This window comes from Paraburkholderia sp. WS6 (assembly GCF_030464835.1).
GTDB lineage: Bacteria > Pseudomonadota > Gammaproteobacteria > Burkholderiales > Burkholderiaceae > Paraburkholderia > Paraburkholderia madseniana.
Genome location: NZ_JALQCK010000013.1, coordinates 1 through 112,727, shown reverse-complemented (window position 1 = coordinate 112,727; position 112,727 = coordinate 1). Strand labels below are relative to the sequence as shown.

Annotated in this window: 109 protein-coding genes, 1 other RNA gene and 1 riboswitch (1 of these 111 running past the window's edge); of the genes, 64 read left to right on the top strand and 46 right to left on the bottom strand. The window is 62.3% G+C overall.

The features are described 5' to 3' along the window. The 11 genes from M0D64_RS17765 to pyrF all read left to right on the top strand — a co-directional run. Positions 1–879 carry the 3' portion of an IclR family transcriptional regulator gene (locus tag M0D64_RS17765; RefSeq protein ID WP_266258691.1) on the top strand. Its footprint begins 93 nt before the window's first position, so 879 of the gene's 972 nt are visible here — the last part of the coding sequence; its start codon lies beyond the left edge, outside the window; its stop codon occupies positions 877–879. Then, the gene (locus M0D64_RS17760; protein ID WP_266258690.1) at positions 876–1,934 is read left to right on the top strand and encodes a 2-dehydro-3-deoxygalactonokinase; all 1,059 of its coding nucleotides are present in this window, start codon (positions 876–878) and stop codon (positions 1,932–1,934) included. Before M0D64_RS17765 ends, M0D64_RS17760 begins: the two co-directional genes overlap by 4 nt. A gap of 36 nt (positions 1,935–1,970) precedes the next feature. Further along, a complete protein-coding gene (locus tag M0D64_RS17755) occupies positions 1,971–2,651 on the top strand; it encodes a 2-dehydro-3-deoxy-6-phosphogalactonate aldolase (protein ID WP_266258689.1) in 681 nt (226 codons plus the stop codon). After that, the gene (locus M0D64_RS17750) at positions 2,648–3,424 is read left to right on the top strand and encodes an SDR family oxidoreductase (protein ID WP_154558114.1); all 777 of its coding nucleotides are present in this window, start codon (positions 2,648–2,650) and stop codon (positions 3,422–3,424) included. The genes M0D64_RS17755 and M0D64_RS17750 overlap by 4 nt, the downstream gene beginning before the upstream one ends. A gap of 130 nt (positions 3,425–3,554) precedes the next feature. Beyond that, positions 3,555–4,553: an arabinose ABC transporter substrate-binding protein gene (locus M0D64_RS17745; RefSeq protein ID WP_154558113.1), complete on the top strand. Its 999-nt coding sequence runs from the start codon at positions 3,555–3,557 to the stop codon at positions 4,551–4,553. A gap of 268 nt (positions 4,554–4,821) precedes the next feature. Further along, positions 4,822–6,357, top strand: a complete 1,536-nt coding sequence (gene araG, locus M0D64_RS17740) for an L-arabinose ABC transporter ATP-binding protein AraG (protein ID WP_266258688.1) — start codon at positions 4,822–4,824, stop codon at positions 6,355–6,357. Between the two features lie 54 nt (positions 6,358–6,411). Then, positions 6,412–7,428 (top strand): L-arabinose ABC transporter permease AraH, encoded by a 1,017-nt coding sequence (gene araH, locus M0D64_RS17735; protein ID WP_266237280.1) that lies wholly within the window; start codon positions 6,412–6,414, stop codon positions 7,426–7,428. Between the two features lie 52 nt (positions 7,429–7,480). Beyond that, positions 7,481–8,281: an SDR family NAD(P)-dependent oxidoreductase gene (locus M0D64_RS17730; protein WP_266258687.1), complete on the top strand. Its 801-nt coding sequence runs from the start codon at positions 7,481–7,483 to the stop codon at positions 8,279–8,281. Then, complete coding sequence (locus M0D64_RS17725; RefSeq protein ID WP_266258686.1) at positions 8,278–9,237, top strand: SMP-30/gluconolactonase/LRE family protein; 960 nt, start codon at positions 8,278–8,280, stop codon at positions 9,235–9,237. Before M0D64_RS17730 ends, M0D64_RS17725 begins: the two co-directional genes overlap by 4 nt. Positions 9,238–9,455: 218 nt before the next feature. After that, positions 9,456–10,508: an aldose 1-epimerase gene (locus tag M0D64_RS17720; RefSeq protein WP_154558110.1), complete on the top strand. Its 1,053-nt coding sequence runs from the start codon at positions 9,456–9,458 to the stop codon at positions 10,506–10,508. Positions 10,509–10,647: 139 nt separating this feature from the next. Further along, complete coding sequence (gene pyrF / locus M0D64_RS17715; RefSeq protein ID WP_266258685.1) at positions 10,648–11,463, top strand: orotidine-5'-phosphate decarboxylase; 816 nt, start codon at positions 10,648–10,650, stop codon at positions 11,461–11,463. 16 nt (positions 11,464–11,479) lie between these two features. Here the strand turns inward: pyrF and M0D64_RS17710 are convergent, their stop codons facing one another. From M0D64_RS17710 to thiL, 4 genes are all read right to left on the bottom strand, one after another. After that, complete coding sequence (locus M0D64_RS17710) at positions 11,480–12,001, bottom strand: cupin domain-containing protein (RefSeq protein WP_266258684.1); 522 nt, start codon at positions 11,999–12,001, stop codon at positions 11,480–11,482. Between the two features lie 31 nt (positions 12,002–12,032). Continuing rightward, the gene (locus M0D64_RS17705; protein WP_154558107.1) at positions 12,033–12,533 is read right to left on the bottom strand and encodes a CinA family protein; all 501 of its coding nucleotides are present in this window, start codon (positions 12,531–12,533) and stop codon (positions 12,033–12,035) included. 96 nt (positions 12,534–12,629) lie between these two features. Beyond that, entirely contained in the window at positions 12,630–13,202 is a 573-nt protein-coding gene (locus M0D64_RS17700) for a phosphatidylglycerophosphatase A (protein ID WP_171926716.1), read from the bottom strand. Beyond that, positions 13,192–14,190, bottom strand: a complete 999-nt coding sequence (thiL, locus tag M0D64_RS17695) for a thiamine-phosphate kinase (RefSeq protein ID WP_266258683.1) — start codon at positions 14,188–14,190, stop codon at positions 13,192–13,194. The genes M0D64_RS17700 and thiL overlap by 11 nt, the downstream gene beginning before the upstream one ends. Positions 14,191–14,397: 207 nt before the next feature. On the opposite strand from thiL, the gene M0D64_RS17690 reads away from it, so the two are divergent. From M0D64_RS17690 to M0D64_RS17680, 3 genes are all read left to right on the top strand, one after another. Further along, complete coding sequence (locus M0D64_RS17690) at positions 14,398–16,737, top strand: NADP-dependent malic enzyme (protein ID WP_266258682.1); 2,340 nt, start codon at positions 14,398–14,400, stop codon at positions 16,735–16,737. A gap of 417 nt (positions 16,738–17,154) precedes the next feature. After that, positions 17,155–17,571, top strand: a complete 417-nt coding sequence (locus M0D64_RS17685; RefSeq protein ID WP_171926713.1) for a ribonuclease — start codon at positions 17,155–17,157, stop codon at positions 17,569–17,571. Between the two features lie 16 nt (positions 17,572–17,587). Then, on the top strand, positions 17,588–18,148 hold the full coding sequence (locus M0D64_RS17680; protein ID WP_054034683.1) for a barstar family protein: 561 nt from the start codon (positions 17,588–17,590) through the stop codon (positions 18,146–18,148). Between the two features lie 100 nt (positions 18,149–18,248). On the opposite strand, the gene M0D64_RS17675 is transcribed toward M0D64_RS17680, so the two are convergent. The 3 genes from M0D64_RS17675 to speE all read right to left on the bottom strand — a co-directional run bounded on the left by M0D64_RS17675 (position 18,249) and on the right by speE (position 20,424). Further along, on the bottom strand, positions 18,249–18,989 hold the full coding sequence (locus M0D64_RS17675; protein WP_266258681.1) for a 16S rRNA (uracil(1498)-N(3))-methyltransferase: 741 nt from the start codon (positions 18,987–18,989) through the stop codon (positions 18,249–18,251). 19 nt (positions 18,990–19,008) lie between these two features. Next, positions 19,009–19,422 carry a glyoxalase/bleomycin resistance/extradiol dioxygenase family protein gene (locus tag M0D64_RS17670; RefSeq protein WP_054034519.1) on the bottom strand — a complete coding sequence of 138 codons (414 nt, stop codon included), beginning with the start codon at positions 19,420–19,422 and terminating at the stop codon, positions 19,009–19,011. Between the two features lie 114 nt (positions 19,423–19,536). After that, positions 19,537–20,424: a polyamine aminopropyltransferase gene (gene speE / locus M0D64_RS17665; RefSeq protein ID WP_266258680.1), complete on the bottom strand. Its 888-nt coding sequence runs from the start codon at positions 20,422–20,424 to the stop codon at positions 19,537–19,539. A gap of 291 nt (positions 20,425–20,715) precedes the next feature. On the opposite strand from speE, the gene tkt reads away from it, so the two are divergent. Both tkt and gap read left to right on the top strand, forming a co-directional pair. Then, positions 20,716–22,737, top strand: coding sequence for a transketolase (tkt, locus tag M0D64_RS17660; protein WP_266258679.1), 2,022 nt, complete (start codon positions 20,716–20,718; stop codon positions 22,735–22,737). Between the two features lie 96 nt (positions 22,738–22,833). Then, the gene (gene gap, locus M0D64_RS17655; RefSeq protein ID WP_063497349.1) at positions 22,834–23,844 is read left to right on the top strand and encodes a type I glyceraldehyde-3-phosphate dehydrogenase; all 1,011 of its coding nucleotides are present in this window, start codon (positions 22,834–22,836) and stop codon (positions 23,842–23,844) included. Positions 23,845–23,932: 88 nt separating this feature from the next. On the opposite strand, the gene M0D64_RS17650 is transcribed toward gap, so the two are convergent. Continuing rightward, the gene (locus tag M0D64_RS17650; RefSeq protein ID WP_266258678.1) at positions 23,933–24,625 is read right to left on the bottom strand and encodes a FadR/GntR family transcriptional regulator; all 693 of its coding nucleotides are present in this window, start codon (positions 24,623–24,625) and stop codon (positions 23,933–23,935) included. Between the two features lie 227 nt (positions 24,626–24,852). On the opposite strand from M0D64_RS17650, the gene M0D64_RS17645 reads away from it, so the two are divergent. The 3 genes from M0D64_RS17645 to M0D64_RS17635 all read left to right on the top strand — a co-directional run bounded on the left by M0D64_RS17645 (position 24,853) and on the right by M0D64_RS17635 (position 27,852). Beyond that, positions 24,853–26,181, top strand: coding sequence for a C4-dicarboxylate transporter DctA (locus M0D64_RS17645; protein WP_266258677.1), 1,329 nt, complete (start codon positions 24,853–24,855; stop codon positions 26,179–26,181). A gap of 134 nt (positions 26,182–26,315) precedes the next feature. Then, the gene (alc, locus tag M0D64_RS17640; RefSeq protein WP_266258676.1) at positions 26,316–27,326 is read left to right on the top strand and encodes an allantoicase; all 1,011 of its coding nucleotides are present in this window, start codon (positions 26,316–26,318) and stop codon (positions 27,324–27,326) included. 13 nt (positions 27,327–27,339) lie between these two features. Continuing rightward, complete coding sequence (locus M0D64_RS17635) at positions 27,340–27,852, top strand: ureidoglycolate lyase (protein WP_266258675.1); 513 nt, start codon at positions 27,340–27,342, stop codon at positions 27,850–27,852. A gap of 241 nt (positions 27,853–28,093) precedes the next feature. On the opposite strand, the gene fur is transcribed toward M0D64_RS17635, so the two are convergent. After that, on the bottom strand, positions 28,094–28,522 hold the full coding sequence (gene fur, locus M0D64_RS17630; protein ID WP_012434340.1) for a ferric iron uptake transcriptional regulator: 429 nt from the start codon (positions 28,520–28,522) through the stop codon (positions 28,094–28,096). Positions 28,523–28,680: 158 nt separating this feature from the next. Between fur and bamE the strand changes: the two genes are divergently transcribed. The 9 genes from bamE (at position 28,681) to M0D64_RS17585 (ending at position 38,362) form a co-directional block, all read left to right on the top strand. Further along, positions 28,681–29,520, top strand: coding sequence for an outer membrane protein assembly factor BamE (bamE, locus tag M0D64_RS17625; protein WP_266258734.1), 840 nt, complete (start codon positions 28,681–28,683; stop codon positions 29,518–29,520). A 203-nt stretch (positions 29,521–29,723) separates the two neighbouring features. Then, positions 29,724–30,521, top strand: coding sequence for a 4-hydroxy-tetrahydrodipicolinate reductase (gene dapB, locus M0D64_RS17620; RefSeq protein WP_266258673.1), 798 nt, complete (start codon positions 29,724–29,726; stop codon positions 30,519–30,521). A 65-nt stretch (positions 30,522–30,586) separates the two neighbouring features. Continuing rightward, positions 30,587–31,303, top strand: coding sequence for a MotA/TolQ/ExbB proton channel family protein (locus M0D64_RS17615; protein WP_154558096.1), 717 nt, complete (start codon positions 30,587–30,589; stop codon positions 31,301–31,303). Positions 31,304–31,331: 28 nt separating this feature from the next. After that, entirely contained in the window at positions 31,332–31,769 is a 438-nt protein-coding gene (locus M0D64_RS17610; protein ID WP_154558095.1) for a biopolymer transporter ExbD, read from the top strand. Between the two features lie 219 nt (positions 31,770–31,988). Next, positions 31,989–34,583: a leucine--tRNA ligase gene (gene leuS / locus M0D64_RS17605; protein WP_266258672.1), complete on the top strand. Its 2,595-nt coding sequence runs from the start codon at positions 31,989–31,991 to the stop codon at positions 34,581–34,583. A 91-nt stretch (positions 34,584–34,674) separates the two neighbouring features. Further along, positions 34,675–35,226 carry an LPS assembly lipoprotein LptE gene (gene lptE / locus M0D64_RS17600; RefSeq protein WP_266258671.1) on the top strand — a complete coding sequence of 184 codons (552 nt, stop codon included), beginning with the start codon at positions 34,675–34,677 and terminating at the stop codon, positions 35,224–35,226. An 84-nt stretch (positions 35,227–35,310) separates the two neighbouring features. Continuing rightward, positions 35,311–36,432: a DNA polymerase III subunit delta gene (holA, locus tag M0D64_RS17595; RefSeq protein ID WP_154558093.1), complete on the top strand. Its 1,122-nt coding sequence runs from the start codon at positions 35,311–35,313 to the stop codon at positions 36,430–36,432. A 126-nt stretch (positions 36,433–36,558) separates the two neighbouring features. After that, positions 36,559–37,830 (top strand): glutamate-5-semialdehyde dehydrogenase, encoded by a 1,272-nt coding sequence (locus M0D64_RS17590; RefSeq protein WP_266258670.1) that lies wholly within the window; start codon positions 36,559–36,561, stop codon positions 37,828–37,830. 115 nt (positions 37,831–37,945) lie between these two features. Continuing rightward, positions 37,946–38,362 (top strand): CopD family protein, encoded by a 417-nt coding sequence (locus M0D64_RS17585; protein WP_168795207.1) that lies wholly within the window; start codon positions 37,946–37,948, stop codon positions 38,360–38,362. A 196-nt stretch (positions 38,363–38,558) separates the two neighbouring features. On the opposite strand, the gene M0D64_RS17580 is transcribed toward M0D64_RS17585, so the two are convergent. Further along, positions 38,559–38,984 (bottom strand): nuclear transport factor 2 family protein, encoded by a 426-nt coding sequence (locus tag M0D64_RS17580; protein ID WP_266258669.1) that lies wholly within the window; start codon positions 38,982–38,984, stop codon positions 38,559–38,561. 594 nt (positions 38,985–39,578) lie between these two features. Here M0D64_RS17580 and M0D64_RS17575 point away from each other — a divergent pair. Beyond that, entirely contained in the window at positions 39,579–41,333 is a 1,755-nt protein-coding gene (locus M0D64_RS17575; protein WP_266258668.1) for a YadA-like family protein, read from the top strand. A gap of 126 nt (positions 41,334–41,459) precedes the next feature. Here M0D64_RS17575 and M0D64_RS17570 read toward each other — a convergent pair whose 3' ends face one another. Next, positions 41,460–42,305 carry a MurR/RpiR family transcriptional regulator gene (locus M0D64_RS17570; RefSeq protein ID WP_266258667.1) on the bottom strand — a complete coding sequence of 282 codons (846 nt, stop codon included), beginning with the start codon at positions 42,303–42,305 and terminating at the stop codon, positions 41,460–41,462. A gap of 291 nt (positions 42,306–42,596) precedes the next feature. Here M0D64_RS17570 and edd point away from each other — a divergent pair, with 291 nt between their 5' ends. The 4 genes from edd to M0D64_RS17550 all read left to right on the top strand — a co-directional run bounded on the left by edd (position 42,597) and on the right by M0D64_RS17550 (position 47,310). Next, a complete protein-coding gene (gene edd / locus M0D64_RS17565; RefSeq protein ID WP_154558088.1) occupies positions 42,597–44,513 on the top strand; it encodes a phosphogluconate dehydratase in 1,917 nt (638 codons plus the stop codon). A 2-nt stretch (positions 44,514–44,515) separates the two neighbouring features. Beyond that, positions 44,516–45,157: a bifunctional 4-hydroxy-2-oxoglutarate aldolase/2-dehydro-3-deoxy-phosphogluconate aldolase gene (eda, locus tag M0D64_RS17560; RefSeq protein ID WP_054034506.1), complete on the top strand. Its 642-nt coding sequence runs from the start codon at positions 44,516–44,518 to the stop codon at positions 45,155–45,157. Between the two features lie 253 nt (positions 45,158–45,410). Continuing rightward, positions 45,411–46,796, top strand: coding sequence for a GntP family permease (locus M0D64_RS17555; protein ID WP_266258666.1), 1,386 nt, complete (start codon positions 45,411–45,413; stop codon positions 46,794–46,796). 10 nt (positions 46,797–46,806) lie between these two features. Continuing rightward, positions 46,807–47,310 (top strand): gluconokinase, encoded by a 504-nt coding sequence (locus M0D64_RS17550; RefSeq protein WP_266258665.1) that lies wholly within the window; start codon positions 46,807–46,809, stop codon positions 47,308–47,310. Between the two features lie 95 nt (positions 47,311–47,405). Here M0D64_RS17550 and purB read toward each other — a convergent pair whose 3' ends face one another. Further along, complete coding sequence (gene purB / locus M0D64_RS17545) at positions 47,406–48,794, bottom strand: adenylosuccinate lyase (RefSeq protein WP_054034504.1); 1,389 nt, start codon at positions 48,792–48,794, stop codon at positions 47,406–47,408. A gap of 223 nt (positions 48,795–49,017) precedes the next feature. Here purB and M0D64_RS17540 point away from each other — a divergent pair, with 223 nt between their 5' ends. From M0D64_RS17540 to M0D64_RS17515, 6 genes are all read left to right on the top strand, one after another. Beyond that, a complete protein-coding gene (locus tag M0D64_RS17540) occupies positions 49,018–49,980 on the top strand; it encodes a LysR family transcriptional regulator (protein ID WP_266258664.1) in 963 nt (320 codons plus the stop codon). Positions 49,981–50,118: 138 nt separating this feature from the next. Next, on the top strand, positions 50,119–51,432 hold the full coding sequence (locus tag M0D64_RS17535; protein ID WP_054034502.1) for a Glu/Leu/Phe/Val dehydrogenase: 1,314 nt from the start codon (positions 50,119–50,121) through the stop codon (positions 51,430–51,432). Positions 51,433–51,697: 265 nt separating this feature from the next. Continuing rightward, on the top strand, positions 51,698–52,591 hold the full coding sequence (locus tag M0D64_RS17530) for a glutamate/aspartate ABC transporter substrate-binding protein (protein ID WP_154558084.1): 894 nt from the start codon (positions 51,698–51,700) through the stop codon (positions 52,589–52,591). An 82-nt stretch (positions 52,592–52,673) separates the two neighbouring features. After that, positions 52,674–53,414 carry an amino acid ABC transporter permease gene (locus tag M0D64_RS17525; RefSeq protein ID WP_154558083.1) on the top strand — a complete coding sequence of 247 codons (741 nt, stop codon included), beginning with the start codon at positions 52,674–52,676 and terminating at the stop codon, positions 53,412–53,414. Next, positions 53,414–54,091 (top strand): glutamate/aspartate ABC transporter permease GltK, encoded by a 678-nt coding sequence (gltK, locus tag M0D64_RS17520; RefSeq protein ID WP_154558082.1) that lies wholly within the window; start codon positions 53,414–53,416, stop codon positions 54,089–54,091. The genes M0D64_RS17525 and gltK overlap by 1 nt, the downstream gene beginning before the upstream one ends. After that, positions 54,088–54,813, top strand: coding sequence for an amino acid ABC transporter ATP-binding protein (locus M0D64_RS17515; protein WP_054034498.1), 726 nt, complete (start codon positions 54,088–54,090; stop codon positions 54,811–54,813). The genes gltK and M0D64_RS17515 overlap by 4 nt, the downstream gene beginning before the upstream one ends. A gap of 84 nt (positions 54,814–54,897) precedes the next feature. Here M0D64_RS17515 and M0D64_RS17510 read toward each other — a convergent pair whose 3' ends face one another. Further along, complete coding sequence (locus M0D64_RS17510; protein ID WP_266258662.1) at positions 54,898–55,824, bottom strand: class II glutamine amidotransferase; 927 nt, start codon at positions 55,822–55,824, stop codon at positions 54,898–54,900. 190 nt (positions 55,825–56,014) lie between these two features. On the opposite strand from M0D64_RS17510, the gene pyrC reads away from it, so the two are divergent. The 3 genes from pyrC (at position 56,015) to rnpB (ending at position 58,403) form a co-directional block, all read left to right on the top strand. Continuing rightward, positions 56,015–57,103 carry a dihydroorotase gene (pyrC, locus tag M0D64_RS17505; RefSeq protein WP_266258661.1) on the top strand — a complete coding sequence of 363 codons (1,089 nt, stop codon included), beginning with the start codon at positions 56,015–56,017 and terminating at the stop codon, positions 57,101–57,103. An 11-nt stretch (positions 57,104–57,114) separates the two neighbouring features. Next, a complete protein-coding gene (locus M0D64_RS17500) occupies positions 57,115–57,948 on the top strand; it encodes a DUF3025 domain-containing protein (RefSeq protein WP_266258660.1) in 834 nt (277 codons plus the stop codon). A 41-nt stretch (positions 57,949–57,989) separates the two neighbouring features. Then, positions 57,990–58,403: RNase P RNA component class A (gene rnpB / locus M0D64_RS17495), an RNA gene on the top strand. A 104-nt stretch (positions 58,404–58,507) separates the two neighbouring features. Here the strand turns inward: rnpB and M0D64_RS17490 are convergent. Then, positions 58,508–58,930, bottom strand: a complete 423-nt coding sequence (locus tag M0D64_RS17490) for an OsmC family protein (RefSeq protein ID WP_063497318.1) — start codon at positions 58,928–58,930, stop codon at positions 58,508–58,510. Positions 58,931–59,018: 88 nt separating this feature from the next. Here M0D64_RS17490 and M0D64_RS17485 point away from each other — a divergent pair, with 88 nt between their 5' ends. The 4 genes from M0D64_RS17485 (at position 59,019) to erpA (ending at position 61,080) form a co-directional block, all read left to right on the top strand. Continuing rightward, a complete protein-coding gene (locus M0D64_RS17485; protein WP_266258659.1) occupies positions 59,019–59,642 on the top strand; it encodes a hypothetical protein in 624 nt (207 codons plus the stop codon). Continuing rightward, the gene (rplM, locus tag M0D64_RS17480; protein ID WP_007180422.1) at positions 59,614–60,042 is read left to right on the top strand and encodes a 50S ribosomal protein L13; all 429 of its coding nucleotides are present in this window, start codon (positions 59,614–59,616) and stop codon (positions 60,040–60,042) included. The genes M0D64_RS17485 and rplM overlap by 29 nt, the downstream gene beginning before the upstream one ends. A gap of 11 nt (positions 60,043–60,053) precedes the next feature. Beyond that, positions 60,054–60,446, top strand: a complete 393-nt coding sequence (gene rpsI / locus M0D64_RS17475; protein ID WP_007180423.1) for a 30S ribosomal protein S9 — start codon at positions 60,054–60,056, stop codon at positions 60,444–60,446. Positions 60,447–60,714: 268 nt separating this feature from the next. Continuing rightward, on the top strand, positions 60,715–61,080 hold the full coding sequence (gene erpA, locus M0D64_RS17470; protein WP_007180424.1) for an iron-sulfur cluster insertion protein ErpA: 366 nt from the start codon (positions 60,715–60,717) through the stop codon (positions 61,078–61,080). A gap of 87 nt (positions 61,081–61,167) precedes the next feature. Here the strand turns inward: erpA and M0D64_RS17465 are convergent, their stop codons facing one another. Further along, complete coding sequence (locus M0D64_RS17465) at positions 61,168–62,298, bottom strand: anhydro-N-acetylmuramic acid kinase (RefSeq protein WP_266258658.1); 1,131 nt, start codon at positions 62,296–62,298, stop codon at positions 61,168–61,170. A 206-nt stretch (positions 62,299–62,504) separates the two neighbouring features. On the opposite strand from M0D64_RS17465, the gene tyrS reads away from it, so the two are divergent. The 3 genes from tyrS to M0D64_RS17450 all read left to right on the top strand — a co-directional run bounded on the left by tyrS (position 62,505) and on the right by M0D64_RS17450 (position 65,056). Beyond that, a complete protein-coding gene (gene tyrS, locus M0D64_RS17460) occupies positions 62,505–63,749 on the top strand; it encodes a tyrosine--tRNA ligase (protein WP_266258657.1) in 1,245 nt (414 codons plus the stop codon). 56 nt (positions 63,750–63,805) lie between these two features. Further along, the gene (dtd, locus tag M0D64_RS17455; RefSeq protein ID WP_063497315.1) at positions 63,806–64,264 is read left to right on the top strand and encodes a D-aminoacyl-tRNA deacylase; all 459 of its coding nucleotides are present in this window, start codon (positions 63,806–63,808) and stop codon (positions 64,262–64,264) included. Between the two features lie 111 nt (positions 64,265–64,375). Continuing rightward, on the top strand, positions 64,376–65,056 hold the full coding sequence (locus tag M0D64_RS17450) for a histidine phosphatase family protein (RefSeq protein WP_266258656.1): 681 nt from the start codon (positions 64,376–64,378) through the stop codon (positions 65,054–65,056). A gap of 33 nt (positions 65,057–65,089) precedes the next feature. Here the strand turns inward: M0D64_RS17450 and ruvB are convergent, their stop codons facing one another. The 8 genes from ruvB to M0D64_RS17410 form a co-directional block, all read right to left on the bottom strand. Beyond that, on the bottom strand, positions 65,090–66,154 hold the full coding sequence (ruvB, locus tag M0D64_RS17445; RefSeq protein WP_154558075.1) for a Holliday junction branch migration DNA helicase RuvB: 1,065 nt from the start codon (positions 66,152–66,154) through the stop codon (positions 65,090–65,092). Positions 66,155–66,275: 121 nt separating this feature from the next. Further along, positions 66,276–66,857, bottom strand: coding sequence for a Holliday junction branch migration protein RuvA (gene ruvA, locus M0D64_RS17440; protein WP_093635484.1), 582 nt, complete (start codon positions 66,855–66,857; stop codon positions 66,276–66,278). A gap of 153 nt (positions 66,858–67,010) precedes the next feature. Further along, positions 67,011–67,553, bottom strand: coding sequence for a crossover junction endodeoxyribonuclease RuvC (ruvC, locus tag M0D64_RS17435; RefSeq protein ID WP_097390381.1), 543 nt, complete (start codon positions 67,551–67,553; stop codon positions 67,011–67,013). Between the two features lie 172 nt (positions 67,554–67,725). Then, entirely contained in the window at positions 67,726–69,291 is a 1,566-nt protein-coding gene (purH, locus tag M0D64_RS17430) for a bifunctional phosphoribosylaminoimidazolecarboxamide formyltransferase/IMP cyclohydrolase (protein ID WP_266258655.1), read from the bottom strand. 55 nt (positions 69,292–69,346) lie between these two features. Continuing rightward, positions 69,347–69,580 carry a Fis family transcriptional regulator gene (locus M0D64_RS17425; RefSeq protein WP_007180440.1) on the bottom strand — a complete coding sequence of 78 codons (234 nt, stop codon included), beginning with the start codon at positions 69,578–69,580 and terminating at the stop codon, positions 69,347–69,349. Further along, positions 69,577–70,644, bottom strand: a complete 1,068-nt coding sequence (gene dusB / locus M0D64_RS17420) for a tRNA dihydrouridine synthase DusB (protein ID WP_266258654.1) — start codon at positions 70,642–70,644, stop codon at positions 69,577–69,579. Before dusB ends, M0D64_RS17425 begins: the two co-directional genes overlap by 4 nt. Positions 70,645–70,911: 267 nt before the next feature. After that, positions 70,912–72,153 (bottom strand): UbiH/UbiF/VisC/COQ6 family ubiquinone biosynthesis hydroxylase, encoded by a 1,242-nt coding sequence (locus M0D64_RS17415; RefSeq protein ID WP_266258653.1) that lies wholly within the window; start codon positions 72,151–72,153, stop codon positions 70,912–70,914. Positions 72,154–72,184: 31 nt separating this feature from the next. Next, positions 72,185–73,591, bottom strand: coding sequence for an aminopeptidase P N-terminal domain-containing protein (locus M0D64_RS17410; protein ID WP_266258652.1), 1,407 nt, complete (start codon positions 73,589–73,591; stop codon positions 72,185–72,187). Positions 73,592–73,824: 233 nt separating this feature from the next. Here M0D64_RS17410 and M0D64_RS17405 point away from each other — a divergent pair, with 233 nt between their 5' ends. Together M0D64_RS17405 and M0D64_RS17400 are read left to right on the top strand one after the other, a co-directional pair. Further along, a complete protein-coding gene (locus tag M0D64_RS17405; protein ID WP_266258651.1) occupies positions 73,825–74,439 on the top strand; it encodes a glutathione S-transferase C-terminal domain-containing protein in 615 nt (204 codons plus the stop codon). A 294-nt stretch (positions 74,440–74,733) separates the two neighbouring features. Further along, the gene (locus M0D64_RS17400) at positions 74,734–75,492 is read left to right on the top strand and encodes a M48 family metallopeptidase (protein WP_266258650.1); all 759 of its coding nucleotides are present in this window, start codon (positions 74,734–74,736) and stop codon (positions 75,490–75,492) included. Between the two features lie 137 nt (positions 75,493–75,629). On the opposite strand, the gene lnt is transcribed toward M0D64_RS17400, so the two are convergent. The 7 genes from lnt to M0D64_RS17365 all read right to left on the bottom strand — a co-directional run bounded on the left by lnt (position 75,630) and on the right by M0D64_RS17365 (position 83,476). After that, entirely contained in the window at positions 75,630–77,339 is a 1,710-nt protein-coding gene (gene lnt / locus M0D64_RS17395) for an apolipoprotein N-acyltransferase (protein ID WP_266258649.1), read from the bottom strand. Between the two features lie 49 nt (positions 77,340–77,388). Continuing rightward, positions 77,389–78,285, bottom strand: coding sequence for an HlyC/CorC family transporter (locus M0D64_RS17390; protein ID WP_054034680.1), 897 nt, complete (start codon positions 78,283–78,285; stop codon positions 77,389–77,391). Between the two features lie 242 nt (positions 78,286–78,527). Next, the gene (locus M0D64_RS17385) at positions 78,528–79,241 is read right to left on the bottom strand and encodes a gamma-glutamylcyclotransferase (RefSeq protein WP_266258648.1); all 714 of its coding nucleotides are present in this window, start codon (positions 79,239–79,241) and stop codon (positions 78,528–78,530) included. Between the two features lie 39 nt (positions 79,242–79,280). After that, positions 79,281–79,742, bottom strand: coding sequence for an rRNA maturation RNase YbeY (ybeY, locus tag M0D64_RS17380; protein ID WP_054034485.1), 462 nt, complete (start codon positions 79,740–79,742; stop codon positions 79,281–79,283). An 84-nt stretch (positions 79,743–79,826) separates the two neighbouring features. Next, the gene (locus tag M0D64_RS17375; protein ID WP_266258647.1) at positions 79,827–80,900 is read right to left on the bottom strand and encodes a PhoH family protein; all 1,074 of its coding nucleotides are present in this window, start codon (positions 80,898–80,900) and stop codon (positions 79,827–79,829) included. Positions 80,901–80,946: 46 nt separating this feature from the next. Continuing rightward, complete coding sequence (miaB, locus tag M0D64_RS17370; RefSeq protein WP_054034483.1) at positions 80,947–82,320, bottom strand: tRNA (N6-isopentenyl adenosine(37)-C2)-methylthiotransferase MiaB; 1,374 nt, start codon at positions 82,318–82,320, stop codon at positions 80,947–80,949. 172 nt (positions 82,321–82,492) lie between these two features. Next, positions 82,493–83,476, bottom strand: coding sequence for a LysR family transcriptional regulator (locus M0D64_RS17365; RefSeq protein ID WP_266258646.1), 984 nt, complete (start codon positions 83,474–83,476; stop codon positions 82,493–82,495). A gap of 116 nt (positions 83,477–83,592) precedes the next feature. On the opposite strand from M0D64_RS17365, the gene M0D64_RS17360 reads away from it, so the two are divergent. The 4 genes from M0D64_RS17360 (at position 83,593) to ribB (ending at position 87,298) form a co-directional block, all read left to right on the top strand. After that, positions 83,593–83,994 (top strand): VOC family protein, encoded by a 402-nt coding sequence (locus M0D64_RS17360; protein WP_266258644.1) that lies wholly within the window; start codon positions 83,593–83,595, stop codon positions 83,992–83,994. 31 nt (positions 83,995–84,025) lie between these two features. Then, a complete protein-coding gene (locus tag M0D64_RS17355; RefSeq protein ID WP_266258643.1) occupies positions 84,026–85,192 on the top strand; it encodes an MFS transporter in 1,167 nt (388 codons plus the stop codon). Between the two features lie 239 nt (positions 85,193–85,431). Further along, positions 85,432–86,121 carry a helix-turn-helix domain-containing protein gene (locus M0D64_RS17350; protein ID WP_266258642.1) on the top strand — a complete coding sequence of 230 codons (690 nt, stop codon included), beginning with the start codon at positions 85,432–85,434 and terminating at the stop codon, positions 86,119–86,121. A 128-nt stretch (positions 86,122–86,249) separates the two neighbouring features. After that, a riboswitch (FMN riboswitch) is annotated at positions 86,250–86,432 on the top strand. Between the two features lie 146 nt (positions 86,433–86,578). After that, the gene (ribB, locus tag M0D64_RS17345) at positions 86,579–87,298 is read left to right on the top strand and encodes a 3,4-dihydroxy-2-butanone-4-phosphate synthase (protein ID WP_266258641.1); all 720 of its coding nucleotides are present in this window, start codon (positions 86,579–86,581) and stop codon (positions 87,296–87,298) included. A gap of 93 nt (positions 87,299–87,391) precedes the next feature. On the opposite strand, the gene M0D64_RS17340 is transcribed toward ribB, so the two are convergent. The 4 genes from M0D64_RS17340 to glpD form a co-directional block, all read right to left on the bottom strand. Further along, on the bottom strand, positions 87,392–88,078 hold the full coding sequence (locus M0D64_RS17340) for an HAD family phosphatase (protein ID WP_154558060.1): 687 nt from the start codon (positions 88,076–88,078) through the stop codon (positions 87,392–87,394). A 196-nt stretch (positions 88,079–88,274) separates the two neighbouring features. Next, positions 88,275–88,988 carry an MIP/aquaporin family protein gene (locus tag M0D64_RS17335; RefSeq protein ID WP_154558059.1) on the bottom strand — a complete coding sequence of 238 codons (714 nt, stop codon included), beginning with the start codon at positions 88,986–88,988 and terminating at the stop codon, positions 88,275–88,277. A gap of 92 nt (positions 88,989–89,080) precedes the next feature. Then, on the bottom strand, positions 89,081–90,580 hold the full coding sequence (gene glpK, locus M0D64_RS17330) for a glycerol kinase GlpK (RefSeq protein ID WP_266258640.1): 1,500 nt from the start codon (positions 90,578–90,580) through the stop codon (positions 89,081–89,083). 250 nt (positions 90,581–90,830) lie between these two features. Then, the gene (gene glpD / locus M0D64_RS17325; RefSeq protein ID WP_266258639.1) at positions 90,831–92,360 is read right to left on the bottom strand and encodes a glycerol-3-phosphate dehydrogenase; all 1,530 of its coding nucleotides are present in this window, start codon (positions 92,358–92,360) and stop codon (positions 90,831–90,833) included. A gap of 202 nt (positions 92,361–92,562) precedes the next feature. On the opposite strand from glpD, the gene M0D64_RS17320 reads away from it, so the two are divergent. Then, complete coding sequence (locus tag M0D64_RS17320) at positions 92,563–92,937, top strand: hypothetical protein (RefSeq protein ID WP_266258638.1); 375 nt, start codon at positions 92,563–92,565, stop codon at positions 92,935–92,937. Between the two features lie 89 nt (positions 92,938–93,026). On the opposite strand, the gene M0D64_RS17315 is transcribed toward M0D64_RS17320, so the two are convergent. The 3 genes from M0D64_RS17315 to M0D64_RS17305 all read right to left on the bottom strand — a co-directional run bounded on the left by M0D64_RS17315 (position 93,027) and on the right by M0D64_RS17305 (position 95,040). Further along, positions 93,027–93,653: a TetR/AcrR family transcriptional regulator gene (locus M0D64_RS17315; RefSeq protein ID WP_266258637.1), complete on the bottom strand. Its 627-nt coding sequence runs from the start codon at positions 93,651–93,653 to the stop codon at positions 93,027–93,029. Positions 93,654–93,754: 101 nt separating this feature from the next. Continuing rightward, a complete protein-coding gene (locus tag M0D64_RS17310; RefSeq protein WP_054034465.1) occupies positions 93,755–93,952 on the bottom strand; it encodes a hypothetical protein in 198 nt (65 codons plus the stop codon). 308 nt (positions 93,953–94,260) lie between these two features. Continuing rightward, positions 94,261–95,040, bottom strand: a complete 780-nt coding sequence (locus M0D64_RS17305; protein WP_266258636.1) for a DeoR/GlpR family DNA-binding transcription regulator — start codon at positions 95,038–95,040, stop codon at positions 94,261–94,263. A 352-nt stretch (positions 95,041–95,392) separates the two neighbouring features. On the opposite strand from M0D64_RS17305, the gene ggt reads away from it, so the two are divergent. From ggt to M0D64_RS17285, 4 genes are all read left to right on the top strand, one after another. Then, positions 95,393–97,030, top strand: a complete 1,638-nt coding sequence (gene ggt, locus M0D64_RS17300) for a gamma-glutamyltransferase (RefSeq protein ID WP_266258635.1) — start codon at positions 95,393–95,395, stop codon at positions 97,028–97,030. Next, positions 97,031–98,395 carry an MFS transporter gene (locus M0D64_RS17295; RefSeq protein ID WP_266258634.1) on the top strand — a complete coding sequence of 455 codons (1,365 nt, stop codon included), beginning with the start codon at positions 97,031–97,033 and terminating at the stop codon, positions 98,393–98,395. It abuts the gene before it with no gap. Between the two features lie 346 nt (positions 98,396–98,741). Next, entirely contained in the window at positions 98,742–99,569 is an 828-nt protein-coding gene (locus M0D64_RS17290) for a ferritin-like domain-containing protein (protein WP_154558052.1), read from the top strand. A gap of 135 nt (positions 99,570–99,704) precedes the next feature. Continuing rightward, a complete protein-coding gene (locus M0D64_RS17285; protein WP_266258633.1) occupies positions 99,705–100,229 on the top strand; it encodes a pyridoxamine 5'-phosphate oxidase family protein in 525 nt (174 codons plus the stop codon). Between the two features lie 38 nt (positions 100,230–100,267). Here the strand turns inward: M0D64_RS17285 and M0D64_RS17280 are convergent, their stop codons facing one another. The 4 genes from M0D64_RS17280 to M0D64_RS17265 all read right to left on the bottom strand — a co-directional run bounded on the left by M0D64_RS17280 (position 100,268) and on the right by M0D64_RS17265 (position 104,872). Then, positions 100,268–101,848: a DEAD/DEAH box helicase gene (locus M0D64_RS17280; protein ID WP_211701924.1), complete on the bottom strand. Its 1,581-nt coding sequence runs from the start codon at positions 101,846–101,848 to the stop codon at positions 100,268–100,270. A 233-nt stretch (positions 101,849–102,081) separates the two neighbouring features. Further along, entirely contained in the window at positions 102,082–102,702 is a 621-nt protein-coding gene (locus M0D64_RS17275) for a hemolysin III family protein (RefSeq protein ID WP_093635539.1), read from the bottom strand. 118 nt (positions 102,703–102,820) lie between these two features. After that, entirely contained in the window at positions 102,821–104,119 is a 1,299-nt protein-coding gene (locus tag M0D64_RS17270) for a cytochrome c (RefSeq protein WP_154558048.1), read from the bottom strand. Positions 104,120–104,140: 21 nt separating this feature from the next. Further along, positions 104,141–104,872, bottom strand: a complete 732-nt coding sequence (locus tag M0D64_RS17265; protein ID WP_154558047.1) for a cytochrome c — start codon at positions 104,870–104,872, stop codon at positions 104,141–104,143. A 370-nt stretch (positions 104,873–105,242) separates the two neighbouring features. Here M0D64_RS17265 and copC point away from each other — a divergent pair, with 370 nt between their 5' ends. After that, a complete protein-coding gene (gene copC, locus M0D64_RS17260) occupies positions 105,243–105,629 on the top strand; it encodes a copper homeostasis periplasmic binding protein CopC (RefSeq protein WP_266258632.1) in 387 nt (128 codons plus the stop codon). Next, positions 105,626–106,558: a CopD family protein gene (locus M0D64_RS17255; protein WP_266258631.1), complete on the top strand. Its 933-nt coding sequence runs from the start codon at positions 105,626–105,628 to the stop codon at positions 106,556–106,558. Before copC ends, M0D64_RS17255 begins: the two co-directional genes overlap by 4 nt. Positions 106,559–106,643: 85 nt before the next feature. Here M0D64_RS17255 and M0D64_RS17250 read toward each other — a convergent pair whose 3' ends face one another. The 3 genes from M0D64_RS17250 to dgoD form a co-directional block, all read right to left on the bottom strand. After that, positions 106,644–106,874 carry a YodC family protein gene (locus tag M0D64_RS17250; RefSeq protein ID WP_154558044.1) on the bottom strand — a complete coding sequence of 77 codons (231 nt, stop codon included), beginning with the start codon at positions 106,872–106,874 and terminating at the stop codon, positions 106,644–106,646. Between the two features lie 26 nt (positions 106,875–106,900). Then, positions 106,901–107,203 (bottom strand): hypothetical protein, encoded by a 303-nt coding sequence (locus M0D64_RS17245; protein WP_154558043.1) that lies wholly within the window; start codon positions 107,201–107,203, stop codon positions 106,901–106,903. 228 nt (positions 107,204–107,431) lie between these two features. Beyond that, on the bottom strand, positions 107,432–108,580 hold the full coding sequence (gene dgoD / locus M0D64_RS17240) for a galactonate dehydratase (RefSeq protein ID WP_012434262.1): 1,149 nt from the start codon (positions 108,578–108,580) through the stop codon (positions 107,432–107,434). A gap of 321 nt (positions 108,581–108,901) precedes the next feature. On the opposite strand from dgoD, the gene M0D64_RS17235 reads away from it, so the two are divergent. Beyond that, positions 108,902–109,579, top strand: a complete 678-nt coding sequence (locus tag M0D64_RS17235; protein WP_266258733.1) for a FadR/GntR family transcriptional regulator — start codon at positions 108,902–108,904, stop codon at positions 109,577–109,579. A 47-nt stretch (positions 109,580–109,626) separates the two neighbouring features. Here M0D64_RS17235 and M0D64_RS17230 read toward each other — a convergent pair whose 3' ends face one another. Beyond that, positions 109,627–111,162, bottom strand: coding sequence for a DHA2 family efflux MFS transporter permease subunit (locus M0D64_RS17230; protein WP_266258630.1), 1,536 nt, complete (start codon positions 111,160–111,162; stop codon positions 109,627–109,629). Between the two features lie 157 nt (positions 111,163–111,319). Here M0D64_RS17230 and M0D64_RS17225 point away from each other — a divergent pair, with 157 nt between their 5' ends. Then, a complete protein-coding gene (locus tag M0D64_RS17225) occupies positions 111,320–111,763 on the top strand; it encodes a MarR family winged helix-turn-helix transcriptional regulator (RefSeq protein ID WP_266258628.1) in 444 nt (147 codons plus the stop codon). A 127-nt stretch (positions 111,764–111,890) separates the two neighbouring features. Here M0D64_RS17225 and M0D64_RS17220 read toward each other — a convergent pair whose 3' ends face one another. Beyond that, entirely contained in the window at positions 111,891–112,220 is a 330-nt protein-coding gene (locus M0D64_RS17220) for a hypothetical protein (protein WP_266258627.1), read from the bottom strand. Positions 112,221–112,727: the final 507 nt, after the last annotated feature.

The window sequence follows — 112,727 nt, the reverse complement described above, 5'->3', positions numbered from 1 at the left end:
GGCGCCGTAAAAAAGCCGCACGCCGCAGCGCCAAACGGCGTGGTTGACGAAATCGCCTTGCCGAGCACGTTGCTCGACATCACGCCGCAACAGGCCGGTACGCAAACACTGCTGCGCGGCCTCGCGATTCTGGAAGCCGCCGCCGCCGGTGTCCGCGATCTGCGCACCTTCGGCGCAGCGCTCGGCACGACCCGCAGCACCACGCATCGGCTGGTGAGCAGCCTCGTTCAGGCGCGCTATCTGCGGCAAGTGCAAGGCGGCTATCTGCTCGGCCCGAAGCTGATCGAACTCGGCACCATCGCGCTCGAACAGATGCCGCTGACGGCCGTGGCCCGTCAGCACCTCGAATCGCTCGCCGAGCAAACGCTCGACACGATCCACCTCGGTGTGCGCGATGGCGACGACGTGCTGTACATCGACAAAATCCCCGGCACCCGTGGCCTCGAAATGCGCTCGCGCGTCGGTCACCGGATGCCGCTGGCGTCGACGGGGATCGGCAAAGCCATGATGCTCGACCTCACGCCGGACGTCTGGCAGTCGCTCTTCGAAGCATCGCGGCGTGCGCTCGCCGGCGTCAGTTTCAAGCCGGATAACCGCCCCGATGCGCAGACTTTCATGCAGCGCATGACCAACTACGCCGCCGGCGGCTACACCTTCGACCTCGAAGAAAACGAAGCGTCGATCCGTTGCGTCGCGGCGCCGGTGCGCGATGCATCGGGCGCAGTCGTGGCGGCGCTGTCGGTGGCGAGCACGATTCCGTATATGTCGCTCGAACGCATGGATGAACTGATTCCGGTCGTGCAGCGCGAAGCGCGTGCGATCTCGGAAGAACTCGGCTGGCGTGCCCCGCAACCGGCAACCCGCAGGATCAAACGATGAAGCGAGCGGGTTCTCACACGCAAGCGGCCAATCCGGTGCACGCCGCCGCGGTCGCCGACGCTACCCTCCAAGACGCAGCGCTCATTGCGCTCGACTGGGGCACGACGTCGCTGCGCGCGTATCTGTACGACGCGGCCGGCGAAGTACTGGCGACGCGGGCATCGACGGCCGGCATCATGAATTTGCCGCGTAGCGCCGAGCAAGGCGGCTTCGACGCGGCCTTCGAGGACGCGTGCGGCGCATGGCTCGAACAGGCGCCCGCCGTGTCGGTGATCGCAGCCGGTATGGTCGGCAGCGCGCAAGGCTGGCTCGAAGCGCCGTACGTCGACGCGCCGGCGAATGCGGATGCGCTGGTGGCCGGCATCGTCCGCGTGAAAGCCGCGTGCGGCGTGACGCTGCACATCGTGCCGGGCGTCCTGCAGCGCGGCGAGTTGCCCAACGTAATGCGTGGGGAAGAAACCCAGATTTTCGGCGCACTGGGGCAGGACACCGGTGCAGCGGACAGCGGTAAGCGCGCACTGATCGGCTTGCCTGGCACGCACGCGAAATGGGCCGTTGTGCAGGCGGGCCGCATCGAACGCTTTCATACCTTCATGACCGGTGAAGTGTTCGCGGCATTGCGAGAGCACACCATCCTCGGCCGCACGATGGTCACGCCGGATCGTCCAGATACCGCTTCGTTTCTGCACGGCGTGAACATCGCTCGCGATAAAGGTCAGGCGGGCATGCTGGCCACTGTATTCAGCTCCCGCACGCTCGGGCTCACCGGACAACTTTCGCGCGAGCAGCAGCCGGACTATCTGTCCGGTTTGCTGATCGGGCACGAACTGGCCGGTCTCGAAGCCGTGCTGACGCAACAGCAAAACTCGCTCGCCGGGCAGCATCTGCGTCTGATCGGCAATGAAGCGCTGTGCGAACGCTATCGCGTGGCACTGGTGCAATTCGGTTGCACTCACGCGGAACTGGTGAAGCACGCCACCGAGCGCGGCTTGTGGCGCGTCGCCACCCAGGCGGGGCTCGTCAAACCCACGCCACAAGCGGCGCACGTCGGCTAATCGGCAGCGCCGCCGCTCACGAAATAAGGAACCGACATGCAACCTCACATCAATCTGCCCGCCCCGTACATGCCGCACGCGGGGTTGATCGCGGCGTTCGAGGTCTGCCCGCTGATCGCGATCATGCGTGGCGTGACGCCCGCCGATGCTGCCGAGCACGGTCAGGCGCTGTACGAAGCCGGCTTTCGCATCGTCGAAGTGCCGTTGAATTCGCCGCAGCCGTTCGACAGCATCGCGGCGATCCGCAAGGTGTTGCCGGCCGATGCGATCGTCGGTGCGGGCACGGTGCTGCATCCGAGTTTCGTCAACGACGTGAAGGCGGCCGGTGGCGAACTGATCGTGATGCCGCATAGCGACCCGGAGGTCGTCGGCGCCGCGAAGGCGCAAGGCATGGCGTGCGCGCCGGGCGTCGCGACACCGAACGAAGCCTTCATCGCGCTGAAAAACGGCGCGGATGTGCTGAAGATGTTCCCCGCCGAACAACTCGGCTGCCAGGTCGTGAAGGCGTGGCGCGCGGTGATCGCGGCGGAAGTGCCGCTGGTGCCGGTTGGTGGGATTACACCGGACAACATGGGTCCGTTTTTGAGCGTCGGCGCGAATGGCTTCGGCCTTGGATCGGCGCTGTACAAGCCGGGACAGAGCGCGGCGGTGACCGCGTCGCACGCGAAGGCGTTCATCAACGGGTTGCGCATCGCCCGTGCAGGCGCGAAGAAATGAAGCGGCTCGCCGACAAAGTCACGTTGATCACCGGCGCCGGGCGCGGCATCGGTGCGGCGATCGCGTTTGCGTTTGCGCGCGAGGGCGCGGCGGTCGTGCTGGCGGAACTCGATATCGAAACCGCGCAGCAGACGGCGGAACAGATCAAGGCACAAACCGGCGCACGCGTGCTGGCGGTGCAGACGGATGTGACGCAATCGGCCTCGGTTCAGCACGCGGTGAGCGAGGCTGAACAGGCGTTCGGTGCGCTCGACGTACTGGTCAACAACGCCGGCATCAACGTGTTCTGCGACCCGTTGACGATGACCGACGACGACTGGCGCCGTTGCTTCGCGGTCGATCTCGACGGCGTCTGGAATGGGTGTCGCGCGGTGTTGCCGGGCATGGTCGAACGCGGCGCGGGCAGCATCGTGAATATCGCGTCGACGCATGCATTCAAGATCATTCCGGGATGTTTTCCGTACCCGGTCGCGAAGCATGGCGTGATCGGATTGACGCGTGCGCTCGGCATCGAATACGCGCCGCGCAACGTGCGGGTCAACGCGATCGCGCCGGGGTACATCGAAACGCAATTGACGCACGACTGGTGGAACGAACAAGCCGATCCGGCTGCCGCGAAACAGGCGACGCTGGCTCTGCAACCGATGAAGCGCATCGGGCGCCCGGAGGAAGTAGCGATGACGGCGGTGTTTCTCGCCTCGGATGAGGCACCGTTCATCAACGCCACCTGCATCACGGTGGATGGCGGCCGCTCGGCGGTGTATCACGACTGAACGTAGTGGGGCAGCAAGAACAAAGCAGCAAAGGTTTCACCGGACGACGCGCTGGCCGCGTGTGTCATACCCGGTACAAGAAGACGCGGCCGATACCTTCTCGTTATCAATTAGTCAGGAGACACGCATTATGAAACGAAGAATTTTCCTCACGCTGGCAGCAGCGGCGGCGGGTGTGCTCTTCAACGCACCGGTGGCGCAAGCCGCGGATCCGGTCAAGATCGGCTTCCTCGTGAAGCAACCGGAAGAACCGTGGTTCCAGGACGAATGGAAGTTCGCCGAAATGGCCGCCAAGGAGAAGGGCTTCACGCTGGTGAAGATCGGCGCGCCGTCGGGCGAGAAGGTGATGAGCGCTATCGACAATCTGTCGGCTCAGAAAGCGCAAGGCTTTGTGATCTGCACGCCTGACGTAAAGCTCGGACCGGGCATCGTCGCCAAGGCGAAGGCCGACGGCCTGAAGATGATGACGGTCGACGACCGTCTCGTCGACGGCGCGGGCAAGCCGATCGCCTCGGTGCCGCATATGGGCATCTCGGCATACAACATCGGCAAGCAGGTGGGCGACGGCCTGGCTGCGGAAATCAAGAAACGCGGCTGGGACATGAAGGACGTCGGCGCGATCGACGTAACCTACGAACAGCTGCCGACCGCGCATGACCGCACGACCGGCGCGACCGACGCGCTGGTTGCCGCCGGCTTCCCGAAGGCAAATATCATCGCCGCGCCGCAAGCGAAGACCGACACGGAAAACGCGTTCAACGCCGCCAACATCGCGCTGACGAAGAACCCGAACTTCAAGCACTGGGTGGCTTACGCGTTGAACGACGAAGGCGTGCTCGGCGCGGTGCGCGCAGCGGAAGGCCGCGGCTTCAAGGCGGACAACATGATCGGTATCGGCATCGGCGGTTCGGAATCGGCACTGAACGAATTCAAGAAGCCGTCGCCGACCGGCTTCTACGGCACGGTCATCATCAGCCCGAAGCGCCACGGCGAAGAAACCTCGACGCTGATGTACGACTGGATCACGCAAGGCAAGGAACCGCCGATGCTCACGCTGACGAGCGGAATGCTGGCCACGCGTGACAACGTTGCCGATGTGCGCCAGAAGATGGGCCTCGCGGCAAATTAAGCGGCTGAAAGCGTAGTTAAATGAAGTGAACTGCCGGTGCGTCGTTTCTCCAAGGATTGGGCGCGCCGGCAACAGCAATACAAGATCAGCAGTTGAGACAGACCACGCTTTGTGCCCATGAGGCACCTGAAGAAGCACGGTTCACACGAAGCAGCAATTAATTGCATGGGACCGGAGTAAGGGCTTTGCATGGGACCAGAGTAACGCGCTAAAGCGCGAACTCTGGTCGACAGCTGAAGCACTAACACCGGTCGACATAGGAGGCGAAGTGTCAGCGACGCTACGTTTTGACAATATCGGCAAAGTCTTTCCAGGCGTGCGCGCGCTCGACGGTGTGTCCTTCGACGTCAACGTCGGCCAGGTGCACGGCCTGATGGGCGAAAACGGCGCAGGGAAATCGACCCTGCTGAAGATTCTCGGTGGTGAATACCAGCCCGATTCGGGCCGCGTGATGATCGACGGCAATGAGGTGCGCTTCACGAGCGCGGCGTCGTCGATCGCAGCGGGGATCGCGGTGATTCACCAGGAACTGCAATACGTGCCCGATCTGACGGTCGCGGAAAACCTGTTGCTGGGCCAGTTGCCGAACTCGCTCGGCTGGGTCAACAAGCGTGAAGCCAAACGCTTCGTGCGCGAACGCCTCGAAGCGATGGGCGTGGCGCTGGATCCGAACGCGAAGCTGCGCAAGCTCTCGATCGCGCAACGGCAGATGGTCGAAATCTGCAAGGCGCTGCTGCGCAACGCACGCGTGATCGCACTGGATGAACCGACCAGCTCGCTGTCGCATCGCGAGACCGAAGTGCTGTTCAAGCTGGTGCGCGATCTGCGTGCCGACAACCGCGCGATGATCTACATCTCGCACCGCATGGACGAGATCTACGAGCTGTGCGATGCCTGCACGATCTTCCGCGACGGCCGCAAAATTGCTTCGCATCCGACGCTCGAAGGCGTGAAGCGCGACACCATCGTCAGCGAAATGGTCGGACGTGAAATCGCCGACATTTACAACTACTCTTCACGGCCGCTCGGCGAAGTGCGCTTCGCGGCGAAAGCGATCGAAGGGCATGCGCTCGCGCAGCCGGCCAGCTTCGAAGTGCGGCGCGGCGAGATCGTCGGCTTCTTCGGTCTGGTGGGCGCCGGGCGCAGCGAACTGATGCATCTGGTGTACGGCGCGGATCACAAGAAGGCCGGCGAAATCATGCTCGACGGCAAGCCGATCAAGGTGCGCAGCGCGGGTGAGGCGATTAGGCACGGGATCGTGCTGTGCCCGGAAGACCGCAAGGAAGAGGGCATCGTCGCGATGGCGACCGTGTCGGAGAACATCAATATCAGTTGCCGCCGTCACTATCTGCGCGCGGGGATGTTTCTCGACCGCAAGAAAGAAGCGGAAACCGCCGACCGTTTTATCAAGCTGCTGAAGATCAAGACGCCGAGCCGTCGTCAGAAGATTCGTTTTCTGTCGGGCGGCAACCAGCAGAAGGCGATTCTGTCGCGCTGGCTGGCCGAGCCCGATCTGAAGGTCGTGATTCTCGACGAGCCGACGCGCGGGATCGACGTCGGCGCCAAGCATGAGATCTATAACGTGATTTATCAGCTTGCCGAACGCGGCTGCGCGATCGTGATGATTTCGTCGGAATTGCCGGAAGTGCTCGGCGTGTCCGACCGGATCGTCGTGATGCGCCAGGGTCGGATTTCCGGCGAGCTGGCGCGTAAGGACGCAACGGAACAATCCGTGTTGGGCCTCGCCTTGCCGCAAAGCTCGACAGCGCTGCCCGGAACCGCAGCCACCGAGCAAGCGGCCTGAACATTATTTGGACGAAAGTCCGGCAACCCGTGGGGAACGGGAGGAGTCTTCAACATGCAAGCCAGAGAAAACCTCGCGCAACAAGCCGCAAAAAGTGCGGCCGAAGCGCTGATTCCGCAAGGCAACGACAAGGCGAAATGGTGGCAGCAGATCACCGAGTACAGCCTGATCCTGATCTTCATCGTGATGTTCATCACGATGTCGCTGACGGTCGACCACTTCTTCTCGATCGAGAACATGCTCGGTCTCGCCCTGTCGATTTCGCAGATCGGCATGGTCGCGTGCACGATGATGTTCTGTCTGGCGTCCCGCGATTTCGACTTGTCGGTGGGTTCGACGGTCGCGTTCGCCGGTGTGTTGTGCGCGATGGTGCTGAACGCGACCGGTAACACGTTCATCGCGATCATCGCGGCGGTGTTCGCGGGTGCGGTGATCGGCTTCGTCAACGGCGCCGTGATCGCCTACCTGCGCATCAACGCGCTGATCACGACGCTCGCGACGATGGAAATCGTCCGCGGTCTCGGGTTTATCGTGTCGCACGGTCAAGCCGTGGGCGTGTCGTCGGATACGTTTATCGCGCTGGGCGGTTTGAGCTTCTTCGGCGTGTCGCTGCCGATCTGGGTCACGCTGCTGTGCTTCATCGTGTTCGGCGTGATGCTCAATCAGACCGTGTACGGCCGTAATACGCTGGCAATCGGCGGTAATCCGGAAGCCTCGCGTCTTGCCGGTATCAATGTCGAACGCACGCGCGTTTTTATCTTCCTGATTCAGGGCGCCGTCACCGCGCTGGCCGGGGTGATTCTGGCTTCGCGGATTACGTCGGGCCAGCCGAATGCCGCGGAAGGCTTCGAGCTGAACGTGATTTCGGCTTGCGTGTTGGGCGGCGTGTCGCTGCTCGGCGGTCGCGCGACGATTTCCGGTGTCGTGATCGGCGTGCTGATCATGGGTACGGTCGAGAACGTGATGAACCTGATGAACATCGACGCGTTCTATCAGTACCTCGTGCGTGGCGCGATCCTGCTCGCCGCTGTGCTGCTCGACCAGTTGAAGAACCGCGGCTCACGGGACTAAACCCGGGACTAAACCCGCGTCTCACCCACCTTGCTCTAAAAGGAATCGAACGATGTCGTCTCCGGCCAATGCAAACGACCGCCTCGCGGACAACGCGTTTGCCCGCTATCCGAGTCTCGTCGACCGAACAGTGTTGATCACGGGCGGCGCGACCGGTATCGGCGCATCGTTCGTCGAGCATTTTGCGGCGCAGGGCGCGCGCGTCGCGTTTTTCGATATCGACGCGATCGCGGGTGAAGCGCTCGCCGACGAGCTCGGCGATTCGAAACACAAGCCGCTGTTCCTGCCCTGCGATCTGACCGACATCGACGCGCTGCAAAAAGCGATCGCCGATGTGAAGGCTGCACTCGGTCCGATTCAGGTGCTGGTGAACAATGCCGCGAACGACAAACGCCACGCGATTGGCGACGTGACGCGCGAGTTTTTCGACGCGGGTATCGCGGTGAATATCCGTCACCAGTTCTTCGCAGCGCAAGCGGTGATGGAGGACATGAAAGCCGCGAACGCGGGTTCGATCATCAACCTGGGTTCGATCAGCTGGATGCTGAAGAACGGCGGCTATCCGGTGTACGTGATGTCGAAATCGGCAGTGCAGGGTCTGACGCGCGGGCTCGCGCGCGACCTCGGTCACTTCAATATTCGCGTCAATACGCTGGTGCCGGGCTGGGTGATGACGGACAAGCAGAAGCGTTTGTGGCTCGACGATGCAGGCCGTCGCTCGATCAAGGAAGGCCAGTGCATCGATGCTGAACTGCAACCGGCCGATCTCGCCCGCATGGCCTTGTTCCTAGCCGCCGATGACAGCAGGATGATCACCGCGCAGGATATCGTCGTCGACGGAGGCTGGGCGTGAGTGCCGGCGTGTCTGCGGGTTCGGATGCGGGTGCGGCTTTGCCTGCACACAGCGCGGCGCTGCTGCTCGACACCAAATGCACGCTCGGCGAAGGCGCGACGTGGTGCGCGAGAACCGGCCGCGTCTACTGGAACGACATCGAAGGCGCGCGGCTGTGGCGCTATGACCCGCGCGACGGCGGCAGCACGTTCTGGCGCATGCCCGAGCGTCTCGGGAGTTTTGCCTTGTGCGCCGATCCGCGCTATCTGCTGCTCGGATTGGCGACGCATCTGGCGTTCTTCGATCTGACAACCGGCGAGACGCAGCGTATCGTCGACGTCGAACCTGGCTTGAACACGCGCGTGAACGACGGCCGCTGCGATCGTCAGGGTCGTTTCGTATTCGGTACGAAAGACGAAGGCTCGCCGCTGCAGGCGATCGGCGGGTTCTATCGTCTGAATCACGATTTGTCGCTGGAGCGTTTGCCGTTACCCGCACCGGCGATCTCGAACAGCATCGCGTTCAGTCCCGACGGCGCGACGATGTACTACGGCGATTCGCCGACGCGTGAAATTCGCGTCTGCGACTACCGCGCGGACGGCAGCGTTGCCAACGACCGCGTCTTTACGACACTAACGGACTCGACCGGCGAGCCCGACGGTTCGACCGTCGATCGCGACGGTGGTGTGTGGAACGCGCAATGGGGCGGTAGGCGAGTGGTGCGGTATGGCCCCGATGGCGTGGAAACCGAGCGTGTCGACGTGCCGACCGCGCAGCCGAGTTGCGTCGCGTTTGGCGGCCCCTCAAGGGGACTTCTTTCGGGGCCTGCGCAACTGGACACGCTGTACATCACGAGCGCGCGTATCGATCTCGATGCCGCCGCGCTCGAGGGCGATTCTCATGCGGGCGGCGTGTTCGTCGCGACGCCCGGACGACAAGGTTTGCCGGAGCCGGTATTCCAGGGCGCGCCCACATAGCGCAGAATGACGCAACCTCAGTCTCGAGGCAGCAGAGTGTAGTCGCGCAGTGACTTTGAAAGTGAACCAGCGTTGATATCGCAAACCCAGTGCCAGCAAATCGGCAGTAGATCGGCAGCATGCAGTTCGGACCCAGAGGCGACTTGTGCAAAAAAAATCGCCCAACAGCATCCGTCAGCAATGACGGCAACGTCCCACGCCTCTCGATGGAGCCAGATATGACTGTTGCGAATCCTGTTTCCGCCTCTTCTCAGAGCCGACGCGCGCGACTTAACGCGGCGGCCAATCCGGTGCTTCCGGGTCCCAGTACTTCTGCGGTTGCGGTCGGTGAGACGAGCGGCGGCGAGCTCGCGTGCATCACGCTCGCCAACGCGCATTTGCGCCTCGATGTCGCGCCGACGCTCGGTGGCGGCGTCACCCGTTTCGATTGGCGCAACGACGGCGCGCTCACGCCGATTTTCCGGCGCTGCCGTCACATCGCCTCGGATACCCAGCCGAACCAGTTGGCATGCTATCCGCTGCTGCCGTATTCGAATCGCATAGGCGGCGGTCATTTCAATGTGGCGGGGCGGCGTGTCGAGGTGCCGCAAAATCGCGCCGACGAAGCCTTGCCGATTCATGGCGACGGTTGGCTCTCGGCCTGGCAGGTCGCGGAGTCGGACCGCGAAAACGTCCGTCTGACGCTCGATCGCCACGACGGCAAACCGTACGCGTTCCGCGCGACGCAAACCTATACGTTGGACGGCCCCACACTCGTCATCACGCTGGACATCGAGAATGCCGGCCGCGAGGCGCTGCCTTTCGGGCTGGGCGTGCATCCATTTTTTGTGCGTGACGCCGACACCGAACTGTCGGCGGCGGCCGGCGGCCTGTGGCTTTCCGGCGACGACTGGCTGCCGGTGCGCCACGTGCCGGCGCCGCCCGCATGGCAATTCGGCGTGGCGTATCCCTTGCCGGAAACCATCGTCAATCACGCGTTCACAGGCTGGAGCGGACAGGCGGCGGTGGTGTGGCCGAAGCGGCGGCTGTCGCTGAATATCGCTGCCGACACCGACTACTACGTGCTGTACACGCCGCCGCGCGAAGACTTCTTCTGCTTCGAGCCGGTCGATCATCCGATCAACGCGATGAATCTGGCGGGCGGCGCGTGCGAGAACGGAATGACGATGCTCGCGCGCGGCGAACGGCTCACGCGCACGTTCCGCTTTACCGTCGAACGCACGGGTTTGCGCTCGATGCCTGGCGCGCGTGGTTCGCGCCGGCGGCAGTAGGGGGCGAGCAGGGCGAAGCGGTGCGGCGTACCCGTCGTCACGCCCCAGCCGGAGCCGGTGTGACGCGTGGCCGCGGCTTGCCGCGCAGGACAGGTAAAATACGCGCCTCTTCCGTTATCGGCTCGCCGCGAGACTCACCATGTCCAATTTCATCCAGACACTCAATGACGCCTGGCAGCGCACGAACTCGCTGCTGTGCGTCGGCCTCGATCCGGAGCCCAGCAAATTCCCGGGCGCGCTCGCGGGCCGTCCCGAAGCGATTTTCGACTTCTGCCGCACCATCGTCGATGCGACCGCGCCCTATGCGTCGTCGTTCAAGCCGCAGATCGCCTACTTCGCCGCTCATCGCGCGGAAGACCAACTTGAGCAGTTGATCGCGCACATTCATGCGAACCACCCGGGCTTGCCGGTGATTCTGGACGCGAAGCGCGGCGATATCGGCAGCACCGCCGAGCAGTACGCGCGTGAAGCCTTCGAGCGGTATCAGGCGGACGCGGTGACCGTGAATCCGTATATGGGTTTCGATTCGATCCAGCCGTATCTGGAGCACGAGGGCAAGGGCGTGATCGTGTTGTGCCGGACTTCGAACGCGGGTGGTTCAGACCTGCAGTTCCTGGAGACGGGCGGGCGTCCGCTGTATCAGGTCGTCGCGCAACTGGCGGCGGACAAGTGGAACGCGAGCGGCCAGTTGGCGCTCGTGGTTGGCGCGACGTTCCCGAAGGAAATCGAAGTGGTGCGTGGGATCGTCGGCGATATGCCGCTGCTGATTCCGGGCATCGGCGCGCAAGGCGGCGATGTTCAGGCGACGGTCAACGCCGGCCGGACGGCGAACGGCACGGGCATGCTGATCAACTCATCGCGGGCGATTATCTACGCCAGTAAGGACGACGATTTCGCCGAAGCCGCAGCTAAGGCCGCGATGGAAACGCGTGACCGGATCAATGCGTTTCGGTAATTGAGAGTGAGGCCAGTCAGGTACCTGGCCCCAGCCGCTCGATAAACGCCGCATGCTGCGGATGCCGCGCTTTCAGCGCCTCGACATCCGCCAGCTCAAACTCGCTGAACTCAAACCCCGGCGCGACCGTGCAGCCCACCAGCGCGAACGTCGCCGGGTCCGCGCATTCCGCGGCAAACCACAGCCCCGCGGGTACCACTGCCTGAAACACGGCATCCGAATGCGTCAGCGCATTGCCCAACGTGTGCGTAATCAACATGCCCGCTTCGTCGAGTACGTGGACTTTCAAAGGCTCGCCGGCATAAAAGTGCCAGACCTCATCGGACTTGATCCGATGCCACGCCGAATGCGCACCGTCGCAGAGCAGGTAGTAAATCGCGGTGGACGCCGAGCGCGTCTTCGTTGAACCATCATCGCGGCGCACGGACTCCGCGGACCGATACGTCTCGCTGAAAAATCCGCCTTCCGGATGCGGCTTCAGATCGAAGCGGCGGATCAACTCGTCTTTGGCTACGTGCGAAGTCGACATATCGGGCATCGTGGTGGCGCCTCAGATTTTGAACCGGACTTTAATGTTCGCGCTCGTCGAGCAGGGCCAGCACACCGCGCAACGCGTGCGCGGCGGCCTGCACGCGGATCTTCTCGCGGTCGCCCTTGAAGACCTTGGTTTCGACGGACGTATGCAGCCGATTGCTCCAGCCGAACGACACCATGCCGACCGGCTTGGTTTCCGTGCCGCCGCCCGGGCCGGCAACGCCGGTAATCGAGACAGACACCTGCGCGCGACTGTTGCGCAGCGCGCCCTCCGCCATCGCACGCGCCACCTGTTCGCTGACCGCGCCGTGCTTTTCGATCAGGTCGGTCGGCACGCCGATCATCTCGGACTTCGCCTGATTCGAATACGTGACGAAGCCGCGCTCGAACCAGCCGCTGCTGCCGGAAATATCGGTGATCGCAGTCGCCACCATGCCGCCTGTGCAGGATTCGGCGGTGACGAGCATCAGGCGCTCGTCGCGCAGGCGGTTGCTCACGCGAATCGCAAGCTGGTGAACCACGGAATCGGTAGGCATGGCGTCAATCCGGAAAACGGGGAACTGCTGCGGGAGGCAGTCGGCAGCCGGTGGCCGGCGGGCAAAGGCCGACCGGCACCAGCCGACGGGCAACGGTTAAACCGACATGCGCCAGAGCGCAATCACGAGCAACGTGAAGAACGCAGCGACCAGGTCGTCGAACATGATGCCAAAACCACCTTTAAGTCGGCGATCGAAATAACCGATGGGCGGCGGTTTAACCATGTCAAAGAAGCGGAATACGATGAACGCCCAGAGTTGCCCGGTCAGCGTGACCGGCGTGACCATCAGCAACACCAGCCAGAACGCGATGATTTCGTCCCAGACGACCGGCGACGGATCGTCGGTACCCAGCTTCTTGGCTGTAAAGCCGCAGATCGCAATGCCGCCGAAAAAGCCGGCGACGATCAGCACGCCCCATTCGACCACGGTCAGATAACGGCTCAGGACGGCGAACGAGGCCCATGCGAACAGGGTACCGACGGTGCCCGGTGCAACCGGCGACAAGCCGCTGCCAAAACCCAGCGACAGAATGTGCAGCGGATGCGACAGCATGAAGCGCGCGGTGGCGCGGCGTGGCTGAGGACGGGGCGCGCGCGGGCCGGACGCGTTGGGCTGCGGATGGCCGATCAGATCGTCGGCGGGGCCCAGCGGGGGATCAGTCTGCATGGAAATGGTCGAAGCCTTGCAACGTCAGAGTGAGCGGCGCGCCGGCGGCATCGCGCCAGCCGATCGCCGGGCGGTCGGCCGCCGTTTGAAGAGCGCTTATTGTACCGATGCGGGTGACCGGCACGGCGACCTCGCGGCCGGCTGCTTCGACCTTGGCGCGCGCTGCGGCCGGGGCGGTGAAGCACAGTTCGTAATCGTCGCCGCCGGCTAGCGTGCAACGTTGCTGGATCTCGGGCGAGAGGCGGCGTAGCGCGGCCGAACGCGGCACGGCGTCGACGTCGACTGTGGCCTGCATTTCCGAGCGTTCCAGGATGTGCAGCAAGTCGCCGGCGAGCCCGTCAGACAGATCGAGCGCTGCGCGCGCGATGCCCCGCAACGCGAGACCGAGGAAGATGCGCGGCTCGGGACGCTCGAGGGCGCGACGAAACGTCGCAGTGTCGCTGGCATCGGCAGACCACTCTCTGCGCTGGACGCCGAGACCCGCGCGCGCGTCGCCGAGCGTGCCGGAGATCCAGATATCGTCGCCCGGTTGCGCGGCGTCGCGGCGCAACGCAACCTGCGGCTGCACGCTGCCGAACACGGTGATGCACAGATTCAACGGGCCGCCGGTCGTGTCGCCGCCGATCAGATTGCAGCGGTAGCGCTCACCCAGCGCGAAGAGGCCATCGCTGAAAGCGGCGAGCCACGCTTCGTCGGCTTTGGGCAAGGAGAACGCCAGCGTGAACGCCAGCGGCTCTGCGCCCATCGCGGCCAGGTCCGACAGGTTCACCGCGAGCGCCTTGTGACCGAGCGCCTCGGGATCGATGTCGGGAAAGAAGTGGCGGCCTTCCACCAGCATGTCCGTCGATATCGCCAGCATTTCGCCGGGGCGCGGCGCGAGCAGGGCGCAGTCGTCGCCGATGCCGAGTTCGCCTTCAGCGGCACGGGATGACGCAGCGGCTGCGCGACGGGCGAAGAATCGATCGATCAGCGAAAACTCGGAGAGCATGGTGGCAATGGGTGAACGGATAAGTGCAACGAAAAGCCGCTAACGGCGCGCATTGTACGGAGATGTCCGCGGGTAAACACTCTATTCGCGCTCAACTCCGATTCGACTGGTGGTTGGCCCAAAGCGTGCCATGTCTGCCTTTCGCTATATTTCAGTCGCGGCAGTTGTACCCGTATTGAAGGAATTGAGCCGGCAATTGGGGCTACAATGCCGTCGAACATCTATTCTAATCCGCCCTTCGAAGCCCGCCTTATGTCGACTCCCGTCAATAGCAAACTCCGCGAAGCCGCTCTCGATTATCACGAGTTCCCGACCCCCGGGAAGATCGCGATCGCCCCGACCAAGCAGATGATCAACCAGCGCGACCTCGCGTTGGCGTACTCGCCGGGCGTCGCGTTCGCGTGTGAGGAAATCGTCGAAAACCCGCTGAACGCCGCCCGTTTCACCGCGCGCAGCAACCTGGTCGGCGTTGTCACGAACGGCACCGCGGTGCTGGGGCTCGGCAACATCGGGCCGCTCGCCTCGAAGCCGGTCATGGAAGGCAAGGCCGTGCTGTTCAAGAAGTTCGCCGGCATCGACGTGTTCGATATCGAGCTGAACGAGTCCGATCCGCACAAGCTGGTCGAGGTGATTGCCGCGCTCGAGCCGACCTTCGGCGGTATCAACCTCGAAGACATCAAGGCGCCGGACTGCTTCATCGTCGAGCGCGAATGCCGCAAGCGCATGAAGATTCCGGTCTTCCACGATGACCAGCACGGTACGGCCATCGTCGTCGCGGCAGCCATCTCCAACGGCTTGAAGGTCGTCGGCAAGGACATCAAGGAGGTCAAGCTGGTGTCGTCCGGCGCGGGTGCGGCGGCTCTGGCCTGTCTGGATCTGCTGGTCGACATCGGCCTGCCGCTCGAAAACATCACCGTCACCGACCTGGCCGGCGTGGTCTACAAGGGCCGCGTCGAACTGATGGACCCGGACAAGGAACGCTTCGCACGCGAAACCGACGCTCGCACGCTCGCTGAGGCGATCGGCGGCGCGGATATTTTCCTCGGCCTCTCGGCCGGCGGCGTGCTGAAGCAGGACATGGTCAAGCAGATGGCCGACAAGCCGCTGATTCTGGCGCTGGCCAACCCGACCCCGGAAATCCTGCCGGAACTGGCGCTCGAAGTGCGTCCGGACGCCGTGCTCTGCACGGGCCGCACGGACTACCCGAACCAGGTGAACAACGTGCTGGTGTTCCCGTTCCTGTTCCGCGGCGCGCTGGATGCGGGCGCGACGACGGTGACGCGTGAAATGGAGATCGCCGCGGTCAACGCGATCGCCGAACTGGCCCGCCAGGAGCAGAGCGATATCGTCGCGACTGCGTACGGCATCCAGGATCTTTCGTTTGGTCCGGAATACCTGATTCCGAAGCCGTTCGACCCGCGCCTGATCGTCAAGGTCGCGCCGGCGGTGGCGAAGGCCGCGATGGATTCGGGCGTCGCCGAGCGTCCGATCGAAGACATGGAAGCGTACGAACAGCATCTGCAGCAGTTCGTGTATCACAGCGGCACGACCATGAAGCCGATTTTCCAGTTGGCGCGTGGCGTCGAGCCGGAGAAGAAGCGCATCGTGTTTGCGGAAGGCGAAGAAGAGCGCGTGCTGCGCGCCATGCAGATCATCGTCGACGAAAAGCTCGCTAAGCCGATCCTGATCGGCCGTCCGGCGGTGATCGAACAACGCATCGCGCGTTACGGCCTGCGGCTGGTCGCGGGTCAGGACTACACGGTCGTGAACACCGACCACGACGAGCGTTACCGCGATTTCTGGCAGGAATATCACAAGATGATGTCCCGCAAGGGCATCACCGAGCAGATGGCGAAGCTCGAAATGCGCCGCCGCACCACGCTGATTGGCGCGATGATGGTGGAGAAGGGCGAGGCGGACGGCATGATCTGCGGCACGGTGTCCACCACGCATCGCCACCTGCACTTCATCGATCAGGTGATCGGCAAGAAGGACGGCGCGAAGGTCTATGCGGCGATGAATGCGCTGGTGTTGCCGAACCGCCAGATTTTCCTGGTCGACACGCACGTGAACGTCGATCCGACGCCGGAGCAGCTTGCTGAGATCACGATCATGGCAGCCGAGGAAGTGCGCCGCTTCGGTATCGAACCGAAGATCGCGCTGGTGTCGCATTCGAACTTCGGTTCGAGCAATGCGCCGACCGCCCAGAAAATGCGCGACACGCTGGCGATCCTGCGCGAGCGCGCACCCGACCTGCAAGTGGACGGCGAAATGCACGGCGACCTCGCGCTCGACGCGAATCTGCGCCGCGAAGTGCTGCCCGACTCGACGCTCGAAGGCGATGCAAATCTGCTGGTGCTGCCGAATATCGACGCGGCCAACATCTCGTACAACCTGCTGAAGACCGCCGCGGGCAACAACATCGCGATTGGTCCGATGCTGCTCGGCGCGGCCAAGCCGGTGCACGTGCTGACGGCCTCGGCCACGGTTCGCCGCATCGTCAACATGACGGCGCTGCTGGTTGCCGACGTAATCGCCTCCCGCTGATCCTTGATCCGGGAATGAAGCGTGGCGCCGCCTAATTGGGCGCCGCGCAAAAAAAAGGCGTGCCCGCAATGGGCACGCCTGCGGGTGAACAGGGGATAGCCACCCTAAAAAAGGCCGAATGAGACCATTCCGCCTTCGAGAGACTGCGGGAACCGCAAGGCTTTCATTAGAGGGAATGGGCCGCGCAATGGGCGCCCCGTGGGTTTGTGCGCGCCCCATTTGCTTCGTCAGGTTAATTTTAGCCTGCACAAGCTAAATATTCTGTCAAAAGTCGTCAAAGCCCGTTCCGTGGCTCTTTCCCACGCGATTGGAAGCTTTTGCCTGTCCGGCGAACGTTGATTCTGTGGGGTTTTAGCGATACCCTTACGACTTTCATGGTCGTCAAACTCGTGATCTAACAGCGGGGAACCTTGATTCATGGCACGCAAGTGGCTGCGCATTAAAGGCGTGCTGATCGGTGCTTTGACGCTCTGCGCTTTATTCGGCTCCGTGCCTGGCGCGTTTGCGCGCGACTACACGACATCTGCCGATACACAAGCTCAGGTGCAGGGCACTATTGCAGCGGCACAGTTGCCGCGCGAAGCGGTCAATACATTGAACTTGATTGCCGCGGGCGGGCCTTACCCGTATGAGAAGGACGGCATCGTATTCGGCAATCGCGAACGGTTGCTACCGCCGCATCGGCGCGGCTATTACCACGAATACACCGTTCCTACGCCTCGTTCACGAAACCGCGGGGCGCGTCGCATCGTCTGCGGAGGTCCGCTACAGCGGATCGACAACTGTTATTACTCGGACGACCATTACACCAGTTTTAATCGTATTGTTGAATGACATCGGGATGAACGGCATGAGCGACAACGTCTACGCGCACGACTCCGGAGTCGCGACGGATCTTTTCGCGGCCGGCGACGGCAATTTGTTCCAGCGCGTCATGCGGATGCGCGCCGGCGACCAGGGCCGGGATACCCAGAGCGAAGGCAGCACTGTGCTTGCATCGAATGAGGAGCCCATGAGTCTTTTCAAGACCGTACGACCGAACATCGTACAGTCGATCCGCGCGTTTCGCGTGCAGGATCTCGCTGACGAGGCCAATCAACTCGGCCAGCATTTTCTGTACGCGTACTGCGCGAACGCTCAGTCCAAACAGGAAGTGCTGGAGACCATTGCTACGTCGTTCCTGTTTCCGAAGCATTTCGGCAAGAATTACGACGCGCTCTACGATTGCCTGACCGATCTGGTCCATAAGGCAGGCGCGCAGCCCGGGTTCGTGATCGTGCTCGAGCAACTTCCGGTCGCGCAAAAGTTCGACAAGGAAGGGCGCGAGACGCTACTGGACGTGTTCCGCGAAGCGTCCGAGTTCTGGGCCGAGCGCAAGGTTGCGTTCCGCGTGTTTTATTCGTTTGCGTAAGGTAGGCCCGAGCACTTTGCCTGAATGGGGTGCCTGAGTACCGCTTACCGCTGCAAAAGAAAGAGAAAGGCCCGCCAATTGGCGGGCCTTTGCTTTTGGCTTACCAGCCGCCCCAGCGAGCTGCTAACGCCGAGAGCACTGCAATGCCGGCGGTTTCCGTGCGCAACACACGCGGACCGAGACCGACGGCGGTAAATCCGTGATCAGTCGCAGCGGCTTCTTCCGCCGCCGAAAAACCGCCTTCCGGGCCGACCAGCACGGTCACGCGCCCGAACGGCGGATTAACGGGCAGCGCCGAAAAGCTGATGCTGGCGCGCGGCGACAGCAGAATGCGCATTTCGCCTTCCTCAGGCGCGCGAGGCAGCGCGCCGAGCCACGTGGCGATTTCACGCACCGGCATCACTTCCGGCAGGCGATTGCGCCCGCACTGCTCGCACGACGCGCGCACGATGCCTTGCCAATGCACATGTCGCCGCTGCGCGCGGTCGCCGGAAAGACGCACGACGCTGCGCGTGGTGGTCAGCGGCACGAAACACGATGCCCCGAGTTCGACCGCCTTCTCGATGAGCCAGTCCATCTTGTCGCCGCCGGCGATGCCCTGCGCGAGCGTGAGGTGATACGGCGCTTCCACTTCGATATTGCGGAATTCGTGAATTCTCACCTTGGCTGAGCGGCGTTCGACTTCGACGAGTTCGGCGCTGTATTCGCCGCCTTCGCCGTTGAAAAGCACGATCGAGTCGCCGGGCTGCAAACGCAGCACGAGGATGTGGCGCGTGACGTCATCGGGCAACTGCATGATGTCGTCGGGCTTGAGGGGCGTACCGACGAAGAAGCGAGGCATCAGAAAAATACTCATTGGTTCAGGAAAGGTGGCGAGCGAGCGCCCAACGGTAGCCGTCCAGATCTTCGACCTGGGCAAACCGGTCGCCCCAGAATTGATCCTGTGGCTCGCTCAGCGATTTTGCGCCGGCGGCCAGCGCCCGCGTGTAAACCGCGTCGACATCGTCGACATAGACATAGAACGATTGCGGCGCGATCGCGCCCGCGCTTTTGGGTGTTTTCGCCGCCGAGCCGAACGCGCCTTCCGGCGCGAACATCACGATCAGCTGGCCTTGATAGGTCATCTCGACATGCATGACGACACCGTCGTCCTGGACGCTATCACGTACCTCGAAGCCGAATGCCGCTTCGAAGAACGCCGTGGCGGCACGTGCGTCGCGCACCGTCAGATAGGGGGTCAACCAGGGCACACCGGCTGGGCGGGAGGCGGTCATGGGGTTCTCCGGATCTTTTGGGGTTGCGGGATGCATGCTGCGAGGCCAGACGGGCGGTCGCGCATCGATACACCGATGGCGCGCGCCGACCGAACGGTGCATTCTGCCCACGCGTTAGCTTGATGGCTTTAAGAATTGACTTAGTTTATCGCGCACGGACCGGGATGCCGAGAACAGTCCGGCATGCTGGGCCGGGTCGTAGTGCTTCAACGAGTCGATTCGGCGCTCGGCAAAGCGCTCGGAGAGTGCTTCGACGGTGAGAGCGGTGGGGTCGAGCGTGTCGCTGGCAGTCGCCATCATCCAAAGCGAACCGTAGAGCGGGATGAAGGTGCTCATTGTGCGCACGATGGCGAAGGTGTCGCGCAGATCGTCGAGCAGGCCGGCGATGCGTTCCGCGTGGAAATAGGGAGAACCGAGATGCAGCGAGAGCGCGGCGGTTGGGCTCATGACGCGCTTGAGCCGCATGTAGAAGTCCGGGGTGTAGAGGCATGAGGCGGGCGAGTCCGGTGGCGTCAGGTCGAACACGACGAGATCGAATTGTGCTGTCGCTGGCGCCGATTGGACGGCCCCCGTGACGTAATGCGCGGCGTCGCCGATCACCAGTTCGACGCGCGGATCGTCGAAAGCGCCGCCGTGCACCTCAGGCAGATACTCGCGGGTCAGGCGCACGACGTCGGCATCCAGCTCAGCCACCACGATCCGCTCGATGCCCGGATGCTTCAGCAATTGCCGCGCGGCGCCACCATCGCCGCCGCCCAGCACCAGCGCTGCTTTCGGCGATGAATGCGCCAGCGCGGCCGGGTGCACCATGCATTCGTGGTAGATGAATTCGTCGCCGGTGGAGGTCATCGGGCGGCCGTCGAGCGCAAACAGCCGGCCGAGCTGCGGCGTGTCCCATACCTCGATCCGCTGGTAGGGCGAATCGACGCGCGCAAGCCGCCGCGCGTTCGGAAATCCGTAGACGGCGTCGGCGGTGGGGTGGAACAGCAAGGGAGCGCTCACGGATGACGGGCTCCGTTGGGAGCGCGGTGGGTTGGTGTCGCTCAATTGTAAAGGCGCAAGCGTGGCGCGGGCCTAGCCCGCATGCAGAGCCGGCGCAGAACCAGGCCGCCAGGCGGCTTTGCGCGAGGGGTGCCGGCTAACGTTCTGTTAGAATGTCACGCTTTCAGCCTTGTCCGTTTGCTCTGCCCGTTTCGCGTCTCCTGGCGCCGCACCGTGCGCCGAAGTGGACTGGCATTCGAGCATCCGGGCCTCAAGCGCGCACCGCCTTCTGACTCTGTCTCCGGACTCGACATGACGACCCCGTCTCCCGCACACACTTCCCTGATGGCCAACGCAATCCGCGCGTTGTCCATGGACGCCGTTCAAAAAGCGAATTCCGGCCACCCCGGCATGCCGATGGGCATGGCCGAAATCGGCGTGGCTTTATGGTCGCGCCATCTGCGTCATAACCCGAAGAACCCGCAATGGGCCGATCGCGACCGTTTCGTGCTGTCGAACGGCCACGGCTCGATGCTGCTGTACTCGCTGCTGCATCTGACCGGCTACGACCTGCCGATGGAAGAGCTGAAGAACTTCCGTCAGATGCATTCGAAAACGGCGGGCCACCCGGAATACGGCATCACGCCGGGCGTCGAGACCACCACCGGCCCGCTCGGCCAGGGTCTGGCCAACGCAGTCGGCATGGCGCTCGCCGAATCGCTGCTTGCCACCGAATTCAACAAGTCTGACGCGAAGATCGTCGACCACCATACGTATGTGTTCGTTGGCGACGGCTGCCTGATGGAAGGCATCTCGCATGAAGCCTGCTCGCTCGCGGGCGTGCTGAAGCTGAACAAGCTGATCGCGTTCTACGACGACAACGGCATCTCGATCGACGGCGAAGTGGTCCACTGGTTCCACGACGACACGCCGAAGCGCTTCGAAGCGTACGGCTGGAACGTGATCCCGAACGTGGTCGGCCATGACGTCGACGCGGTCGACGCCGCGATCAAGCAAGCCAAGCAATCGGACAAGCCGACGCTGATCTGCTGCAAGACCGTGATCGGCGAAGGCGCGCCGACCAAGTCCGGCAGCCACGATTCGCACGGCTCGCCGCTCGGCGACAAGGAAATCGCGGCCACGCGCGAAGCAATCGGCTGGAAGTGGGAGCCGTTCGTGATCCCGCAGGAAGTCTATGCAGCATGGGATGCAACAGAAGCTGGCGCACGCAACGAATCCGACTGGAACAAGGCGTTTGCAGCGTACGCAGCCAAATACCCGCAGGAAGCCGCTGAATTCAAGCGCCGCGACGCGAAGCAATTGCCCGCCGACTGGAAGGAAAAGGCGAAGGCGATCATCGCCGGCGCGAACGAACGCAAGGAAACTGTCGCGACGCGTAAGGCATCGCAACAGGCTATCGAAGGTTTGTCGGCCGTGTTGCCGGAACTGCTTGGCGGTTCCGCCGACCTGACCGGTTCGAACCTGACCAACTGGAAGGCCGCCAAGCCGGTGCGTGTGAACGCCGAAGGCAAGGCTGCCGGCAACTACGTGAACTACGGCGTGCGCGAATTCGGCATGAGCGCCGCGATCAACGGTATCGCGCTGCATGGCGGCTTCAAGGCCTTCGGCGGCACGTTTCTGACGTTCTCGGACTACAGCCGCAACGCGCTGCGCGTCGCCGCGTTGATGAAGTCGCCGTCGATTTTCGTGTTCACGCACGACTCGATCGGTCTGGGCGAAGACGGTCCGACCCATCAGTCGATCGAACACGTCGCAAGCCTGCGTCTGATCCCGAATCTGCAAGTGTGGCGCCCGGCCGATACGGTCGAAACGGCGGTGGCCTGGACCCACGCGGTCGAGCATCATGGCCCGTCGTGCCTGATCTTCAGCCGTCAGAACCTGCCGTTCTCGGAGCGTACTGACGCGCAGATCGCCAACATCGAGAAGGGTGGTTACGTGCTGCGCGACTGGAACGACGAGATCGTCGCGCGCAAGGTCATCCTGATCGCCACCGGTTCCGAAGTCGAACTGGCGTTGAACGCGGTTGAGCCGCTGGCTCGCGAAGGCATCGCGGCACGTGTCGTGTCGATGCCGTCGACAACGGTGTTCGACAAGCAGGACGCCGAGTACCGTGAACGCGTGCTGCCGAAGGGCGTGCGCCGCGTCGCGATCGAAGCGGGTGTCACGGATTTCTGGCGCAAGTACGTGGGTCTGGAAGGCGGCGTGGTCGGCATCGACACGTTCGGCGAATCGGCCCCGGCTGGCGTGCTGTTCAAGCATTTCGGCTTCACCGTCGAGCACGTGGTAGAGACGGCTAAAGCCGCACTCGGCTGACCTTCGGTAAGCGCAGCCGCGTGTACCCCACGCGCGGTTGCGCCGTAAGGACAGACGAACATGGAAGATTTTTTTTCAGCCATCAGGAGATAGACCATGACGATTCGCGTCGCAATCAACGGCTACGGCCGGATCGGCCGCAACACGCTGCGCGCCTTCTATGAAAACGGCAAGAAGCACGATATCGAAATCGTCGCCATCAACGATCTTGGCGATGCCAAGACCAACGCTCACCTGACGCAATACGACACCGCGCACGGCAAGTTCCCGGGCGAAGTGTCGGTGGACGGCGACTACCTGGTCGTCAACGGCGACAAGATCCGCGTGCTGGCTAACCGCAACCCGGCAGAACTGCCGTGGGGCGAGCTGAACGTCGACGTCGTGATGGAATGCACGGGCTTTTTCACGACCAAGGAAAAGGCCAGCGCGCACATCAAGGGCGGCGCAAAGAAGGTCATCATCTCGGCGCCGGGCGGTAAGGACGTCGACGCAACGATCGTCTACGGTGTGAACCACAATGTCCTGAAGGCATCGGACACGGTGATCTCGAACGCATCGTGCACGACCAACTGCCTGGCACCGCTCGTCAAGCCGCTGAACGACAAGATCGGCCTGGTGAACGGTCTGATGACCACGATCCACGCGTACACGAACGACCAGGTTCTGACGGACGTGTACCACGAAGACCTGCGCCGCGCGCGCTCGGCCACGCACAGCCAGATCCCGACGAAGACCGGTGCTGCATCGGCAGTCGGCCTCGTGCTGCCGGAACTGAACGGCAAGCTGGACGGCTACGCGATTCGCGTCCCGACGATCAACGTATCGGTCGTCGACCTGTCGTTCATCGCCGCGCGCGACACGACGGTCGAAGAAGTCAACGCGATCATGAAGGAAGCGTCGGAAGGCTCGTTGAAGGGCATCCTCGGTTACAACGACGCACCGCTGGTCTCGATCGACTTCAACCACAACCCGGCTTCGTCGACGTTCGACGCAACGCTGACCAAGGTGTCGGGCCGTCTGGTGAAGGTGTCGAGCTGGTACGACAACGAGTGGGGCTTCTCGAACCGCATGCTGGACACGGCTGTGGCGCTGGCCAACGCGAAGTAAGCTGGTGTTCTAGCTTCGTGTGTTTCTGCTGCTGGCCGTGGGCCGGTGGGAGGGCAACTGCAAAAAACCGCTCCTCGGAGCGGTTTTTTTACGCCTGCGGCGTGGGGAAATAAACGCCGGCGCGCTGCGCGGCGTTCGAGATATGCGTTTCGATCGCCATACCGGCCGCCGCTGAATCACGCGCCTTAAGCGCGTCGAGAATCGCCCGATGCTCGGTGTACGTGGACAGCACTAACTCGCGCCGATAAAACGGCATCCGCTGGCTTTCCTTCATTATCTCCGCGGCGCTGCTCAGAATCGATTCGATCGCCGCGTTGCCGGCAATGCTCACGATGCGCATGTGGAAGTCGTAGTCGAGGCGAGCGGCTTCGTCGAGTTCGTCGCAGGCGAGCGCGGTCTGCATGGCCGCGATGTTGTCTTCGAACCAGGCGAGGTCGGAATCGGTGACAGCCAGCGCCGCCATGCGCGCGATAAAGCCTTCCAGTGCGAAACGCATCTGGTACGTATCCGGCAGCGACGACTGCTCCGCGAAGCGCCACGGTTGCGCAGCGGCGGCCTGCGCGCTTTCCACATAAACGCCCTTACCGGGACGGATCATCAGCAGACCGAGCGCTTCGAGCGTCGAGAGCGCCTCGCGCAACGATGCGCGGCTGATCGCCAGTTCCTCGGAGAGCTGACGCTGCGCCGGCAGCAAACTGCCCACCGGATAGACGCCCACTTCGATCCGTTCGCGGATGGTCGCGATGGCGGCATCGGTGACGGTGTGCGGAACGTTTTTCATCGTGGCTCACTTGGGTTCGCGGTCTGACCAGCATTGTAATACGCGTTCTGAACGCTCGTACGACGGGCCGTTTAACGTGCGCAATCCGGCCCCGGAACAGCAAAAAAATAGCGGGTAAACGCTATTTAATGAATCCTTGACGCCAGTATATCGGCTTCCTACTATTCGAGATAACAGAACTGGTCGGACCAGTCTGAACAGATGTGAATCGCAACCAGGAGGAAGCCGTGTTGAAATTCTTCAATTCGCTGTTTGGCCGGGTCGTCATAGCGTTGGTCGCGGGCATCGTGATTGGCGCCGTGTTCCCGCATTTCGCCCAATCGCTGCGCCCGCTCGGCGACGGCTTTCTCAAGCTGATCAAGATGGTGATCGGCCCGATCGTTTTCTGCGTCGTGGTGAGCGGCATGGCGCATGCCGGCGATCTGCGTAAGGTCGGCCGCGTCGGCCTGAAAGCGGTGATCTACTTCGAGGTCATGACGACGATTGCGCTCGTGATCGGCGCGGTGCTGGCCTACGCAACGAGGCCTGGTGTCGGCATGAATATCAATCTGCATTCGCTTGATCCTGCTTCGCTGTCGACCTATACCGAGCACGCGAAAAGCCTCAAAGACACGGCCGGCTTCCTGCTGAAAATCATTCCCGATACGGCGATCAATGCTTTCGCCACCGGCGACATCCTGCAAATCCTCGTGTTTTCGGTGCTGTTCGGCTCGGCGCTGTCGCTGTTGGGCAACAAGGCGCAGCGCGTCAGCAGCCTGATCGACGAGCTTTCGCAGGTGTTTTTCCGCGTGATGGGATTCATCATCAAGCTCGCGCCGCTCGGCGTGCTCGGCGCGATCGCGTTCACGACCGGCACCTACGGCGTCGAGTCGCTCAAGCAACTCGGCATGCTGGTGCTGGTGTTCTACGCGAGCTGCTTCGTGTTCGTGGTGGTTGTGCTGGGCGTGGTGATGCGTCTGGCCGGCTTCAGCATCTTCAAGCTGATCCGCTATCTTCGCGAGGAGCTTTCGATCGTGCTGGGTACAGCCTCTTCAGATGCCGTGCTGCCGCAGATCATGCGCAAGCTCGAATGGATGGGCGTCAAGGATTCGACCGTCGGGCTGGTCATTCCGACCGGCTACTCCTTCAATCTGGACGGCTTCTCCATCTATCTGACGCTTGCGGTGATTTTCATCGCGCAGGCCACCAATACGCCGCTGTCCATCCATGACTTGATCGTGGTGGTGCTGGTGTCGCTGGTGACGTCGAAGGGCGCGCACGGCATTCCTGGCTCGGCCATCGTGATTCTGGCCGCGACGCTGTCCGCGATTCCGGCGATCCCCGTGCTCGGCCTCGTGCTGATTCTGCCGGTCGACTGGTTCGTCGGCATTGCCCGTGCGTTGACCAACCTGATCGGCAATTGCGTGGCGACGGTGGTGGTCGCCGTGTGGGAAAACGATATCGACCGGGCGCGCGCCCATCGCGTGTTGAACCGTGACGCAGCGCTGCGCTACGTACCCGCAGGCGAAGATGTAGGCGCCGAGCCGGCCGCCGGCGAACACGCACCGGCCGTTTGAAAAAGCACAACCACAGTTGCACTGTGGCCAGATTCATCGCTATTCAACCGCGCGCCAACGCAGCGCGCGTTCTGACCCGGCGGATGCGCTGACTCCGCCGCCTCTTCCTCACTTTTCGTTGCCTGACAGAGACTATGGCTAATCCGATCCTCGACCCCAACGCCCCCGCTTTCACCCGTCGCTACATGAACCTCGCCGACCCGCGTCTGGGCGCGCAGGCGCTCCACGCGAGCGACGAATTTTTCGCCCCGAAAGAACGCATGCTCGAGCCGCAACCGGCAGTGTTCATTCCCGGCAAGTACGATGACCACGGCAAATGGATGGACGGTTGGGAAACGCGCCGTAAGCGCACCACCGGCCACGACTATTGCGTGATCCGGCTCGCGCGGCCGGGCGTCGTGTACGGCGTTGATCTGGACACGAGCCACTTTACCGGCAACTTCCCGCCGGCCGCGTCGATCGACGCGTGCTACGTGGACGGCGACGTTCCGCCCGACAACGCCGACTGGCAAACGCTCGTGGCGGCCACCACGCTGCAGGGCAATCATCACCATTACGTCGAAGTGAACGACGCCCGCGCGTTCACCCATCTGCGCGTGAATCTGTATCCGGACGGCGGTCTCGCGCGTCTGCGCGTGTATGGCCAGCCGAAGCGGGACTGGGAGCGCGTCGAGCGCGGCACGCTGCTGGATCTCGCCGCGATCGAAAACGGCGCGTACCTTGTCGCCGCGAACAACCAGCATTTCGGGCCGGCCTCGCAGATGCTGATGCCGGGCCGCGGCGTCAATATGGGCGACGGCTGGGAAACGCGACGCCGTCGCGAGCCGGGCAACGACTGGGCGATCGTCGCGCTTGCGCGGCCGGGCGTGATTCGCAAGATCGAAGTCGATACCGCGCACTTCAAGGGCAATTATCCCGATCGCTGTTCGCTGCAGGCGGCCTCGGTGACGGGTGGGACGGACGATTCGCTCGTCACGCAGGCGATGTTCTGGCCGGTGCTGCTCGGCGAACAGAAGCTGCAGATGGACCTTGTGCACACGTTCGCGGACGACATCGCCTCTCTCGGCCCGGTGACGCACGTGCGTTTCAATATCTTCCCGGACGGCGGCGTATCGCGTCTGCGCCTGTGGGGCGAGATCGCATAACGGAGTTGCGTCGATGAAAACCTTGCATGTGGAACGTCTGACGCGCGCGGCCTTCGCGCCGTTCGGCGACGTCATCGAACTGGACGGCGCGCGCCATTTCCCGATCAACGGCGGCACGACCGAGCGCTATCACGACCTCGCGAACGTCGACGTGACGGAGCACGGCGGCCGGCCGCTGATCAACCTGTTTCGGGCGCAACCGCGGGCGCTGCCGATCGAAATCACGATGATGGAGCGGCATCCGCTGGGCAGCCAGGCTTTCATTCCCTTAACGGCGCGCCGCTATCTGGTGGTCGTCGCGCCGGCGGGCGAGTTCGAACCGGCGCGGATGCAAGCGTTCTGGAGCGATGGCTGGCAGGGCGTGAACTATGCGATGGGAGTCTGGCACCATCCGCTGCTCGCGCTCGAGCAGGTGAGCGATTTTGTGGTGATGGATCGAGGCGGCGAGCAGCCTAACTGCGATGAATTGTCATTGGCCGAGCCGTGGCGGCTGTCGTTCGAAGCGAGCATCGAGCTGGCGGAATAGGCTGGGGTCAGGGAGCGCCGAGTCGCCTTGAGAAGCAGGATTCGGCGATCGCTGAGTTGCTGGAATAGGCTGGAATCGCAACGCGGCGGCAATGCTGTACAAGCAAAGCGGCGCTAGCGTCCCCGCGCGGCCACAGCGCCGCACACGCAAAAAAACCCGGCCGATTTTTCGTCGACCGGGTTTTTTCTTTGCCCGCCGAACCGCGCACCCCCGACGCGGCCGGCATCGCACTCATTCAACCTCAATGCTTGCGATGCGGGCAATTCTCCTTGGTACACGCGCCGTACAGCGCCAGCGCATGTTCCTGCAGCTTGAAGCCGCGTTCCTTCGCGATGGATTGCTGGCGGCTTTCGATCTCGGAGTCGAAAAACTCTTCGACGAGCCCGCAATCGAGGCAGACGAGGTGGTCGTGATGCGACCCTTCGTTCAATTCGAACACCGCTTTGCCGGATTCGAAATTGCTGCGCGACAGCAGGCCGGCCTGCTCGAACTGCGTCAGCACCCGATACACGGTTGCGAGACCGATATCGAGTTCTTCGTGCAGCAGGTTGCGGTAGACGTCTTCTGCAGTCAGATGACGCACTGGGCTATGCTGGAAAATCTCAAGGATTTTGAGGCGCGGAAGGGTCGCCTTGAGCCCGATATTCTTGAGATCGGTTGGATTGGTCATGACAAGGGATCCCTAGAGTACAATGCTGGGCTCTCATAGTAATGTGTTTTTGCCGTTCTGGTCATCTTCGATGGAATGAAACTCGCGCGGCTCGTCAGCGGGCCCGCACGGTGAGTGAAATGATTTCAAAATCTCAATTGATCTACCGGGGGAGCCGCATGCGGGGTACCTTGATCGCTGTTGCGACTGTCGCGGTTCTTGCCGGATGTTCCACCTACGACAGCTTGACGCAGCGCGTTGCCCAAAGCATTACCCCGTACCGTATTACGGTGGTGCAAGGCAATTTCGTCTCGCAAGAAGCGGCTGCACAGATGCAGGTCGGTATGTCGCGCGCCCAGGTGAAGCAGTTGCTCGGCACGCCCTTGCTGACTGACATGTTCCACGCGGACCGCTGGGACTACGTGTTCTATTTCAAGCGCGGCTCGACTAACGTCGTGCAGCAGCGCGACTTCGTGATCATGTTCGCGGGCGACCGTGTCGCCAGCTGGTCGGGTGGCGAAGATCTGCCGTCCAACCTCGAGTTGCTGGCTGAAATCGACGGCGACAAGTCCGGCAAGAAGAAGGCAGCCGTGCCGAATGTGGCAAGTGCTGCGACTGGCGCCAGCTCGCCGGTGGCTGCTGCGCCGGCTGCCGTGGACACCACGAGTTCGCCGTCCGTCGACGCCGCCGCGGCAGCAGCGGCTGTGCCGTCAACGGACGCCAACGCCGAAGCCGCGCAGGCCGCGAATCGGCTGACCAATGCGGTGCAATCGCCGTCGGGCAAAACGCAGTCGTCGGTGCGCTCCACCGCGCCGACCGCCAACGGCGGCGGTATTCCGCAGCAAGGCCCCACGGCCGCCGGGCAGCCGCAGTTCCAGTTCCACCGTCCGCCGCCGCCGCAGGTTCCGGGCACGCAGGACAATCCGGTGGGACCGACGGGCCCGCAAAGCAGCAATGGCGGCCCGACGCATAACGCGCCGTTGACGTCTTCTTCGTCCACTGTGGGAACGGGCGGCTAGGCACGCTGTCCTTCTCTTGGGACGGTTAAGACGGGCGCTGCGTCGGAATGTACCGTGCGCAGCGCCCGTCAGCCGTTCTGCCGTACCTGTACTGGTCGTCTGCTGGTCCTGTATGTGCGGCGCCCGGGTGTGCTGCCCGCCGCCGCTATTGCCCGCATTTGACGGGTTTTGCCGCGTTTTACCCCTTTCGAACCCTCGTAGCCATGAAAATTGCCATTGCTGGCGCATCGGGCCGTATGGGCCGGATGCTCATCGAAACCGTCCTCAATGATTCCGGCGCCACGCTGTCCGGTGCGCTCGACCGTGCGGGCTCCCCGCAACTCGGTCAGGACGCCGGTGCGTTTCTCGGCAAACAGACGGGCGTGCTGCTGACGGACGACGTCGAGCGCGTGTTCGCGGAATCCGACTACCTGATCGACTTCACGCGTCCCGAAGGCACGCTGATGCATCTGGAAGCCGCGCAGCGCCACAACGTCAAAATGGTGATTGGCACGACCGGTTTCGACAACGAACAGAAAGCGCAACTGCGCGCCGCGGCGGACAAGATCGCCATCATGTTCTCGTCGAACATGAGCGTGGGCGTCAATGTCACGCTGAAGCTGCTCGAATACGCCGCGAAGCATTTCGCGACCGGCTACGACATCGAAATCATCGAGGCCCATCACCGCCACAAGGTCGACGCGCCGTCCGGCACCGCGCTGACGATGGGCGAAGTGATCGCCAACGCGCTCGGCCGCAATCTCGACGAATGCGCGGTCTACAGCCGCGAAGGCGTGACCGGCGAACGGGATCCGTCCACGATCGGTTTTTCGGCAATTCGCGGCGGTGATATCGTCGGCGACCATACGGTGCTGTTTGCCGGCATCGGCGAGCGTATCGAAATCACGCACAAATCGGCGAGCCGCCTGTCGTATGCGCAAGGCGCGCTTCGTGCTGTACGTTTCCTCGAAAGCCACGAGACGGGCTTTTTCGACATGCAGGACGTGCTCGGCCTGCGTTGAGCAGCCAGGGGGCCTGTGCAGGGTCCCGTTACGCCCCTGTAATCACTTTCCGATAGCGAGGTCAGATGGCAGGCAGCAGCGGCATCATCCACTACCTGGAAACCAGCGACGCGATCACGCATGGCGTCGCGTATGTGCTGCTGGCTATGTCGATTGCGAGCTGGTGCTTTCTGATCGTCAAAAGCTGGATCCTTACCCGCGCCAAACGTCAGGCCACGCCGGCGATTGCGCAGTTCTGGCAGGCGTCGACGTTGTCGGACGGCGTCGCGGCAATGAGGCGCGTGGACCGCGAGCGCGTCTTCACGCCGCTCGCCGAGGCCGCGTTGCATGCCGCCGAAGTGGACATTCCTGGCGTACTGCTTGCCCGCGTCGAACGCGGCGAGCGGGTGTTGAGAGCGCTGCGTCAGGCGCTCAACGCGTCGCAGCGGCGGCTCGAGTTCGGCCAGGTGCTGCTGGCCTCGGTAGGTAGCACGGCGCCGTTCGTCGGCCTGCTCGGCACAGTTTGGGGTATCTATCACGCGCTCGGCAGCATCGCGGCGAGCGGTCAGGCGCAGATCGAAAACGTCGCGGGTCCGGTCGGCGAGGCGCTGATCATGACGGCTTTCGGCCTCGTGGTCGCGATTCCGGCGGTGCTCGCCTATAACGTGCTTGGGCGGATGGTGCGGCAGTTGTCGGAGGAACTCGACGGCTTCGCGCACGATCTGCACGCCTATGTGTGCGCACCGGCGGATCAGCCCCGGCCTCAGCCGCAGCAAGCCCAGGCCCGGACCCCAACCCACTAAGCGCAGCGCTCAGGCAGAAGGAGGCGACATGGCATTCGGCGGACTCGAAAAGAAGCAGACGGCTGCGCCGATGGCCGAGATCAACATGACGCCGTTGATCGACGTGATGCTCGTGCTGCTGGTGATTTTTATCATTACCGCGCCTTTATTCACGCATGCGATCCGGCTCGATTTGCCCAAAGTCGCGGCCGCGCCCGCGCGGCAAACGCCGCAAACCATTTCTCTTTCAATCGATGCCGCCGGCAAGCTGTACTGGAACGGCAGCGTCATTACGCTGCAGCAGATGCGCGCGCAATTCATGGCAGCGGGCAAAGCGGCGCAGACCGACCAGCCGGAGATCCACCTGAGCGCCGAGCGCTCGACGCGCTACGAAGTGATCGCGCAGGTGATGGGCGCGGCGCAGCAGGCCGGGCTCGAGCGGATCGGTTTCGTGACGGATCCGCCGCCGCCGGGCGCTAAACCCTAGCGGCGTTATCGGGCGGCGCCGCGCCCGGCGGGCCATGCCGCTAAACATGCCGCCGCTCCTGCGCCTGCGAGGCCGCCCCGCGCGCCACGCCACGCGGCGCACCCGTCCGCGGACGGTATAATCAGCCCTTTCCCCCGCAGAAGGGGAAACGACGCCATTTCATCCAGCAGAGCACCAGGCCCGGTGCGAAAGCACCGAACCCAGCGATTCCATCACACCATGCACGAAAAATACGTTCCCTCCGACGTCGAAGCCGCCGCGCAAGGGCAATGGCGCGCCATCGACGCGTACAAGACGTCGGAAACCACTGATAAGCCCAAGTTCTATTGCGTCTCGATGCTGCCGTACCCGTCGGGCAAGCTGCACATGGGGCACGTGCGGAACTACACGATCAACGACGTGATGTACCGCTATCTGCGGATGAACGGCTACAACGTGCTGATGCCGATGGGTTGGGACGCGTTCGGCATGCCGGCGGAAAACGCCGCGATGGCGAACAACGTGCCGCCGGCGAAGTGGACCTACGACAACATCGCTTACATGAAGAAGCAGATGCAGTCGATGGGCCTCGCGATCGACTGGTCGCGCGAAGTCGCAACCTGCAGCCCCGATTACTACAAGTGGAACCAGTGGCTGTTCCTGAAGATGCTCGAAAAGGGTATCGCGTACAAGAAAACCGGCACCGTTAACTGGGACCCGGTCGATCAGACCGTGCTCGCCAACGAGCAGGTGATCGACGGCCGCGGCTGGCGTTCGGGCGCGCTGATCGAAAAGCGCGAAATCCCGATGTACTACATGCGCATCACGCAGTACGCGGATGAGCTGCTGAACGACCTCGAAGGCCTCGGCTGGCCCGAGCGCGTAAAGATCATGCAGCAGAACTGGATCGGCAAGAGCTTCGGCGTGAACTTCGGTTTCCCGTATCAAATCGACGGCGAACAGAAGCTGCTGCGCGTGTTCACCACGCGCGCCGACACGATCATGGGCGTGACCTTCTGCGCGGTCGCAGCCGAGCATCCGCTCGCCACGCGTCTCGCGCAAGACAAGCCGGAACTGCAGGCCTTCATCGAAGAATGCAAGCGCGGCGGCGTCGCTGAAGCCGACATGGCGACGATGGAAAAGAAGGGCATGGCCACCGGCTTTTACGTCACGCATCCGCTGACGCAGGAACAGGTCGAAGTGTGGATCGGCAACTACGTGCTGATGAGCTACGGCGAAGGCGCGGTGATGGGCGTGCCTTCACACGACGAGCGCGACTTCGCGTTCGCAAAGAAATACGACCTGCCGATCAAGCAGGTGATCGCCATTGAAGGCAAGGAATATTCGACTGAAGCCTGGCAGGAATGGTACGGCGAGAAGGACGGCGGCGTTTGCATCAACAGCGGCAAGTACGACGGCCTGGACTACACGCAGGCGGTCGACGCGATCGCCGCCGATCTGAAAGAACTCGGCCTCGGCGACAAACAGATCACGTGGCGTCTGCGTGACTGGGGCGTGTCGCGCCAGCGTTACTGGGGCACGCCGATTCCGATCATCCACTGCCCGACCTGCGGCGACGTGCCGGTGCCGGAAAAAGATCTGCCGGTGGTGTTGCCGGAAGACCTCGTGCCGGACGGCACGGGCAATCCGCTCGCGAAGTCCGAAGCGTTTGTGAACTGCACCTGCCCGACCTGCGGCGGCGCGGCCAAGCGCGAAACCGACACGATGGACACCTTCGTCGATTCGTCCTGGTACTTCTACCGCTATGCGGCGCCGGACGCGAAGACCATGGTCGACGAGCGCACCGATTACTGGGCGCCGATGGACCAGTACATCGGCGGCATCGAGCACGCGATTCTGCACCTTTTGTACTCGCGCTTCTGGGCGAAGGTGATGCGCGACATGGGCTTGATCGAGTTCGGCGAGCCGGCCAAGAACCTGCTGACGCAGGGCATGGTGCTCAACGAAACTTACTACCGCGAAAACGAAGCGGGTAAGAAGACCTGGTACAACCCGGCTGACGTCACCGTCTCGTTCGACGACAAAGGCCGCCCGGTCGGCGCCGTGCTGAACGCGGACGGCCAGCCGGTGGTGCTCGGCGGCGTCGAGAAGATGTCGAAGTCGAAGAACAACGGTGTTGATCCGCAATTGTTGATCGATCAACACGGCGCGGACACCGCGCGCCTGTTTGTGATGTTCGCCGCACCACCCGAGCAGCAGCTCGAATGGTCCGGTTCGGGCGTGGAAGGCGCGAGCCGTTTCCTGCGCCGCGTGTGGAGCTTTGGTCACGCGAACGAAGCAGCGCTGCGCGCCGGCGGCAAGTTCGACGTCGCGCAACTCGGCGAAGTCGACAAGGTGCTGCGCCGCGAGATCTACAGCGTGCTGAAGCAGGCCGACTTCGACTACCAGCGTTTGCAATACAACACGGTGGTGTCGGCGGCGATGAAGATGCTCAACGCGCTCGACAGCGCGAAGGGCGCGCAACCGGCCGTGCTGCGCGAGACGTACAGCGTGATGCTGCGCGTGCTGTATCCGGTCGTGCCGCATCAGACGTTCCAGTTGTGGCAGGAACTCGGTTACGCCGACGAATTCGGCTCGCTGCTCGACGCAGCATGGCCGAAGGTTGACGAACAGGCGCTCGAACAGGCCGAAATCGAACTCGTGCTGCAGGTGAACGGGAAGGTGCGCGGTGCGCTCACGGTGTCGAAAGATGCGACACGTGAAGCGATCGAACAGCTCGCCGCCGCGCATGATGCGGTCGGGAAGTTCAGCGAAGGCAAGGCACCGAAGAAGATCGTCGTGGTGCCGGGCCGTCTCGTGAACGTCGTCGTTTGAAAGCCCACCGAAACATGACAGCAGGCAAGACGCCGCCGCTCATGGCGGCGCTTGTCCGCGCTGCGGAATCTACTGCGAACCAGGAGCCAATGTGACTCGCAGATCGTTATTGACGCTGGTGTGCGGCGTGCTGATGTTGTCCGCCTGCGGCTTCCAGTTGCGCGGCCAGCAGGACTACGCATTCAAACGACTCTTTATCTCCGGCGGTTCGGCAGCGGCCGGCGCGCGGCTCACGCGTATCGTGCAGGGCGGCAGCGACACGGTGGTGGTCACTTCGGTCGCGAATGCCGACGCAACGCTGCAGATCACTGAAGGCCGCGGCCTCAGTACGCTCACGCTGAACTCGCTCGGTGTCGTCGAAGAGTATGCGATGAATCTCTCGATGACCTACACGCTGGTCGGCAAGGACGGCACGGTGCTGATTCCGTCGAGCGTGATCGCGCTAAACCGCGCGATGACTTACAGCGACCAGTTCTCGCAGGCCAAGGCTGCTGAAGCCGACATTCTGTACGCGGACATGGAGAACGACGCGATCGACCAGTTGACGCGCCGTCTGTCGCTGGTGCGTTCGCTGCATCCGGAGCCGGGTCAGCAGGTGCCGGCGGTTGCGCCGCGCGCGCCGTTGCCGCCGCCGCCGCTGTGAGCGGTGTGCTGTGTCTTTGTTTAGTGTGCTGTACATGCTCATGTACTCGCTCACGTACTCGTTTAACCTCGCCGATCGGTAGCCATGCAACTGCGACTTGACGCGCTCGAAACGCATCTCGCGAAGGGACTCGCCGGACTGTACGTCGTGTACGGCGACGAGCACCTGCTCGCGCAGGAAGCGTGCGACCGGATTCGTGCGACGGCGCGTGCAGCCGGTTTTACCGACCGCTCGGTGTTCACCGTCGAGCGCGGCTTCGACTGGAGTTCGCTGCTTGGCGCGAGTCAATCGATGTCGCTGTTCGGCGACCGTCAACTGGTCGAATTGCGCATTCCGTCGGGCAAGCCCGGCAAGGAAGGAGCGGATGCGCTGAAGGCGCTCGCTGCCGCCGTGAATGACGACGTGTTGACGATGATCACGCTGCCGCGATTGGACGCCGCCACGCAAAAGTCTGCATGGTTCACCGCGCTGTCTGAGGCTGGCGTCGCGCTGAAAATCGATCCGGTCGAGCGCGCACAGTTGCCGAATTGGGTCGGTCAGCGACTCGCGGCTCAGGGCCAGCGGGTTGCCGCTGGTGAAGAAGGGCGGCGCGCGTTGGCGTTCATCGCCGAGCGCGTGGAAGGTAATCTGCTGGCAGCGCATCAGGAAATTCAGAAGCTGGGGCTGCTGTATCCGGCCGGTTCGTTGAGTTTTGAACAGATTCAGGACGCTGTGCTGAACGTCGCCCGTTATGACGTTTTCAAGCTGAACGAGGCGATGCTCGCCGGTGACGTTGGCCGTCTGGCGCGCATGCTCGACGGGCTGCGCGGAGAAGGCGAGGCAGCAGTGCTTGTGCTGTGGGCGGTGGTCGAAGAAGTGCGCACGTTGCTACGGATCAAGCGTGGTGTAGCGGCCGGCAAGCCGCTCGCGATGCTGGTGCGCGAGAACCGCGTCTGGGGTCCGCGCGAACGGCTGATCGGCCCGGCGCTGTCGCGCGTCACCGAGGGTGCGCTCGAAAAGGCGCTCGCTTTGGCCGCGCGGCTGGATCGGCAGGTGAAGGGGTTGTCCGGCGGTACGCCAGGCAATCATCGCAACGATCCACCGCCCGATCCGTGGGACGGCCTGTTCGAACTGGCGATGACGGTCGCCTCGCCGGCAAAAGCGGCGCCAGTGCCGCCGCCACGACCTCGCTCAGCGGGTGCCGCACCTGCTCGCAGGCCGGCCTGATCAGGCCCCGCCGGCACGGCTTGTGGCGGCGAGCAAAGCTCCGCCACCCGACTTACAATCGTTTGATCTTTCGCTAATTCTGCCTGTCCGCCGCACCTCGACGTGCGCGGCGCTATGAGACTCACCATGGATATCGACCAGTACATGACCGACCTCGGCCGCCGCGCCCGCCACGCATCGCGTGCGATGGCGCGGGCGTCGACGGCGGCGAAGAACGCCGCGCTTACGGCTGTCGCTCAAGCAATCGAACGCGATGCCGCGTTGCTGAAGGATGCCAATGCGCGTGACGTTGCCCGTGCACGCGAGAAAGGGCTCGACGCTGCGTTCATCGACCGTTTGACGCTCTCGGACAAGGCGCTCGGGACGATGGTCGAAGGCTTGCGGCAAGTCGCCGCGCTGGCCGATCCGATTGGCGAGATCAGCAATCTGAAGTATCGGCCGAGCGGGATTCAGGTTGGTCAGATGCGCGTGCCGCTCGGTGTGATCGGCATCATCTACGAATCGCGCCCGAACGTAACGATCGACGCGGCCGCGCTGTGTCTGAAGTCGGGCAATGCGACGATTCTGCGCGGCGGGTCGGAAGCGTTGGAGTGCAACACGGCGTTGGCCAAGCTGATTGGTGAAGGGCTGGAAGCCGCCGGTTTGCCGCAGGACGCGGTTCAAGTCGTGGCCACATCGGACCGTGCCGCGGTCGGCAAGCTGATCACGATGACCGAATACGTCGACGTAATCGTGCCGCGTGGCGGCAAGAGCCTGATCGAGCGGCTGATGAACGAAGCGCGCGTGCCGATGATCAAGCACCTCGACGGCATCTGCCATGTGTATGTCGACGATCGCGCGGATGTGGCGAAGGCGTTGACCGTCTGCGATAACGCCAAGACGCACCGCTACGGCACCTGCAACACGATGGAAACGCTGCTGGTGGCGCGTGGCATTGCGGCTGAAGTGCTGCCGCCTTTGGGCAAGCTGTATCGCGACAAGGAAGTCGAACTACGTGTGGACGCGGCAGCGCGCGCGGTGTTGTCGGACGCAGGCGTGGGCCCGCTCGTCGATGCCACCGAAGAAGACTGGCGCACCGAATATCTCGCACCGGTGCTGGCGATCAAGGTGGTGGACGACCTCGACGCGGCCATCGACCACATCAACACCTACAGCTCGCAGCACACTGACGCGATCGTCACCGAAGACCATGACCGCGCGATGCGCTTTCTGCGCGAAGTCGACTCGGCGAGCGTGATGGTCAACGCGTCGACGCGCTTTGCCGATGGCTTTGAATTTGGTTTGGGTGCGGAGATCGGCATCTCGAACGACAAGCTGCATGCGCGTGGGCCGGTGGGGCTGGAAGGGCTGACGTCGCTGAAATACATTGTGCTGGGGCACGGCGAAGGCCGGCAATAACGCGGTTCGCTGCTCGACGCGCTAGCGCCATCTCTCGGATGGACACACGCTTTCCGTTCAGTGCGCTGGCGGCCCCCACTCATTTCCACGCTGACAAGCAGTACGAGGACCGCTGATGCTTTGGGTAAAGACGTTTCACATCGTTCTGATTGCTTCCTGGTTTGCCGGCCTGTTCTATCTGCCGCGCATCTTCGTCAATCTGGCGATGGAGACGGAACCCGCTGCCACGGCGCGCCTTTTGACGATGGCGCGCAAGCTGTTTCGCTTCATGACGTTTATCGCGGTGCCGGCGCTCGCTTGCGGTCTGTGGCTGTGGCTCGTGATCGGCATCGGACGCGGGCAGGGCTGGATTCACGCAAAGGTCGGTGTGGTGGTGTTGCTGATCATTTACCACGCGTATTGCGGCGTGCTGTTGCGGACATTCGAGCGTGGCGAGAATCGCCGCTCGGACAAGTGGTATCGGATGTTCAATGAGCTGCCTGTGCTGGGGATGCTGGCGGCGGTCGCGTTGGTGGTTATCAAACCGTTTTGACGCATTACCTCAAGGTCTGACGTTTCCAGGCGCCATAGAAAAGGGGCGGTTTGCCGAATCGGCAAACCGCCCCTTTATCACATCAGGATTCCTCTCGACGGGGAGCGCTGCGGCTTCCAGCGCTTCCATATTGCGCGATGCTGCCCGGTGGACACGGCTGGGCTGATCTGCTTTCGCTCAGCCGGCATGCTTGCGCTTATCGGCGAGTTAATTGTGATGACACTGCACGCCAGTCGCCTGCTTTGCGTACGAATACATCGGTGAACGAATAGTCCACCGCTTGAGCATCAGCGGCCGGCTTGAAACGATTGATGCCGGTGACGACGGCCGTGCCGCCGTTCACGTGCACGTCAATATCCATCAAGGTTTGCGATGAGCCCGGGGCCGGCGGCGACGCGAGGAGGAGATCGGACTTGCTACGGCGCGCGCCGTTGGCCAACGTCTCGACGAAAGAATCGTCGAACAGTTTCTCAAGTGTGACGCGATCATTGTTCGAAACCGCGGTGACCCATGTCTGTTCCATTGCTTTCAAAGTTATCTCATCCTGATTCGCCGCGAATGCGGGGGACCCAAGAAGGCAAAACAACAGCGCGGTGACGACAAGCTGGAAGAAGATTTTCATGTCGATATACCTCAATAAGTTAGTAAATAAATTCTTTGCTGGTGAGATTTGTATGTCAGGCAACATTTAATATTTTAGTATTTTCACGAATATTAGAAATAAGAAAATTCTTGATTTCCCATCTTCACTCCCCTGCGCTAATTAGCGCAGGCGGCTGCAGTTCCGGTTCTCCGCTTATCCCGGGAGCAGTCGCGCGGTGCTCCACGATCACCGTTCCTGTGATTCAAAAATTAGGAATTTTCCTAGTCTAAATTTTGAAAATTCTTGAACGCAGGGCGTGAATTCATCACGACCTGTTCCTCAATCGCTGGTCCCGCACGGTCCTGGTCTTATGAGGTGTGGCTGGAATTGAGAAAAAACACGGCGTTGCCGTAGGAATTCTGTAGTGTGCTTTCGGAATTTAAGAATACTCTTATTAAAAAATGAAGATCGTCATTTTATATTTGGATCATCAGCCGATGCGTTAATGAGATGGTCCGACATTTATTGTGTGCCAATTATTCATTCCTTCGGTGACCGACTGACATGCGTGTAAGGCCCTGATTGGCCGCTCCGCAACACAGATCCAGTTACTTACTTCATAAAGATTTAATCGTGAACAAGTCATACAAGACGGTTTGGAATGAAACTACCGGAACCTACGTCGCTGCGCCCGAAGTGGCGAAGAGCAGGGGGAAGGCGAGCAAGAGCAAGAAGGCGCTTATGGTCGCGATGTCGTTGGCCGGGGTGGGGATCGGTGTGTCGATGGATGCGAATGCGGGTGGCCTGGACGGCGGCAGCGTGGCCTTGTCGAGGCAGGAAGCCATTGGTACCGGGGCACAGGTGACGGCCACCACCGATGGTGGCAATGGTGTCGCCATCGGATATAACGCGACCTCGTCCGGAGCATATGCGATTGCTATTGGCGGGACGTCCCTCGCTGCGGGCATGCAGAGCACTGCCGTGGGCGTTTTTGCCAACGTCGCGGAAGGTACCGTGAATGGTGTTGCGCTCGGTTTCAATGCATCAGTTACTGGGAATGGGGCTATGGCGTTGGGCGCACAGTCGCAAGCGTCAGGCTTCAGTGGGGTTGCAGTGGGCTCGTTTGCGTCGGCTTCGGTGGCGAACGCGGTGTCGTATGACAGCGCGGCACACAACCAGGTGACGTTGGGCGGTTCGGCCAGCGCGCCGAAGGTGAAGCTGACCAATTTGCAGGACGGTGAACTGTCGGCGACGAGTTCAGACGCGGTGACTGGCGCGCAGTTGTGGAACACCAACCAGCAAGTCGCTAACCTGAACCAGGCGGTGCAGAACCAGCAGTCGACCGGCAGCAGCGCGCTGGCGATCGACACATCCGGCGCTCCGGCCGCTACGGCAACCGGCAGCGGAGCGATCGCGATGGGTGGTGGCGCTCAGGCAAATGGAGACAACTCGGTGGCACTCGGCGCAGGCTCGGTGGCTGATCAGGCGAACACCGTATCGGTGGGTTCGCCGGGCAACGAGCGCCGTATCACGAACGTTGCTGACGGCCAAGGCCCGACGGACGCCGTGAACATGCGTCAGTTCCAGCAGGGTATGGGCTCGGTCGCACGTAACGCTTATAGCGGTGTTGCAGCCGCTACCGCGTTGACGATGATTCCGGAAGTCGATCCGGGCAAGACGCTCGCAGTCGGCATTGCCGGGGGCAACTACAAGGGCTATCAGGCCGTGGCACTGGGCGCGTCGGCGCGTATTACCGCGAACCTGAAGCTGAGCAATCTGCAGGACGGCGAATTGTCGGCGACCAGCACTGACGCGGTGACCGGCGCCCAGTTGTCGAGTACCAATCAGAACCTGGCCGATTTGACTCAATCGGTAAAGTCGGCCATGTCGGTAAACACGGCGGGCCTGCCTGCGCCCACATCGTCGGGCACCAATGCAGTCGCGTTCGGCGGTGGAGCGCAAGCAAGCGGCGATAATTCGGTGGCCATCGGTGCGGGGTCGGTGGCCGATCAGGCGAACACCTTCTCTGTGGGTTCGCAAGGCAACGAGCGCCGTATCGTGAACGTGGCGAATGGTACGCAAGGGACCGACGCGGTGAACGTGAACCAGTTGAACGAGGCGAAGACGCAGGCGAAGAACTACACCGACAAAATCGCGAAGAACGCGTATGCCGGCGTAGCTGCGGCGATGGCCATGCCCAACATGACGCCCTCAGGTCCCGGCAAGACGGTCGTTGCGGCGGGTGGTGGCACGTACAAGGGCGCATCGGCAGGAGCGGTGGGCGTCACCTATCGCTCGCAAACGGGCCACTGGCTCGCGAACGGTGCGGTCTCCGTGACGTCGACGGGCGATGCGGGCGCGCGCGCTCAGGTTGGCTACGAGTTCTGATCGACGGTTTTCGATAGCGTACGGTAGTTGAACGGAAATCCCCGGTAGCCGGAAGGCTGGCGGGGATTTTTGCTGTTCGCCCAGCATGGACGCACTCTTATCGCCATGATCTCGTTGCTTTTATCGTTATGAGCGTGGATCGATCCTTCGGCGGTTGATCACTTCCTTCGCCTGCGCCAGCTTCTCGACCAGCTCTGGTCCGCGGCTCAATGCCACCCCCACCGCCAGAATATCGCCGATCGCCAGATGCGACACGCGCGAGGTCATCGGCGAAAAGATATCCGTATCTTCATCGACGTTCGCAAACAGCCCTACCGTGGCGAGCCGCGCGAGTGGCGAATTACCGTGCGTGATCGCGATCACCTTCGCGCCGCTTGCCAGCGCCGACTTCACCGCATCGACGATATCGCGCGTACGCCCGGTATTCGAAATCGCCACGACCACATCGCCCTCACCCAGCAGCGTTGCCGACATCAGAAACGTATGCGGATCCGAATACGCGACGCTCGGCATACCCAAGCGAAAAAACTTGTGCTGCACATCCAGCGCAGCAATGCCCGAGCCTCCCGCGCCGTAAAACTCGATGCGCCGCGCCTGCGCCAGCAGCGCGATCGCCGCGGCCACGCTGTCCGATGACAGATTGTTGCGCACCTGGATCAGCGCACCAATAGTCCGGTCGAGTACCTTCGCGGCGACACCCGGCGTCGGCTCGTCCGGCCGCACGTCGCGATAGACGACGGGCACTTCCGCGGCGATGCCTTGCGCCAGCCGGATCTTGAACTCGCGAAAGCCCGAAAACCCTAGCGCGTGACAAAACCGCGCGATGGTCGGCTGGCTGACACCCGCGCGCGCGGCCACCTCGGTCATCGAGAGATCGAGCACTTCGCGCGGCGCTTCGATCACGTAATCGGCCAGCTTGCGTTCGGACGGACGCAACTGGTCGCGCATCGCTTCCACCTGGGACAGCATCATCGGAAAACTCGCACTATGCTGAAGAATGCGTGGACTATATCTGATTGCAGGAAAAGGTACAAAAACTACATATCGGGTAGTAGGTATATTCCCTGGGTTTTGCCCTATACGTGGCCAAGGTAAAGCCAGTAAGGCGTTCAGGCTATTCAAAAATGTCGCGGCGCAACAGTAGTCGTGATTGCGATCGTGTAGTTTTTCTACTAACATTGCGACGTCGACTGTTTCGACATCCCCGCGATACCTGCCTGGCATAGTGCGCCTACGCCTCACGCCAGCGAAGAAGGAGCTCCGATGGTTTCCCCGCATTCGCAATTGTTGAAGGTCACGCAACGCGTGGTCGAGCGCAGCAAGCCCACTCGCGAGGCGTATCTGGCCCGTATCGAGCACGCTCAGGGCAAATTCCCGGCGCGCGGCGCGCTCTCGTGCGCCAATCTGGCTCACGGCTTTGCTGGTCTTGAAGGCCACGACAAGCTCGTCATCAAGCAGATTCGCCAGCCGAACATCGGCATCGTGTCCTCGTACAACGAGATGCTGTCCGCGCACGCGCCGTACAAAAACTACCCGGACATCATCAAGGAAGCCGCGCGTGAAAACGGCGGCGTCGCGCAATTCGCGGGCGGCGTGCCGGCCATGTGCGACGGTGTCACGCAAGGCAATGCGGGCATGGAACTGTCGCTGTTCTCGCGCGAAGTGATCGCGATGAGCACGGCGGTTGCTCTCACGCACAACATGTTCGACGCAGCGCTGTGCCTCGGCATTTGCGACAAGATCGTGCCGGGCCTGCTGATCGGCGCACTGCAATTCGGCCATCTGCCGACGATTTTCGTGCCGGCCGGCCCGATGGGCAGCGGCCTGTCGAACGACGACAAAGCCAAGACACGCCAGCTATTCGCCACCGGCCAATGCGGCCGCGACGCGCTGCTCGAAGCAGAAGCCGCCGCGTACCACAGCCACGGCACCTGCACGTTCTACGGCACCGCAAACAGCAACCAGATGCTGATGGAAGTGATGGGCCTGCATCTGCCGAGTTCGGCGTTTGTGCACCCGCATACGCCGCTGCGCGACGCATTGACCGCACAGGCCGCGCGCCGCGTGCTCGACTTGACGGTGGATCGCGGCAACTACATGCCGATCGGCCACGTGGTCGACGAGAAAGCCATCGTCAACGGCATCGTCGCGTTGCTGGCGACAGGCGGTTCGACCAATCACACGCTGCACCTCGTCGCGATCGCGCGCGCGGCCGGCATCGTGATCGACTGGGACGACTTCGACACGCTGTCGCAAGCCGTGCCGCTGCTCGCCAAGATTTACCCGAACGGTAAGGCCGACGTGAACCACTTCCACGCTGCGGGCGGTGTCGCGTTCCTGGTCCGCAATCTGCTGGAAGGCGGCTTGCTCCATGAAGACGTGAACACCGTCGCCGGCAAGGGTCTCCATCACTACACCGAAGAACCGAAGCTGCTCGACGGCAAGCTGCAATGGGTGCCGGGCACGGAAAAGAGCGAAGACACGGCGGTGCTGCGCGGCATCAAGGAACCGTTCCAGCCGGACGGCGGCTTGCGTCTGATGCAGGGCAAACTCGGCCGCGGCGTGATCAAGATTTCGGCAGTCGCAGCGCAGCATCGCAAGGTGAAGGCGCCGGCGATCGTGTTCGATTCGCAGGAAGCCGTGCAGGCCGCGTTCGACAACGGCGAGCTCAAGCGTGATTTCATCGCCGTGGTGCGTTTCCAGGGCGCACGCGCAAATGGCATGCCCGAGTTGCATCGTTTGACGCCGTTGCTCGGTGTGTTGCAGGATCAAGGTTTCCACGTTGCACTGGTCACCGACGGCCGCATGTCCGGCGCGTCGGGCAAAGTGCCGGCGGTGATTCACCTGTCGCCGGAAGCCTTGCTGCAAGGCCCGATCGGCAAAGTCCGCACCGGCGACATGCTGGTGATCGATGCAGACGCAGGCGTGCTCGACATCGAAATCGATGCAGCCGAATGGGCGGCGCGGCCGGAAGCATTGCCGCAGCATCAGGCGGAAAACGAAGTCGGCTTCGGTCGCGAACTGTTCGGCGTATTCCGTGCGGCGGCAGCGCCGGCAGAGCAGGGCGCCTCGGTGTTCGGTCCGATGGTGGGCGAACGCGGCGCGCAGCACGGCGAACACAAGAAAGCACACACAAGCACCACTCAAGCCAGCCACGAGCTGCAGAAACAAGGAGTCTGACTATGACGGCGAAAACAGTAAGCGATATCGTGCGCCTCGGCCCGGTGATTCCGGTGCTCGCGTTCGACTCAGTCGAACAGGGCGAAAACGTGTCGCGCGCGCTGCATGCGGGCGGCGTGAAGGTGCTCGAAATCACGCTGCGCACGGCTGCGGGACTCGGAGCGATCGAACGCGCGAGCCAGCTGTCCGAAGACATCGTGGTTGGAGTCGGTACGATCACGAAGCCCGAGCATTGTTTTCAGGCGAAGAAAGCGGGCGCGCAATTCGGCGTGTCGCCAGGTCTGACGAAAGACATGCACAAGGCGGCGCAAGATGCGGGTTTGCCGCTGCTGCCGGGTGTCATGACGCCGAGCGACATTATTGCGGCGCTCGAACTCGGCTATGAAATCGTCAAGTTCTTCCCTGCACAGCAAGCCGGCGGTATCCCGATGCTGCAGGCGTTTTACGGCCCGTTCCCGACGTTGAAATTCTGCCCGACCGGCGGCATCACGGCCGAAAGCGCCATCAATTTCCTCGCCCAACCGAATGTGGTGTGCGTGGGCGGATCGTGGTTGACCCCGAAGGCTGCACTTGCCGCGCAGAATTGGGATGAAGTCACGCGTCTCGCACGTGCGGCCAGCGAGCTGGCCGCGCCTGCACATTGAGTTGAAACGGCGCGTTTTCTAATCCGGTAATCAGGTCCTACACAAAGGAGCCTCGTCGAAACAGCCTGTCAGGCTGTCGCGCCGAGGCTCCTTTGTGATATGCGTGCCGGATTCACGCGCTTTTAAAGACAACAAACAGTAAAATTCAGCGTCCGCGCGGCTTGCCGGGTTTTCAGGCACTGCTTGAGGTCGCCGTGAGACAGGTGCCAGCCGTGTTCCGCACCAACAATCAATAACGCAAAGGAGGAGCTTCATGGAAGCTGTCCACGGCAGCATGCTGCTGGTCTTCGCGGTGATCGCCATCGCACTTCTGATCCTGCTGATCACCCGCTACAAGGTTTACCCGTTCCTCGTCCTGATCATCGTTTCGCTGCTGCTGGGTCTCGCATCCGGCATGCCGATCGGCACGATCGTCAAATCGTTCGAAACCGGCAACGGCAATACGCTCGGCCACATCGCGGTCGTGGTCGGCCTCGGCACCATGCTCGGCAAAATGATGGCCGAATCCGGCGGCGCGGAGCGCATCGCGACCACGCTGATCGAATGGTTCGGTGAGAAGAACATTCACTGGGCGATGATGGTCGTGGCGATCATCGTCGGCTTGCCGGTGTTTTTCGAAGTCGGTTTCGTGCTGCTGATTCCGATTGCGTTCAACGTTGCCAAACGTACCAACAAGTCGTTGCTGCTGGTCGGCTTGCCGATGGTCGCGGGTCTGTCCGTCGTGCACGGTCTGATTCCGCCGCACCCAGCCGCGATGCTCGCGGTGCAGGCGTATCACGCCGACATCGGCAAGACGATTGCGTACGGTCTGATCGTAGGCGTGCCGACGGCGATCGTCGCCGGTCCGCTGTTCGCGCTGCTGATCAGCCGCTACATCAAGCTGCCGGAGAACAATCCGCTCGCCGCGCAATTCCTCGGCCACGGTGACGACGCGCAAAACAACGCGAAGAGCGCGGCGCCGAAGCGCGAATTGCCGAGCTTTGGTGTCACGTTGTTCACGATCCTCTTGCCGGTGATTCTGATGCTGATCGGCAGCTGGGCCGACCTCGTCACCACGCCGAAGACCTTGCCGAACGATCTGCTGCACTTCGTCGGCAATTCGGACGTAGCATTGTTGATCGCCGTGCTGGTCAGCTTCTGGACCTTCGGTGCGAGCCGCGGCTTCAGTCGTGAACAGATCCAGAAGTTCTGTGGCGAATGTCTCGCACCGATCGCGGGTATCACGCTGATCGTTGGCGCGGGCGGTGGTTTTGGGCGCGTGCTGATGGATAGCGGCATTTCGAAGGAAATCGTCACCGTTGCGACGGCCATGCATCTGTCGCCGCTGCTGTTCGGCTGGCTTGTGGCCGCGCTGATTCGTCTGGCCACGGGTTCGGCGACGGTCGCCATGACGACCGCTTGCGGCATCGTCGCGCCGATCACAGCGGCCAGCGGCGTGCAGGTCACGCCGGAATTGCTGGTGCTCGCCACCGGTTCGGGTTCGCTGATTTTCTCGCACGTCAACGACGGCGGTTTCTGGCTGATCAAGGAATACTTCGGTATGACGGTGGGGCAGACCTTCAAGACATGGTCGCTCCTCGAAACCATCATTTCGCTGATGGGCTTGGGTTTGACTTTCGCGCTCGCGACGGTCGTGTAAGGAGTTTTTGATGATTTTGATCGCAATGGGCGTGTCGGGCGCCGGCAAGACGAAGATTGGCGAAATGCTGGCGGAACGCCTGCATTGCGCGTTCACCGACGGCGACGCGTTTCACAGCGCCGCCAACAAGGAGAAAATGCACCACGGCATTCCGCTTACGGACGAAGACCGTTGGCCGTGGTTGCAAACCATCCGTGCGGCGATCGAGGAAAAGCAGAGGGCGGGCGAGAAGGCGGTGTTCACGTGTTCGTCGCTGAAACGCTCGTACCGCGATGTTCTGCGCGGCGGTAGCAGCGGTGATAAGGACGTGTGCTTCGTCTATCTGAAGGGTTCGTTCGAGGTGCTGCGCGGGCGATTGACCACGCGCATCGGTCACTTCTTCGATCCGTCGCTGTTGCAAAGCCAGCTCGATACGCTCGAAGAGCCGGGCCCGGATGAGGCGATTACGGTGAGCATCGAATTGTCGCCGGAAGAGATCGTCGAAGAGGTGTTGAAGCAGATGACCTCGCGCTGAGGCTTTAGGCTTACTGACGTCGCAGGATGAAAAAAAGGCGCTCACGTTTGTGAGCGCCTTTTTTATGGTCGAAGCTGCGAGGTAATGACTCGGCCTTAAGCGATCCGCTTCGCCAGTTCGACTGCCTTGCCGATATACGAGCCCGGCGTCATGGCGAGCAAACGGTCCTTCGCATCTTGCGGAATCGCGAGACCGGTCACGAACGTTTGCAGCGCTTCACGCGTGATGCCCTTGCCGCGCGTCAGTTCCTTCAACTGCTCATACGGGTTCTCGATGCCGTAACGACGCATCACCGTTTGTACCGGCTCGGCCAGCACTTCCCAGCAGTTGTCGAGGTCTTCGTTCAGACGCTGTGCATTCACTTCGAGTTTGTCCAGACCGCGGATCAGCGAGTCGTACGCGAGCAGCGAGTAGCCGAACGCGACGCCCATATTGCGCAGCACCGTCGAGTCGGTCAGGTCGCGCTGCCAGCGCGAAATCGGCAGCTTGTCGGCGAGGTGGCGCAGGGTGGCGTTGGCGAGACCCAGATTGCCTTCCGAGTTCTCGAAGTCGATCGGATTGACCTTGTGCGGCATCGTCGACGAACCGATTTCGCCGGCCTTCGTGCGCTGCTTGAAGTAGCCGACCGAGATGTAGCCCCACACGTCGCGGTCCAGATCCAGCAGGATCGTATTGGCGCGCGATACGGCGTCGAACAGTTCGGCCATGTAGTCGTGCGGTTCGATCTGAATCGTGTACGGATTGAACGTGAGTTTCAGGCGCTGTTCGACCACTTCGCGCGAGAACGCTTCCCAGTCGAATTCCGGATACGCGGACAGGTGCGCATTGAAGTTGCCGACCGCGCCGTTCATCTTGCCCAGCAGCTCGACCTTGGCGATACGGTCGATCGCGCGTTCCAGACGTGCGGCGACGTTGGCGATTTCCTTGCCGAGCGTGGTCGGGCTGGCCGGCTGGCCGTGCGTGCGCGACAGCATCGGCTGTTCGGCTTGCGCGTGGGCCAGCGCAACGAGGCGCTGATGCACCGAGCGGAGTGCCGGCAGAATCACGTGTTCACGCGCGCCGGCGAGCATCAGGCCGTGCGACGTGTTGTTGATATCTTCCGAGGTGCAGGCGAAGTGAATGAACTCGCTCGCGCGTTCCAGTTCTTCCTGACCCTTGACCGATTCCTTCAGCCAGTACTCGACCGCTTTCACGTCGTGATTCGTCACACGTTCGATATCCTTGATGCGCGCGGCGTCGTGCGCGGTGAAGCGCTCGGCCAGTTGCAGCAGGAATTGTTCGGCGGCTTCGGAAAAGCGCGGCACTTCGGCGAAACCGGCGTGCGAGAGCGCGATCAGCCAGTGAATTTCAACCGTCACGCGATTGCGCATGAAAGCGGCTTCCGAAAGCCAGTCGCGCAGGGCTTCGGTCTTCGAGGCGTAACGGCCGTCGAGCGGGGAGAGCGCGTTCAGCGCGAACAGGGTGTCGGGGCGGGTGTCGGACATGATGGGGGCGTGAGCGCTCAGAAGGCGGATCGGGAACGGAGGGAACCGCGAATTTTACCACTGTGCGGCGTGCTGGCCGAAGTTGGGGCGATCGCCTTGTGAACCGGGCCGGCACGCCATGGCGGCGTCCGTCTGCCGTTACCCGGATGTGGTCTAGGCGGAACCTGCGCGAGCCGCGCCGCTAGAATGCTGACTTCTCTCTCCCGCTGGTAGCAGGCCCCGCATGGAACTGAAATGGCTCGAAGACTTCGTTTCGCTGGCGGAAACGCGTAGTTTCAGCCGCTCGGCCGAATCTCGTCACGTCACGCAGCCAGCGTTTTCGCGGCGGATTCAGGCGCTGGAAGCGTGGCTGGGCACGGAACTGATCGATCGTTCGGTTTACCCGACGCGGCTGACGGCAGCAGGTCAGGTGTTCTACGAGCAGGCGCTCGCGATGCTGTCGCAGTTCCACGAGGCGCGTGCCTTGCTGCGCGGGCACACGGCGACGCCGCAGGCCACCATCGAGTTCGCGGTACCGCACACGCTGTCGCTCACGTACTTCCCGCGCTGGCTGCAGCGCATCGAAGCGCAAATGGGACCGATCCATACCCGGCTGCGGGCGTTGAACGTGCACGATGCGGCTCTGGCGCTGGTGGAGGGCGGCTGCGATCTGATGATGGCCTATCACCATCCGAGCCATCCAATCGCGCTCGATCCGGCGCGCTACGACATGCTCACGCTCGGCAACGAGCCGATCAGCCCGTTCTCCGCGCCGGGCCGCGCCGGCCGGGCGCGTCACACGTTGCCGGGCAGCCCCGAGGCGCCCACGCCCTATCTGTCCTACACGCCGAACGCGTATCTGGGCCGCATGACCGAGGTGATCCTCGCCAACGCGCCGGAGCGTCTGTATCTCGACCGTTTGTACGAAACCGACATGGCCGAGGGGCTCAAGGCCATGGCGCTGGCCGGCCACGGCATCGCCTTCCTGCCACACAGCGCCGTAGAAGACGCAGTCGCCGACGGCAAGCTGATCCGGCTCGACCGCGCGACCCGTGGCACGCCTGAGGGGCAACTCACGCTGACCATGGAGATCCGGCTCTATCGCGACAAGCTCGTAGCGAAGACCGACGATGCGCGGCAGATACTCGTGCGGCAACTGTGGGATGTGGTGTCCGAGGAGATCGCCCAACGCGCAAGCGCTGCCTGAGAACCTGCGTCCCCACGACGCGAATTTGCAGCTTCTTAACGGTTATGCAAAAAAAACATAATCGGATAATGAAACGGCATTGGATTTCAAAACGGCGTTTTTCGACAATGCTGTCACTCGATCAACGCCGGAGCGTTCATGTCATCCCAGCAACAAGCAGCACAATCCGCGTCAACGTTGCAGTCTGTTCCTTCCTACCTGAATAAAGACGACCTCGGCCCGTGGGGCAACTACCTGCGTCAGGTCGACCGCGTCGCGCCGTACCTCGGCTCGCTGTCCCGCTGGCTCGAAACCCTGAAGCGCCCGAAGCGCATTCTGATCGTCGATGTGCCTATCGAACTCGATAACGGCACGGTCGCGCACTTCGAGGGCTATCGCGTGCAGCACAACGTGTCGCGCGGTCCGGGCAAGGGCGGCGTGCGTTATCACCAGGACGTGACGTTGTCGGAAGTGATGGCGCTGTCGGCGTGGATGTCGGTGAAGAATGCTGCTGTGAACGTGCCGTACGGCGGTGCGAAGGGTGGTATCCGTGTCGATCCGCGTACGCTGTCGCGTGGCGAGCTGGAGCGCGTGACGCGCCGCTACACGAGTGAAATCGGCATCATCATCGGACCGAATACCGACATCCCCGCGCCGGACGTGAACACGAACGAGCAGATCATGGCGTGGATGATGGACACGTACTCGATGAACCAGGGCCAAACGGCTACGGGCGTCGTGACGGGCAAGCCGATCGCGCTGGGTGGTTCGCTGGGCCGCCGTGAAGCGACGGGCCGTGGCGTGTTCGTGGTGGCTTCCGAAGCTGCACGCCGTATCGGTGTGGATATCGAAGGCGCGCGGATTGCCGTTCAAGGTTTCGGTAACGTGGGCGGTATCGCCGCACGTCTGTTCCAGGAAGCGGGCTCGAAGCTGGTCGCAGTGCAGGATCACACCGGCTCGCTGTACAAGTCGACTGGTATCGATGCTGTTGCGCTGGCGGATTACGTGGCGAAGAACGGCGGCGTGGGCGGTTTCCCGGAAGCCGATGCAGTCACGAACGAAGAATTCTGGACGGTCGAATCGGACATCCTGATTCCGGCCGCGCTGGAAAACCAGATCACCGAAAAGAACGCCGGCAAGATCAAGACGAAGATCGTCGTGGAAGGCGCCAACGGCCCGACCACCACGGCAGCGGACGACATTTTGCACGACCGTGGCATTCTCGTGATTCCGGACGTCGTGGCCAACGCCGGCGGCGTGACGGTGTCGTACTTCGAGTGGGTGCAGGACTTCTCGAGCTTCTTCTGGACGGAAGACGAGATCAACCAGCGTCTCGAGCGCGTAATGCGTGAAGCATTTGCCGCAGTGTGGCAAGTGTCGAGCGAACAGAAGGTCTCCGTGCGGACCGCGGCGTTTATCGTCGCGTGTAAGCGGATACTGGAAGCGCGCGAATTGCGCGGCCTGTATCCCTGATCGGCTGGCATGACACGGCGGCCCGCCACCTCGCGGGCCGCTGCGAATCCTTGCTTTGACGTGGTCCACAAGACCGCGTGTTTCACCCGGCGGGCGGCATCCTATCGATGCCGCCCGCCTTTGCGTGTCCGCCGCGTTTGAATTGACGGGTTAAGCTGCTGTAATCCCGCCGCGGCGCGCGTGCGCAACAAACATGGTTTATAGCCATACTTTCAGAATAATTACTTTGCTAAACTGGCGCCGGTTCTTGCCAAGGAGATCACAAATGAAGGTTAAAAAAGCTGCGCTGCTGCTCGCGACTCTCGGACTGTTTACGGTTGGCGCGCATGCGCAAGACGCTGGTACGCTGAAAAAGATCAAGGACACGGGCGTCATTTCGCTGGGTCACCGCGAATCGTCGATCCCGTTTTCGTATTACGACGACAAGCAGAATGTCATCGGCTACTCGCAGGAATTCGCGCTGAAGGTGGTGGATGCGGTCAAGGCAAAGCTGAATATGCCAAACCTGAAGGTCAAGCTCACGCCCGTTACGTCGCAAAACCGTATTCCGTTGGTGCAAAACGGCACCGTCGACATGGAATGCGGCTCCACCACGAATAACACCGAGCGCCAGCAACAGGCTGCGTTCTCGAACACGATCTTCGTGATCGGCACGCGCCTGATGACCAAGAAAGACTCCGGCATCAAGGACTTCGCTGACCTGAAGGGCAAGACGGTCGTCACGACCGCCGGCACCACCTCTGAGCGCCTGCTTCGCAAGATGAATCAGGACAAGAGCATGGGCATGAACATCATCAGCGCGAAAGACCACGGCGAGTCGTTCCTGACGCTCTCCACCGGCCGTGCTGCCGCGTTCATGATGGACGACGCGCTGCTGGCAGGCGAACGCGCCAAGTCGAACAACCCAGGCGATTTCGTGATTGTCGGCACGCCGCAATCGCATGAAGCGTACGGCTGCATGATTCGCAAGAACGATCCGGAATTCAAGAAGGTCGTCGACGACGCGATCGCGAAGGTCGAAACCTCGGGCGAAGCCGACCAGATCTACAAGAAGTGGTTCGAATCGCCGATTCCGCCGAAGGGCCTGAACCTGGCCTTCCCGGAAAGCGACGACATCAAGGCGCTCTACAAGAGCCCGAATGACAAGGCAATCGATTAAACCTTAGCTGTTTTTTTGAAACGCTGAACGAAACGGAAGGGGCCACGCGCTTCTTCCGTTTCTTTTTGCTGGAGTCTTGGTCATGTCATATCACTGGAACTGGGGCATTCTGCTGAGTCCGGTCTCCACCGGCGAGCCGACCACCTATCTGGGCTGGCTGCTGTCCGGTTTCTGGGTGACGATCACCGTGTCGCTGTCGGCATGGGTGATCGCGCTGATTGTCGGTTCGTTGTTCGGTGTGCTGCGCACGGTGCCGAACAAATGGGCATCGGGTATCGGCACGCTCTATGTCGCGATCTTCCGCAACATCCCGCTGATCGTGCAGTTCTTTATCTGGTATCTGGTGATACCGGAGTTGCTGCCCGTGTCGATGGGGAACTGGTACAAGCAACTGCCGCCGAGCGCGCAGTTCTTCTCATCGTCTATTTTGTGCCTCGGGCTCTTTACCGCCGCGCGCGTGTGCGAGCAGGTGCGCTCGGGTATCAACGCATTGCCGCGCGGCCAGCGTGCCGCGGGTCTGGCAATGGGTTTTACGCAATGGCAGACGTATCGCTACGTGCTGTTGCCGGTTGCGTACCGGATCATCGTGCCGCCGCTCACGTCCGAGTTTCTGAACATCTTCAAGAACTCGGCGGTTGCGTCGACCATCGGTCTGCTGGATCTGTCAGCCCAGGCGCGCCAACTGGTCGACTACACGTCGCAGACGTATGAGTCGTTCATCGCGGTCACGCTAGCCTATGTGCTGATCAATCTGGTCGTGATGCAACTGATGCGCTGGGTCGAAGCCAAGACCCGGTTGCCCGGCTATATCGGAGGTAAGTGATGCATCATTTCGACTGGAGCGGTATTCCGGGCGCACTGCCTACGCTGTGGATCGGCGCTATCGTCACCATCAAGATCACGCTGATTGCGATTGTGATCGGCATTGTCTGGGGCACTCTTCTCGCGATCATGCGGCTTTCGCCGATCAAGCCGTTCGAATGGTTCGCCAAGGCCTACGTGACGGTGTTCCGTTCGATCCCGCTGGTGATGGTGCTGCTGTGGTTCTTCCTGATCGTGCCGCAGGTGCTGCAGAACGTGCTGGGTTTGTCGCCGGATATCGACATCCGGCTGGCTTCGGCGATGGTCGCTTTCTCACTGTTCGAGGCGGCGTACTATTCGGAGATCATCCGCGCCGGCATTCAGGCGGTGCCGCGTGGGCAGGTCAATGCCGCGTTTGCGCTCGGCATGAGCTACCCGCAGGCGATGCGCCTCATCGTGCTGCCGCAGGCGTTCCGCGCGATGGTGCCGCTGCTGCTCACCCAAGGTATCGTGCTGTTTCAGGATACGTCGCTCGTCTACGTGATCAGCCTCGCCGACTTCTTCCGCACCGCCACGAATATTGGCGACCGTGACGGCACGAATGTCGAAATGGTACTGTTCGCGGGCGCGTGTTATTTCGTGATCTGCGTGATCGCGTCGAGCCTCGTCAAAGGTCTTCAGAAAAAGGTCGCAAGATGATCTCTATCAAGAATGTTTCGAAGTGGTACGGCCAGTTTCAAGTGCTGACCGACTGCACGACGGAAGTCAAAAAAGGTGAAGTGGTGGTGGTGTGCGGGCCGTCGGGCTCGGGCAAGTCCACGCTGATCAAAACCGTCAACGGCCTCGAGCCGTTCCAGAAGGGCGAGATCGTCATCAACGGCCAATCGCTGACCGACAAGAAAACCAATCTGTCGAAGCTGCGTGCGAAGGTCGGCATGGTGTTCCAGCACTTCGAGCTGTTCCCGCATCTGTCGATCGTGCAGAACCTGACGCTCGCACAGGTCAAGGTGCTCGGCCGCTCGAAGGACGAAGCCACGACCAAGGGCTACAAGCTGCTCGATCGAGTCGGCCTGCGTGCGCATGCGGATAAGTTTCCGGGGCAATTGTCGGGCGGTCAGCAGCAGCGCGTGGCGATTGCGCGCGCGTTGTCGATGGACCCGATCGCGATGCTGTTCGACGAGCCGACTTCGGCACTCGATCCGGAAATGATCAATGAAGTGCTCGACGTGATGGTCGAGCTCGCGCAAGAAGGCATGACGATGATGTGCGTCACGCACGAAATGGGCTTTGCCAAGAAGGTCGCGCACCGCGTGATCTTTATGGACAAGGGCTTGATCGTGGAAGACGACAAGAAGGAAGACTTCTTCGCGAATCCGAAGTCGGATCGTGCGAAGGATTTTCTGGCGAAGATCCTGCACTGAACGTGTTCTTGGGCCGCGCTGGTTGGTTGGCGTGGCCCGGGCAGAAAAAAAGCCGCCCGGCGCGAACCGGGCGGCTTTTTCGTATCAGGATTCGAAAGCAGCCGTGTCGTCCGCGGCTTCAAGGTCGACCTCAGCCGTGGCAACCGCCTCAACCGAAGCCGCAATCGTAGTCGCCGAAGCCGATGCGTCCAACGCCGGATTGTGCAGCTTCTCCAGCACCGAAGCGGGCACCGGCACATTGACCCGGCCGATCACTTCACCGTGCTGGAACATCAGTAGATCGCCCGGTTTGAAGGCGGTCCACACTTCGTTATCGGTGAGCGGCTTGGTCGCGATCACGGCGACGCGGTCTTCCGGAGTCGTGTATTTGGCGAAATCGATCGACACGTCGGCATCGACCAGATGCGCAGTCGAGAACGGCCAGCGCCGCACGATGTAGTGCAGATGCGTCGAGCAATGCGCGAACAGCGCCTGGCCGTTCGACATCAGGAAATTGAACACGCCAAATTGCGTGATCTCGCGCGTGAGCGTTTCGAGCGCCGCGAACAGTTCTTCCAGCGGCGGTTGGCAGCCCGGAAAAGCCTTGCGCAAACCTTGCAGCAACGCGCAGAAGGCGAGCTCGCTATCGGTTGTGCCGACGGGTTGATAGACGCCGTTGAGCGCCGGCGAATAATCTTTCAGGTCGCCGTTATGCGCGAAGATCCAGTGGCGCCCCCACAGTTCGCGCATGAACGGATGGCAGTTTTCCAGCAGGATGTGCCCTTGCGTCGCTTTGCGAATATGCGCGATCGTGTTCTTCGATTTGATCGGGTAGCGCTTGACCATCTCTGCGATCGGCGAGGTAGCCGACGATTGATGGTCGATGAACAGGCGGCAGGCTTTGTCTTCGAAGAAGGCGATGCCCCAGCCGTCCGCGTGGTGATCGGTGACGCCGCCGCGCGCCGCAAAGCCGGTGAACGAGAACGTGACGTCCGTCGGCGCGGCGCAGTTCATTCCGAGAAGTTGGCACATGTTGCGGGTAAGCCTGTGAACGGGGCAAGCCGTTACAATGATGATTTTCCAAGCATATCACCGAGCCAGAAGCGCCAAATAGCAAAATTGACGTGTGTTTAGGCTCTAGCGCTGCGAATTGCTGTGATTTGTACCGCTTCGAGCATGCCGATTTGCTTTTTTTGCCGCCGAATCTCGTTCCCCTCTCGCCATGACCGCTTCCAACGCCTCCCCCGATTCGATCGACACCATCGACTCCATCGACTCAGTTACGCTCGCCCGCCCGGACGACTGGCACCTGCACGTTCGCGACGGTGAGATGCTCGCTGCCGTGTTGCCGGATACCGCGCGCCAGTTCGGCCGCGCGATCATCATGCCCAACCTGAAGCCGCCAGTCACCACGACCGCAATGGCGCAGGCGTACCGCGAGCGCATTGTCGCCGCGATCCCGGCTGGGGCGAAGTTCGAACCGCTGATGACTCTGTACCTGACCGACAACACGCCGCCCGACGAAATCCGCCGCGCGCGCGAAAGCGGCTTTGTGCACGGCGTAAAGCTGTACCCGGCGGGTGCCACGACCAACTCGGACGCAGGCGTTACCGACATCATGAAGTGCGCCAAAACGCTCGAGGTGATGCAGGAAACCGGCATGCCGCTACTGGTGCACGGCGAAGTGACGGATGCGTCGATCGACCTGTTCGACCGCGAGAAAGTGTTTATCGACCGCGTGATGACGCCGCTGCGCCGCGCCTTTCCGGCGCTGAAGGTGGTGTTCGAGCACATCACCACGAAAGATGCAGTCGATTACATCCGCGAAGCCGGCGTGGCGCCGGGGCTGCTGGGCGCGACGATCACCGCGCACCATCTGCTGTACAACCGCAACGCGATCTTCCAGGGCGGCATTCGCCCGCACTACTACTGCCTGCCGGTGTTGAAGCGCGAGACGCATCGCGTGGCGCTGGTCGAGGCGGCGACCTCGGGCAATCCGCGCTTCTTCCTCGGCACGGATAGCGCGCCGCATCCGAAGGGTTTGAAGGAGCACGCGTGCGGCTGTGCGGGTTGCTACACGGCGTTGCATGCGCTCGAACTCTATACGGAAGCATTCGACAAAGCCGGCGCACTGGACAAGCTCGAAGGCTTCGCCAGCTTCTTCGGCGCGGATTTCTACGGTCTGCCGCGCAGCGAAGAGAAAGTCACGTTGCGTCGCGAAGAATGGACGCTGCCGGCCGAGTTGCCGGTCGGCGATACGCCTGTTGTGCCGCTGCGTGGCGGTGAGTCGATTGGCTGGCGCCTCGTCTGAGGTTGCATTAGATGCAGGTGCAAGAAGCGGCGCGCGTAGGCTTCGGTTTCGCCGATATCGACTGGTCGAAACCGTGGTTCGCGCAGTTCGCGGCGCGCGGCGAGCGCTGGCAGCAGGGCGCGCTGACGAGCTACGCGGCCTTGCTCGAGGAAATGAATGCCGATGCCGGCGAGATGCGGCAGGTGACAGGGCGCGGTCAGCGTCTCGCGTTCATTGCGCAGGACGATCTGCCGCCGGGCGCGGCTTACGAGGCGCACATCGCGTCGACGGGCTGCGTGCCGACGCGTCACAACCTGCATGACTTCTTCAACGGGTCGATGTGGTTTGCGTTTCCGCGGATCAAGGCGGCGCTGAACGCGCGGCAGTCGGCGGCGATCGACGTGTTAGGCGTCGGTCCGACCCGCGGCGGCGTTCGCGACACGCTGACCTTATTCGACGAAAACGCGCTGCTGTTCGCCTGCGCCGACCCCGCGTTGAGCGCGGCATTGCGCGGGTTCGACTGGCAGACGCTCATGGTTGCTCACCGTGATGCCTGGGGCGCACGCTGCGAAGTGCGCTGCTTCGGTCACGCGTTGCTGGAAAAGCTGATCGCGCCGTTCAAGGCCTGCACGGGCCACGCGTGGATCGTCGACGTGCCGTCCGAGTACTTCGGATGGGACGCCGCAGCGCGCGACGCTTGGCTCGACGAGTCTGTCAGCACGGCACTCCTGAACACCGAGGCATTGACGAGCCGCATGTTTGCGCCGCTGCCGGTGCTGGGGATTCCGGGCTGGTGCGCCGAGAATGAATCGCCCGAGTTTTACGAAGACACGTCGGTCTTTCGTACAGGACGACGTTCGCGCTAAAGCCGCACCCTATTCGCCGCAGTGTTAAAATGCGCCCCAGCAAAGCAGGCCAGGCAGTCGCGGCCTCTGCGGTTTCGGCCAAAGAGGGCGAGGAAAGTCCGGACTCCATAGGGCAGGGTGATGGCTAACGGCCATCCGTGGTGACACGCGGAACAGGGCAACAGAAAGCAAACCGCCGATGGCCCGGCGCAAGCCGGGATCAGGTAAGGGTGAAACGGTGCGGTAAGAGCGCACCGCGGCTGCTGCAAGGCAGACCGGCACGGTAACCTCCACCCGGAGCAATTCCAAGTAGGCAGGCTAGCATCTTCGAGATGCAGGACGGGGCCCCCGTCACGTCTGCGGGTAGGAAGCTTGAGCGCGTCAGTAATGGCGCGCCTAGAGGAATGACTGCTACGCGCGTCGCGTTTTCGGACGTGGCGCGTGCACAGAATCCGGCTTATCGGCTTGCTTTGCCACCCAACAAAAAATGCCGGCGTCCGTGTGGACGCCGGCATTTTTATTTGTGCGCACTGGCTAGGATAAATGCGCGGCTATCCGCGCAGAAGCCGACGCGCCGTGCTCAACCCGCGACGATATCGAACGAGTGCGTGAGTTCAGCAGTCTTCGCGATCATGATCGACGCCGAGCAGTATTTGTCGTGCGACAGATTGATCGCGCGCTCCACCGTAGCCGGGTTCAGATTTTTGCCCGTCACGGTGAAGTGGAAGTGAATCTTGGTGAACACCTTCGGATCTTCGCTGGCGCGTTCGGCCTTCAGCGTCACCGAGCAACCGGCGATTTCCTGGCGGCTTTTCTTCAGGATCATGACGACGTCGTAAGCCGTGCAGCCGCCCGTGCCGAGCAGAACCATTTCCATCGGACGCGGCGCGAGATTCCGGCCGCCGCCTTCCGGCGCGCCATCCATCGTGACCAGATGACCGCTGCCCGTCTCGGCCGCAAATGCCATTCCGTCTTGCCCCATCCAGCTAACTTTGCATTCCATGCTGTGCTCCACCGCGCTTCGCTTATATCGAAAACGCATTGTAGCCCGGTGTTTGCGCGTCCGCCCGAAGGGACTTTCGCTGGAACTTATGCCCGATGACCGCTTGCGTGTTGCGGTGCGGCATGTTTCGGCGATTCGGGAATGCCCTGACGGGTTTAGGGGTTTTACTCTAGATGATGTCTGTGTATGCAAGCTCTTAAAAGGGTTTTTGCCATTGATTTTAAAAGGAATTCAGAATTTTTTGGCCAGCGAACCCGTCTGCCGCATTGTAAAATCGCATTTCACAATGCAAATGTTCTTGCGTCGCACAAGGGCGCCTCATATAATCGATCCCATCGGTTGCAGCAGTTCTGCAACCTCCGCTGTCTCCTCCACCTCCTCCTTTGGTGGATTAAACCCGAACCGCTCGTTCGGGTTTTTTTTCGCCCACGGCTTCGATCTCGCGAACGCCGGATTCGGGGCGAACGGGAAGGGCAAATGGCCATTTCCGGGCGCCGGATCGCCCGATTTCTCGCCCAAACCCCCGCAAGCTTTGACTCCGCGTGACAAATTCCTTTATAATTCAGAGCTTTTCCGCATCCGCGCCCGCGGAGGAAGAACCAGGGAGAGCCTGCACGCGCCTCGATGCGCACACTACAAGCAGGAAAAAATACATTGGGCGCAGCAATTTTTTTGGATCGATCATGAAGACGTTTTCCGCAAAAGCCCATGAGGTTACGCGTGAATGGTACGTGATTGACGCGACGGATAAGGTTCTCGGGCGTGTCGCCAGCGAAGTGGCACACCGTCTTCGCGGCAAGCACAAGCCTGAATTCACTCCGCACGTCGACACCGGTGATTTCATCATCGTTATCAACGCCGGCAAGCTGCGTGTCACGGGCAACAAGGCTACTGACAAGAAGTACTACCGTCACTCGGGTTACCCGGGCGGTATTTATGAAACGACGTTCGGCAAGATGCAAGAACGCTTCCCGGGCCGTGCGCTCGAGAAAGCGGTCAAGGGCATGCTGCCGAAGGGCCCGCTCGGCTACGCGATGATCAAGAAGCTGAAGGTCTACGCTGAAGCAACGCATCCGCATTCGGCACAACAGCCGAAAGCGCTCGAGATCTAAGGGGAGCCCACATGATCGGTAACTGGAATTACGGCACGGGCCGCCGCAAGAGCGCCGTCGCACGCGTCTTCATCAAGGCTGGCAAGGGCGAGATCATTGTAAACGGCAAGCCTATCGCCGATTACTTCTCGCGCGAAACGTCGCTGATGATCGTGCGTCAGCCGCTGGAACTCACGAACCACGGCGTCACGTTCGACATCAAAGTCAACGTGAACGGTGGCGGTGAAACGGGTCAAGCTGGTGCGGTTCGCCACGGCATCACCCGCGCGCTGATGGACTATGACGCAACGCTGAAGCCGGAATTGTCGAAGGCTGGCTTCGTTACGCGTGACGCTCGTGAAGTCGAACGTAAGAAGGTCGGCTTCCACAAGGCACGTCGCCGGAAGCAATTCTCGAAGCGTTAATCGCTTCGTGTGCAATCCGGCTTTCGGGCTGGAATGCTGCAAAAGCCGCCAACGCTTTCGCGAAGGCGGCTTTTTTATTTGCTCGCGGCCAGGCTTCGCGGTAAGGGTTTTGTTGCCGGAGGTGCCGACGCGGTCTGCTCAGGCAGGCTGGTGGCGGCATCAGGGCCGACCTTTGAATTTGCTGGAAGAACCCATTGATTTTGTGGGCTTCGGCACGATATCGAGATCAGCCCTACAATAGCGGTTAGAAGCTTTTTGGAGAGTTCGAATGAACGCAGTCACCGATACACCCGTGACCGAGATGCCCGCCCCCTTCGTTTTTACCGACGCAGCGGCTGACAAGGTCAAGCAACTGATCGAAGAAGAAGGCAATGCGGACCTCAAACTGCGCGTTTTCGTGCAGGGCGGCGGCTGCTCGGGCTTTCAATACGGTTTTACGTTCGACGAAGCCGTCAACGAAGACGACACCGTCATGAACAAGAGCGGCGTCCAGCTGCTGATCGATTCGATGAGCTACCAGTATCTGGTCGGCGCTGAGATCGACTACAAGGACGACATCAACGGCGCGCAGTTCGTCATCAAGAACCCGAATGCGACGACCACGTGTGGTTGCGGCTCGTCGTTCTCGGTTTGATGGTTGGCCGGTTAGGCGACAGGATGTAAAAGCAACGGGGCTTCGGCCCCGTTTTTTGTTGCCTGCGCTGAAAGCCAGGCTCTTGGCTTAACGCGGGTAGATCGCCCCGAGCACGCGCTCGGCAGCGGCGCCAGTGACCGCCGGCAAATTGCCCGGCAAGCGCGCCACACAACGCATCGCCAGCCATGCGAACGCCAGCGGCTCGACCTGGCTCGGCGGGACGCCGAGCGCGTCGGTTGTCATCACGGGCACGCCGCTTACACCGCTGTCTTCCAGCGCCTGTCGCAGGGCCTTCAGAATCTCCGCATTGCGCGCGCCGCCGCCACACACATAGACCGCCTTGGCGTCCGACGCATGCCGTTCGATTTCGCGGGCAACCGTTACCGCGGTTAGCGCGACCAGTGTCGCTTGCACGTCGGCGGGAGCGAGGGCGGCGAACGGTTGGAGCTTGGCATCCAGCCATTGCGGGTTGAACAGGTCTCGGCCGGTGCTTTTCGGTGGTTGTTGCGTGAAAAAGGGTTCGTCGAGCAATGCACAAAGCAACGTGCGATCGACCTGTCCGCCCGCCGCGAAATGGCCGTTTTCGTCGAAAGGCTTGCCGAGATGGCGCTGCGCCCATTCGTCGAGCAGCGCGTTCGCCGGTCCGCAGTCGAAACCGCGCACGCCGCCGGTCGCGTTCAGGATCGTAATATTGCTGATGCCGCCGAGATTGCAGACCACCCGCGTTTCGTCTTTCGCGCCGAACACCGTGGCGTGAAACGCCGGCACGAGCGGCGCGCCCTGGCCGCCGGCCGCGACGTCGCGGCTGCGAAAATCGGCAACCACGTCGATGTGCATCATTTCCGCGAGCAGCGCGGGGTTGTTGATCTGCCGCGTGTAACCCTTTTCCGGCCGATGCCGCACCGTCTGACCGTGCACGCCGATTGCACGGACTTCCGAGGCCGGAACACGGCTGGCTCCCAGCAGTTCGTGGCAGCACACCGTGTAGCGCGTGGCGAGCGCATTGGCGGCCAGCGCTTCGCGTTCGATCTCGTTGTCCCCCGGCTGTTGAAGCGCGAACAGCGCGTCGCGCAAGCCTGCCGCGAAGCCGACAAACGCCTCGGCCAGCACCACCGGCGGCTTTCCTTTCGCGAATCTGACGGCAACACCGTCCACACCGTCCATGCTCGTGCCGGACATCAATCCTAAGTAGACGCCGTCTGCGGGGTCTTGCGCCACGTTGTTGCTCCTCTCGATGATTCGTTGCGATCTGTTTTAGCAGATTATCGGCGCAAGCGCGGTCGAATATAAAGCGTCACAGTGCCAATGGCGCGTCCCGGCAAGCCGAAATCATGCGTCGACGGCGCGCCTGTAGCCGAGTCAGTGGGCGCGGCGGCGCGCATCTATGGGACAATCTCCTTTTTTCGCGACTTCACGTTTCCAGCATGAGCACCGAGTCCACCAAGCCTAGCCCCGCCTTCCCGATCACCGACGAAGTCCGTCACGCACTCGCCGTCACCAAACGCGGCGTCGACGAACTGCTGATCGAAGAAGAATTCGCACAGAAGCTCGCGAAGAGCGCGGCCACCGGTGTGCCCCTGCGTATCAAGCTCGGCCTCGATCCGACCGCGCCGGACATCCACATCGGCCACACGGTCGTGCTGAACAAGATGCGCCAGTTGCAGGATCTCGGTCATACGGTGATTTTCCTGATCGGCGACTTCACCTCGCTGATCGGCGATCCGTCGGGCCGCAATGCCACGCGCCCGCCGCTCACGCGCGAGCAGATCGAATCGAACGCGAAGACGTATTTCGAGCAGGCAGCACTCGTGCTCGACCGCGACAAAACCGAAATCCGCTACAACAGCGAGTGGTCGATGCCGCTCGGCGCCGACGGCATGATCAAGCTCGCCTCGCGCTACACGGTGGCGCGGATTCTCGAGCGCGAAGATTTCACCAAGCGTTTCCAGGGCGGCGTGCCGATCTCGATCCACGAATTCCTGTACCCGTTGATGCAAGGCTACGACTCGGTCGCGCTGAACGCCGACCTCGAGCTCGGCGGCACGGACCAGAAGTTCAATCTGCTGGTGGGCCGTGAACTGCAGAAGCAGTACGGTCAGGAACAGCAGTGCATCTTGACGATGCCCTTGCTCGAAGGCCTGGACGGCGTCGAGAAGATGTCGAAGTCGAAGAACAACTACATCGGTATCAGCGAAAAACCGAAGGACATGTTCGGCAAGCTGATGAGCATCTCCGACGTGCTGATGTGGCGTTACTTCGAACTGCTGTCGTTCCGTCCGATGGACGAGATCGCCGGCTTCAAGAAAGAGATCGAAGCGGGCCGCAATCCGCGCGATTTCAAGGTGATGCTCGGTCAGGAAATCGTCGCGCGCTTCCACTCGCAAGCCGATGCCGAACGCGCGCTCGAGGACTTCAATCATCGCGCGAAGGGCGGCGTGCCGGACGATATTCCGGCCGTGACGCTCGCGGGCGCACCGCTCGCAATCGGCCAGTTGCTCAAGCAGGCCAATCTCGTGCCGTCGACCAGCGAGGCGCTGCGCAACATCGAGCAGGGTGGCGTGAAGATCGACGGCACGACCGTGTCCGACAAGGGCCTGAAGGTCGAAGCCGGCGAGTACGTCGTGCAGGTCGGCAAGCGCCGTTTTGCGCGCGTCACGCTGACGGCTTGATGACTCAGCGATAACACGATGGCGACTCGAGCGTTGTTGCATCTGGAGTCGAGCCGATGATCGCGCTGATCCAGCGCGTTCGCCGCGCGGAAGTGCGCGTGGACGACCGCGTGACCGGCGCAATCGAGGCGGGCCTGCTCGCGCTCGTATGCGCCGAACGTGGCGACACGGAGGCTGCAGCCGACCGGCTGCTCGCCAAGGTGCTCGGCTATCGCGTCTTCAGCGATGCGGCCGGCAAGATGAATCTCTCCGTGCAGAACCTCGACGGCGCAGGGCGCGCAGGCGGCTTGCTGCTCGTTTCGCAGTTCACGCTGGCTGCCGACACCAACAGCGGCCTGCGTCCCAGCTTCACGCCCGCCGCGCCGCCCGACGAGGGCAAGCGGCTATTCGATTACTTCGTCTCGGCAGCGCGCGCCAAGCACCCGATCGTCGAGACAGGCGAGTTCGGCGCCGATATGCAGGTGTCGCTCGTCAATGACGGACCGGTCACGTTCTGGCTGCAGACGAACGCTTGAGATTCAACTGCTGCCGCATGGCATAAGCGGCGGCACGCTTCCACTCCTCCAGCCGCTTTTTGCGACAATAGCGGCTCGGCATAACCGGCTACTGGCGCCCACGCTCATCCCATGACTACGCAGATTCTGTTCATCCGCCACGGCGAGACCGACTGGAACCGCATCAAGCGCATTCAAGGTCACATCGACATTCCGCTCGCGACGACCGGCCTCGCGCAGGCGCAACGCCTTGCACGCCGCATCGCGGGTGAGGTGAAAGAGGGCGCACGGCTCGACGCGATCTATTCGAGCGATCTGCAACGTGCCCAACAAACCGCGCAGCCGATCGCCGACGCGCTCGGCCTGCCGCTGCAACTGCGTGAAGGTTTGCGCGAGCGTTCATATGGTGCGTTCCAGGGGCATGACAGCGACGAAATCGCCGTCCGTTTCCCTGATGAGTACGCGCACTGGCAAACCCGCGATCCTGGCTTCGCGCCGCCTGAAGGTGAATCGCAGCGCGCGCTCTATCACCGCGTGCTGCACGCGATCGAGCCTCTGGTGGCAGTGCATCCGGGCGGCCGGATCGCTGTCGTCGCGCATGGCGGTGTGCTCGATTGCGTACGTCGTTTTGCGTGCGGTTTGTCACTCGATGCGCCGCGTGATTACGCGTTGCTGAATACGAGCGTCAACGTGGTGGATTATGCCGACGACGCCAGCAAGGCGACGATCGTGTCGTGGGCGGACGTGTCGCATCTCGACGCGCCGAGCGATGACGATAGCTTCAAGAAGAGGGTGCCGGAACCGGGGCGTTAAACGGCGCGAGTTATTTCAACTCGCGCATCCGGCTCAGGTCGCGGCCGCATCCCACAGGCCGGATATGGGGCTCGAAGCATCCGGCGCGGCGAGACCGAAATGCCGGTACGTGAGCAATGTGGCGACGCGGCCGCGCGGCGTGCGCTGCAGGAAGCCTTGCTGGATCAGGTACGGTTCGAGCACGTCTTCGATCGTGTCGCGCTCTTCGCCGATTGCCGCTGCCAGATTGTCGACGCCGACCGGGCCACCGTCGAATTTGTGCAGGATCGCCTCGAGCAGTTTGCGGTCCATCAGGTCGAAGCCGACCGCGTCCACGTCGAGCATTTTGAGTGCCGCGTCCGCCACTTGAGCGGTGATGTTGCCGTCCGCTTTCACCTCTGCGAAATCGCGCACGCGGCGCAACAGCCGGTTCGCGATCCGCGGCGTGCCGCGTGCGCGCTTGGCGATTTCGAATGCGCCATCTGGGTGGATCTGCGCATGTAGCAACGATGCCGAACGCGTGACGATGCGCGCCAGCTCTTCGGCGTTATAGAACTCAAGCCGCGCGACGATACCGAAGCGGTCACGCAGCGGATTGGTCAGCATACCCGCGCGGGTGGTTGCGCCGACCAGCGTGAACGGCTGCAGATCCAGCTTCACGCTGCGCGCGGCCGGTCCTTCGCCGATCATGATGTCGATCTGATAATCCTCCAACGCCGGATACAGAATTTCTTCGACGACCGGCGAGAGCCGGTGGATTTCGTCGATGAACAGCACGTCGTTGGCTTCGAGGTTGGTGAGCAATGCAGCGAGGTCGCCGGCGCGTTCAAGAACCGGGCCGGATGTTTGCCGCAGATTGACACCCATTTCCCGCGCGATGATGTGCGCGAGCGTGGTCTTGCCGAGACCCGGCGGCCCGAACAGCAGCACGTGGTCGAGCGATTCCGACCGGCGCCTGGCAGCCTCGATGAAGATTTCCAGTTGACCGCGTATTTTTTCCTGCCCGACATATTCTTCGAGCTGGCGTGGGCGCAACGCGCGCTCGAACGCTTCTTCGTTCGGCGAGACGGGCGTGGCCGCGATGATGCGCTCGGCGGCGAGTTTGTCGGTTTCGATCATGCGGTCATTGTACCGCGCCCCGCCCGTTGCGAAACTCGGCCGAACGGCCAGGGTGTGCGCCGCACCGCCGTGTGCGAAGCTTTACTTGTCGCACGCGGCGCCACCGTCACGGCATGGGCTTTTAACCCTTGGACAACGCCTTCAACGCGAGCTTGATGCCTTCGGAAACGCCGGTGCCGGCCGGCACGTTCTTGACGGCCGCCAACGCTTCTTTTTCGGAGTAACCCAATGCGATCAGTGCGTTCAGGATATCGGAGGCGTGGTCGGATGCCGACGCCGCGCCCGCCAGCGCGCCCAGGTCGGCGCCGATCTTCCCCTTCAGTTCGAGGAGCAGCCGCTCCGCTGTTTTCTTGCCGATGCCCGGCACACGAGTCAGGCGCGCGGCGTCCTGCATCGTGACGGTCTGCGCCAGCTCATGCACGCTCATGCCGGAGAGCACGGCGAGCGCCATACGCGCGCCGATGCCGGTGATCTTCAGCAGTTCGCGGAACGTCGAGCGTTCTTCGGCGGTGCCGAAGCCGTAGAGCAAATGCGCGTCTTCGCGCACGATCATTTGCGTGAGCAGCACGACGCGTTCACCTGTCGACGGCAGGTTGTAGAACGTGCTCATCGGCACATCGACTTCGTAACCGACGCCGTTGCAGTCGACGAGTAGATGCGGCGGGTTTTTTTCCAGCAGAACGCCGGCAATGCGACCGATCATGGCGGATTCAATCTTGAGAGAAAGGGCGAGTGTAGCGCAGTGGGTGCGCGGCATGATGCGTAGTCGCGATTCGCGCTGTTTCCACAATTCGTGCGGCCCGAAGCAGGCTCAGCGATGTTGCGGATCATGGCGCTGGCAGCCGGAACTGAACACCTAGCCCACCAACCGCCCACGCCGCACACGCAAGCCTTTCTTCGCTAGCGACGGCGCAATGCCGCCGAGCGTACTCAGCGTCGAGCCCCCATGCGCGTGGCAAATCGCCATGCCGAGGGCGTCAGCGGCATCGGTGCCAGGCACGCCGGAGAGGTTGAGCAGCCGCACCACCATCTGCTGCATCTGCTCCTTGGTCGCGCGGCCATAACCGACCACAGCCTGCTTCAATTGCAAGGCCGTATATTCGGCGACCGGCACGCCGCCCGCCACCAGTCCACAGATCGCCGCGCCGCGCGCCTGACCAAGCAACAGGGTGGATTGCGGATTGACGTTGACGAACACCTTTTCAATCGCCGACTGATCCGGTGAATGCTGACGGATCAGCGTTGAAATGCCTTCGAAAATGGTGCCGAGACGCGAGGGCAGATCGGCGTCGGCGGTTTTGATCACGCCGCTTGCGACGTAGCTGAGCGTGTGTCCGGTTTGATCGATTACGCCAAAGCCGGTCACGCGCAAGCCGGGGTCGATGCCGAGAATTCTCATGAGGTGCCGCGTATGCGGTTAAAACCAGGTGCTTGCGATACTACAACGAACGCGCCGTGTGGCGGTCGGTGTTCCAAAACAAAACGGCCCGGCGGAAAACTCCACCGGGCCGTTTCGCGCAAGCTACGCAGGCGAGCATCGCATCACAAAGACGCCGCCCGCGAAGTCGAATTCAATGCCGGAAATGACGCACGCCGGTCACCACCATCGCGATGTTGTGCTCGTCTGCTGCACCGATCACTTCGTCGTCGCGCATCGAGCCGCCTGGTTGAATCACGCAGGTTGCGCCTGCTGCAACCACCACATCCAGACCGTCACGGAACGGGAAGAACGCGTCCGACGCCACCGCCGAACCCGCCAGCGTCAAACCGGCGTTCTGCGCCTTGATGCTCGCAATACGCGCCGAGTCCACGCGGCTCATCTGGCCCGCGCCGACGCCGAGCGTCATGCCGTTGCCGCAGAACACGATCGCGTTCGACTTCACGTACTTCGCGACGCGCCATGCGAACAGCAGGTCGTCCATTTCCTTCGGCGTCGGGTGACGCTTCGTGACCACGCGCAATTCGTGCGGCTGCACGTTCTTCGAATCGAGCGATTGCACCAGCAGGCCGCCGCCGACGCGCTTCAGATCGAACGCGTTATGACCGTCACCCAAGGCGATTTCCAGCAGACGCACGTTCTGCTTGGCCGCGAACACCTGACGAGCCGCCGTGCTGAACGACGGGGCGATCAGCACTTCGACGAACTGCTTGGCCACGGCTTGCGCCGCCGTTTCGTTGACTTCACGGTTGAACGCGATGATGCCGCCGAACGCCGAGGTCGGATCGGTCTGGAACGCCTTCGCATACGCTTCGTTCGCGTCCGCGCCCACTGCGACGCCGCACGGATTCGCGTGCTTGACGATCACGCAGGCCGGTACGTCGAACGTCTTCACGCATTCCCACGCTGCATCGGAATCGGCGATGTTGTTGTACGACAGTTCCTTGCCTTGCAACTGGTTGTAGTTCGCCAGTGCGCCAGCCGGCACGGACAGATCGCGATAGAACGCGGCGCTCTGGTGCGGGTTCTCGCCGTAGCGCAGATCCTGCACCTTGTCGAAAGCCAGGTTGAAGGTGGCCGGGTAAGTGTTGCGCGACGAGTGTTGCAATTCGTCGGTCAGGCTCGTCAGGTAGTTCGTGATCGCGCCGTCGTACTGCGCGGTGTGCGCGAACACCTTGGTGGCCAGACGGAAGTTCGTCTTATACGAGACAGCGTTGCTATTCGCACGCATTTCGTCGAGCACGACCGCGTAGTCGGCCGGATCGACCACCACCGTCACGTCGCGATGATTCTTCGCGGCCGAGCGCAGCATGGTCGGGCCGCCGATGTCGATATTCTCGATCGCGTCTTCCAGCGAGCACGTTTCTTTCGACACGGTCTGCACGAACGGGTACAGATTCACGACCAGCAGGTCGATCGTCGGGATGTCGTGCTTTTCAAGCGCTGCCATGTGTTCCGGCAGGTCGCGGCGCGCAAGAATGCCGCCGTGCACCTTCGGATGCAGCGTTTTCACACGCCCGTCCAGCATTTCCGGGAAGCCCGTGTAGTCGGCGACTTCGGTGACGGAGAGGCCCGCGTCCGCGAGCAGTTTCGCGGTGCCGCCGGTCGACAGGATCTTGACGCCGAGGTCCGACAGCGACTTGGCGAAGTCGACGATGCCGGACTTGTCGGAAACGGAGATGAGCGCTTGCTTGATCATGATGAAGACGAAAAGCCGAAGGGAAACGTGGCAGGGCGCCTGAAACTACAACGAACTACAGCAAACCGTGCTGTTGCAGCTTCTTGCGCAGCGTATTGCGGTTGATGCCGAGATACTCGGCGGCCAGCGACTGATTGCCGCCGGCCTGCTCGAGCACCACTTCGAGCAAGGGTTTTTCCACGCATGAAATAACCATGTCGTAGACGTCATGCGGATTGGAGCCGTCGAGATCCTGGAAATACATCCCCAGGCTGTCGCGGACAGATTGTTCGATATTGTTCTTGCTCATGCTGCTAGTCGGTCGGTATGGTCCGGCTCGCCGTCGTTCTTGCTGAGCGTCTCGTCGACGTAGACGAGACGGTCGGAAATCGCCTTTTGGGCGTCGAAGAATTCGTTGACGGCGAGGAGTTGTTCGCGCGTGGTGTCCAGCGTATTCATACGGTGCCGGAACACGTTGGCGCCAGAAAGGCCGCGAGTGTACCAGCCGATATGCTTACGCGCAGTGCGCACGCCCGTAAATTCGCCGTAGAACGCGTAGTGATCTTCGAGATGCTCGTTCATCACCTGCTGGATTTCGTCGATGCGCGGCGGCGGCAGCAACTCACCCGTTTGCAGGAAATGCTCGATCTCGCGAAACAGCCACGGACGCCCCTGGGCGGCGCGGCCGATCATGATGGCGTCGGCGCCGGTGGCGGCGAGCACCTCGCGGGCTTTTTGCGGCGACGTGATGTCGCCATTGGCGACGACCGGAATGCGCACCGCTGCTTTGACGGCAGCGATGGTCTCGTATTCGGCGTCGCCGTGATACAGGTCGGCGCGCGTGCGGCCGTGCACCGTCAGCATGGAAATGCCGGCGGCTTCGGCCAGACGCGCTACCGTCAAAGCGTTTTTGTTGTCGCGATCCCAGCCGGTGCGGATCTTCAGCGTAACGGGTACGGCATCCGGTCCGACGCCCACTGCGCCCACCACGGCCTCGACGATGCGCTGCACCAGCGGCTCGTTCTGCAGCAAGGCAGAACCCGCGGCCACGTTGCACACTTTCTTGGCCGGGCAGCCCATGTTGATGTCGATGATCTGCGCGCCGTTCGCCACGTTGTAGCGAGCGGCTTCGGCCATCATGGCCGGATCGGCGCCGGCGATCTGCACGGCGATCGGCTCGACCTCACCCGTGTGGTTGGCGCGGCGCATGGTCTTTTCGCTTTTCCACAACTGCGCGTTCGAGGCGACCATTTCCGACACCGCATAGCCCGCGCCCAGCCGTTTGCATAGCTGCCGGAACGGCCGGTCGGTTACGCCGGCCATGGGGGCGACGAACAGGTTGTTACGCAGATTGTGGGAGCCGAGAGTGGGCATGACTTGGACGCGCTGGTGACCGATTGTTAAGTTTCTGTCAATCGGAGCTTGCGCGAAATGCGAAGGAAAACCGCCATTTTAGCGTTAACGGATAGTCGACACCCGACTTGAGTCTGTCGTAACTCATTAAATCTTCTATGAAAGTGGTCCGGTTCATAGAACGGGCGCCATTCGCGCGGCGCCACTGATGTGCCAGCTTATGTGCCCGGTACGGTGCCTAAAAAGGCTGCAACGGCCGAGGGCGTTAGGCGCGAACGGGCGGCGCGCTCAGCGGCGCTGGCCGAACATCATTTGCCGCGCCAGCGCGGTTTTCACCGGCGGCACGAATTCGAGCGCGGTGAGGGCGAGGCCGCGCAAGGCGGCGAGCGGCGGGAAGTCGACGGTGAAAAGGCGCGCGAGCGTGTCGGTGGCGCCGATCGTCAGGCGCCGGTCGAGCGCGCGGCGTTGCGCGAACGTCGCGAGAGCCAGCGGGGTCGGACCTTCTGCCGACAAGGCATCGGCGAGCGCGTGTGCGTCGCGCAAGCCCAGATTCAGACCTTGACCTGCCACCGGATGCAGCGTCTGCGCCGCATTGCCGATTGCAACGACATGGCCGTTCACCAGCGTATCGACCGCGTTCAGTCCCAGCGGGAACGACGCGCGTCCCTTGATTTGCGTAAAGCGGCCCATGCGGTTGCCGAATGCAGTGCCGAGCTCAAGCAGGAATTCGTCGTCGGAGAGTTGTGCGCGTCGCGCGGCTTCGTCGGGTGCGCAGCACCAGACCAGCGCGTAATTCGCGCCGCGCACGCCGCCCATCGGCAGCAGCGCGATCGGCCCTTGCGACGTGAAGCGCTCCCACGCCACATGCGGTTGCGGCGCCGACACGGTGACCGTGCCGACCAGCGCGGTCTGCCCGTAATCGCGCGTACCGCCGACTGCGCCGCTGCCCGTGCTCCCGGTGGCTTTCTGTTTCTGGTCGCCGAACAGGCCGCCTTCGGCATTCACCAGAATCCGCGTGCGCAGATTGCGCGTGACACCCGCGGTTTCGATCGGCAGCGTGACGCCGTCGAGGTCCTGAGTCGGCGCCGCGGCGGAGGTGGAGCGGAACCAGTGCACCGAGGTCGCGTGAACCGCTTCGGCGAGACCGTGCACGATCGAGCCATAACGCAGCACGTAACCGAGCGCCGGCAAACCGTGCTCGCTGTGGTCGATCAGCGTGCGGCCGAAATGGCCGCGCTGCGACACGTGGATGCGCTGGATCGCGGTGGCGTCGGCGGGCCAGCGCAGCGGCTCGAGAATCATCCGGCTGCCGTGCGAGACGGCGATCGCGCGCGGATCGGCAATCGAATCTTCCGGCTCGCGCGCGTCGATCAGCGCGATCTTCAGCGCCTGCGTCGCGCTGCGGCGCGCCAGCCAGCCGGCAAGCGCCAGCCCGACCGGCCCGGCGCCGACGATCGTCACGTCGAAATCGAAGCCATGGTCGGACGCGGCGGGTTTCAGAATCACCGTCGACTGGGAAACGTCGTTCATTGCGGGTTGCTTCCTTGGGTTACTGCCTCGGTTACTGCTTTAGCGGCTGGGCCGCGCGGGCTTCCTGCATCAACGCCTCGATCTCGCCGGCCGCCACCGGGACGTCGCGTGTGATCAGCTCGCAACCCGCCGCCGTCACGATCGCGTCGTCCTCGATGCGGATGCCGATGTTCCAGTAGCGCTCTGGCACGCCTTCGGTCGGACGGATGTACAAGCCGGGCTCGACGGTCAGCGTCATCCCCACCTGCAGCGTGCGCCACGGCAGCGCGCCCGCTTCGTCGCGTGGTGCGCCGCGTTCGCGGTAGTCGCCGACATCGTGCACGTCCATGCCGATCCAGTGGCCGGTGCGGTGCATATAGAACGGCGCATAGGCGCGCTCCGCGATCACTGCGTCGACCGAGGCGAACTTCGTGCGGTCAATGATGCCGGTATCGAGCAACCCCTGCGACAGCACGCGCACGGCGGCCTGGTGCGGATCGTCGAAGGTCGCACCAACGCGGGTGGCGTCGACGGCAGCCTGCTGCGCGGCCAGCACGATGTCGTACAACTCGCGCTGCGCCGGCGTGAAGCGGCCGCTCGCTGGGAAGGTGCGGGTGATGTCGGATGCGTAGCCGTCGAGTTCGCAGGCGGCGTCGATCAGGATCAGGTCGCCGTCCTGGGCGATCGCGTTGCCGGCCGGGTAGTGCAGCACGCAGGCATTGGCGCCCGCGGCGACGATCGACGTGTAAGCCGGCGCCTGCGCGCCGAATTTGCGGAAGGTGTAGAGCAGCTCGGCTTCGAGTTCGTACTCGCGCACGCCGGGGTGGCAGGCGGCCATCGCGCGGCGATGCGCTTGCGCGGAAATCTGTCCGGCGCGGCGCATGATGGCGAGTTCGTGATGATCCTTGATGAGCCGCATGTCGTCGAGCAACGGGATCAGATCATGCGCGACCGTGGGCGTGGCGACGCCGCTGCGGCCCAGCGAGCGCACCGCGTCGAGCCAGCCGCGCACCTGTTCGTCCAGTGCCGCCGACGTGCCGAGCGCGTAATGCAGTGATGGCTTGTCGGCGAGAATGCGCGGTAGTTGCGCGTCGACTTCGCTCTCGGGGAAGGCGGCGTCGAAGCCGAACGCCTCGCGTGCGCCCTCCGGCCCGAAACGGAAACCTTCCCATGTCTCGCGCTCGACATTCTTCTCGCGGCAGAACAGGATCGAGGCCGGTTCGCCCGATGCGGCGCTTGCGTCGAGCACCAGCAAGGCCTCGGGCTCCGTGAAGCCCGTCAGATAGTAGAAATAGCTATCGTGCCGGTAGGGGTAGTCGGCGTCCCGGTTGCGCAGCTTTTCCGGCGCGGTGGGGACGATGGCGACGCCCCCACCCGTCGCGCGCAGCGCGGCGAGGACGCGCTCGCGGCGCGTGCGGTAGACGTCGATGGCGATGGTGGGTTCGGTCGGCTGGTTCATCGTGAGATTGTAGCGCCCAATGCGGAGACTTATTTTGCGCGGATACTGGCGGGCAGAGGTGGTCGCCCCAGCCACGTTAGCCATTTGGCCGGGTAGACGGCATGCTAGTGTCGCGGCAATGTTGCAATCCATCCACAGCGAGTATCCATGCGGCTTGCGAAGCGACCGCGCTGTGCTCGGGAATGCCGCCGACCACTTATACTTTCGCCGAATTCAAGAAAAGGCAGATGGTAATGATGAAACTCATCGGTTCGCTCGCCAGCCCGTTCGTGCGCAAAGCGCGGATCGTTCTGGCCGACAAGAAGATCGACTACGAACTCGTGCCCGAGAACGTCTGGGCGCCGGATACCACGATTCACACCTTCAATCCGATCGGCAAGGTGCCATGCCTCGTGATGGAAGACGGCGAAGCGGTGTTCGACTCGCGGGTGATCTGCGAATACGTGGATACGCTGTCGCCGGTCGGCAAGCTGATTCCACCGTCTGGGCGCGAGCGCGTCGAAGTGCGCTGCTGGGAGGCGCTCGCCGACGGCATGCTGGACGCCGCGGTGCTGATTCGCCTCGAAAGCACCCAGCGCGCGCCCGAACAGCGCGTGGACGCGTGGGTCGCGCGGCAGCAGCGCAAGATCGACGAAGGCCTGATCGCCATGTCACAAGGCTTGGGCACCAAGCCGTGGTGCACGGGCAATCACTACACACTCGCGGATATCGCGGTGGGCTGTGCGCTGGGCTACCTCGATTTTCGCATGCCTGAGTTGAACTGGCGCGAAGGGTATCCGAATCTGGATAAGCATTTCCAGAAACTGTCGCTGCGTCAGTCGTTTATTGATACGGTGCCGGCAGCTTGAGCGAAGTACTCGTTACCACGTAGCGGTGCGGTTGTCTGGAATCGCACCGCCCGCAATTTTCGCTAAATTGCAAAATGATGTCATTCACGCTTTCATAAGCTTAAATTTAAGCTTACGTTTGTGGTAAAAATGCGCCTACCCGTCAGGCGCATTTTTTTTTGTCTGCCGCGTGGCGCAATGGTTTATGCAATCGACATACGTGGAGTTTCTCCCGTGATATGCGGCCATTGCGAATGGGCGGTGCATTAAAACACGCCGTCGATATTAATAACGTCCGCAAAAGAGACTTCCACCATGAAATCGTACCGCTTTGTCATTGCCGCTTCTGCTTGTGCGCTGTTTGCTGCCTGCTCGAACGTCAGCAACGTTAATCCGACTGCGCTGATCCAGTCCGGCCAGCAGGCCGCCCAGGCCGCCACACTCAGCGATGCTGACGTGCGTGCGCTGACCGACAAGTCGTGCGCGCAGCTGGATAGTGAAAATCAGATTGCCGCCGCAAACAGCAAGTATCAGAAACGCCTGAACAAGATCGCCGCGCAACTGGGCAACAACATCAACGGCGTGCCGGTGAACTACAAGGTGTACATCACCAAGGACGTCAATGCATGGGCGATGGCCAACGGCTGCGTGCGTGTCTACAGCGGCCTGATGGACATGATGAACGACAACGAAGTGCGCGGTGTGGTCGGCCACGAGATGGGCCACGTTGCGCTCGGCCATACGAAGAAGGCGATGCAGGTCGCGTACGCGACTTCGGCGGCGCGTTCGGTGGCATCGTCGGCGGGTGGTGTGGCGGGGGCGCTGTCCGGTTCGCAGCTTGGCGATTTTTCCGAGAAGCTGATTAATGCGCAGTTCTCGCAAACCCAGGAAAGCGCAGCCGACGATTATTCATTCGACTTGCAGAAAAAGAAGAATCTCGATCCGTCGGGATTGGTGACGGCGTTCAACAAGCTCGCGCAACTGGATGGCGGCAAGTCGAGCATGTTGAGTTCGCATCCGGCTTCACCGGCGCGCGCACAACATATTCAGCAGCGGATCGCATCGAATCAGTAAAGCCCGATTTTTTATAAGCGCGCGCTCACGGGGTTCCGGAGCGCGCGTTTTTCTATTGGAGCGGGTTTGTTGCCGCGATTCGTTACGGCGTCTTCACGTATAAGCGGTAGGCGCACAGTCACGCCGTTTATCGCGAGTTATTTCTTACCGTTTTGCCGCCGCGTAATCCCCGGGCCGAATGCAAACCCGAACGCCAGCAGCAATAACGAAACTGCCAGCACCGTGTTATTGCCACTCGTCACGTAGGGCGTGCTGCCCGAGGTGCCTTGCACAGTCACATCGAGCGAGCCGATCGTGTACGGCGTCAGGCGCCCGATCACCTTGCCGTTGGCGTCGATCGCGGCGGTCATGCCGGTGTTGGTCGCGCGCAGCATCGGCCGGCCGGTTTCCAGCGAACGCATGCGCGCGATCTGCAGATGCTGATCCAGCGCGATCGTGTCGCCGAACCAGGCGAGATTGGTCGAGTTGACCAGTACACCCGCAGGCGTGTCGCTCTCGCGAATACTCCGCGCGATCTCTTCGCCGAAAATATCCTCGTAGCAGATGTCGACGGCCACCGGCTGGTTATGCACGATGAACGGCTTCTGCACTGGCGCGCCGCGCGCGAAATCGCCGAGCGGAATGCTCATCAGATTCACAAACCAGCGAAAGCCCCACGGCACGAATTCGCCGAATGGCACGAGATGGTGTTTGTCGTAGCGATATACGTCGCGCGTGCCCGGCGTGACGCCGAACAGGCTGTTCGTATAGTCGACCACCTGGCCTTCCGGCGTAATCGTGCCGCCGATCGCGCCGAATACGATCGCGGTGCCGGTCGTATCCGAGAAATTGCGCACCGCCGACGCGAACTGCGGCGGCAATTGTTGCGCGAGCACCGGAATGGCGGTTTCCGGCGTGACAATCAGGTCGGCGGGCTTCGACGTGATCATCTGCTGATACTGGTCGATCGCGGCGCGCATGCCGGATTCTTCGAACTTCATTTCCTGTTTGACGTTGCCTTGCAGGAGGCGCACCGTCAGCGGTGCGTTGGCGGGCAGGGTCCATTGCGCGAGCGGCAGCAGCAGGCCGGCCGCGATCAGCGCAACCGCGATTCCCCCCGGCACAGCAACGCGTGCGACGCCGCGTTTAGCCTCGTTGCCGGCATCGGTGGTATCGAGCTGCCCGCGCGAAGGCAACAGCGGCATCAGCGCCTGCACGATCAAAGCCGCGACCAGCGCCAGCATCCAGCCGACGCCGTACACGCCCGCCACGGGCGCAAACCCGGCGAACGGGCCGTCTACCTGCGCATAACCACTCGAGAGCCACGGAAAACCTGTGAACACGGTGCCGCGCAACCATTCACCGATTGCCCACGCGCTCGCAAACGCCAGCGCGCCGTGCCAGGTCGGCGAGAACGGTTTGTCGGTGTCGGCCGCGCCGTTGCGCGCGTGCCCTGCGCAGAACGACCAGATTCCGGCAGCCAGCGCCGGATACACCGCCAGATACAGCGAGAACAGCACGACTGCCGCGCCCGCAAGCGGTGCGGCCATGCCGCCGTAGTCGTGCATGCTGACGTACAGCCACCACACCCCGGTGACGTAGTTGCCGAAGCCGAATGCGCCGCCCGTCAGCGCGGCGCTTTTCCAGCCGGTCGTGCGCGTGAGCCATGCGAAAAAGAACGCGAAGATCACGAGTTCGAGCCAGCCGCCATGCGGCGTCGGCGCGAACGACAGCGTATTGGCCGCACCAGCGACCAGCGCGACGAGGTAATGCCAGCGGGGCAGTGCACGGCCGCGCGCTTCCCGGGTGGCAGGGGCGGCAGGGGCACTCACGCCGCGGCGCGAACGGGATGTAATCGGGTCGGCCATTGTTGCGCGGTCGGCGTGAGGAGTTGAAGAAGCGAGGAAAAGGAGCGGATCAGGTCTGCACGTGCTGTGCTTCGCGCTCGCGCTGGCCGGCGAGCGGGTCGCGGCGCACCAGCAGCATGTGAATCTGGCGGGCGTCGCCGCGCAGAATCTCGAAGATCAGATCGTCGAGGCGGACTTTTTCGCCGCGATGCGGCACCCGTCCGAAATGATGCGTGACGAGACCGCCGATCGTATCGACTTCGTCGTCCGGGAAATGCGTACCGAAGGACTCGTTGAACTGCTCGATCTCCGTGAGCGCGCGCACGCGGAAGCGGCCGTCCGGCGACGCGATGATGTTGCCGCTTTCCTCGTCGAAATCGTATTCGTCTTCGATATCGCCGACGATCTGTTCCAGCACGTCTTCGATCGTGATCAGGCCGGCCACGCCGCCGTATTCGTCGACCACCACCGCGAGGTGATTGCGATTCACGCGGAAATCGTGCAGCAGCACGTTCAGGCGCTTGGACTCCGGAATGAACACGGCGGGGCGCAGCATGCCGCGCACGTCGAATTCGTCTTCGGCGTAGTAGCGCAGCAGGTCTTTCGCAAGCAGCACACCAATGATGTTGTCGCGATTGCCTTCGAATACCGGATAGCGCGAGTGCGCTTTTTCCAGCACGTAGGGAATGAATTCAGCGGGATTGTCCGCGATGTTGATCGCGTCCATTTGAGCGCGCGGCACCATGATGTCGCGGGCGCTGAGTTCGGACACCTGGAATACGCCCTCGATCATCGACAGCGAGTCGGCGTCGATCAGGTTGCGCTCGTGCGCGTCCTGGAGGATTTCAAGGAGTTCGGCCCGCGAGTCGGGTTCGGGCGAGATGAAGTCGGTCAGACGCTCGAGGAGTGAGCGTTTTTCCTGTGGTTTGTCGCTAGTTCGGTGTCGACTGGGATACGTGTCGTTCATGGTAGTGCGCCCGGCGAGACTGGGCGCGCTGTTGCAGAGCATTAAGGATACACCAGGCACATGGCAGGACCGTGTCCTGCCGGGCTGGGCGATGAGCGAAGCAGTGATGAACCCGCCCGGCCGCGTGCGGTGGGCATGGGTCAATCCTAACTGATTACGCGAAGAAAAGCGTTTTCGAGCAAAAAAGTACGGCGTGTGGTGGAGTGTGGCGGCGCGCTGCAGTGCGTTCGGCTGCGCGCGGCTTATTGTGCCGATCCTTGGCCCGTTTGCCGGTCAGCGTCATGACCGGCCTCGCGGTTTTCCTCCCGGCAACGCTCGAGCAGCGCTTCGAGCGCGCGGTCGGGCATGCCGCTTTCGCGCAGCGCGTGCACAGTGCGGCTGACGTAGTCGAGCGTGGTGCCGTAGCGGCCGCTTGCGCAGCCGAACACGGTTTTGACGACCTCGTCGCGCAGTTTGCCGGTGTAGGTTGGCACGTCACGCCGCATCACGAACGCGAGCGCGTCGACGCGCCGGCCGTCGGCGAGCACGCAGGGCAGCCACGTCGGGCGATACGAACCCATCGGCATTTCACGGCGCCACAGCGCTTCCAGATGCGGCATCGCGCCCTCGGCGGCGAGTCGGAAGGCGATGCCGGAGCACGAGCCGCCGCGATCGAGCGCGAGCACGAGGCCCGGCTGTTCGGGCGTGCCACGATTCACGCGCGACCACAGATACAGTCCGCGGTGATAACCGTGCACTTTCGACCGGGCCGCTTCGACGCTAGGCAGACCGGGATTCCAGATCAGCGAACCATAACCGAACAGCCACAGATCGCTCTCGCGGTCCCAGTCGCGCAACGTGCATTCGAGCGACGCGCGCAACTCCTCCTCAGTCAGCAGCCGCGGTTCGCCGAGCGCGGGCGGGTAGTCCGGGCAGGGCGTGCTTCGCGTATCGGTTTCAGGGGAGGACGTGCTCACGGTAGTTTCTGACGGAGAGGGTAAAGAGGTTGGGAAAGACTATTGGTAAGGATCCGGGAACCCGAGCTTGCCGAGAATTTCGGTTTCGATCGCTTCCATCTCCTCGGCTTCTTCCTCGACCTCGTGGTCGTAGCCTTGCGCATGGAGGGTGCCGTGCACCAGCAGATGCGCGTAGTGCGCGATCAGCGGCTTACCCTGTTCGGCGGCTTCTTTTTCGACCACCGGACAGCACAGGATCAGATCGCCCGTCACCGGATCGTCTTCCGATTCGGCGTACGCAAACGTCAGCACATTGGTCGAGTAGTCCTTGCCGCGATAGGTGCGGTTCAGCGTGCGGCCTTCTTCGGCATCGACGAAACGCACGGTCAGCTCCCCGTCTGCGAAGAGCGCCGCCTTGATCCAGCCGGCCACGGTGGCGCGCGGCAGCAGCGCCTTGTGTTCCGGCCAGGTCTTGGCGGCAGGGAATTGCAGATTCAACGTCAGTTTCGGTGCGCGGCTCATGCTTGTTCGGTTTGTTGCCTGGTTTGCTGCGGCCTGTCCAGTGGAGTTCGGCGCAAAATTAACGACGTAAATCAACGACGCAATCTAGCGCGAATCCGCCGGACTGGCGGTTTTCTGCGAATGCGCATCGTACGCCTCCACAATTCGCGCGACCAGCGGATGCCGCACCACGTCCGCGCTCGTGAAGCGGGTGAGCGCAATGCCGCGCACGTCCGCCAGCACCTGCTGCGCTTCGATCAGCCCGCTCTTCGCGCCACGCGGCAAGTCGACCTGGGTCGTGTCGCCGGTGACCACCGCCTTCGAGCCGAAGCCGATCCGCGTGAGGAACATCTTCATCTGTTCGGGCGTGGTGTTCTGCGCCTCGTCGAGGATGATGAACGCGTGATTCAGCGTGCGGCCGCGCATGTACGCGAGCGGCGCGATTTCGATCATCTGCCGCTCGAACATCTTGGCGGTCTTGTCGAAGCCGAGCAGGTCGTATAGCGCGTCATACAAAGGACGCAGATACGGATCGACCTTCTGCGCCAGATCGCCCGGCAGGAAGCCAAGGCGTTCGCCCGCTTCGACGGCCGGACGCGTCAACACGATGCGTTTGACCTGGTCGCGCTCCAGCGCATCCACTGCGCAAGCCACCGCGAGATAGGTCTTGCCCGTCCCCGCCGGACCGATGCCGAACGTCACGTCGTGCGAAATGATCTGCTTCAGATACTCGCGTTGCATCGGCGTGCGGCCGCGCAGATCGGCGCGGCGCGTGTACAGCTTCGGGCCGAGTTCTTCGAGGTCGTCGTCGCCGCTGTCGGCGGGCTGATCGAACGGGTGATCCGGATTGCCCGGAAAGCGCGGGTCCAGCGCTTCCGTGCCATGGCCGTTGCCGTTCGCGCGATGGCGTGCCGGCTGACGCACTTCAACGAGCGCGAGCTGGATGTCGTCGACCGACAGGGGCTTCTGCGAGTTGTCGTAGAACTTTTCGAGCGCGGTAAGCGCGAGTTTCGCGCCGCGCCCGCGAATCGTGATGCGGTGGCCACGGCGTTGCAGCGTCACGTCGAGCGCCTGCTCGATCTGCCGCAGATTTTCGTCGAGCGGTCCGCAGAGGTTGGCGAGCCGCGCGTTGTCGTCGCGCGGTGCGGTGAATTCCAGATGCTGCTGAGTGGTCTTCAAGGCGGAGGATCGATCCTGTGGGGTTCGTGACGCTGGCTGGCGTCGCTCAGTGGGTGGTTGCGGGCGCGTCGTCGTGCACCAGCACGAGTTCGCCACGCAACGAATGTGGGTACGCATGGACGATTTTCACGTCCACCATCTGGCCGATCAGCCGTGCGTGCGACGCGACCGGCGCCGGGAAATTCACCACGCGGTTGTTCTCGGTGCGGCCCGCGAGTTCGTTCGGGTCCTTGCGCGCCGGGCGCTCGACCAGAATCCGCTCGATCTTGCCGACCATCGAATCGCTGATGCGCTGCACATTCTCTTCGATCGTAGCCTGCAAATGTTGCAGACGTTTGAGCTTCACTTCACGCGGGGTGTCGTCGTGCAGATTCGCGGCCGGCGTGCCGGGACGCGGGCTGTAGATGAACGAGAAGCTGGTGTCGTACTTCATCTCGTGCACCAGCGCCATCATCTTGTCGAAGTCTTCTTCCGTCTCTCCGGGGAAGCCGACGATCATGTCGGTCGACAACGACAGGTCAGGGCGGATCGCGCGCAGCTTGCGGATCACCGACTTGTATTCGAGCACGGTGTAGCCACGCTTCATGGCCATCAGGATGCGGTCGGAGCCGTGCTGCACCGGCAGATGCAGGTGGCTGACGAGCTTCGGCACCTTGGCGTAGGTGTCGATCAGGCGCTGCGTGAATTCCTTCGGATGCGACGTGGTGTAGCGAATCCGTTCGATGCCAGGAATGTCCGCGACGTATTCGATCAACTGGGCGAAGTCGGCGATTTCCGACGAACCGAGCGTGATGCCGGCGCGGTAAGCATTCACGTTCTGGCCGAGCAGCGTGACTTCACGCACGCCCTGGTCGGCGAGGCCGGCGATTTCGGTCAGCACGTCGTCGAGCGGACGCGACACTTCTTCACCGCGCGTGTACGGCACGACGCAGTAGCTGCAGTACTTGCTGCACCCTTCCATGATCGACACGAACGCGCTCGCGCCATCCACGCGCGCCGGCGGCAGGTGATCGAACTTTTCGATTTCCGGGAACGAGATGTCGACCTGAGCGCGGCCGCTTTCGCGGCGCTTGTCGATCATTTGCGGCAGACGGTGCAGCGTTTGCGGCCCGAACACCAGATCGACATACGGTGCGCGCGCAACGATCGACGCGCCTTCCTGGCTCGCCACGCAACCGCCCACGCCGATGATCAGATTCGGGTTCGCTTCTTTCAACTCGCGCACACGGCCGAGTTCGGAGAAGACTTTCTCCTGCGCTTTTTCGCGCACCGAGCAGGTGTTGAAGAGAATAACGTCCGCGTCTTCCGGGGTGTCGGTCTTGACGAGGCCTTCAGCCGCGCCGAGTACGTCGACCATCTTGTCGGAGTCGTACTCGTTCATCTGGCAGCCGTAGGTCTTTACATAAACTTTCTTGGTCATCGATTTTCGCCGGTCGCAGTGGTTAACCTGGGGGCGTCGTTTAAAAGGTGGAGAGAGGTGAAAACGTGCGGACGGCGCCGCGGGGCGGCGCCTGGGCTTGCTTGAGCCCGCTTGAGCCCGCTTGAGCCTATTTCGGTCCACTTTCAATGCACGTTTGCAGCGTAGCTCAATATTATAGCCCTTCACCGGATGCGGTTTCCGCGGCGGCCTTGGCTCGCGGCCGCTCCGGCGGCAAGCCCAGCAGGCCTTCCAGTTCGTCCGACACCTGCGCGAAGCGTTCGCTCAGAAAATCGAGCAGCACGCGCACGCGCGGCGCCATGAAGCGGTTGCGGTGGTAGAGCGCGTGCAACGGCGCGTCCGGGTAACGCCATTCGGGCAGCAGGATTTTCAGGCAGTCGCTCCGCAAGTCCGCTTCCACGTCCCACATCGACTTGATGACGATCCCGTAGCCGCGCCGCGCCCATTCGCGGGCGACCGCGCCGTCGTTGGTTTCCCGGGAGGTTTCGAACGGCACCGTGTAGTGCTGCACTTCCTCGCCGCGCGTGAAACGCCATTCGTTGGCCGGGCCGGATGCGGTGCCGAGCACGATGCAGTCGAAATTCGCCAGATCGTTCGGGTCCTTCGGCTCGCCCTTGCGTGCGACGTAGTCCGGCGACGCGCACAGCACACGGCGGTTCGGCGCCAGTTTGCGGGCGATGAGCGAGCTGTCCTGCGGCACGCCGAAGCGGATCGCCAGATCAATGTCTTCCTGCACCAGATTCGACAGCGAGTCCGACAGCGTCAGCGCGAACGTGACTTCCGGATAAAGCGCATTGAACTCGTCGAGCCAATGCATCAGCAGGTTGCGGCCGAAGTCCGAGGTCGCGGAGATCCGCACCTTGCCGCGCACCACGCCCTGGCCGGCTTGCAGCGCGGCTTCGGCGTCGTCGAGCGATTGCAGCGCCTGGCGACAGCAGTTCAGGTAGAGGCGGCCTTCGTCCGTGAGTCTCAGCTGACGGGTGGTGCGCTCGAACAGGCGCGTTTTCAGGCCGGTTTCGAGTTTGGCCAGCCGCGCGCTGGCGGCGGCCGGCGTCAGGCCCATCTTGCGGCCCGCCGCCGACAGGCTGCCCTGCTGCGCCGCTTCGACGAACAGGCGGATATCACCGAGGTTGTCCATCGCGATCTTTCAATTAGATTTGAAAATGCTTCAAATGCTACGCCAATTATCAAACTAACGTGTTCCGTTCACAATGCACTCCTCGTAAACCCTTTGTGCTCCGTGCAGCCCACTCCATGCAACTCGATCACGCAACGATCGTCACCGCCGACCTCGAGACCGCCCGACGTTTTTTCGTCGACGTCGCCGGGCTGACGGAGGGCGCGCGTCCGCCGTTTTCGATCGATGGCTACTGGCTGTATGCGAACGGCCGGCCGGTGATTCATCTGATCGACGCGACGGTGCCCGCCGCAGCGGGCAGGGCCATGCCACGCATCGACCATGTCGCCTTCCGGCTGGAGAGTGCCGACGAATGGGCGGCGCTTTTGCGGCGCGTGCATGCGGCGGACCTGCTTTATCAGCTTGCCGAAGTGCCGCAGATGGGGCCGCAGCAAGCCGAACAGCAGTTGTTCGTCGCGCTCGCGCCGGGTGTGGTCATCGAATTCGTGACGGCGCTGCGCAACGCCCACCGTGGCTAACACGCTCAACTTTAGAACCTGGAGTAGAAAAATGCCCATTCCATTACTGGCGCTCGCGATTAGCGCTTTCGCGATCGGCACGACCGAGTTCGTGATCATGGGCTTGCTGCCCGAGGTCGCGCGCGATCTGACTGTGTCGATTCCCTCGGCCGGTTTGCTGGTGAGCGGCTATGCGCTCGGCGTCGCCGTCGGTGCGCCGCTGCTCGCCGTGGTCACCAGCAAGATGCCGCGCAAACTTGCGTTGCAGTTGCTGATGGGCGTGTTCATCGTCGGCAATACGCTGTGCGCGATTGCGTCCAGCTATTCGGTGCTGATGATCGCGCGCGTGGTGACGTCGTTTGCGCATGGCTCGTTCTTTGGGATCGGTGCGGTGGTGGCGGCTTCGCTCGTGCCGGCTGAAAAGCGGGCAAGCGCCATTGCGCTGATGTTCACCGGCTTGACGCTCGCGAATGTGCTCGGCGTGCCGTTCGGGACTTTCGTCGGCCAGGAGTTTGGCTGGCGTGCGGCGTTCTGGATCGTCAGCGCATTTGGCGTGCTGTCGCTGGCGGGCGTGTCGCTGCTGGTGCCGAATCGCCATGATTCCGGCCCGGTTGGTCTGGGTCACGAAGTGCGCGTGCTGAAGGACCCGCAAGTTTGGACTGCGCTCGCGATGACCGTGCTGGGCTTCGGTGGTGTGTTCGTCGTGTTCACCTATATCGCGCCGATTCTCGAACAGGTCAGCGGTTTCTCGCCGCGTGGTGTCACGCTGATTCTGGTGCTGTTCGGCGTCGGTCTCACGATCGGCAACACCGTGGGCGGCAAGCTCGCGGATCGCGCGTTGATGCCTTCGCTGATGGGAATCCTGGTGGCGCTCGCGGTAGTCATGGCGATCTTCGCGCGTACCAGCCACTCGCAGGTGGCGGCGGCGATTACCATTTTCGTGTGGGGCATTGCGGCGTTCGCGACGGTGCCGCCGTTGCAGATGCGTGTGGTCGAGAAGGCCGCTGCCGCGCCGAATCTGGCTTCGACGCTGAACATCGGTGCGTTCAACGTCGGCAATGCGGGCGGCGCGTGGCTCGGCGGTCTGGTGATCAATCACGGCCATTCGCTCGATACGCTGCCGTGGGTTGCGGCGGCGGTTAGCGTGGTGGCGTTGTTGCTTACGTGGTTCGCAGCGCGGACGGATGCGCCGGCAAGGACCGTGGCGCAAAGCGCCTGAGTCTGCGTGGGCGCGCCTGACGTCCCCGTTCCGTGATGTGGATGAGTGCGCGTGAGCGTGCTCAACCACATCTGCCCCAAATATGCCCATATGAAAAATTCGCACAAGCTTTGCGAGAATCGTCCTCCGCAATGCTGATAACAGTGTGAAGATAACTTCGTTGGGCGCGGCGGGGCGCGGTGCTATCTTGCTTCCACTAACCGCTTGCCCGCCGTCCGGCGGCGCTCCTGGAGGCAATCATGCATTCCCCGCTTGCGCTGGTTCGCGATCCCACGGCTGACACCGATGCGTCGCCGCGTGCCGCTGAACCTTTCGATGCTCTTGAACATCTGGTCGGCGTGAATCTCGCCCGTTTGCGCGCCGAGCGCCAACTTTCGCTCGACGCCCTGGCCCGCGCCTCCGGCGTCTCGCGAGCGATGCTCGCGCAGATCGAGTCGGCGCGCAGCGTGCCGTCGATCAAGGTGCTGTGCAAAGTGGCATCGGCGCTGAAGGTATCGGTGGCGGCGTTCTTGCGGCGTCATGCGACCAACGGCTTCGAGCATTTGCCGGCGGAGCGTTCGTCGCGGCTCGTCAGTTCGAATGGGCGCTATTCGGCCCGGCCGCTTTATCCCGACGCCGAGCCGACCGCCGCCGAGTTTCACGAGCTGCGTATCGCGCCGTTGCACACCGAAGCCGGCACGCGCCGCGCGCCGGGCACTACGGTGAATCTGGTGGTGAGCGAAGGCACGCTGGAAGTCAGCGTGCACGACCAGCGCCAGTTGCTGGCCACGGGCGACGCGATCGTGTTCGATGCCGACCAGCCGCACAGCTTGCGCAATCCCGGCGACACCGAAGCGCGCGCGTTTCGCGTCACGTTGAAGGCGGAAACGCCACCGCGCTGGGATGTGCCCGCGCCGCACGATTTGACACGCCAGGCCGAGCCGGTTTGACCGGTTTGACGAGTGCAGTTTTTCAGGCGGATGCGGTGAAGCCGAGATGTCCGTCTAATCGGTAGGGGTTGCGCTGCAGGTTTCGCGCGACTGTTGTATTCTTTGCCGGCCGGTCAATCCGGCAATCAGTGCGTCTTCAGGGCGGGGCGAAATTCCCCACCGGCGGTATGCCGGCAGCGCGAAAGCGTAAGCCGGTGAGCCCGCGAGCGCCCGCTTCGTTCAGCTTTCAGCGTATCGAAAGCGCAGTGGGGTCAGCAGATCTGGTGAGAAGCCAGAGCCGACGGTTAGAGTCCGGATGGAAGAAGATGTGCAGATAGTCATGTTCGTTTCCGTGACGCCGCCAGAGGTTCGGGCGGTGCGCGAGCGCCGCTTTGCGCGGCGTTCAACGGCGCGTCTTTGTCTGTTTGCAATGCCCTGAAACGTTTTTCGCCCAACTTTTGCGATGAGCGTTTCAACTATGTCCTTTGCTACTTTTCCTGCTCCGTCGGTGATTGCGGATAGCGCGTCACTTGACCTCCCGCTGCTCGCTACCGAGCCCGTTCCGCAGCGTATCGCCGCCGCCTTGCAAGCCATGCGCGATGGCCGCGCTGTCGTCCTGCAAGACGATCATGACCGTGAGAACGAAGCCGATCTGATCGTTTCCGCCGAGCGTCTTTCTGTCGAAACCATGGCCTTGCTGATTCGCGAATGCAGCGGCATCGTCTGCCTGTGCCTGCCTGACGACAAAATCCGCGCACTCGAACTGCCGCCGATGGCCGTCAACAACGAAAGCCGACACGGCACCGCGTTCACGGTCTCGATCGAAGCGCGCGATGGGGTGACCACCGGCGTGTCCGCACTCGATCGCGTGACGACAATCCGCGCGGCTATCAGCGATACGGCGAAACCTGCCGACATCGTGCGTCCGGGACACGTGTTTCCGCTGCGTGCACAACCAGGCGGCGTGCTCGCGCGTCGCGGCCATACCGAAGGCACGGTCGATCTGGCGATTCTCGCGGGTCTGAAGCCGGCCGGCGTGCTGTGCGAGCTGATGAACGCCGACGGCACGATGACGCGCGGTGCGGATGTGGAGCGCTTCGCTCAACAACACAATCTGCCGATGCTGACGATCGCCGAGCTGGTGGAATTCCGCCAGGCACTGGCGACGGCGCGCGAATGCGTCGCGGATGAGGTTTGATGCGTTAGGAAAACCCCCGCGCTCGGAAAGGCGCGGGGTTTCTCAGGATTCTGAAGCCGGCAATTGCAGCCGGCTTTTTTATTGTTGCATGTGTTAAGACTGCACGTCGCCAAACTCGCCGCGCACACCAGCCTCGACCAGCGCGGGCAGTTCATCCATATGCTTCATGATGCGTGTCATGCCCATCTTGCGCAGCGCGTCCGCATAACCGTCGGGGATATGGCTCGCACCGACGAACGCAATCGTCTTCATCCCCGCCGCCCGCGCCGCATTCAAACCGGCCACGCTATCTTCCACGACGACGCAGCGTGAGGGTTCCACACCCAACGTCTTTGCAGCGAACAGATACACATCCGGATAAGGCTTCGGCCGCGCGACCTGTTCGGCGCTGAAAATCCGCTCGCCGAAAATCTGCTGCAAACCTGCGCGCCGCACCGACGCATTCACGCGCGCCATCCGGCTGTTCGACACGACCGCGGCCGGCAGCGTCACGCGTTGCAAGGCGTCGCGCACGCCGTTGATCGGGCTGAGCGATGCCGCGAGCTCAAGCTCGACGTTGTGTTCAATCGTATTGAAGAAATCGGCAGGCAGCGTGATATCGAACGACTTCTCGATGCCTTCGAGAAAGCGCGAGGTCTGCTGGCCGAACGCCGTCTTGACGACGGGTTCGAAGTCGAGGCCGGGGAAGGTGGCGGACAGCGTTTCGAGCATTACGCGGTCAGCGATGATTTCGCTGTCGACGAGCACGCCGTCGCAGTCACAGATGAGGTGGTCGATCATGCTTTAAAACGGGAAGCGAGAGGCACGCGAGCAAGACAGTTGCAAGCTCATGCGCGGAGATTGAAAGCATCATGATACGTGCTTTGGCACCGCGTGCGCGGCGCCGTCGCTTGCCGTCGGCGCTTATTTGCGCCGTGGGAGCGCGCTTAGTGCGCCTCGTGCGGGCCCTATATACGCTCCCACGTGCGGTGCAGAATTAGTGCGCGTGCAGATACAAATACAGCCCTGTTGCCGCCGCGCCGCCCAACAACGGACCGCACACCGGAATCCACGAATAACGCCAGTCGCTGTCACGTTTGCCCGGAATCGGCAGCAGCGCGTGCATCAGACGCGGCGACAGGTCGCGCGCGGGGCTCATCGCGTAACCGGTCGGGCCACCGAGCGAAATGCCGATGCCGAGTACCAGCAGGCCGACCGGCAGCGCGTCGAGCGCACCGAGGCCAACTTGCGGCGAAGCCAGATACAGCACGCCGAGAATCAGCACGAACGTCGCGATCATTTCAGTGAGCAGGTTATGCGGCACGCTGCGAATCGCGGGCGACGTGCAGAACACGCCGAGCTTCACGTCGGCATCGCCTTCCTTATTGAAGTGCTGGCGATACGCGAGCCACACGAGCAGGGCGCCCGCCATCCCGCCGAGCATCTGCGCCGCGATGTAGCCCGGCACTTTGAGCCACGCGAATTTGCCTGCCAGCGCGAGGCTGATCGTGACCACAGGATTCAGGTGCGCGCCGCTGTACGATGCCGTGACGTACACGGCGATGAACACGGCCATCGCCCAGCCCATCACGATCACGATCAGGTCCGCGCCTTTGCCCTTGGTGCGCGCGAGCAGCACGTTGGCAACCGCGCCGTTGCCGAGCAGCACGAGGAGCGCGGTGCCGATGAATTCCGCAATGTAAGGAGACATGATTTGGTATCCGAAATATAGTTGTTAGGGAAGCCGCTGGATAGGCGGCTTCGTTATGTCGAAAGGTGTCTTATGGAACCGGTGGAAAGCAATCAGGGCGTGTCGGCCCAGGCCTTTGCGGCGCGGATCGCGCGCTGCCAGCCGTCGAGGCACTCCTTGACGTCGGCGTGCGGCAGGGCAGGCGTGAAACGACGATCGAGCGCCCACTGGCTTTTCAGTTCGTTCACGTCTTTCCAGTAACCGACCGCGAGACCGGCCAGATACGCCGCGCCCAAGGCGGTCGTCTCCGATACCTTCGGACGCACGGCGTCGACGCCGAGAATGTCCGCCTGGAATTGCATCAGCAGATTGTTCGCGCAAGCGCCGCCGTCCACACGCAATTCGCCGATGCGAATGCCGGAATCGGCTTCCATTGCTTTCAGCACGTCGAGCGACTGATACGCGATCGAGTCGAGCGCGGCGCGAGCGATGTGCGCCGAACTCGTGCCGCGCGTCACGCCGAACAGCGTGCCGCGAGCCCGTGCATTCCAGTGCGGCGCACCGAGGCCTGCAAACGCGGGCACCAGATACACGCCATCACTATGCGGCACGCTGCGCGCCAGCGTTTCGATCTCAGCGGCGTTCTTGATGATGCCGAGGCCGTCGCGCAACCATTGCACTACCGCGCCGCCGATGAAGATGCTGCCTTCGAGCGCGTAGTTGATCTGGTCGCCGATCTGCCACGCAATGGTGGTGACGAGATTGTTCTTCGATTCGATCGGCTTGTCGCCGGTGTTCATCACGAGGAAGCAGCCGGTACCGTAGGTGTTCTTCACCATGCCCGACTCCGTGCACATCTGGCCGAACAGGGCCGCGTGCTGATCGCCGGCGATGCCCGCGAGCGGAATCTTGGAGGCGAACACGGTGGTCTTGGTCGGCCCGTACACTTCCGACGATGCACGCACTTCCGGCAGCATGTTGCGCGGAATGTCGAGCGCTTCGAGCAGTTCGTCGTCCCACTTCAGCGTGTGGATATTGAACAGCATCGTGCGCGACGCGTTGGTCACGTCGGTGACGTGCAGACCACCTTTGGTGAAATTCCAAACCAGCCAGCTATCCACCGTGCCGAAGGCGAGGCGGCCTTGCTTCGCTTTTTCGCGTGCGCCTTCGACGTTGTCGAGAATCCAGCGGATCTTGGTCGCCGAGAAGTATGAGTCGATCGGCAGACCGGTTTTCGCGCGGACTTTCTCTTCGAGACCTTGCTCTTTGAGCTGATCGCAGAAGTCGGCGGTGCGGCGGTCTTGCCAGACGATCGCGTTATAAATCGGATGACCGGTTTCGCGGTCCCACACGATGGTGGTCTCACGCTGATTGGTAATGCCGATCGCGGCAATCGAGGTGCCGTTCATGCCGGCACGCGTGACCGCTTCGGCGGCGACGCCGGCCTGGGTCGACCAGATTTCCTGCGGGTCGTGTTCGACCCAACCCGGACGTGGATAGATTTGCTGGAATTCTTTCTGAGCGGTCGACACGATATTGCCGAGCCGGTCAAACAGCATCGCGCGGGAGCTGGTGGTGCCTTGGTCAAGCGCGAGGATGTACTGATCCTGCATTGTCTCTTCTCCATGTGTTTTATGAATCACCGGATTGCTGACCGGCGACGGGAACGGCTTGTTGTTTTAGGCGGGCTGCAACAGCTTGAGCGTGTGCGTCCCGGCTTTGTCAGTAGCCGAGGGGTGAAAATTCGTTCGGGTCATGCGGGTCCATTCACGTAGCGAGGCCGTGTTGCGATAGCCTGACCCAGGTGGTCTGGCTATGCGGCTCAGCTAAATGGCTTAACTAAATGATCTAACTAACTGTTAGCTAGGCACTCTGTCGGAACGGCTCGCGGGCGAACCATGCGTCAATGTCATGTGTGATCGAATCGAGCGTGCCCGGTTCGACGTGCAGGCCGAGTTTCGAGCGGCGCCACAGGACGTCCTGCGCGCTGCGCGCCCATTCGGTGTCGCGCAAATAAGTGAGTTCGGCTTCGTAGAGACCCGGCGCGAAAGCGCGGCCGAGGTCGGCCACCGAGCGCGCGTTGCCAATGATATTTTTCACGCGCGTGCCGTATGCACGCGCGAGGCGGTGAGCCAGATCGGCGGGCAGCCACGCATTCTGCTGCTTGAAGCCGGCGAGGAAGCGCTCGAAGTTGGCTTGCGGAATATCGCCACCAGGCAACGGCGCACCGGCCGTCCACGAGGGTGTGCCGTTATGCAGCGCGTACGCGAGTTTGTCGACGGCTTCTTCCGCCAGCTTGCGGAAGGTCGTGATCTTGCCGCCGAACACCGACAGCAGCGGCGCTTCGCCCGCAGGTGCATCGAGTTCGAGCGAGTAGTCGCGCGTAACCGCCGATGGATTGTCCGCGCCTTCTTCCTCGAGCAGCGGACGCACGCCCGAGTAGGTCCAGCGCACGTCTTGCGGCGAAATCTTCTCTTTGAAGTAGCGGTTGATCGAATCGCACAGGTACTGCGTTTCGTCGGCGTTGATCGCCACTTGCGACGGGTCGCCGCGATATTCGAGGTCGGTCGTGCCGATCAGCGTGTAATCGTGTTCGTAGGGAATCGCGAAGATGATCCGCTTGTCCGGATTCTGGAAGATGTACGCGTGATCGTGTTCGAACAGACGGCGCGTGACGATATGGCTGCCTTTCACGAGGCGCACGCTGTGCGTCGCCTCGCGGCCGAGCGCGCCATGCAGCAATTCGCCGACCCACGGTCCCGCCGCATTCGCAATCGAAGCGGCGCGCACGTCGAGGATCGTGCCGTCCTCGCGCTTGAGTTGCGCTCGCCATTCGCCGCCGGCGCGCACCGCGCTCAGCAGCTTGGTGCGCGTGAGAATCTTTGCACCGCGTTCCTTCGCATCCAGCGCGTTCAGCACGACCAGACGCGCGTCATTCACCCAGCCGTCCGAATACACGAAACCGCGCTTGATCGAATCGACCAGCGGCGCGCCGGCAGGATGGTTGCGCATCACGATGCCGCGCGAGCCGGGCAGCAGTTCGCGTTTGGCGAGGTGATCGTAAAGGAACAGGCCGGCGCGGATCAGCCAGGCCGGGCGCAGATCGGGCATGTGCGGCATCACGAAGCGCAGCGGCCACATGATGTGCGGCGCGGCGCGCAGCAGCGTTTCGCGCTCCTGCAGGGCTTTGCGCACCAGCCCGAACTCGCGGTACTCGAGGTAGCGCAAGCCGCCATGAATCAGCTTGGTGCTGGCCGACGACGTATGGGACGCCAGATCGTCCTGTTCGCAGAGCAGCACCGACAGGCCGCGGCCCGCCGCATCGCGTGCGATGCCTGCGCCGTTGATCCCGCCGCCCACGACGAGCAAATCGTATCTCGAGCCTTGCGTCACCTGCTGTGTCCTCTGCGTCGTATTCAGAAACTGGTTTGGAAAAACTATTGAACCGATAGTGTTCGTTTGCGAACTTTAATGAACATATTCGAAAAAGTAAAGTTCGGTTTTCTTACGGACCCCTCTAGCGGTTGGCTAAGTTGGTGGCGTAACGCGCGGCCACGGACGATACTCTCGGAAGCAGCCATTTCGAGGTGAATTCATGCGTGGATTTTGGATAATCGGCGCCGCAGCGCTCCTGACGGGATGCATCAGCTCGCCGAGCTTGAACGGGACGATGGGCGCACCTTCGTTCGCATCGTTGCAGCAGATGTGCAGTGCCCAGACGGTCGACTACGGCAACGACGCGCAAGGCGTCTACGCGACGCTGTTCGATGCGTATGTGGCGAACCGGCGCGGCAAGCTGTCGAAGGACGATTACTGCGCGTTTCAGGCGTCGCTGGCACAGCATTACACGAGCCTCGGTGCGAGTGCGGACCCGCAAGCGCGTAATCAGTGGGTGACTTTCTTCACCGACCAGCGAGCCAAAGCATTGAGCTGGCGCGCGGCGGCCGATCCGACCTTGCGCGCGGGCTGAGCTTCACGCCTGGTGTTTTCCACCCAGTCCTTCCCGCTCGGATATTCGCGTCGAGTGGGTTGATAGGCTGACTCGGAGCTAACGCGCGACTAGCCGCGCTGCGGCTGCGCCCCGCGCCACAACATCCGACGAATCTGCGCGAAGACGGCCTCGCGCGTCGGCGCGTTGCTCCCTGCGGCTTGTTGCGCCTGTGGCAAAGGCAACTGATTGGCGAGCGCCAGCATGGTGAAGCCGTGCAGGCTTGCCCAGTAGGCGTAACCGATCAATTCCGGATCGCCTTCCAGAAGGCCCGCGGCAACGAGCTGCTCGAAATGTGCCCCGAGCATACGCCAGGCGCGGTGCGATGCGGCCTGGAGTTCCGGATAAGCGCCTTCCTGCTGCGTCAGATCGAACATCAGGCGGTAGGCGTGCGGCTCGTCGAGTGCGAACGCCACGTAGGCGTCGCTGACGGCGGAACGGTCGGTCGCGGGCGCTTCCTTCGCCACGGCTTCGAGTCGCGCCGCGAAACGGTTGAACGCCGCCGCGCGGACCATCGCAAGGATTTCGTCTTTGTCGCGGAAGTAGCGATAGGGCGTCATCGCGCTGCAACCCAGTTCCCTCGCCAGTTCGCGCATCGTCACGCCTTGCGCGCCGCGCGTGGCGAATGCGTTTTCGGCTACGCGCCGCATGGTTTCGCGGAATTGCTGGATGTCGTCGGAAGAGAGCGTTTTTGGCATGCGCGAAGGCAGAAGGTCCGTCGCGTCAATTTACTGCGTAAATGAATTGGGCACAACAAAGCGGCCGTTGATCCGGCCGCTTTGCTTTGTAATCCAGGGTACTAGGAAAAACGCTTGATGGCCCGCAGCGCACTGTCGCCGGTTTCGGTTACGCGCCATTGTTCGTTGCCCGACGCGAGCCGTTCAAGTTGCACAAGCTGGCGTTCCAGCAAGGCGTCGAGTTCTTCTCGCTCCATATCGACTTGATTGGGAGCGTCCTTGACGAGCAACAACGTGGCGAATTCATGCGGACTCAGCATCGTTCTCTCCATGTCAAGCAAACGCGGACGGCCTTGGAGGCGACTGGCACGATGCCAGTGGAGTCCGCTAGAGGATCAGGCGGGAGGTGCGGCTATCACGACAGGTTCACGCTGCCGGCACTCCGCGTAACGCGGAACGGACGCCGGGGAACTGGAGTGTAGTCAACCGCCGGACAAACACCAAAGGGGCACCAGTAAATTTTCCCTTTGACAATTGCGACCCGCAGAGGCGGTTTAGGGCAGCGACCAGATCCTTGATTTCACTCGAAGTTTCGCGTGCACTGCAACATGGCGGAAGACGCCTGGGATCACTCGGCGATATACACCTGGCAGTTGGCGGCGGCGAGCGTTTCGTTCATCTCGGCGGGTGGCGCGGCGTCGGTGAAAAGCGCGTCGATCTGATCGAGGTGACCTTGGCGAACGAGCGCCGGACGGCCGAATTTGGAGTTGTCGGCGGCGAGAAACACGGTGCGTGCATGCTGGATGATCGCCTCGGCCACGCGCACTTCGCGGGTGTCGAAATCGCGCAGCGTGCCGTCCGTTTCAATGCTCGACGTACCGATGATCGCGAAGTCCACCTTGAACTGCCGGATGAAGTCGATCGCCAGTTCGCCGACGATGCCCTTATCCCACGGCCGCACGATGCCGCCCGTCACCAGCACTTCGCAATCCGGATAGCCGCTCATCATGCTGGCGACATTCAGATTGTTGGTGATCACGCGCAGGCCGCGATGCCGGTTGAGCGCTCGTGCGACTTCTTCGGTCGTCGTGCCGAGGTTGATGAAGAGGGACGCCTGATCGGGAATGTGAGTGGCCACTAGCGTCGCAATGCGCCGCTTCTCTTCGTGGAACATCCGCTGACGCGCCGTGTACGAGACGTTCTCGGAGCTGGTCGGCAGACTTGCGCCGCCGTGATAGCGGCGCAGCAGGTTCATGTCGGCGAGCCAGTTGACGTCGCGGCGGATCGTCTGCGGCGTCACGTCGAAGTGGGCCGCGAGTTCGTCCACGGTCACGAAGCCGTCGCGTTGCACCCACTCCAGCAGTTCCTGTTGCCGGGCGTTGAGAGTCAGGCGGGGGTCTCGGGTCATGTGTCTCGGGTCGTGGGTTTTTGTCGGCGCTGCCCGTCACCGGCGCGACAAGCCGAGCCGGCAAACGGGTAATGCGTGAACGAGGGTGAGCGTATTGTAAGACCATCGCGCGTCTTGTCTGCCAACTCATGCGTCATGGTTCGGGTCCAGGGCGACCCTGCGGCGACCTATTCAGGTCATTTACGCATTTATTCATTTGATAAATGAATTTGTTTTTTGTGCCGGATCGCGCTGCAATCCAAGGCTCCGCGTTGTACCCCGCGTGCTACCTGAGTTTTACCTGAGTGTTACCCGTTTCCATGGTTTCCGGCGTTATAGAACGCGCCGGACCGCGCTTTCGAGAGTGTTCGACATGACTGGCTTCAACTGGCAAAACCCCTATCCGACGCCGCGTCTGCCTGTATTCGCGCGCAATATCGTTTCGACTTCGCATCCGCTTGCCGCGCAAGCCGGTCTGCGGATGCTGTGGAAAGGCGGCAATGCCGTCGACGCGGCGATCGCGGCGGCCGCCGCCATCACGGTGGTCGAGCCGGTCTCGTGCGGCCTCGGCGGTGACGCCTTTGCGCTGGTGTGGGACGGCAAGAAGCTGCATGGTCTGAACGCTTCCGGTGTGTCGCCGGCGGCCTGGAACGTCGATTACTTCAAGCGCAAGTACGGTGAGGAAAACGGTCTTGCCAAACAACCCAAGCGCGGCTGGGATGCCGTGACGGTGCCGGGCGTGATCGCCGGCTGGGAAGCATTGCATCAGAAATTCGGCTCGCTGCCGTTTGCCGATCTGATGGAGCCGGCGATCGAGATCGCCGAGCGCGGCCATGCGGTGGCGAGCATCGTCGCCTACAAATGGGCGGCAGCCGTACCCGAATTGAAGGACCTGCCGGGCTTCGCGCAAACCTTCATGCCGCGCGGCCGCGCGCCGGAAGTCAGCGAACTGGTGCGCTTTCCCGGCCACGCGAAGACGTTGCGCAAGCTCGCCGAACAAGGTCCGCGTGCGTACTACGAAGGCGAGATCGCCGAGCAGATCGCGGCGTTTGCGCGTGAAGGCGGCGGCGCGTTGACCCTCGACGACCTGCGCAACTACAAAGCGGATTGGGTCGAGCCGATCGGCAAGGATTATCGCGGCTACACCGTGCATGAAATTCCGCCGAACGGCCAGGGCATCGCGGCGCTGATCGCGCTGGGCATCCTCGAAAAATTCGACGTGAAGGAACTCGCCGTCGACAACGTCGAGTCGCAGCATTTGCAAATCGAAGCGATGAAGCTGGCATTCGCCGACGTCTACCGCTACGTCGCCGATCCGCGCTCGATGGACGTCACGCCCGAGCAGATGCTCGACGACGCGTACCTCACGTCGCGCGCGAAGCTGATCGATCACAAGCGTGCCACGCAATTCGACTTCGGCATGCCGAAGGCCGGCGGCACGATCTACATGTCGGTGGCGGACGAGCGCGGCATGATGGTCAGCTTCATCCAGTCGAACTACATGGGCTTCGGCTCGGGCATCGTGGTGCCCGATAGCGGCATCGCGATGCAGAACCGCGGCTGCGGCTTCTCGATGGACCCGAAGTCGCCGAACGTGGTTGAGGGCGGCAAACGGCCGTTCCACACGATCATCCCGTCGTTCCTGACGCAGCAGGTGGACGGCAAGCAGGAAGCGGTGATGAGCTTCGGTGTGATGGGCGGCGATATGCAGCCGCAAGGCCACCTGCAATCGATCGTGCGGATGCTCGACTACGGTCAGCAACCGCAGGCCGCCTGCGACGCGCCGCGCTGGAAGGTCAACCGCGACTTCACGATCGACATCGAATCGACGCTCGATCCGACGACGGCCGCGGCGCTGGAGAAGCTGGGTCACACGATCAAGTCGGTCGACGATCCGTACATGGACTTCGGCTCCGGCCAGTACATCTGGAAGCTCGACCGCAACGATCCGGACCGCGGCTATGTGGCGGCAAGCGACAGCCGTCGCGACGGATTGGCAGCGGGGTTCTAAATGAACATCCCCGCGTCGCAATCCGCGACAGCATCCCCGCATTCCACGTCCGCACCGCTTTCCAAAGCGATGGTGCGGCGTATCGTGTTTTCGTCGTCGGTCGGCAATGCGCTCGAGTGGTTCGACTTTCTGGTTTACGGTTACTTCGCGACCATCATCGCGAAACAGTTCTTCCCGATGCAGGACGAGTGGCTCTCTACGCTGCTCGCCATTGCCACCTTCGGCATTTCGTTTCTGATGCGGCCGCTGGGTGCGATCGTGCTGGGCGTCTACGGCGACCGCAAGGGCCGCAAGGCGGCGCTCACGCTCGCCATCGCGCTGATGATGGTCGGCACCTTTACGATGGCGGTGATGCCACCGTATGCGTCGATCGGTCTTGCGGCGCCCGTGTTGATCCTGCTCGCGCGGCTCGTGCAAGGTTTCGCGGTGGGCGGTGAGTTCGGCAGCGCGACGGCCTTCATGGTCGAACACAGCGCGTCACGGCGTGGCTACTACGCGAGTTGGCAGTTCGCGAGCCAGGGTCTGGCCGCGATCACCGCGGCGGCCTTTGGTTCGCTCCTGACCGCGTGGATGCCGCCTGAGCAACTCAATAGCTGGGGCTGGCGACTTCCGTTTATCTTCGGTCTGCTGGTCGGGCCGGTGGGCTATTACATCCGTTCGCATCTCGACGAGACGCCGGAGTTTCTCGCCTTGCGTAAAGCACGTGAGTCCGCGAGCAAGCATCAGGTGGTGTCTGACGAGAAGGACGCGTCGTTCAGCAATCAGTGGGTGAATCTGCTGCTGGCCGTGGGCATCGTCGCGCAATCTACAGTCGGCGTGTATGTGCTGCAGCTCTACATGCCGATGTATGCGGTGAAGCAGTTGCACATGCCGGCTGCTGCGTCGTTCGGGGTGGTGGTGCTCAACGGCGGCTTGCAGTTCCTGCTGTCGCCCGTGATGGGCGCATTGTCCGACCGCATCGGCCGGATTCGCATCATGCTGACCACGTCGATCCTGATGGGCTTGCTGATCTATCCGATGTTCGCTTTGCTGCAGTCGCATCCGACGATCGGCTGGCTCCTGCTCTTGCAAGGCACCGCCGGAATTTTCAAGGCGGCTTACTCCGGACCGATGCCCGCACTGATGTCCGAGATCTTTCCAACACAGGTGCGCTCGACCGGTCTTTCAATCGGTTACAGCATCGGCGTAACGATTTTCGGCGGTTTTGCACCGACGATCGTGGAGACCTTCATTCACTTGACCGGCGACAAGCTGGCGCCAAGTTACTACGTCCTGATTGCGGCAGTGTTGTCGGGGTTGTCGCTTGTCGTGGTCGCGTGGCGTATGCGGCGCGTCCGGCTTCTCGACGGCGTTCAGCCCGCATGACGGCGTTGCCGGTGGCCGTTGTGTTTCGCAGCGAGCCTTGCCGCGTTTGACGTGCAGTCTCTTTTCAAGCCAAAGCCAGCTCTTCGAGTTGGCTTTTTTTTGCCTTGCTTGCGCCGCTTGTAACCAACTGAAGGAATCGACTACCGTGAAATTGGAACTGCGGTGGTTCGGCACGGTCTGTGCTGGGTTATCTGCAGAATTGTGAAACACCGGCTAAGATGCAGGATACAAGGGGTTAACTCTAACTCTAATCAAGGCGCTGTATCTGACACGGCGGACCGCCCTTGCGATAGTGGGCGGTTTCGAGCGCTCCACGAGTCGATACAGCTTTCGGAGCAAAGACACAATGCACACTGAGCTGAACCATGTGATGCCCTGGCGGATCGAGGATATCGACCTCACCCGCATAGACCGTCAGAAGGCCGTCGCTAACGAGGACCTGCTGCTTCTGTTGTGCGCCGCTTCGTTTATCGAAAGCGGTACCGATCTTTACACCAGTAATCTGAGCACTTTCTTCGACGGCGACCCTGAAGTCTCGGCCTGGCTCAACCAGGAATGGGAGCCGGAAGAAATGCAGCATGGCCGGGCGCTCAAGACGTATGTCGCCTACGTCTGGCCTGAGTTCGATTGGGACACCGCGTTCCGCAATTTCATGGAAGAGTATTCGCTGACGTGTTCGGTCGAAGACTTCGAAAAGACCCGCGCGCTCGAGATGGTCGCGCGCTGTGTGGTGGAAACGGGTACCGCAACGCTGTATCGCGCGATTGGCGAATGTTCGGACGAGCCCGTGCTCAAGCAGATCACCGACAACATTCGCACTGACGAAGTCCGTCACTACAAACACTTTTTCAAGTTCTTCAAGAAGTACAACAAGATCGAAGGCAATGGCCGTCTTGCGGTTCTCGGCGCATTGATGCGGCGTGTGATTGAGATCAAGAACGAAGACTCGGAGATCGCGTTGCGCCATGTTTTCGCGATTCGTTATCCGGAACGCGTGCACGATTCGGCCTATAACCGCGAACGCGCCGCGCGCATCAATGCGCTGGTTCGGCGCAATCTGTCAGCGGACATGTGCGTGAAGATGCTGCTCAAGCCGCTCGATCTGCCGGCCAAGATTCAGCCGGGCGTGCATTATCCGCTCGCCAAGATCACGCAGCACGTGTTCTTTCGTTGAGGTTTTTCTGCTGAGTTCGCGGTGGACAGATGAAGATGAATGGCCCGCTTGTGCGGGCCATTTGTTTTTCGAGGCATGATTGATCCTCGGCAGCCTTCGCAACCTCGGCAACTCGCCACTGACTGGATCGATACCATGAGCGATTCTCCTTCACCCGAACGTCCGCTCGAACAGAACGTGTTCGACGAATGGCCCGACTCCGTCCGCACGTTGTTCGACGGGTCGTCGCTGGCGAGCAAGACGGGGTTCACCGCGTCGCTGCTCACCGTCGATGCAAACGGCCATGTGCGCACGTCGCTGCTTGGCGTCGGCGAGTTGTACGCGCCTGATTCGCGCTCGCTGTGCGTCGCATTGTGGCCACAGGCTCGGGCGGCACGCGTGATCGCGCAAAACGGCCGGGCCGCGCTGACGTTCGTCTGCGACGAGGCGTTCTATCAGGTGCAGTTGCGTTTGACGCCGCTAGCGGGCCTAACAGGCGACGACAGCGGCCTCGTGTACCTCATCGGCTCGATCGACACAGGGGAGGCGCAGAGCGTGCGTTATGCGCGCCTGACGAGCGGCATCACGTTTGAACTGGAAGGGGAAGGGGATGCGGTGCTCGATCGATGGGAACGGCAGATCGAGCACCTGAAGCAGGCTGCCGCTGCGGCTAGCCGATAGTCTGGGACTACGGCTAGCGAGCAGGCAGTGCTTGAACCTTAACGGCCGCGCTGGCCGCTGCGCGTCGGCTGGCCGCCGCGCGGCGCGTCGTTGCGCGGCTTTGCGCCACCCAGCAAAGCACCCGGATTACCGCCTTGCGGCTTTGCAGCCTGCGGTTTGCGCGGCGCATGTTGCGCGGCGCTGCCTTCGTGCGCCGCCGCACGCGGCTGACCGTCATGACGCTGGCCGTCGCGGCGCGGCTGGCCGCCGTTGCCGGCCGGTTTCGCACCTTGCGGCTTCGGCTGCTGCTGACCATTCGCCGGACGCTGACCCGAACGTTGTGCGGGCTTGGCCGACGACGCGCCATCGCGGCGGCCGCCGTCACGCTGGCCGCCGTCGCGCTTCGGCGCACCCTGGCTCTGACGCGGCTGACGATTGCCACCGCCGCCACCACCGCCCTGGCCACGGCGCAGAATCGGTTCCGGCTTCGCAGTCGGATCCGGCTCAAAACCGGCGATCACTTCCTGCGGCACCTGACGCTTGATCAGCTTCTCGATGTCCTTCAGCAATTGCAGTTCGTCGACGCACACCAGCGAAATCGCTTCGCCCGATGCGCCTGCACGACCCGTGCGGCCGATGCGGTGCACGTAATCTTCCGGCACGTTCGGCAAATCGTAGTTGACCACGTGCGGCAGCTGATCGATATCGATACCGCGTGCGGCGATGTCGGTCGCGACCAGCACTTGCAGTGTGGCGTCCTTGAACTCGGCGAGCGCGCGTGTGCGGGCCGACTGGCTCTTGTTGCCGTGAATCGCCAGTGCGCTGATGCCGTCTTTCGTCAGTTGTTCGGCAAGGCGGTTCGCGCCGTGCTTGGTGCGCGTGAACACTAGCACCTGGAACCAGTTGTGTTGCTTGATGAGGTGCGTGAGCAGCTCACGCTTCTTGTCGCGGTCGACCGGGTGAATCTTTTGTGCGACGAGTTCAGCCGTCGTGTTGCGCCGGGCGACTTCGATCAGCGCCGGCGAGTCGAGCAGATTGTCGGCGAGGGTCTTGATCTCGTCGGAGAACGTAGCCGAGAACAGCAGATTCTGACGCTTCGGCGGCAACTTCGCGAGCACGCGCTTGATGTCATGGATGAAGCCCATGTCCAGCATGCGGTCCGCTTCGTCGAGCACGAGAATCTCGAGATGCGACAGGTCGATGGTCTTCTGCTGCATGTGGTCGAGCAAACGGCCCGGCGTCGCGACGACGATGTCCACGCCGCTGCGCAGCGCGCCGATTTGCGGATTGATGCCGACGCCGCCGAACATCACGGTCGACTTCAGCTTCAGGTACTTGCCGTAGGCGCGCACGCTTTCTTCGACCTGTGCGGCCAGCTCACGCGTCGGCGTGAGGATCAGTGCACGGACAACGCGCTTGCCCGACGCCGTGGTGACGGCGGGCATGGTGTTCAGACGCTGCAGGATCGGCAGCGTGAAGCCGGCGGTCTTGCCGGTGCCGGTCTGCGCGCCAGCCAGCAGGTCGCCGCCGTTGAGCACGGCGGGGATTGCTTGTGTCTGGATCGGAGTCGGGGTGGTGTAGCCGAGTTCGTGTACAGCGCGGACCAGCGGTTCGGACAAGCCGAGGGAATCAAAAGACATAAATGCTCTTTGCAATGCAGTTTCGCGAACGGCACCAGACGGCACCCAATGGACCCAGGCGGGTACCAGCGGGTACAGGCACGGCATGAACACGCCTCTATGGCGCGTTCGAGGCCAAAGCCCAGTTCCGGTCGCAGAGAAATCGGCGGCACGCTCAAATGCGTGCCGAATGCTTCAACGCGCTATGCAGACACGTTGACTGGCCTTAAGTTGCATTTCGCCGCCGTGGGATGTCACGCGACGTAGCGCGCAACACTGACGAATTGACACAGACTGCCCGCCAGTACGAACAGGTGCCAGATACCATGTCCGTGCCGGATGCGCTCGTCGTTGATGAAGAAGTAGATGCCGGCGCTGTAGATGACCCCGCCGGCCACGAGCCAGGCGGTACCCGCTGCCGGTAAAGCTTGAACCAGCGGGCGGACGGCAACGAGCGCGAGCCATCCCATCAAGACATACAGCACCATCGAAACGCTGCGGGTGCGTCGCCCGAGCGTCAGTTCCTGCACGATGCCGAGAGCGGCAAGCCCCCAGCTTACGCCGAATAGCGACCAGCCCCACGGCCCACGCAAAGTGACCAGCGTGAACGGGGTGTAGCTGCCGGCGATCAACAGATAGATCGCCGAATGGTCGCATTTTTGCAGAACCGCTTTGACACGCGGGTTACGCACGCTGTGGTAGAGCGTCGAGATAGCATACAGCACGAACAGCATCGCACCGTAGACGCTGAAACTCACCACCTTGTACGCGTCGCCGTCGAGCGCGCCCATTGTCACGAGCGTAGCCAGCCCCGCCACCGACAGCACGGCGCCGACGAGATGGGTAATGCTGTTGAAACGCTCACCGACATGCACGGCTCTTTCCTCCTGCGCGGTTTCATAAGGGTTTGTACCCACATGATACCGGTCCTGCAAAAACGAAGGGCGCGGCCGCGTATTCCGCAGGCCGCGCCCCCGGTACATCTAACGCCGCTTAGTCGAGCGGCGCCGAACGCAGATCAGACACTTGCTGCGGCGACACAGCCGTACCATGGTTGCCCCACGACATACGAATGTACGTCACGACAGCGGCCACTTCCGTGTTCGACAGTGCCTGTGCGAACGGCGGCATACCGTACGGATGCGGGTTGGCTTCCGTGCTCGGCGGGTAACCGCCGTTCAGCACCATACGGATCGGGTTGACCGCCGACGGCATCTGGATCGACTGGTTGTTCGCCAGCGGCGGGAAGGACGGCGGCATACCAAGACCGTTTTCCGCGTGACACTTCGCGCAGTTGTCAGCGTAGATCTTCTGACCTTGCTTCAACAGTTCGCCACCGAACTTTTCCGAGGTCTCGAGCTGCAGCGGTTCCGGCGCTTCGCTCTTCTGCGGAATCGTCTTCAGGTACGTGGCCATCGCGTTGATGTCTTCGTCCGACATGTACTGCAGGCTGTTGTGAACCACTTCAGCCATCGGACCGAACACCGCGCCGCGGTTCGACACACCGGTCTTCAGCAGATCGGCGATGTCTTTGGTTTCCCAGTCGCCGAGGCCGGCTTCCTTGTTCGACGTCAACGACGGTGCATACCAGTTCTGCAGCGGGATCAGGCCGCCGGCAAACGCAGCCGAGTTGACCGGGCCGCCCATGGCGTTGATCGACGTGTGGCACATGCCGCAGTGGCCGAGGCCTTCGATCAGGTACGCGCCACGGTTCCATTCGACCGACTTGGTCGGATCAGCCTTGTACTCGCCTTCGCGGAAGAACAGCGTGCGCCACCCAATCAGCATGTTGCGCTGGTTGAACGGGAATTTCAGTTCGTGCGGACGGCTCGCCACATTGACCGGCGTGACCGAGCGCAGGTACGCGTAGATCGCGTCCGAGTCGGCGCGCGTGACCTTTGTGTAGCTCGTGAACGGGAAGCCCGGGTACAGCAGGCTGCCGTCTTTCGAACGGCCCGTGTGCATCGCGCGGTAGAAGTCGTCCTGCGTCCACTTGCCGATACCGTACTGGTCGTCAGGCGTGATGTTCGGTGTGAACATCGTGCCGAATGGCGTAGCCATCGGCAGGCCGCCGGCGAACTGCTTGCCGCCGCGCACCGTGTGGCAGGCGATACAGTCGCCGGCGCGGGCGAGGTACTCGCCCTTCTTGATCAGTGCGGCCTGGTCGGCGGGCGTTGCCGCCATGGCCGTGCCGTTATGCAGGTTGTCGCCGCCCGACCACAGGACGGGAACGAGTGCGGCAGCCGCAACGACGACGACTGCCGAGAGGGCGAACAAAGACTTGCGTTTCATTTGAGTGTCTCTCCCGGTGCCTTATTGCGGTTCGCTGCCGCAGGCAAGCGGAGTCTTCAACGAGCGGGCCGGAGCCGGCACGGGGTTTTGTGGAGCCTTTTGCGTGGCAAGCCAGGCAGCGACGGCGTTCACGTCTTCGTCAGTCAGGCGGGTGGCGATGGTGTGCATGCAATCCGGTGCGATGGCATGGCGCGAGCCCGAACGCCATGCGCCCAATTGCGCGCTCATGTAGTCAGCGTGCAGGCCGACCAGACCCGGGATAGCGGGTTCCATGCCGGTCAATGCCTTGCCGTGGCAAGCCGCGCAAGCCGGAATCTGTTTGGATGCGTCGCCGTTCAGGACGATCTGCTGGCCGCGCGCAACGATGGCCGCCGACACGGTCGGCTTGGCCGGCGTGGGGTAGGGCGGGCGTTGTTGCGAGAAGTACGTGGCGATCTGATGAAGGTAGTCGTCCGAGAGATACGTGACGAGGTAGTTCATCGGCGGGTATTTGCGGCGCCCTTCGCGGAAGTTCTGCAACTGGTTGTACAGATAGTCGGCCGGCTTGCCTGCGAGACGCGGGAAGTAGTCGTTGTCGGTACCTTGGCCATGGGAGCCGTGGCAGGCCGTGCAGCCTTGCACGCGCGCTTCCATCGTATCGGGGGCCTTCGGTTGAGTCTGCGCTTTCGCAGCGCTATAGACACCCGCGGAGCCGATCAGCAGAAGGGCAAGCAACGGGCGGAAAATGCGTCTTGAAGACACGCGTAACTCCATCAAAATCGGGGACCTGACCGAACTTCGAGCGGCTCGGTGTGAAGGGCAGCCGGCGCTGCGGCGACGCAGCATTCTATCATCGAAGGGTGATGGTGACTATTTGCCACATTAGAGAAGGTTCCGGGTGTCACGGCGATGCGACAGTTTGACGCGCGTCGTTGGCTGGCAAGCGGGGCGGCCATCTCGATTTTTGTCTGCCGGATCGTAGATGCACATGTCGTTCCCATGGGCCTGCATAACAAAGCAGGTTGAACCGACTGGCGCGCCGGCCATCGAAGCGTACACTTCCGGGCGCGCCGGCGTCCCTCTGATGTGGACGACCTTCGGCTCACCGTCTACCGTTTTACTTTCCACAAGCTATCGGCCTTACATGAAGCTATTGAAGCTATTCAATTTTTCCCGTCCGGCGCTCCGTGCGTTGACGTTCGGCGCCGCGGCGCTGGTCATGACGTCCACGGCTTTTGCGCATGCGCATCTGGTGTCGAGCGAGCCGGCGGCGAACGCCGAAGTGGCCACTGCCACTGAAGTGACGATCCATTTCACCGAGCCGCTCGAACCGGCTTTCAGCCGGATCGAACTCAGCGACGCGAGCGGCAAGCCCGCCGCGCCGGCTGCGTCGCAAGTTGACCAAAGTGATGCAAAGGTGATGCACCTGGCGCTGCCGCAGTTGACGGCTGGCCGCTACGCGGTGCACTGGATCGCGGTTGCCACGGACGGCCACCGTACGCAAGGCAACTTCGCGTTCATCGTCAAATGAGCATGGACGGACTGTGGATCGGGCAGGTCGCGATGGCCGCGCTCATGAATGTCGCGTTTGCGTTTGCCGTCGGTTCGGCGCTGCTCAGCGCCTGGCTCGCCAAGGACGCGCAAACCAAGATCAACCCCGCACGGCCCGCCTGGTTGCGCGCGCAACGGTCGATGCTGACCGCCACCGTCGTGCTGGTGCTCGCGGATCTGGGCTGGCTGCTGTATCAGGCGGCGTCGATGAGCGGCGTCGCGTTGCCGGCGGCGATTGGGGTGGTGCCGACTGTCTTGACGCAAACCCATGTCGGTTACGGCTGGAGCGTGGCGTTCGCCGGCGCGCTGGTGCTGCTGGGCACGGCCATGGCCAGTCATACGGGCATGCTGCGCAATGCACTGCTGTGGCTCGCGGTGATCGCGATTGCGGCGGGCAAGGCGTCGCTCGGACATGCGGCGGATGCCGGCCCGGCCTCGGCGGCGATCGGCATGCAGACGCTGCATGTGCTGGTGACGAGCGTCTGGGGCGGACTGGCGATGGCGGCGGGGCTCGCGGTATTGCCCGCGCTTGGCACGTCGACCGCGCGCGGGATGCTGATCCGCACGGCGACGCAGGTGTCGCACGTATCCGTTGTGGCGGTCGGGTTGGTGCTGCTCACCGGGGTCTTCAATGCCGTGCGTGGATCGGGCGGCTCGTTCGAAGCCATCCAGATGAGCACGTGGGGCCATGTGCTGACGCTGAAGCTCGCGCTAGTCGCGCTTGCGCTGGTGCTCGGCGGCCTCAATCGCTTCTCGGCGCTGCCGCGCCTGCGCCGCACGGCCTCGACGATGGACGCGCATACCTTCGTCAACGTGCTCTATCTCGAAGCGCTGGCGATGGTCGGCGTGTTCGTCGCAGCGGCCGTGTTGTCGCACAGCGTGCCGGCATTCGCAGCGTTGGGCAGTTAAGGCTAAAAAAAGCGCCGCACAGCAAAGGCGTGCGGCGCAATACACACGGTCGCCCGGCGGTGGCCGGCTGATCCGTTACTGCCCTTTAGGCGGCGAGCGTGTTGTGCGCCCGTTTCAGCGTCTCTTCCGGAAACATTTCCTGCTGCAGTTCGCCGTCGTTGCCGAACCACTGGCAGATCAACCAGTTGCCCGGCGCGAACAGCACCGGTCCGCTCCAGGTGGCGGTCATCGGACGTCCGCCGGACCTGAGCGTCAGGACGTCGCCGGCTCGGTAGGCAGGTTTCGCGGGGCTCGCAGGTCTCTTTCGCGGTCGCATGATGAGCGTCCGTTCGATGAAACGGATCATTCGAGGCCGAGCCGATGTCCGAGAATCGGCGCGCAGAAGAGCGCGATCGCGCAGCCCGCTGCTTTGCCTTCCAGTTCCGCGCCTGCGGCACGTGAGCTGTACATGTGGGTCAGCAGCTCGAAGAGTTGCGGCAGGCAGTACAGCACCGCGGCAGCGATAAAGCATTTTTCGACCACCGAGATGCGCCAGCCGCGTTCGTACGCGAGCATCGCGCCGATGATGCGAAGCACGCCGAACACCACCAGCGCGCCGACGGCGGCCTGTTCGCGTAGCAGATAGTCTGGAAGGAATTCGCCCATGATGTTCCCCGATGCATTTGTCGTTTTGAATGCATTTGAGCAAGGAGCGGGCCATGCGTATGTCTGATGCCGAACAAACGGCTTGAAAGCCTTTGTGGGTAAGGCTTTGCGGGTGGTGTGACCGCGCCGGCAAAGTGCCGCGAAGGGCGTATTCCGGCCGGTTCGGTCCGGGGTGTTACGTAACTGAGACGGCACACGCTACGTCAGCCGTAACGTGTGCGCCGGCAATTACCATTCCGCGACGCTACCATCCTCATGGCGCCACACCGGATTGCGCCAGCGGTGGCCGACCTTCGCCATCTCGCGCACCTTCTCTTCGTTCACTTCGATGCCGAGGCCCGGGCCTTGCGGAATCGACACGAAGCCGTCTTCGTATTTGAAGACTTCGGGGTTCTTGATGTAGTCGAGCAGGTCGTTGCCCTGGTTGTAGTGAATGCCCAGGCTCTGTTCCTGAATGAACGCGTTGTAGCTCACCGCGTCGATTTGCAGGCAGGTGGCCAAGGCGATCGGGCCGAGCGGGCAGTGCAGCGCGAGCGCGACGTCGTACGCCTCGGCCATCGACGCGATCTTGCGGCACTCGGTGATCCCGCCCGCGTGCGACGCGTCCGGCTGGATGATGTCGACGTAGCCGCCCGACAGGATGTGCTTGAAGTCCCAGCGCGAATACAGACGTTCGCCCAGCGCGATCGGCGTGTTGGTCTGGTTGACGATGTCGCGCAAGGCTTCCGCGTTTTCCGACAACACCGGCTCTTCGATGAAGAGCAGCTTGTACGGGTCGAGTTCCTTGGCCAGCACCTTCGCCATCGGCTTATGCACGCGGCCGTGGAAGTCCACGCCGATGCCGATGTTCGGTCCCACCGCTTCGCGCACGGCGGCGACGTTGTTGATGACGCCTTGCACCTTGTCGAAGGTGTCGATGATCTGCAGCTCTTCGGAGCCGTTCATCTTCACTGCCTTGAAGCCGCGTTCGACCACGGCACGCGCGTTATTCGCGACGTCGCTCGGACGGTCGCCGCCGATCCACGAATACACCTTGATCTTGTCGCGCACCTGGCCGCCGAGCAGCGCATGAATCGGCACGCCATGATGCTTGCCCTTGATGTCCCACAGCGCCTGGTCGACGCCGGCAATCGCGCTCATCGTGATCGGGCCGCCGCGATAGAAGCCCGAGCGGTACATCACCTGCCAGTGGTCTTCGATCAGTAGCGGGTCTTTGCCGATCAGATAGTCGGACAGCTCCTCGACGGCGGCCGCCACGGTATGTGCGCGGCCCTCGACCACCGGCTCGCCCCAGCCGACGATGCCTTCGTCCGTCTCGATCTTCAGGAAGCACCAGCGCGGCGGAACGATGAAGGTTTCGAGCTTGGTGATTTTCATGGTGTGCGTCTCCTTGCGGCTTGGGTGCCTGCGTGTGCGGACAATTTCGAGGATTCACATGCTACAACAAAAGTGCGATTAAGTACTATTAATAGTACTATTGGCCAAATAGTGGCCTGAAGTTGGTAAAGATGCCGGCCGGGGCGGCTGGATACTCGCCGGGCGACGGCGACGATGACGCCGCAACCGAACGCCGGCCAGCATGCCAACGCCGCAACGGCGCCGAAGGCGGAGGTTGGCGGGTTGAGATGCCGGATAATCGCGGTCGTTCCGGGCTCAGGTCCGATATCAATAGCGCCGAGAGGCTGCTGGGAGAAAGCTATTCAGCACGATCTGCATGGGCGCGTCGCCCATCTGCTGGCGACCGCGATTCTGCGCGGCGACTACGCGCCCGATTCGATCCTGCCGCGCGAGGCGGAGTTGATGGACACCTTCGGCGTGAGTCGGACGGTGTTGCGCGAGGCGCTGCGTACGCTGACGTCGAAAGGGCTGATCGAATCGCGGCCACGGGTGGGCACACGGGTGCGGCCGAAACATGCGTGGAATCTGCTCGATGTCGATGTACTCGACTGGTATTCGCGCGTCGCCGAGCCGATGGCCTTCGCGCTCAAGCTGCAGGAAATGCGCGAGATGATCGAGCCGTACGCGGCGGGTCTGGCGGCGGCCTCGCATACCGGCAACACCTTCAATGCGCTCGCGGCAGCGCATGCGTCGATGGTCGGGGCGCGTAACGTCGATGAATGGGTGCGCGCCGATCTGCAATTTCATCTGAGCGTGCTGACGGCATGCAGCAACGAATTGCTGATCCCGCTCGGCACGCTAATCGAGCGCACATTGGAAGCGCAGCTACGCCTGAACGCGAAACGCGCAGACGTGTTCAACGCGTCGCTGGCCGAACACACGGCGGTGTTCGAAGCGATCCGCGACCGTGATGCAACGGCGGCGCGAGACGCAATGGCGGGATTGCTGGGCGTGACGCGAGGAAGAATCGAAGCGTGAGTGTGACGCGAAAGCGCTGCCGCTCCCGCTTGACGGCATCATCGTGCTCAATCCATCGCCGCGTGCGCCACTGATGCATCCGGCGCCTGGTGCGCTGGGCGGATCAACAGCAGCAGCGGAATGACCAGTAGCGTCGCCACGAACATCAGCTTGAAGTCGTTCAGATAGGCGATCATCGACGCCTGCTGCGTAATCGACGCATTCAGCACCGCCAGGTCGTAATTCGAGCCGCTATTGAGCATCGACTGGATTGCCGGATTGAACGGCGTGACATTCGCTGCGAGGTCAGCATGCGAGACCTGCGTGTTGCGGGTCATCAGCGTCTGCACGATCGAAATGCCGATACTGCTGCCGATGTTGCGCATCAGGCTGTACGTCGCAGTGCCGTCGGCGCGCAGTTCGGGCATAAGCGTGGAGAAGGTCAGCGCGCTCAATGGCACGAACACGAGGCCGAGACCAAAGCCCTGCACCACGCCAGGCCAGACGATGTCCGACTCCGACAGCACGATCGTGTAATGCATCATCTGCCACAGTGCGAACGCGGAGATCAGGAAGCCGGCGAGCAGGAGAAGCCGCGCGTCGATCCGCTTCAATAGCCGTCCGGCGAACAGCATCGCGACCATGGTTCCCGCGCCGCTCGGCGCCGTGACGAGGCCCGTGGTCGCGACGGGATAGTTCATCAGGTTTTGCAGCATTGGCGGCAGCAACGCGCGCGTCGCATACATCACCGCGCCGATCACGAAGATGAAGAACGTGCCGGTGGCGAAGTTCGGGTCCTTCAGCAACTCATATTTGAAGAACGATTTCTTGCCGACCGTCGCCGTATGCACGAGGAAGAACGCGAAGCTGATCGCAGCGACCAGCGCCTCGATGACAATCTCATTCGAACCGAACCAGTCGAGTTGCTCGCCGCGGTCGAGCATTGCCTGCAGCGCGCCAATCGCGAGACCCAGGGTGGCAAAGCCGAACGCGTCGAATTTCGCGTCGTGCTTCGGTTCACGCGCGGGTAGGAAGGTGGCCACGCCGAACAGCGCAAACGCGCCGATCGGCACGTTGATGAAAAACACCCAGCGCCAGTTGTAGCTATCGGTGAGCCAGCCGCCGAGCGTCGGCCCGAGAATCGGTCCGACCATCACGCCCATGCCCCACACCGCCATCGCCTGGCCCTGCTTTTCGCGCGGATTGATGTCGAGCAGGATCGACTGCGACAGCGGCACCAGCGAGGCCCCGAAAATCCCCTGCAGCAAACGCGATGCGACGATCTGCGTCAGCGTTTCCGACAAGCCGCATAGCGCCGAGGCCACCGTGAAGCCGCCGATCGAGAAGATCAGCAGCCGCTTGACGCTCAGCCGGTCGGACAGCCAGCCGGTCAGCGGCGTGGCGATCGCGGCCGCGACGATGTACGAGGTCAGCACCCACGTGATCTCATCCTGCGACGCCGACAGCGTGCCCTGCATGTGAGGCAGCGCGACGTTGGCGATGGTGCTGTCGAGCGTCTGGATCAGCGTCGCGAGCATGATCGAGATGGTGATCATCGGCCGATTGAGCCGGGCGGCGCTCGTCGACGCGGAGTCGGTGGACATGGGGGAGTGGGACCTTCGAGATAGTAAGCATGCTTATTATATTGGCTGCAAGCGCATCCGCCCACCAGGATTTATGCGGAGCCTGAATTGCGCCCGTTGCGCCGGTTTTGCGCCCATTTCGACGCTGACAAACGGAAGCCTTTCGTATAATCGGCCCATGACCATCCAACTCGAAGAACGCTTCGGCTTTCTGATTTCCGACGTCGGCCGCCTGACAGGCAAGCGTTTCGACGATCTCGCGAAGTCATCGGTCGATCTGACGCGCGCGCAGTGCCGCGTGCTGGCCAACCTCGCCCATTACGGCGACGTCAATCAGGCGCGGCTCGCGGACCTGCTCGAAGTCGCGCCCATTTCGGCGGGGCGTCTGCTGGACCGGATGGAGGAGGGCGGCTGGATCGAGCGCACGGCCAATCCGGAGGATCGCCGCGAACGCCAGGTGCGCATGACACCGAAGGCCGCGCGCACGCTCGGCAAGGCCCGCAAAGTGGGCGATGAAATCGCGCTCGAAGCGCTGAACGGTTTTACCGACGAAGAAGCGAAGCAGCTCATCGCGCTGCTGCAACGGGTGCGCGGGAATCTCAGCCGGCTGGTGGATCGGTGAGCGTGGGGCTTGTCCGTTTTAGTTGGCGCAGGATCCGGCAAAGATAGTGCGAAGGAGCGAGCGTAAGCCAGCTCCTTTTTCGTTGCGAGCGTTAAAGCCGATGACTCGATTCTGCAAAGTCATCCGCCTATTTGGATTCGGGGGCGGCGCCTGACGGCTGAACCAGTTCGAAGCACGCAGCCTTGGTTTTTGCATCGGCCAGAGACGGGTCGATACATTTGAAGGCGCTCTGATCGCGCTGAACGAAAATCGTATCGGCCGAGCCGGCATTGCCGTGCGCGCCGTTTACTACGGCGACGATTTTGTAGCCGTCCTGCAGCAACGTCGAAAGCGTGATTGGACTGGCGCGCCACTGACTGTCGGGCGGCGTTTGGGCGTTGACGGAGAGTTGCGATGCGGCGGTGAAAAGCGCGACGGATGCGGTGGCCACGGCAAGCGCGGCGGTGCGGAACGTCATCAAGAAACCTCCTTGCTGTTGCTATTTGGAAGACCAAAACAAAAAAGCCGCTGACCTTGCGGATCAGCGGCTTTTTCTTGCAGTTGTGGCGAATCAGGGACTCGCAGCAGATGGCCGGTGAGCCTTGTCCGGCTTGGTTTCGCGGCTGCTAGGATTCTCAGGATAGCAGTTCCGGGTAGCAGTCGCGCATAGTTTTACATTCGGTTTCAGGGACGGCTCCCACTTCGCTTCCTGTCCGGGTAACGAGCCGCCCAAGGCGTACAAGCCCACCCCGGTGATAATTGCCCGAAACACCAGCGCTGGCGCAGGCCTTCTTTCCTGCCTTCTTTCTTGAATGCCGCTCTGCCGCGGTCTATCTTTAAGCTGATTCACTTCAGGAGATGGCCATGAACCGCGCTGCGGTGGACGTGCATTTTGACCGCGTGCACATGTTCATCGACATGTCCGACGGCCCCGCCGTTCAATTTCCACTGGACTGGTTTCCCGTGTTGCAGGCCGCCACGGCAG

Coding starts and splice junctions, on each gene's coding strand:
- M0D64_RS17525 (WP_154558083.1), top strand. CDS start 52,674: ATGTCATATCACTGGAACTGGGGCATTCTGCTGAGTCCGGTCTCCACC.
- M0D64_RS17360 (WP_266258644.1), top strand. CDS start 83,593: ATGCAACTCGATCACGCAACGATCGTCACCGCCGACCTCGAGACCGCC.
- M0D64_RS17540 (WP_266258664.1), top strand. CDS start 49,018: ATGGAACTGAAATGGCTCGAAGACTTCGTTTCGCTGGCGGAAACGCGT.
- M0D64_RS17250 (WP_154558044.1), bottom strand. CDS start 106,874: ATGCGACCGCGAAAGAGACCTGCGAGCCCCGCGAAACCTGCCTACCGA.
- bamE (WP_266258734.1), top strand. CDS start 28,681: ATGCGGGGTACCTTGATCGCTGTTGCGACTGTCGCGGTTCTTGCCGGA.
- ybeY (WP_054034485.1), bottom strand. CDS start 79,742: ATGAGCCGCGCACCGAAACTGACGTTGAATCTGCAATTCCCTGCCGCC.
- M0D64_RS17315 (WP_266258637.1), bottom strand. CDS start 93,653: ATGCCAAAAACGCTCTCTTCCGACGACATCCAGCAATTCCGCGAAACC.
- M0D64_RS17390 (WP_054034680.1), bottom strand. CDS start 78,285: ATGAACGACACGTATCCCAGTCGACACCGAACTAGCGACAAACCACAG.
- M0D64_RS17425 (WP_007180440.1), bottom strand. CDS start 69,580: ATGAGCAAGAACAATATCGAACAATCTGTCCGCGACAGCCTGGGGATG.
- M0D64_RS17410 (WP_266258652.1), bottom strand. CDS start 73,591: ATGAACCAGCCGACCGAACCCACCATCGCCATCGACGTCTACCGCACG.
- M0D64_RS17320 (WP_266258638.1), top strand. CDS start 92,563: ATGCGTGGATTTTGGATAATCGGCGCCGCAGCGCTCCTGACGGGATGC.
- M0D64_RS17310 (WP_054034465.1), bottom strand. CDS start 93,952: ATGCTGAGTCCGCATGAATTCGCCACGTTGTTGCTCGTCAAGGACGCT.
- pyrC (WP_266258661.1), top strand. CDS start 56,015: ATGACCGCTTCCAACGCCTCCCCCGATTCGATCGACACCATCGACTCC.
- M0D64_RS17510 (WP_266258662.1), bottom strand. CDS start 55,824: ATGTGCCAACTTCTCGGAATGAACTGCGCCGCGCCGACGGACGTCACG.
- ruvC (WP_097390381.1), bottom strand. CDS start 67,553: ATGAGAATTCTCGGCATCGACCCCGGCTTGCGCGTGACCGGCTTTGGC.
- M0D64_RS17730 (WP_266258687.1), top strand. CDS start 7,481: ATGTCGTCTCCGGCCAATGCAAACGACCGCCTCGCGGACAACGCGTTT.
- M0D64_RS17220 (WP_266258627.1), bottom strand. CDS start 112,220: ATGACGTTCCGCACCGCCGCGCTTGCCGTGGCCACCGCATCCGTCGCG.
- M0D64_RS17680 (WP_054034683.1), top strand. CDS start 17,588: ATGAGCGACAACGTCTACGCGCACGACTCCGGAGTCGCGACGGATCTT.
- M0D64_RS17590 (WP_266258670.1), top strand. CDS start 36,559: ATGGATATCGACCAGTACATGACCGACCTCGGCCGCCGCGCCCGCCAC.
- ribB (WP_266258641.1), top strand. CDS start 86,579: ATGTCCTTTGCTACTTTTCCTGCTCCGTCGGTGATTGCGGATAGCGCG.
- M0D64_RS17710 (WP_266258684.1), bottom strand. CDS start 12,001: ATGCCCGATATGTCGACTTCGCACGTAGCCAAAGACGAGTTGATCCGC.
- M0D64_RS17415 (WP_266258653.1), bottom strand. CDS start 72,153: ATGAACGACGTTTCCCAGTCGACGGTGATTCTGAAACCCGCCGCGTCC.
- dapB (WP_266258673.1), top strand. CDS start 29,724: ATGAAAATTGCCATTGCTGGCGCATCGGGCCGTATGGGCCGGATGCTC.
- purH (WP_266258655.1), bottom strand. CDS start 69,291: ATGATCAAGCAAGCGCTCATCTCCGTTTCCGACAAGTCCGGCATCGTC.
- leuS (WP_266258672.1), top strand. CDS start 31,989: ATGCACGAAAAATACGTTCCCTCCGACGTCGAAGCCGCCGCGCAAGGG.
- ggt (WP_266258635.1), top strand. CDS start 95,393: ATGACTGGCTTCAACTGGCAAAACCCCTATCCGACGCCGCGTCTGCCT.
- M0D64_RS17405 (WP_266258651.1), top strand. CDS start 73,825: ATGATGAAACTCATCGGTTCGCTCGCCAGCCCGTTCGTGCGCAAAGCG.
- purB (WP_054034504.1), bottom strand. CDS start 48,794: ATGTCCGACACCCGCCCCGACACCCTGTTCGCGCTGAACGCGCTCTCC.
- fur (WP_012434340.1), bottom strand. CDS start 28,522: ATGACCAATCCAACCGATCTCAAGAATATCGGGCTCAAGGCGACCCTT.
- M0D64_RS17340 (WP_154558060.1), bottom strand. CDS start 88,078: ATGATCGACCACCTCATCTGTGACTGCGACGGCGTGCTCGTCGACAGC.
- holA (WP_154558093.1), top strand. CDS start 35,311: ATGCAACTGCGACTTGACGCGCTCGAAACGCATCTCGCGAAGGGACTC.
- M0D64_RS17555 (WP_266258666.1), top strand. CDS start 45,411: ATGGAAGCTGTCCACGGCAGCATGCTGCTGGTCTTCGCGGTGATCGCC.
- rplM (WP_007180422.1), top strand. CDS start 59,614: ATGAAGACGTTTTCCGCAAAAGCCCATGAGGTTACGCGTGAATGGTAC.
- M0D64_RS17255 (WP_266258631.1), top strand. CDS start 105,626: ATGAGCATGGACGGACTGTGGATCGGGCAGGTCGCGATGGCCGCGCTC.
- pyrF (WP_266258685.1), top strand. CDS start 10,648: ATGTCCAATTTCATCCAGACACTCAATGACGCCTGGCAGCGCACGAAC.
- M0D64_RS17280 (WP_211701924.1), bottom strand. CDS start 101,848: ATGTCTTTTGATTCCCTCGGCTTGTCCGAACCGCTGGTCCGCGCTGTA.
- tkt (WP_266258679.1), top strand. CDS start 20,716: ATGACGACCCCGTCTCCCGCACACACTTCCCTGATGGCCAACGCAATC.
- glpK (WP_266258640.1), bottom strand. CDS start 90,580: ATGCAGGATCAGTACATCCTCGCGCTTGACCAAGGCACCACCAGCTCC.
- lnt (WP_266258649.1), bottom strand. CDS start 77,339: ATGGCCGACCCGATTACATCCCGTTCGCGCCGCGGCGTGAGTGCCCCT.
- M0D64_RS17350 (WP_266258642.1), top strand. CDS start 85,432: ATGCATTCCCCGCTTGCGCTGGTTCGCGATCCCACGGCTGACACCGAT.
- M0D64_RS17700 (WP_171926716.1), bottom strand. CDS start 13,202: ATGCAGACTGATCCCCCGCTGGGCCCCGCCGACGATCTGATCGGCCAT.
- M0D64_RS17305 (WP_266258636.1), bottom strand. CDS start 95,040: ATGACCCGAGACCCCCGCCTGACTCTCAACGCCCGGCAACAGGAACTG.
- ruvB (WP_154558075.1), bottom strand. CDS start 66,154: ATGATCGAAACCGACAAACTCGCCGCCGAGCGCATCATCGCGGCCACG.
- erpA (WP_007180424.1), top strand. CDS start 60,715: ATGAACGCAGTCACCGATACACCCGTGACCGAGATGCCCGCCCCCTTC.
- M0D64_RS17570 (WP_266258667.1), bottom strand. CDS start 42,305: ATGATGCTGTCCCAGGTGGAAGCGATGCGCGACCAGTTGCGTCCGTCC.
- M0D64_RS17650 (WP_266258678.1), bottom strand. CDS start 24,625: ATGAAAAACGTTCCGCACACCGTCACCGATGCCGCCATCGCGACCATC.
- eda (WP_054034506.1), top strand. CDS start 44,516: ATGACGGCGAAAACAGTAAGCGATATCGTGCGCCTCGGCCCGGTGATT.
- M0D64_RS17585 (WP_168795207.1), top strand. CDS start 37,946: ATGCTTTGGGTAAAGACGTTTCACATCGTTCTGATTGCTTCCTGGTTT.
- dtd (WP_063497315.1), top strand. CDS start 63,806: ATGATCGCGCTGATCCAGCGCGTTCGCCGCGCGGAAGTGCGCGTGGAC.
- M0D64_RS17225 (WP_266258628.1), top strand. CDS start 111,320: ATGACCATCCAACTCGAAGAACGCTTCGGCTTTCTGATTTCCGACGTC.
- M0D64_RS17245 (WP_154558043.1), bottom strand. CDS start 107,203: ATGGGCGAATTCCTTCCAGACTATCTGCTACGCGAACAGGCCGCCGTC.
- M0D64_RS17635 (WP_266258675.1), top strand. CDS start 27,340: ATGAAAACCTTGCATGTGGAACGTCTGACGCGCGCGGCCTTCGCGCCG.
- M0D64_RS17500 (WP_266258660.1), top strand. CDS start 57,115: ATGCAGGTGCAAGAAGCGGCGCGCGTAGGCTTCGGTTTCGCCGATATC.
- M0D64_RS17230 (WP_266258630.1), bottom strand. CDS start 111,162: ATGTCCACCGACTCCGCGTCGACGAGCGCCGCCCGGCTCAATCGGCCG.
- M0D64_RS17755 (WP_266258689.1), top strand. CDS start 1,971: ATGCAACCTCACATCAATCTGCCCGCCCCGTACATGCCGCACGCGGGG.
- M0D64_RS17285 (WP_266258633.1), top strand. CDS start 99,705: ATGAGCGATTCTCCTTCACCCGAACGTCCGCTCGAACAGAACGTGTTC.
- dgoD (WP_012434262.1), bottom strand. CDS start 108,580: ATGAAAATCACCAAGCTCGAAACCTTCATCGTTCCGCCGCGCTGGTGC.
- M0D64_RS17485 (WP_266258659.1), top strand. CDS start 59,019: ATGCCCGATGACCGCTTGCGTGTTGCGGTGCGGCATGTTTCGGCGATT.
- M0D64_RS17450 (WP_266258656.1), top strand. CDS start 64,376: ATGACTACGCAGATTCTGTTCATCCGCCACGGCGAGACCGACTGGAAC.
- M0D64_RS17530 (WP_154558084.1), top strand. CDS start 51,698: ATGAAGGTTAAAAAAGCTGCGCTGCTGCTCGCGACTCTCGGACTGTTT.
- M0D64_RS17685 (WP_171926713.1), top strand. CDS start 17,155: ATGGCACGCAAGTGGCTGCGCATTAAAGGCGTGCTGATCGGTGCTTTG.
- M0D64_RS17355 (WP_266258643.1), top strand. CDS start 84,026: ATGCCCATTCCATTACTGGCGCTCGCGATTAGCGCTTTCGCGATCGGC.
- M0D64_RS17760 (WP_266258690.1), top strand. CDS start 876: ATGAAGCGAGCGGGTTCTCACACGCAAGCGGCCAATCCGGTGCACGCC.
- M0D64_RS17675 (WP_266258681.1), bottom strand. CDS start 18,989: ATGCCTCGCTTCTTCGTCGGTACGCCCCTCAAGCCCGACGACATCATG.
- gap (WP_063497349.1), top strand. CDS start 22,834: ATGACGATTCGCGTCGCAATCAACGGCTACGGCCGGATCGGCCGCAAC.
- ruvA (WP_093635484.1), bottom strand. CDS start 66,857: ATGATCGGTCGCATTGCCGGCGTTCTGCTGGAAAAAAACCCGCCGCAT.
- M0D64_RS17535 (WP_054034502.1), top strand. CDS start 50,119: ATGTCATCCCAGCAACAAGCAGCACAATCCGCGTCAACGTTGCAGTCT.
- alc (WP_266258676.1), top strand. CDS start 26,316: ATGGCTAATCCGATCCTCGACCCCAACGCCCCCGCTTTCACCCGTCGC.
- M0D64_RS17365 (WP_266258646.1), bottom strand. CDS start 83,476: ATGGACAACCTCGGTGATATCCGCCTGTTCGTCGAAGCGGCGCAGCAG.
- thiL (WP_266258683.1), bottom strand. CDS start 14,190: ATGCTCTCCGAGTTTTCGCTGATCGATCGATTCTTCGCCCGTCGCGCA.
- M0D64_RS17615 (WP_154558096.1), top strand. CDS start 30,587: ATGGCAGGCAGCAGCGGCATCATCCACTACCTGGAAACCAGCGACGCG.
- M0D64_RS17750 (WP_154558114.1), top strand. CDS start 2,648: ATGAAGCGGCTCGCCGACAAAGTCACGTTGATCACCGGCGCCGGGCGC.
- M0D64_RS17690 (WP_266258682.1), top strand. CDS start 14,398: ATGCCGTCGAACATCTATTCTAATCCGCCCTTCGAAGCCCGCCTTATG.
- M0D64_RS17265 (WP_154558047.1), bottom strand. CDS start 104,872: ATGGAGTTACGCGTGTCTTCAAGACGCATTTTCCGCCCGTTGCTTGCC.
- M0D64_RS17490 (WP_063497318.1), bottom strand. CDS start 58,930: ATGGAATGCAAAGTTAGCTGGATGGGGCAAGACGGAATGGCATTTGCG.
- dusB (WP_266258654.1), bottom strand. CDS start 70,644: ATGCCCACTCTCGGCTCCCACAATCTGCGTAACAACCTGTTCGTCGCC.
- M0D64_RS17550 (WP_266258665.1), top strand. CDS start 46,807: ATGATTTTGATCGCAATGGGCGTGTCGGGCGCCGGCAAGACGAAGATT.
- rpsI (WP_007180423.1), top strand. CDS start 60,054: ATGATCGGTAACTGGAATTACGGCACGGGCCGCCGCAAGAGCGCCGTC.
- gltK (WP_154558082.1), top strand. CDS start 53,414: ATGCATCATTTCGACTGGAGCGGTATTCCGGGCGCACTGCCTACGCTG.
- araH (WP_266237280.1), top strand. CDS start 6,412: ATGCAAGCCAGAGAAAACCTCGCGCAACAAGCCGCAAAAAGTGCGGCC.
- M0D64_RS17580 (WP_266258669.1), bottom strand. CDS start 38,984: ATGAAAATCTTCTTCCAGCTTGTCGTCACCGCGCTGTTGTTTTGCCTT.
- M0D64_RS17745 (WP_154558113.1), top strand. CDS start 3,555: ATGAAACGAAGAATTTTCCTCACGCTGGCAGCAGCGGCGGCGGGTGTG.
- M0D64_RS17610 (WP_154558095.1), top strand. CDS start 31,332: ATGGCATTCGGCGGACTCGAAAAGAAGCAGACGGCTGCGCCGATGGCC.
- tyrS (WP_266258657.1), top strand. CDS start 62,505: ATGAGCACCGAGTCCACCAAGCCTAGCCCCGCCTTCCCGATCACCGAC.
- M0D64_RS17720 (WP_154558110.1), top strand. CDS start 9,456: ATGACTGTTGCGAATCCTGTTTCCGCCTCTTCTCAGAGCCGACGCGCG.
- M0D64_RS17290 (WP_154558052.1), top strand. CDS start 98,742: ATGCACACTGAGCTGAACCATGTGATGCCCTGGCGGATCGAGGATATC.
- M0D64_RS17295 (WP_266258634.1), top strand. CDS start 97,031: ATGAACATCCCCGCGTCGCAATCCGCGACAGCATCCCCGCATTCCACG.
- M0D64_RS17335 (WP_154558059.1), bottom strand. CDS start 88,988: ATGTCTCCTTACATTGCGGAATTCATCGGCACCGCGCTCCTCGTGCTG.
- M0D64_RS17515 (WP_054034498.1), top strand. CDS start 54,088: ATGATCTCTATCAAGAATGTTTCGAAGTGGTACGGCCAGTTTCAAGTG.
- M0D64_RS17670 (WP_054034519.1), bottom strand. CDS start 19,422: ATGACCGCCTCCCGCCCAGCCGGTGTGCCCTGGTTGACCCCCTATCTG.
- M0D64_RS17270 (WP_154558048.1), bottom strand. CDS start 104,119: ATGAAACGCAAGTCTTTGTTCGCCCTCTCGGCAGTCGTCGTCGTTGCG.
- edd (WP_154558088.1), top strand. CDS start 42,597: ATGGTTTCCCCGCATTCGCAATTGTTGAAGGTCACGCAACGCGTGGTC.
- M0D64_RS17400 (WP_266258650.1), top strand. CDS start 74,734: ATGAAATCGTACCGCTTTGTCATTGCCGCTTCTGCTTGTGCGCTGTTT.
- copC (WP_266258632.1), top strand. CDS start 105,243: ATGAAGCTATTGAAGCTATTCAATTTTTCCCGTCCGGCGCTCCGTGCG.
- M0D64_RS17705 (WP_154558107.1), bottom strand. CDS start 12,533: ATGCCTACCGATTCCGTGGTTCACCAGCTTGCGATTCGCGTGAGCAAC.
- miaB (WP_054034483.1), bottom strand. CDS start 82,320: ATGACCAAGAAAGTTTATGTAAAGACCTACGGCTGCCAGATGAACGAG.